The sequence below is a fragment of the Pseudomonas bubulae genome (assembly GCF_900618535.1).
GTDB classification, from domain to species: Bacteria; Pseudomonadota; Gammaproteobacteria; order Pseudomonadales; family Pseudomonadaceae; genus Aquipseudomonas; species Aquipseudomonas bubulae.
This window is the reverse complement of record NZ_UYJA01000001.1, coordinates 344,675-460,017: the sequence shown is the minus strand read 5'-3', so window position 1 is coordinate 460,017 and position 115,343 is coordinate 344,675. Positions and strand designations below refer to the sequence as shown.

The 115,343-nt window shown below is 56.1% G+C and carries 90 protein-coding genes, 2 pseudogenes and 1 riboswitch (2 of these 93 running past the window's edge); of the genes and pseudogenes, 39 read left to right on the top strand and 53 right to left on the bottom strand.

What is annotated here, in order from left to right; translation table 11 throughout:
- From arnF to PPTH39_RS02025, 11 genes are all read right to left on the bottom strand, one after another.
- Positions 1–153, bottom strand: partial view of a 4-amino-4-deoxy-L-arabinose-phosphoundecaprenol flippase subunit ArnF gene (arnF, locus tag PPTH39_RS02075; RefSeq protein ID WP_095000279.1) — the 5' end (the start) only. Its footprint begins 249 nt before the window's first position; 153 of the gene's 402 nt are visible here — the first part of the coding sequence; it begins with the start codon at positions 151–153; the stop codon falls past the left edge of the window.
- Positions 150–494, bottom strand: a complete 345-nt coding sequence (gene arnE, locus PPTH39_RS02070; protein WP_095000278.1) for a 4-amino-4-deoxy-L-arabinose-phosphoundecaprenol flippase subunit ArnE — start codon at positions 492–494, stop codon at positions 150–152. Before arnE ends, arnF begins: the two co-directional genes overlap by 4 nt.
- Positions 491–2,140: a lipid IV(A) 4-amino-4-deoxy-L-arabinosyltransferase gene (gene arnT / locus PPTH39_RS02065; protein WP_095019953.1), complete on the bottom strand. Its 1,650-nt coding sequence runs from the start codon at positions 2,138–2,140 to the stop codon at positions 491–493. Before arnT (PPTH39_RS02065) ends, arnE begins: the two co-directional genes overlap by 4 nt.
- Positions 2,137–3,021 carry a 4-deoxy-4-formamido-L-arabinose-phosphoundecaprenol deformylase gene (gene arnD / locus PPTH39_RS02060; RefSeq protein WP_130871500.1) on the bottom strand — a complete coding sequence of 295 codons (885 nt, stop codon included), beginning with the start codon at positions 3,019–3,021 and terminating at the stop codon, positions 2,137–2,139. The genes arnT (PPTH39_RS02065) and arnD overlap by 4 nt, the downstream gene beginning before the upstream one ends.
- A complete protein-coding gene (gene arnA / locus PPTH39_RS02055) occupies positions 3,021–5,012 on the bottom strand; it encodes a bifunctional UDP-4-amino-4-deoxy-L-arabinose formyltransferase/UDP-glucuronic acid oxidase ArnA (RefSeq protein WP_095000275.1) in 1,992 nt (663 codons plus the stop codon). The genes arnD and arnA overlap by 1 nt, the downstream gene beginning before the upstream one ends.
- The gene (gene arnC / locus PPTH39_RS02050; protein WP_095000274.1) at positions 5,009–6,022 is read right to left on the bottom strand and encodes an undecaprenyl-phosphate 4-deoxy-4-formamido-L-arabinose transferase; all 1,014 of its coding nucleotides are present in this window, start codon (positions 6,020–6,022) and stop codon (positions 5,009–5,011) included. The genes arnA and arnC overlap by 4 nt, the downstream gene beginning before the upstream one ends.
- Positions 6,023–6,500: 478 nt before the next feature.
- Entirely contained in the window at positions 6,501–7,325 is an 825-nt protein-coding gene (efeO, locus tag PPTH39_RS02045; RefSeq protein WP_095038819.1) for an iron uptake system protein EfeO, read from the bottom strand.
- A 25-nt stretch (positions 7,326–7,350) separates the two neighbouring features.
- Positions 7,351–8,661, bottom strand: a complete 1,311-nt coding sequence (efeB, locus tag PPTH39_RS02040; RefSeq protein ID WP_130871499.1) for an iron uptake transporter deferrochelatase/peroxidase subunit — start codon at positions 8,659–8,661, stop codon at positions 7,351–7,353.
- 17 nt (positions 8,662–8,678) lie between these two features.
- Positions 8,679–9,872, bottom strand: a complete 1,194-nt coding sequence (gene efeO, locus PPTH39_RS02035; RefSeq protein ID WP_095019948.1) for an iron uptake system protein EfeO — start codon at positions 9,870–9,872, stop codon at positions 8,679–8,681.
- Between the two features lie 8 nt (positions 9,873–9,880).
- Positions 9,881–10,723, bottom strand: a complete 843-nt coding sequence (gene efeU, locus PPTH39_RS02030; RefSeq protein ID WP_130871498.1) for an iron uptake transporter permease EfeU — start codon at positions 10,721–10,723, stop codon at positions 9,881–9,883.
- 161 nt (positions 10,724–10,884) lie between these two features.
- Entirely contained in the window at positions 10,885–11,892 is a 1,008-nt protein-coding gene (locus PPTH39_RS02025; protein ID WP_130871497.1) for a DNA-binding protein, read from the bottom strand.
- A gap of 178 nt (positions 11,893–12,070) precedes the next feature.
- Between PPTH39_RS02025 and PPTH39_RS02020 the strand changes: the two genes are divergently transcribed.
- The 3 genes from PPTH39_RS02020 (at position 12,071) to ahpF (ending at position 15,435) form a co-directional block, all read left to right on the top strand.
- Positions 12,071–13,009 (top strand): site-specific integrase, encoded by a 939-nt coding sequence (locus PPTH39_RS02020; RefSeq protein WP_130871496.1) that lies wholly within the window; start codon positions 12,071–12,073, stop codon positions 13,007–13,009.
- Between the two features lie 172 nt (positions 13,010–13,181).
- On the top strand, positions 13,182–13,745 hold the full coding sequence (ahpC, locus tag PPTH39_RS02015) for an alkyl hydroperoxide reductase subunit C (RefSeq protein WP_016780891.1): 564 nt from the start codon (positions 13,182–13,184) through the stop codon (positions 13,743–13,745).
- A 127-nt stretch (positions 13,746–13,872) separates the two neighbouring features.
- The gene (gene ahpF, locus PPTH39_RS02010) at positions 13,873–15,435 is read left to right on the top strand and encodes an alkyl hydroperoxide reductase subunit F (RefSeq protein WP_130871495.1); all 1,563 of its coding nucleotides are present in this window, start codon (positions 13,873–13,875) and stop codon (positions 15,433–15,435) included.
- Between the two features lie 56 nt (positions 15,436–15,491).
- Here the strand turns inward: ahpF and gloA are convergent, their stop codons facing one another.
- From gloA to PPTH39_RS01995, 3 genes are all read right to left on the bottom strand, one after another.
- Entirely contained in the window at positions 15,492–16,013 is a 522-nt protein-coding gene (gene gloA / locus PPTH39_RS02005; protein WP_095019190.1) for a lactoylglutathione lyase, read from the bottom strand.
- A 541-nt stretch (positions 16,014–16,554) separates the two neighbouring features.
- The gene (locus PPTH39_RS02000; protein ID WP_095019215.1) at positions 16,555–16,914 is read right to left on the bottom strand and encodes a histone-like nucleoid-structuring protein, MvaT/MvaU family; all 360 of its coding nucleotides are present in this window, start codon (positions 16,912–16,914) and stop codon (positions 16,555–16,557) included.
- A gap of 243 nt (positions 16,915–17,157) precedes the next feature.
- A complete protein-coding gene (locus PPTH39_RS01995) occupies positions 17,158–18,705 on the bottom strand; it encodes an EAL domain-containing protein (RefSeq protein WP_095000265.1) in 1,548 nt (515 codons plus the stop codon).
- Positions 18,706–19,042: 337 nt separating this feature from the next.
- On the opposite strand from PPTH39_RS01995, the gene hppD reads away from it, so the two are divergent.
- Complete coding sequence (gene hppD / locus PPTH39_RS01990; RefSeq protein WP_095000264.1) at positions 19,043–20,119, top strand: 4-hydroxyphenylpyruvate dioxygenase; 1,077 nt, start codon at positions 19,043–19,045, stop codon at positions 20,117–20,119.
- A gap of 57 nt (positions 20,120–20,176) precedes the next feature.
- On the opposite strand, the gene PPTH39_RS01985 is transcribed toward hppD, so the two are convergent.
- The 3 genes from PPTH39_RS01985 to PPTH39_RS01975 are packed head-to-tail and all read right to left on the bottom strand — an operon-like array spanning position 20,177 to position 25,129.
- On the bottom strand, positions 20,177–20,812 hold the full coding sequence (locus PPTH39_RS01985) for a DUF1345 domain-containing protein (RefSeq protein ID WP_095000263.1): 636 nt from the start codon (positions 20,810–20,812) through the stop codon (positions 20,177–20,179).
- A gap of 52 nt (positions 20,813–20,864) precedes the next feature.
- Complete coding sequence (locus PPTH39_RS01980; protein WP_095019188.1) at positions 20,865–23,966, bottom strand: efflux RND transporter permease subunit; 3,102 nt, start codon at positions 23,964–23,966, stop codon at positions 20,865–20,867.
- A 2-nt stretch (positions 23,967–23,968) separates the two neighbouring features.
- Positions 23,969–25,129, bottom strand: a complete 1,161-nt coding sequence (locus tag PPTH39_RS01975) for an efflux RND transporter periplasmic adaptor subunit (RefSeq protein ID WP_130871494.1) — start codon at positions 25,127–25,129, stop codon at positions 23,969–23,971.
- A gap of 170 nt (positions 25,130–25,299) precedes the next feature.
- On the opposite strand from PPTH39_RS01975, the gene PPTH39_RS01970 reads away from it, so the two are divergent.
- Together PPTH39_RS01970 and PPTH39_RS01965 are read left to right on the top strand one after the other, a co-directional pair.
- The gene (locus PPTH39_RS01970) at positions 25,300–26,001 is read left to right on the top strand and encodes a response regulator (protein WP_095000260.1); all 702 of its coding nucleotides are present in this window, start codon (positions 25,300–25,302) and stop codon (positions 25,999–26,001) included.
- 4 nt (positions 26,002–26,005) lie between these two features.
- Complete coding sequence (locus PPTH39_RS01965) at positions 26,006–27,301, top strand: ATP-binding protein (RefSeq protein ID WP_095019187.1); 1,296 nt, start codon at positions 26,006–26,008, stop codon at positions 27,299–27,301.
- Positions 27,302–27,317: 16 nt separating this feature from the next.
- On the opposite strand, the gene rarD (PPTH39_RS01960) is transcribed toward PPTH39_RS01965, so the two are convergent.
- The 3 genes from rarD (PPTH39_RS01960) to PPTH39_RS01950 all read right to left on the bottom strand — a co-directional run bounded on the left by rarD (PPTH39_RS01960) (position 27,318) and on the right by PPTH39_RS01950 (position 30,921).
- Positions 27,318–28,199, bottom strand: coding sequence for an EamA family transporter RarD (gene rarD, locus PPTH39_RS01960; protein ID WP_095019186.1), 882 nt, complete (start codon positions 28,197–28,199; stop codon positions 27,318–27,320).
- A 320-nt stretch (positions 28,200–28,519) separates the two neighbouring features.
- Positions 28,520–29,404, bottom strand: a complete 885-nt coding sequence (rarD, locus tag PPTH39_RS01955) for an EamA family transporter RarD (protein WP_095000257.1) — start codon at positions 29,402–29,404, stop codon at positions 28,520–28,522.
- A gap of 203 nt (positions 29,405–29,607) precedes the next feature.
- Positions 29,608–30,921 carry an MFS transporter gene (locus PPTH39_RS01950; protein ID WP_095000256.1) on the bottom strand — a complete coding sequence of 438 codons (1,314 nt, stop codon included), beginning with the start codon at positions 30,919–30,921 and terminating at the stop codon, positions 29,608–29,610.
- 158 nt (positions 30,922–31,079) lie between these two features.
- Between PPTH39_RS01950 and PPTH39_RS01945 the strand changes: the two genes are divergently transcribed.
- The 3 genes from PPTH39_RS01945 to pssA all read left to right on the top strand — a co-directional run bounded on the left by PPTH39_RS01945 (position 31,080) and on the right by pssA (position 34,929).
- The gene (locus tag PPTH39_RS01945; protein ID WP_095000255.1) at positions 31,080–32,177 is read left to right on the top strand and encodes a sugar diacid recognition domain-containing protein; all 1,098 of its coding nucleotides are present in this window, start codon (positions 31,080–31,082) and stop codon (positions 32,175–32,177) included.
- 108 nt (positions 32,178–32,285) lie between these two features.
- Positions 32,286–33,422 carry a glycerate kinase gene (locus PPTH39_RS01940; protein ID WP_095026269.1) on the top strand — a complete coding sequence of 379 codons (1,137 nt, stop codon included), beginning with the start codon at positions 32,286–32,288 and terminating at the stop codon, positions 33,420–33,422.
- Between the two features lie 163 nt (positions 33,423–33,585).
- Complete coding sequence (gene pssA, locus PPTH39_RS01935; protein ID WP_095032320.1) at positions 33,586–34,929, top strand: CDP-diacylglycerol--serine O-phosphatidyltransferase; 1,344 nt, start codon at positions 33,586–33,588, stop codon at positions 34,927–34,929.
- 100 nt (positions 34,930–35,029) lie between these two features.
- Here the strand turns inward: pssA and PPTH39_RS01930 are convergent, their stop codons facing one another.
- From PPTH39_RS01930 to PPTH39_RS01920, 3 genes are all read right to left on the bottom strand, one after another.
- Positions 35,030–36,556 (bottom strand): ArnT family glycosyltransferase, encoded by a 1,527-nt coding sequence (locus PPTH39_RS01930; protein WP_186348265.1) that lies wholly within the window; start codon positions 36,554–36,556, stop codon positions 35,030–35,032.
- Complete coding sequence (arnT, locus tag PPTH39_RS01925) at positions 36,553–38,244, bottom strand: lipid IV(A) 4-amino-4-deoxy-L-arabinosyltransferase (protein ID WP_130871493.1); 1,692 nt, start codon at positions 38,242–38,244, stop codon at positions 36,553–36,555. The genes PPTH39_RS01930 and arnT (PPTH39_RS01925) overlap by 4 nt, the downstream gene beginning before the upstream one ends.
- Positions 38,245–38,343: 99 nt before the next feature.
- A complete protein-coding gene (locus PPTH39_RS01920; RefSeq protein WP_095019182.1) occupies positions 38,344–39,003 on the bottom strand; it encodes a helix-turn-helix transcriptional regulator in 660 nt (219 codons plus the stop codon).
- Between the two features lie 124 nt (positions 39,004–39,127).
- On the opposite strand from PPTH39_RS01920, the gene PPTH39_RS01915 reads away from it, so the two are divergent.
- From PPTH39_RS01915 to PPTH39_RS01905, 3 genes are all read left to right on the top strand, one after another.
- Positions 39,128–40,531 (top strand): MFS transporter, encoded by a 1,404-nt coding sequence (locus PPTH39_RS01915; protein ID WP_095019181.1) that lies wholly within the window; start codon positions 39,128–39,130, stop codon positions 40,529–40,531.
- 278 nt (positions 40,532–40,809) lie between these two features.
- Positions 40,810–41,415 carry an SCO family protein gene (locus PPTH39_RS01910; RefSeq protein WP_095000250.1) on the top strand — a complete coding sequence of 202 codons (606 nt, stop codon included), beginning with the start codon at positions 40,810–40,812 and terminating at the stop codon, positions 41,413–41,415.
- 29 nt (positions 41,416–41,444) lie between these two features.
- Positions 41,445–41,909 carry a copper chaperone PCu(A)C gene (locus PPTH39_RS01905; protein WP_095000249.1) on the top strand — a complete coding sequence of 155 codons (465 nt, stop codon included), beginning with the start codon at positions 41,445–41,447 and terminating at the stop codon, positions 41,907–41,909.
- Positions 41,910–41,970: 61 nt separating this feature from the next.
- On the opposite strand, the gene PPTH39_RS01900 is transcribed toward PPTH39_RS01905, so the two are convergent.
- The 8 genes from PPTH39_RS01900 to PPTH39_RS01865 all read right to left on the bottom strand — a co-directional run bounded on the left by PPTH39_RS01900 (position 41,971) and on the right by PPTH39_RS01865 (position 50,272).
- Positions 41,971–43,314, bottom strand: a complete 1,344-nt coding sequence (locus PPTH39_RS01900; protein ID WP_130871492.1) for an OprD family porin — start codon at positions 43,312–43,314, stop codon at positions 41,971–41,973.
- Positions 43,311–43,751 carry a pseudoazurin gene (locus PPTH39_RS01895; RefSeq protein WP_095038811.1) on the bottom strand — a complete coding sequence of 147 codons (441 nt, stop codon included), beginning with the start codon at positions 43,749–43,751 and terminating at the stop codon, positions 43,311–43,313. The genes PPTH39_RS01900 and PPTH39_RS01895 overlap by 4 nt, the downstream gene beginning before the upstream one ends.
- 22 nt (positions 43,752–43,773) lie before the next feature.
- Positions 43,774–44,535 (bottom strand): ABC transporter ATP-binding protein, encoded by a 762-nt coding sequence (locus tag PPTH39_RS01890; protein ID WP_095024683.1) that lies wholly within the window; start codon positions 44,533–44,535, stop codon positions 43,774–43,776.
- Entirely contained in the window at positions 44,532–45,548 is a 1,017-nt protein-coding gene (locus PPTH39_RS01885) for a FecCD family ABC transporter permease (protein WP_130871491.1), read from the bottom strand. The genes PPTH39_RS01890 and PPTH39_RS01885 overlap by 4 nt, the downstream gene beginning before the upstream one ends.
- Positions 45,545–46,558, bottom strand: coding sequence for an ABC transporter substrate-binding protein (locus PPTH39_RS01880; protein WP_130871490.1), 1,014 nt, complete (start codon positions 46,556–46,558; stop codon positions 45,545–45,547). The genes PPTH39_RS01885 and PPTH39_RS01880 overlap by 4 nt, the downstream gene beginning before the upstream one ends.
- A 116-nt stretch (positions 46,559–46,674) precedes the next feature.
- Positions 46,675–46,872: riboswitch (cobalamin riboswitch) on the bottom strand.
- Positions 46,873–46,905: 33 nt separating this feature from the next.
- On the bottom strand, positions 46,906–48,063 hold the full coding sequence (locus PPTH39_RS01875; RefSeq protein ID WP_130871489.1) for an acetyltransferase domain-containing protein: 1,158 nt from the start codon (positions 48,061–48,063) through the stop codon (positions 46,906–46,908).
- A gap of 102 nt (positions 48,064–48,165) precedes the next feature.
- Positions 48,166–49,464, bottom strand: a complete 1,299-nt coding sequence (locus PPTH39_RS01870; RefSeq protein WP_130871488.1) for an MFS transporter — start codon at positions 49,462–49,464, stop codon at positions 48,166–48,168.
- A gap of 34 nt (positions 49,465–49,498) precedes the next feature.
- Positions 49,499–50,272 (bottom strand): SDR family NAD(P)-dependent oxidoreductase, encoded by a 774-nt coding sequence (locus PPTH39_RS01865; RefSeq protein ID WP_095000241.1) that lies wholly within the window; start codon positions 50,270–50,272, stop codon positions 49,499–49,501.
- A gap of 182 nt (positions 50,273–50,454) precedes the next feature.
- Between PPTH39_RS01865 and PPTH39_RS01860 the strand changes: the two genes are divergently transcribed.
- Positions 50,455–50,790 (top strand): RcnB family protein, encoded by a 336-nt coding sequence (locus tag PPTH39_RS01860; protein WP_095000240.1) that lies wholly within the window; start codon positions 50,455–50,457, stop codon positions 50,788–50,790.
- A gap of 95 nt (positions 50,791–50,885) precedes the next feature.
- Here PPTH39_RS01860 and PPTH39_RS01855 read toward each other — a convergent pair whose 3' ends face one another.
- The 7 genes from PPTH39_RS01855 to PPTH39_RS01825 form a co-directional block, all read right to left on the bottom strand.
- Positions 50,886–51,389, bottom strand: a complete 504-nt coding sequence (locus PPTH39_RS01855; protein WP_095023905.1) for a PaaI family thioesterase — start codon at positions 51,387–51,389, stop codon at positions 50,886–50,888.
- Between the two features lie 77 nt (positions 51,390–51,466).
- Positions 51,467–51,913 (bottom strand): MaoC family dehydratase, encoded by a 447-nt coding sequence (locus tag PPTH39_RS01850; protein WP_095019173.1) that lies wholly within the window; start codon positions 51,911–51,913, stop codon positions 51,467–51,469.
- On the bottom strand, positions 51,910–53,547 hold the full coding sequence (locus PPTH39_RS01845; RefSeq protein ID WP_130871487.1) for an AMP-binding protein: 1,638 nt from the start codon (positions 53,545–53,547) through the stop codon (positions 51,910–51,912). The genes PPTH39_RS01850 and PPTH39_RS01845 overlap by 4 nt, the downstream gene beginning before the upstream one ends.
- Positions 53,548–53,576: 29 nt before the next feature.
- Complete coding sequence (locus tag PPTH39_RS01840) at positions 53,577–54,962, bottom strand: GntP family permease (RefSeq protein ID WP_130871486.1); 1,386 nt, start codon at positions 54,960–54,962, stop codon at positions 53,577–53,579.
- 105 nt (positions 54,963–55,067) lie between these two features.
- Complete coding sequence (locus tag PPTH39_RS01835; RefSeq protein ID WP_130871485.1) at positions 55,068–58,088, bottom strand: efflux RND transporter permease subunit; 3,021 nt, start codon at positions 58,086–58,088, stop codon at positions 55,068–55,070.
- A 9-nt stretch (positions 58,089–58,097) separates the two neighbouring features.
- The gene (locus PPTH39_RS01830) at positions 58,098–59,210 is read right to left on the bottom strand and encodes an efflux RND transporter periplasmic adaptor subunit (protein WP_198417400.1); all 1,113 of its coding nucleotides are present in this window, start codon (positions 59,208–59,210) and stop codon (positions 58,098–58,100) included.
- A gap of 89 nt (positions 59,211–59,299) precedes the next feature.
- Positions 59,300–60,847, bottom strand: coding sequence for an efflux transporter outer membrane subunit (locus tag PPTH39_RS01825; protein WP_130871483.1), 1,548 nt, complete (start codon positions 60,845–60,847; stop codon positions 59,300–59,302).
- A 241-nt stretch (positions 60,848–61,088) separates the two neighbouring features.
- Between PPTH39_RS01825 and PPTH39_RS01820 the strand changes: the two genes are divergently transcribed.
- The 7 genes from PPTH39_RS01820 (at position 61,089) to PPTH39_RS01790 (ending at position 70,164) form a co-directional block, all read left to right on the top strand.
- Positions 61,089–62,525 (top strand): coniferyl aldehyde dehydrogenase, encoded by a 1,437-nt coding sequence (locus PPTH39_RS01820; protein ID WP_095019932.1) that lies wholly within the window; start codon positions 61,089–61,091, stop codon positions 62,523–62,525.
- Positions 62,526–62,637: 112 nt separating this feature from the next.
- Complete coding sequence (locus tag PPTH39_RS01815) at positions 62,638–63,807, top strand: acyl-CoA dehydrogenase family protein (protein ID WP_130871482.1); 1,170 nt, start codon at positions 62,638–62,640, stop codon at positions 63,805–63,807.
- A 32-nt stretch (positions 63,808–63,839) separates the two neighbouring features.
- The gene (locus tag PPTH39_RS01810) at positions 63,840–65,702 is read left to right on the top strand and encodes a long-chain-acyl-CoA synthetase (RefSeq protein ID WP_130871481.1); all 1,863 of its coding nucleotides are present in this window, start codon (positions 63,840–63,842) and stop codon (positions 65,700–65,702) included.
- A 136-nt stretch (positions 65,703–65,838) separates the two neighbouring features.
- On the top strand, positions 65,839–67,080 hold the full coding sequence (locus PPTH39_RS01805; protein WP_095026257.1) for a LuxR C-terminal-related transcriptional regulator: 1,242 nt from the start codon (positions 65,839–65,841) through the stop codon (positions 67,078–67,080).
- 101 nt (positions 67,081–67,181) lie between these two features.
- Positions 67,182–68,219, top strand: coding sequence for a Rieske 2Fe-2S domain-containing protein (locus PPTH39_RS01800; RefSeq protein WP_095000229.1), 1,038 nt, complete (start codon positions 67,182–67,184; stop codon positions 68,217–68,219).
- Positions 68,220–68,242: 23 nt separating this feature from the next.
- On the top strand, positions 68,243–69,433 hold the full coding sequence (locus PPTH39_RS01795) for an MFS transporter (RefSeq protein ID WP_130871480.1): 1,191 nt from the start codon (positions 68,243–68,245) through the stop codon (positions 69,431–69,433).
- A gap of 119 nt (positions 69,434–69,552) precedes the next feature.
- On the top strand, positions 69,553–70,164 hold the full coding sequence (locus PPTH39_RS01790) for a dTMP kinase (protein ID WP_095019163.1): 612 nt from the start codon (positions 69,553–69,555) through the stop codon (positions 70,162–70,164).
- Positions 70,165–70,185: 21 nt separating this feature from the next.
- Here the strand turns inward: PPTH39_RS01790 and PPTH39_RS01785 are convergent, their stop codons facing one another.
- Complete coding sequence (locus PPTH39_RS01785) at positions 70,186–71,151, bottom strand: endonuclease (RefSeq protein ID WP_130871479.1); 966 nt, start codon at positions 71,149–71,151, stop codon at positions 70,186–70,188.
- A 118-nt stretch (positions 71,152–71,269) separates the two neighbouring features.
- Positions 71,270–73,093, bottom strand: a complete 1,824-nt coding sequence (locus tag PPTH39_RS01780; protein ID WP_130871478.1) for an NAD(P)/FAD-dependent oxidoreductase — start codon at positions 73,091–73,093, stop codon at positions 71,270–71,272.
- 244 nt (positions 73,094–73,337) lie between these two features.
- Between PPTH39_RS01780 and PPTH39_RS01775 the strand changes: the two genes are divergently transcribed.
- From PPTH39_RS01775 to PPTH39_RS01765, 3 genes are all read left to right on the top strand, one after another.
- A complete protein-coding gene (locus tag PPTH39_RS01775) occupies positions 73,338–75,233 on the top strand; it encodes a sigma-54-dependent Fis family transcriptional regulator (protein WP_095024671.1) in 1,896 nt (631 codons plus the stop codon).
- A gap of 262 nt (positions 75,234–75,495) precedes the next feature.
- Complete coding sequence (locus tag PPTH39_RS01770) at positions 75,496–76,866, top strand: metal-dependent hydrolase family protein (protein WP_130871477.1); 1,371 nt, start codon at positions 75,496–75,498, stop codon at positions 76,864–76,866.
- 28 nt (positions 76,867–76,894) lie between these two features.
- Positions 76,895–77,524 (top strand): glutathione S-transferase family protein, encoded by a 630-nt coding sequence (locus PPTH39_RS01765; RefSeq protein ID WP_095000222.1) that lies wholly within the window; start codon positions 76,895–76,897, stop codon positions 77,522–77,524.
- 135 nt (positions 77,525–77,659) lie between these two features.
- On the opposite strand, the gene PPTH39_RS01760 is transcribed toward PPTH39_RS01765, so the two are convergent.
- From PPTH39_RS01760 to PPTH39_RS01750, 3 genes are read right to left on the bottom strand one after another with little or no spacing between them, the layout of a single operon-like run.
- The gene (locus PPTH39_RS01760) at positions 77,660–79,243 is read right to left on the bottom strand and encodes an aldehyde dehydrogenase (NADP(+)) (RefSeq protein WP_095019924.1); all 1,584 of its coding nucleotides are present in this window, start codon (positions 79,241–79,243) and stop codon (positions 77,660–77,662) included.
- A gap of 12 nt (positions 79,244–79,255) precedes the next feature.
- Positions 79,256–80,248, bottom strand: a complete 993-nt coding sequence (gene araD1, locus PPTH39_RS01755) for an AraD1 family protein (protein ID WP_095019923.1) — start codon at positions 80,246–80,248, stop codon at positions 79,256–79,258.
- Positions 80,249–80,264: 16 nt separating this feature from the next.
- Complete coding sequence (locus PPTH39_RS01750; protein WP_095019922.1) at positions 80,265–81,587, bottom strand: MFS transporter; 1,323 nt, start codon at positions 81,585–81,587, stop codon at positions 80,265–80,267.
- A gap of 190 nt (positions 81,588–81,777) precedes the next feature.
- On the opposite strand from PPTH39_RS01750, the gene PPTH39_RS01745 reads away from it, so the two are divergent.
- The 3 genes from PPTH39_RS01745 (at position 81,778) to PPTH39_RS01735 (ending at position 86,218) form a co-directional block, all read left to right on the top strand.
- Positions 81,778–83,514 carry an IlvD/Edd family dehydratase gene (locus tag PPTH39_RS01745; protein WP_130871476.1) on the top strand — a complete coding sequence of 579 codons (1,737 nt, stop codon included), beginning with the start codon at positions 81,778–81,780 and terminating at the stop codon, positions 83,512–83,514.
- 106 nt (positions 83,515–83,620) lie between these two features.
- Complete coding sequence (locus PPTH39_RS01740) at positions 83,621–84,334, top strand: FadR/GntR family transcriptional regulator (protein ID WP_095019920.1); 714 nt, start codon at positions 83,621–83,623, stop codon at positions 84,332–84,334.
- A 384-nt stretch (positions 84,335–84,718) separates the two neighbouring features.
- Complete coding sequence (locus PPTH39_RS01735) at positions 84,719–86,218, top strand: MFS transporter (protein ID WP_332835827.1); 1,500 nt, start codon at positions 84,719–84,721, stop codon at positions 86,216–86,218.
- 197 nt (positions 86,219–86,415) lie between these two features.
- On the opposite strand, the gene PPTH39_RS01730 is transcribed toward PPTH39_RS01735, so the two are convergent.
- Complete coding sequence (locus PPTH39_RS01730) at positions 86,416–87,423, bottom strand: hypothetical protein (RefSeq protein WP_095038796.1); 1,008 nt, start codon at positions 87,421–87,423, stop codon at positions 86,416–86,418.
- 271 nt (positions 87,424–87,694) lie between these two features.
- Here PPTH39_RS01730 and PPTH39_RS01725 point away from each other — a divergent pair, with 271 nt between their 5' ends.
- Positions 87,695–88,183 (top strand): GNAT family N-acetyltransferase, encoded by a 489-nt coding sequence (locus tag PPTH39_RS01725; RefSeq protein WP_095019918.1) that lies wholly within the window; start codon positions 87,695–87,697, stop codon positions 88,181–88,183.
- 826 nt (positions 88,184–89,009) lie between these two features.
- Here the strand turns inward: PPTH39_RS01725 and PPTH39_RS01715 are convergent.
- From PPTH39_RS01715 to PPTH39_RS01705, 3 genes are read right to left on the bottom strand one after another with little or no spacing between them, the layout of a single operon-like run.
- Complete coding sequence (locus tag PPTH39_RS01715) at positions 89,010–91,382, bottom strand: AAA family ATPase (protein WP_130871475.1); 2,373 nt, start codon at positions 91,380–91,382, stop codon at positions 89,010–89,012.
- Positions 91,379–92,083 carry an ABC-three component system middle component 1 gene (locus PPTH39_RS01710; RefSeq protein WP_130871474.1) on the bottom strand — a complete coding sequence of 235 codons (705 nt, stop codon included), beginning with the start codon at positions 92,081–92,083 and terminating at the stop codon, positions 91,379–91,381. Before PPTH39_RS01710 ends, PPTH39_RS01715 begins: the two co-directional genes overlap by 4 nt.
- Positions 92,080–93,513, bottom strand: a complete 1,434-nt coding sequence (locus tag PPTH39_RS01705; protein WP_130871473.1) for an ABC-three component system protein — start codon at positions 93,511–93,513, stop codon at positions 92,080–92,082. The genes PPTH39_RS01710 and PPTH39_RS01705 overlap by 4 nt, the downstream gene beginning before the upstream one ends.
- Positions 93,514–93,798: 285 nt before the next feature.
- Between PPTH39_RS01705 and PPTH39_RS01695 the strand changes: the two are divergent.
- A pseudogene (locus PPTH39_RS01695) lies at positions 93,799–94,933 on the top strand (IS3 family transposase).
- A 73-nt stretch (positions 94,934–95,006) separates the two neighbouring features.
- Here the strand turns inward: PPTH39_RS01695 and PPTH39_RS01690 are convergent.
- Positions 95,007–95,342 carry a hypothetical protein gene (locus PPTH39_RS01690; protein ID WP_130871471.1) on the bottom strand — a complete coding sequence of 112 codons (336 nt, stop codon included), beginning with the start codon at positions 95,340–95,342 and terminating at the stop codon, positions 95,007–95,009.
- Between the two features lie 1,510 nt (positions 95,343–96,852).
- Here PPTH39_RS01690 and PPTH39_RS01685 point away from each other — a divergent pair.
- The 6 genes from PPTH39_RS01685 to PPTH39_RS01660 all read left to right on the top strand — a co-directional run bounded on the left by PPTH39_RS01685 (position 96,853) and on the right by PPTH39_RS01660 (position 104,805).
- Positions 96,853–98,148, top strand: coding sequence for a tyrosine-type recombinase/integrase (locus PPTH39_RS01685; protein WP_130871470.1), 1,296 nt, complete (start codon positions 96,853–96,855; stop codon positions 98,146–98,148).
- Positions 98,149–98,188: 40 nt separating this feature from the next.
- Complete coding sequence (locus tag PPTH39_RS01680) at positions 98,189–99,391, top strand: hypothetical protein (protein WP_130871469.1); 1,203 nt, start codon at positions 98,189–98,191, stop codon at positions 99,389–99,391.
- Positions 99,392–99,781: 390 nt separating this feature from the next.
- Complete coding sequence (locus tag PPTH39_RS01675; protein WP_232527586.1) at positions 99,782–100,060, top strand: DEAD/DEAH box helicase family protein; 279 nt, start codon at positions 99,782–99,784, stop codon at positions 100,058–100,060.
- A 33-nt stretch (positions 100,061–100,093) separates the two neighbouring features.
- Positions 100,094–100,816 carry a DUF6602 domain-containing protein gene (locus tag PPTH39_RS01670; protein ID WP_130871468.1) on the top strand — a complete coding sequence of 241 codons (723 nt, stop codon included), beginning with the start codon at positions 100,094–100,096 and terminating at the stop codon, positions 100,814–100,816.
- 113 nt (positions 100,817–100,929) lie between these two features.
- On the top strand, positions 100,930–102,567 hold the full coding sequence (locus tag PPTH39_RS01665) for a Shedu anti-phage system protein SduA domain-containing protein (protein ID WP_130871467.1): 1,638 nt from the start codon (positions 100,930–100,932) through the stop codon (positions 102,565–102,567).
- 600 nt (positions 102,568–103,167) lie between these two features.
- On the top strand, positions 103,168–104,805 hold the full coding sequence (locus tag PPTH39_RS01660; RefSeq protein WP_130871466.1) for a hypothetical protein: 1,638 nt from the start codon (positions 103,168–103,170) through the stop codon (positions 104,803–104,805).
- 702 nt (positions 104,806–105,507) lie between these two features.
- On the opposite strand, the gene PPTH39_RS01650 is transcribed toward PPTH39_RS01660, so the two are convergent.
- The 4 genes from PPTH39_RS01650 to PPTH39_RS01635 form a co-directional block, all read right to left on the bottom strand.
- Positions 105,508–105,876, bottom strand: a complete 369-nt coding sequence (locus tag PPTH39_RS01650; RefSeq protein WP_130871465.1) for a histone-like nucleoid-structuring protein, MvaT/MvaU family — start codon at positions 105,874–105,876, stop codon at positions 105,508–105,510.
- Positions 105,877–105,953: 77 nt separating this feature from the next.
- The gene (locus PPTH39_RS01645; RefSeq protein ID WP_130871464.1) at positions 105,954–106,355 is read right to left on the bottom strand and encodes a hypothetical protein; all 402 of its coding nucleotides are present in this window, start codon (positions 106,353–106,355) and stop codon (positions 105,954–105,956) included.
- The gene (locus PPTH39_RS01640) at positions 106,348–106,851 is read right to left on the bottom strand and encodes a 3'-5' exoribonuclease (RefSeq protein ID WP_130871463.1); all 504 of its coding nucleotides are present in this window, start codon (positions 106,849–106,851) and stop codon (positions 106,348–106,350) included. Before PPTH39_RS01640 ends, PPTH39_RS01645 begins: the two co-directional genes overlap by 8 nt.
- 36 nt (positions 106,852–106,887) lie before the next feature.
- Positions 106,888–109,146: an nSTAND3 domain-containing NTPase gene (locus PPTH39_RS01635; protein ID WP_130871462.1), complete on the bottom strand. Its 2,259-nt coding sequence runs from the start codon at positions 109,144–109,146 to the stop codon at positions 106,888–106,890.
- Positions 109,147–109,285: 139 nt separating this feature from the next.
- Between PPTH39_RS01635 and PPTH39_RS23650 the strand changes: the two are divergent.
- Positions 109,286–109,928 (top strand): annotated as a pseudogene (locus PPTH39_RS23650) (histidine phosphatase family protein).
- A 59-nt stretch (positions 109,929–109,987) separates the two neighbouring features.
- On the opposite strand, the gene PPTH39_RS01625 reads toward PPTH39_RS23650, so the two are convergent.
- Positions 109,988–110,641, bottom strand: coding sequence for a hypothetical protein (locus tag PPTH39_RS01625; RefSeq protein ID WP_198417390.1), 654 nt, complete (start codon positions 110,639–110,641; stop codon positions 109,988–109,990).
- A 714-nt stretch (positions 110,642–111,355) separates the two neighbouring features.
- On the opposite strand from PPTH39_RS01625, the gene PPTH39_RS01620 reads away from it, so the two are divergent.
- The 4 genes in view from PPTH39_RS01620 to PPTH39_RS01605 are tightly spaced (at most 8 nt apart) and all read left to right on the top strand, a layout consistent with a single transcriptional unit that may run on beyond the window.
- Entirely contained in the window at positions 111,356–112,792 is a 1,437-nt protein-coding gene (locus tag PPTH39_RS01620) for an ECF transporter S component (protein ID WP_130871461.1), read from the top strand.
- Positions 112,793–112,800: 8 nt separating this feature from the next.
- Positions 112,801–113,607 carry a hypothetical protein gene (locus tag PPTH39_RS01615; RefSeq protein WP_130871460.1) on the top strand — a complete coding sequence of 269 codons (807 nt, stop codon included), beginning with the start codon at positions 112,801–112,803 and terminating at the stop codon, positions 113,605–113,607.
- Positions 113,608–115,143, top strand: a complete 1,536-nt coding sequence (locus PPTH39_RS01610) for a hypothetical protein (protein ID WP_130871459.1) — start codon at positions 113,608–113,610, stop codon at positions 115,141–115,143.
- Positions 115,143–115,343, top strand: partial view of a hypothetical protein gene (locus PPTH39_RS01605; protein WP_130871458.1) — the 5' end (the start) only. The gene runs 849 nt beyond the window's last position; 201 of the gene's 1,050 nt are visible here — the first part of the coding sequence; the start codon lies at positions 115,143–115,145; its stop codon lies off the right edge, out of view. Before PPTH39_RS01610 ends, PPTH39_RS01605 begins: the two co-directional genes overlap by 1 nt.

Sequence of the window (115,343 nt, the reverse complement as noted above, 5' to 3'; positions counted from 1 at the left end):
CAACGCCGGGAGCGAGACACTGCCCTGGCTGAACGCTTCAAGCCATTGGGCGGGCTGCGGCAACCGCGTCATGCTCCAGCGCATGCCCAGTTGGGCGCCGCTGACCAGTAGTACACTGCCTGAGGCAAAGGCAAAGCCACGGTACAGGCTCATGCGTGTTGCCCCAGTAAAACCACCCCGGCTATTACCAGCCCAACGCCCAGCCAATGGCGCAGGTCGATGGTTTCTTTAAACAGATAACGGGCCACCAGGGTGATCAGTACAAAATTTAGGCTGAGCATCGGGTAAGCAACCCCGACCTCGAGCCGTTGCAGTACCAGCAACCACACCAGCAAACCCAGGCCGAGGCATAGCAGTGCCAGCCATAACCAGGGGGAGCGCAGTTTTTGCGCCACCCCGGTGTCAACCCCGCGCCAACCTTCGACCGCGTATTTCTGGGCGATCTGGCCAGCACAGGTCAACAGACAGGCCAACAGCAATAGCGTCAGGGTCATGGAGCAATCTGCGGGTAAATCAGAATCACCATATTGCCTTCGTCATAGCGCTTGGCGTCTTTGGGCAACTCGTCCATTTCATGGCTCTCATCGCTGTCCTTGACCCGCATTACCACACCGACCGGGCCTTTGCGGCGAGCTTCAGCCATCCACGGGCCAACTTCGGTCAGGCTAATGCTTTTACCTTTGGCATCGTCGTAGGTCAGGCCGTACTTGACCTCACCCTGGGTGTTGTAAAGTGTCACGTCAGGTCGGCGCAGACGCCAGGCCAAAGCAGACGCTGCGCCCAGGTCGTTACTCAGAAATGTCTTGGCCCGGGACAGCTCATCCATATGTTCCAGGACAAACTGGTCAGGCATTTTGTTGTGAACCACGCTGCTCGGCATGGCGGCTGGCAGTACCAGTACCAGAACACCCATGGCCAGTGCCGGCGCAGCCCACATTTTCAGAGGTTTGGTCAGTGTCAGCAGGCCGGTAATGATCCACGTCAGCAGCACCACGACCAGCAGGGCCATATGCAGCGGTTCGTTGTCATAGAAGGGCTGTTTGACCTGGAAATACACCAGGGCCAGCAATGCCGCACTGCCGCCGATCAGGTTGACCGCGCCATTGAAGCGCAGGGCGCAGGTTTTGGCCTGTTCAACCCGTTGCATCATTGCGTGGCCCAGCAGCAGTGCCAACGGCAACATGCACGGCATGATGTAGGTTGGCAGTTTGCCCTTGCTCAGGCTGAACAGCCCCAGTGGCAGCAGCAGCCATAGCAGCACGAACACAATGCTTGCATGGCGTTTGTTGCTCCAGGCGTCCTTGAAGGCCACCGGCAACAACGCTGCCCAAGGCAGGCTGGAAACCACTAGCAGCGGCAGGTAGAACCACCATGGGCGACCGTGCTGGGCATCGTCACCGGCAAAACGGCGGATATGCTCGTGCCAGAAGAAGAAGCGCCAGTAGTCAGGCTCCTGGGCGTGTACTGCCAACACCCACGGCAGCGAGACAATGGCCGCCACCAGCATGGCCACCAGGCCGTACTTGACCAGTTCCAGAAAGCGCTTTTGCCAGAGCATGTAGGGCAGAGCGATCAGTACCGGCAGCAGCAGAGCCAGAAAACCCTTGGTCATAAAGCCCATGCCGCAGGCAAAACCCAGTACCGCCCAACTGATCAGGCGATCACGATTGGAGCTGCTGTCGACGGCAAACCACAGCGCCACCAGGCTCAGGTTGACCCACAGGGTAAACTGCGGATCAAGGTTGGAATAACCGGCCTGGCCTGCAATCAGGCCAAAGGTCATGTACACCAGGGCGCAGGCAAAGCTCTTGCGCGGATCGTTCCACAGGCGACGGGCCACGGCATAGGCCAGGAACACGCTCAAACCGGTGGCGATGGCCGAGGCAATGCGCACGCCAAACAGGTTTTCGCCAAAAATGGCCTGGCCGATGGCAATCATCCAGTAGCCGGCAATCGGCTTCTCGAAGTAACGCAAATCCATAAAGTGCGGGGTGACCCAGTTACCGTCGATCAGGATTTGCTGGCCGATCTGTGCGTAGCGCGTTTCGTCCGGGATCCACAAGCCGTGGGTGCCCAATGGCAACAGGTAAAAGGCGATAAAGGCCAGAACCAGCAGCGGTATTGTCCAGCGTGAAGTCATGGCTTCTGCACTCCCAACCAGCCTTCACGGCCTTCCAGCACGCCACGGCTCAATTGCCCGGCGGGCAGGCTCTCGAGGTCGGCGGGCAGCAACTCCCGCAGGGGTTGGAAATGAATGTCACGGGCACGGGCCTGCGCCAGTAATTGACGGAAGTCATTGGCCATAAGAATCCCTTCTACTTCAGCATGGATGGTGTACGCATTCAGCTTTTGCGGGCTGAAGCGGTCAAGAATGAATGAGTTGAAATCGGCGGCACTGAGCTCGGGCCCGACCACTTCATCGAATGTGGGTAAGTCCACAGGGATTTGCGGCGCCCCCAGCCTGCCGTCGGCCAACCTTGGCCGAAACAGGCTGTGCCCGCGGCAATCACTGTTGTAGCGAAAACCAAAGGTTTCCTTGGCCCGGACCACGCGCTCGTCGGCACGCCAGCCAGCGGCCGCCGAACATTCGACGGCTTGCCCGGTGATGTCGCTCAGGGTGTCGACACCCCGGCGGATCTGCTCGATCAGCTGCGTCTCGCTCCAGCGCGCGGTATTGGCCTGCCAACCGTGGTGATCCCAGGCGTGCAGGCCGACCTCATGCCCGGCGGCAAGGGTCTGGCGCATCAGGTGCCCCAGATCCTTGCCGATCGGTTTGCCAGGCCAGGCGGTGCCAGCCAGCAAAATATCCCAGCCATAAAGGCTGGCCGCCTTGGAGCGCATCATTTTCCAGAAGAACCGGGGCTTGATCAGCCGCCATAAATGGCGGCCCATGTTGTCCGGCCCCACGCTGAAAAAAAACGTCGCTTTGATCTGAGCTTCGTCGAGCAGTTCGAGTAACCGCGGCACCCCCTCTCGGGTGCCGCGGTACGTGTCGACATCGATACGCAGTCCAGCTTGCATCAGCGTTTTTCCGCGATTTCTACCATGGCTTCACGCAGGAAGAAGTCCAGGGTCTTGCCTATGGTTTCGCTCAGCTCGGTGGTCGGGGTCCAGTCAATCAGGCGGCGGGCGTTTTCCACGCTTGGCTTGCGATGGCTGACGTCCTGGTAACCGGTACCGTAGAACGACTGGCTTTCAACATCACGGAAACCGGCAAACGGCGGGAAGTTGTCACGCAGCGGATGCGCCTCGAACTGACGCAGTAACTCTTCGCCCAGTTGACGAATACTTGCTTCGTTGTCCGGGTTGCCGATGTTGATGATCTGGCCGTCGCACTTGCCATCCTTGTTGTCGATGATGCGCGCCAGGGCTTCGATACCATCGGCCACGTCAGTGAAGCAGCGCTTTTGTTCGCCGCCGTCAACCAGACGGATCGGGGTACCTTCCACCAGGTGCAGGATCAGTTGGGTGATGGCGCGTGAGCTGCCAACCCGTGCCGAGTCCAGGCGGTCAAGGCGTGGGCCCATCCAGTTGAACGGACGGAACAGGGTGAATTTCAGGCCCTTGGTACCGTAAGCCCAGATAACACGATCCAACAGTTGCTTGGAGACCGAGTAGATCCAGCGCTGTTTGTTGATCGGGCCAACAATCAGGTTGGAGGTGTCTTCGTCGAAGTTCTTGTCCTGGCACATGCCATACACTTCGGACGTGGACGGGAAAATCACGCGCTTGTTGTACTTGACGCAGTAGCGCACCAGCTTGAGGTTCTCTTCGAAGTCCAGTTCGAACACGCGCAACGGGTTGCGGGTGTATTCGATTGGCGTCGCGATGGCCACCAGCGGCAGGACCACGTCGCACTTCTTGATGTGATATTCGATCCATTCAGTGTGGATGCTGATATCGCCTTCCACAAAGTGGAAGTTGGGGTGGCTGCGCAGGCGATCGATAGCATCGGAGCCGATATCGAGGCCGTAGACTTCGTAGCGGTCGTCCTGCAGCAGGCGCTCGGACAAATGGTTGCCGATAAAGCCGTTAACCCCAAGGATAAGCACGCGGGTGCGGCGTGCCGGGCGACCGGACTCACTGCCTCGCAGGCGCGAACCTTCTACCAGGCCCAGCTCGCGGGCCAGTTGCGGGCCGCTCAGGTACAGGCCGTTATCGTTGCGCTGGCCTGCGGTGATGACCAGCGAGTCTGTGCCGCAGGCAATCCGCAGCGGCTCGCAGCTGATGACCTGGCCAGGTGCATGGCCCTGGTTGCCGGCAACCACTTCGGCGCCCCACACAATCAGCTTGTGCTCACCCACGGCGCAGAAGGCGCCCGGGTAAGGTTGGGTCACGGCACGTACCAGGTTGAACAGTTCTTCAGCCGGGCGGTTCCATTGCAGCAAGCCGTCAGCCGGGGTGCGGCGACCAAAATAAGTGGCTTTGGATTCGTCTTGTGGGGTTTCGGTGAGCTTGCCTTGTGGCAGCAGTGGCAAGGCTTCGGCCAGCAGTTGGGCGGCGGTTTCGCGAAGCTTGGCGTGCAGGGTCAGGGCCGTGTCCGAACGCTCGATGCTGATACGGTGCTGGGCCAGGATATCGCCTGCGTCGGCGCGTTTGACCATGCGGTGCAGGGTTACGCCGGTTTCGGTTTCGCCGTTTACCAGTACCCAGTTGGCCGGTGCGCGTCCACGGTAGCGTGGCAGCAGGGAACCATGCAGGTTGAAGGCGCCCTTGCTGACGCTTGCCAGCAACTCTTCGCCCAGCAGGTGGCGATAATAGAACGAGAAGATGTAGTCGGCGTTCAGTTTGCGAATGCGCTCGATCCACAATGGGTGGTTGGCGTCTTCAGGAGCGTGAACCGGAATGCCTTTGCGTGCACACAGCTGGGCAACCGAACCGTAGAAGTTGTTTTCTTTGGGGTCGTCAGCATGGGTGAATACAGCAGCAATTTCGTAGCCTGCATTGAGCAAGGCTTCGATGCCTGTGCAGCCAATATCGTGATAGGCGAAAACAACGGCTTTCAAACTCATGATTGAACCTGTGTCGAAGTAGAGGAAGTCGGGGTGCTGGTTGTAACGGAAGGCGTTGCAGAGTCGGCGCGTACGATTTTTTCAATAAAGAACCGTGGCCGTGCCCGTACATCGCTGTACATGCGGCCCAGGTATTCACCCAGAAGACCCATGCCGATAAATTGGCCGCCGGTAAACACGAAGAGCACCGCAAACAATACGAAAGTACCGTCGCCGGCCCAGCTTGCACCGAAGATCAGGCGCAACATGATCAGGGCAATGGCGAATACCGCGCCCAGTGCTGCCATGCTGAAACCGATGATGCTCAGCAGGCGCAGGGGCGTGGTCGTCATGCAGGTGATCAGGTCGAACATCAGGTTGATCAGGCGCATGGCGCTGTACTTGGAGTCACCGTGCTCGCGCTCGGCGTGCTCGACCAGTACCTCGGTGGTGTGGCGGGCAAAGCTGTTGGCCAGGATCGGGATAAAGGTGCTGCGTTCGCGGCAGGCGAGCATGGCGTCGACGATGCTGCGACGGTAGGCGCGCAGCATGCAACCGTAGTCGCTCATGGCAACCCCGGTGGAGCGTTGTACGGCCAGGTTGATCAGCCGTGAAGGCCAGCGGCGCCAGGCGGAGTCCTGACGGTTGTTGCGTACCGTACCGACTACGTCGTACCCAAGAGCAGCCTGTGCCACCAGGCGCGGAATTTCTTCCGGCGGGTTTTGCAGGTCGGCATCCAGCGTGATCACCACATCGCCCTTGGAGTGCTCAAAGCCGGCCATGATTGCAGCATGCTGGCCGTAGTTGCGATTGAGAATAACCGCAACGACGGGGCTGCCTTCACGTGCGGCAGCGTCTTCGAGAATTTGCGCCGATTTGTCCCGGCTGCCGTCATCGACCAGTACGATTTCATAGGCCTGGCTCAGTTGTGCGCAGGCGGCTTCTGTGCGACGCAAGAGCTCGGGCAGACTTTCTTCTTCGTTGTAGACCGGAATGACGATCGACACACACTGGATTGGGTAGGGTTTCAAAGTATTCGTTCCAGTCAGTTTCAATGGCACAAGACGACATGTCTTTGTCGACCAAACTCAGGGCGCGTTAAAGATCCGGGCCCTTTACGAGTAAAGCCTGTTTCTAACAAAGGTAAAGTCGTTCTAAAGCGTTATCTACATGATTTTGTTGCAAAGTCTTGGGGCATTGCTTTCGTTGCTGTTGCATACGTTAAACGCGTCCTTGTGAAAAACCTATAAAAGTTGGGTCAACAGTGCATCCTATCTAAACGCTAGACAGGTGCTATTCAGGAAAGTATTTACAGCGCCCAAGCATTGTCTGACTTGACAGTAGTACTTTTCTTAAACAGGAAGATTCTTACAATGATTGAACGATTTTGAACAGTGATTCAGCACAGCTTTTATGACTAATGAGTAACAAGTGCGCAGGCAAAGCCCAGCGCCAACCTGCGGATATGTGACGTGAGTCACATCGGTTGGCGCTGCGAGAAACCTTGAATCAGTTCAAACCCAGCTTGCCGCGCAGGGTCGACAGATCTTCGGCCAGGGTGTTGACTGGCCCGATGAGGGCCTTGCGGTCGTTTTCCCTGACCTTGTCATAGGTCTCAAAGCCGCCGTCAGCAGTTTTGTACTTGGCCAGGATGCTGTTCACCGTGGCGAAGTTCTTGTCGACCTTGGCAGCAAAGGCCTTGTCGCTCTGTTCTATTTGCGCACGGAACAGATCGAAGATCTTTTTCGCGCCGTCCACGTTGCCCTGGAAGTCATACAGGTCGGTGTGGCTATAGCGGTCTTCTTCGCCGGAAATTTTGGTGGCGGCCACTTCTTCCATCAATGCTGCAGCACCGCCGACGACTTTTTCCGGCGGGAAGGTCAGCCCGGCAACGCGGGTCTGCAGGTCCTTGACGTCGTTATTCAGGCCGTCTGCGAGCGTGCCGAGCCCCTGGGTACTGTTCTCGGCAAACAGGCTGTACTCGATGCGGTGAAAACCGGTGAAGTCAGGCGCAGTGACGCCTTTTTCGTGATCATCTACGCGTGAATCGATCGAGGCGTCCAGGTCGCTGAACAGTTCGGCAATCGGCTCAATCGACTCGTAGTAAACGCGGGTCGGGGCGTAGAGTTTTTTGGCCGTGACCAGGTCACCCTTTTTCACGGCATCGGTGAATTTTTGCGTGTTGCTGGCCAGCTCATCCAGCTGCTCGGTGACGTAGATCTTGTAGTCGGACACGGGTTGCACCAAATCCAGTGGCGCGGTTGCAGCGAGCGCCGACAGAGGGGTGTGGAGCAAGCCCAGGGCCAGGAACAGTGCGAGCGGGGTCTTCTTCATGGGACTTTTTCCGGTGGGTTGAGGTTCAGGTGCGTGTAGCAGCATCGAGCAGCGAGCGGCCGATAAAATCCTGTTCGTCGCGCACGCCCGGCAGGGTGAAGAAGTATCCGCCGCCCACAGGCTTGAGGTACTCCTCCAGGGGTTCACCGTTGAGCCGGGTTTGCACGGCGATAAAGCCCTGTTCCAGGTCGCGCTGGTAGCAGATGAACAGCAAGCCCATGTCCAGCTGGCCGTTCTTGTTGACGCCATTGGAATAGTTGAAAGGTCGGCGCAGGATCAGGCTGTTGCGTGTCTGTGCGGTACGCGGATTGGCCAGGCGGATGTGGGCGTCAAGTTTGGTGATCTTGCCGTGGGGATCCTTGCTGTAATCCGGCACATCGGTCTCCCGGGCACCGTCCATGGGCGCGCCGCTGGCCTTGTTGCGGCCGAAAATGCTTTCCTGTTCCTGCAGAGGGGTACGGTCCCAGCGTTCGACGAAATTGCGGATGATGCGCACTGCCTGATAGCTGCCGTTGACCGCCCACTGCGGCTCGCCACTGTCGGGCTGGACCCAGACAATCTGGTTCATCGCTGTGTTGTCGTTGGAGTCGGGGTTGGCCGAGCCGTCGCGAAAACCCAGGAAGTTGCGCGCACTTTGCGCCGGCTCGCCGGGCTTGACCGGTGCTTGCGGCGGTACGGTGCCTTCTTGCTTCCAGCGCACCAGCAGCAAGTCGGGCAGGTTTTTCACAATGTCACGCAGGGCGTGGATATTGGTGTCGGCGGTATTGGCGCAAAACTGCAGGCTCAAGTCGCCGTGGCACTGGGCCGGGTCCAGGGCATCGTTGGGGAAGCCCTGCATGCGGCTCAGGTGTTTGGGTTTGATCTTGGCCAGGGCAAAACGCTCATCGAACAGGGAGTCGCCCACGGACACGGTAATGGTCAGGTTATCGGGGCTGACCACCGGGCCGAGAATGCCCGAGTCCACTGGCGGCAGCTTGGGATCGACCTGGGCGACCGGGCCGCCTTTCATCAGGAAGGCGATGCGCTCATTCAGGGTGCGCAGCAGGCGTTCGAGACCTTCGCGGTCCGTGGCCAGTACATCAAAGGCCACCAGCATACCGGCGGCCGGGCGCGGGGTGACAATGCCATTTTGGTGCTGGCCGTGAAAGTCGTGATGATCCTGGGTCTTGTCGCTGCTCGGCGCCTGGGTGACTTGAGCATTGGCCGGGTTGGCGGCGGCCATGGCCGGGCAGCTCAGGGCGCCGCCAGCCAGTGCCGCCCCGGCGACCCCCATGCCCATCAGGATGCGCCGGCGTTGCAGGTTGAACTCGTTCGGGGTGTGTGGTGAATCGCTCATGTACGTCTCGTCTGCAATTACAGGCCGCTAAGGCCGAGGGCGGGATCGATTCCATCGAGTGCATCGGCCATAACCTTGGCCTTGTTGCTGATTTGTTGGCGCTGCGGGGCGCTGACGGTGTCGTAGGTGCGGTAGCCCTGCGGGGTTTTCAGGCCATTGAGTTCGGCATCCAGCGCGCTGCTGGCACCGTCTATGGTGTGCAGCAGGTCGGCATTTTTCTTGAGCAGCAAAGGGCGCAGCAGATCAACCACTTTGTGCGCAGCCTCAAGGTTGGCGGCAAAGCCATTGAGGTCAATATGGCTGTAGCGCTCCTCTTCGCCGCTGTTGGCGCGGTTATCCGCCAGGTTGTGCAGGGTGCGGGCGACGATGCTGACCAGTTGTTCGGGGGGCAACGATTGGGCAAGCAACTGTTGCTTGAGCAGCAGGCTATTGGCTTGCAGCTGCTGGACAATCGGCGCCAGGCCTTGAGTGCTGCGCTGGTCAAACAGGCCGTATTCCAGGCGGTGGAAACCGGTAAACCCCGGATCCTGCTCGCGCTTTTCGAAATAGTCGGCGCGAGCATTGATGGCGTTGTCCAGCTCGGCAAGGCGTTGCGCTGCCGGCGCCAGGCGTTGATAGGCCTCGCGTGCGGGGGTATACAGAGCCTGCGCCTGTTCCAGATCACCGGCGCTAATGGCTTGCGACAGGGCATCGACAGCCCTGGTCAGGGCGCTGCCCTGTTGGCTCAGGTAAACCCGAAACTCTGACAACGGCCCAACAAAGGCCACCATCGTAGGCCTGGCATTGGCGCTGGCTTCGGACGCTGCAGTGGGCGTCACATGCAGGGTGCCGCGGGGGTTGCTGAGCAGACCGCAGGTGATGGCGTAATCGCCGGGAGCGAGTGTCGCGTTGATCACCTGGCTCAGGCCCGGGGCAATGTTTTCCCGCTCTTCGACCACCAGCACGCCGTCGAGAATTTCCCACTCCACCGCGCGCTCGGAGGCATTGATAATGCGAAAGCTGTTGAAGCCGGCCGGTACAGTCAGGGCGTCGGGTTCGCAGCTATGCGGGTGGATGGTCACGGTTATTTCAGTGCCGTGAGCCTTGCGCTTGGCCGCGGCCAGTTGCGAGGCGTAGTAGAACAACCCGCCGGCTGCGATCATCACGATCACCGAGCCGGCCACCGCCCAGCGCAGGGCGCGTGGGGGTGTACCGCTTGCAGGGGTTGGCATGCTTGACCTTATGGGTTTGTTACTGAAGAAGGGTGTGCGGTTTTGGCGGGCGCCGGCGGGCGAAAGAACATCACCAGCGTGACGACCAGATAAATCACATACGCACCGAGCACGCTGACGGTGGGGGCGTCCTGATAGCCGAACATGCCAGCCAGTACGGAGCCTAGCGGGCCATCCATCGGCAAGTGGGCGCTGATATCAAAGACCACGTCTTGCCAGTGGTTCCACAGGCCTGCCTCGTGCAGGGCCTGTACCGAGTTGGCCAGGATGCCCGCAGCGACCACCAGAATAAACAGGCCGGTCCAGCGGAAAAACAGCCCCAGGTTCAGGCGCATGCTGCCGCTGTAAATGGCAAAGCCGACGCCGATGGCCAGCAGCAGGCCGAGCAGGGCGCCCAGGGGTGCGGCGGGGCCTTCGCTTTGCTGGAAGACGGCTAACAGGAAAAATACGGTTTCAAGCCCTTCCCGGGCGACGGCAAAAAAGACCATGGCAATCAGTGCCGTGACTTGATGCCGGGAGCCGGCGAGGGCGTGATCGAGGGAGGTGTGCAGCGAATGCTTGATCGAGCGCGCGACCTTGCGCATCCATAATACCATTGAGCTGAGAATGCCCACGGCAATGAGGCCGACGATGCCTTCGAACAGTTCTTGCTGTTTTTGCGGGAACTCGGCGCTCATCAACTCCAGCCCGCCGCCCACCAGCAAAGACAGGGCGGCGGCCAGAAACACCCCGACCCATACGGCGGGCATCCACTGCCCGCGGCCTGTTTGCTTGAGATAACTGGCAATGATGCCGACGATAAGTGCGGCCTCAATCCCTTCGCGCAGCATGATCAGAAATGGAACCAGCATGGTGGGCTACCGCGTCACAAATTAGTTAGGGTGCTAATTTGTAACATACTGATACGTATTGCCAAACAAGAATCGATTGCATTTGCTGAACGGTTGCTGAACGAAGACGGGGGTGTCTATTCAGCTTTTGCGGGAGCGGGCCTGGATCGAGTCAGGTAGTTCTACTGGTCTTTGGTGAGCACGCTTTGTTCAGCATCCTTCTTTAGCTCCTGCAGGCTTTCCAGTGCGGTTTCAGCCTTTATGGCGCGCAAGGAAAGGGCTGCCTGGCTTTCCTGGATCTGTGCGTGGGCCTGTTTCAAGCCTTCACTTTCCTGCGTGGCTACGCGCAGGCGCTCTTGAAGCAGGGTGCGTTCACTTTGCAGTTGACTGAGTTGGGTGTTGAGCTGCGTATTCTGGTTGCCCAGCTTGTGCTGCAGGTCATTGGCCTGATTCAGTTCCTTGCCCAGTGCGCGGCTCTCGCTCAGTACGCGCTCATTGTCGCGATGCAGTTGGGTGATTTCATCCTGGCGTACCAATGCACTTTGCTGGGCCTGACGCAGTTCCATTTGCACCTGCTGCAACTGGCCTTCATGACGGCGCTGATCCTGCTCGCGCTGTTCCTTGGTCGCGCTGCGATAGTGCTCCAGCGCATCGCGGGCATGCAGGTGCTTCTCTTCCAGCGAGCGAATCTGCTCGTCACGGTCCTTGAGGCGCAGGTCAAAGTCGCTGCACGCCTGGTTCAGGGCGGCATTGCGGGTCTGCTCGGTTTGCAGCATGGAGCGGGTGGCGTCGAGACTGGCGCTTTCCTGCTGCAGTGCTGTGCCCTGAATCTCCAGTTGCTGCTCAAGCTGTGCCCGAGCGTCCTGTGCTTCGTTCAACTGCGCCTGCAGTTGCACTTTGAGCTGTTCGTAATGCGCCTGAGCCCGGTCAATGGGCTCTTGTGCCTGCTCCTGCAGGCGCTGGGCGAGGCGGGCAACCAGCTCAGTCAGCTCATCATCGATTTGCTCACGAGGCACGCCACGGCGCGAATCAACTTCGTCCAGTTCCTTTAGATAGCGATGGATCGTGGTTTTCGACCCGGTATTGCCCATCTCGATACGTACCGCATCAATGCTCGGGTGTTCGCCTCGAGCCAGGATCGCGGTGCGTGCAATTTGCACCACTGCCTTGTTTACGCCGCCACGGGCCATGGTCATCTCCTACGATTATGTACTGTGGTATGTATCATGTAATTACATACTAGATTAGCACATTTTATTGATGTTATTTAATGAAAAATAAGACGGGATATACTGGTATTATCCCGTGCCAGAGCCTTGAAACTGCTTTTAAGGCCTGTTTTCGGTACGCCACACAAGAGAACTGCCCATGAGCGAGCTGGATCGCTACCTGAACGCCGCGACCCGCGACAACACCCGCCGCAGTTATCGGGTGGCCATTGAGCACTTCGAAGTGACCTGGGGCGGGTTTCTGCCGGCCACCAGCGATAGCGTGGCGCGTTATCTGGTGGCTCATGCCGGGCAATTGTCGATCAACACCCTCAAGCTGCGCCTGTCAGCGATTGCCCAGTGGCACAACAGTCAGGGGTTTGCCGACCCGACCAAGGCGCCGATGGTGCGCAAGGTATTCAAGGGCATTCGGGCACTGCATCCCGTGCAGGAGAAGCAGGCGGCACCGCTGCAATTGCAGCATCTTGAGCAGGTGGTCGAGTGGTTGGAGGCTGAGGCCCTGGCGGCGCAAGCCAGTGGTGATCAGCTGGGGCTGCTGCGCGCAAGGCGTGACGCCGCCCTGATCCTGCTCGGCTTCTGGCGCGGATTCCGCAGTGATGAGTTATGCCGCCTGCAAGTCGAGCATGTACAGGCTGTAGAGGGGGCAGGCATTACCTTGTATCTGCCACGCAGCAAAAGTGACCGCGACAACCTCGGCAAAACCTTTCAGACCCCGGCCCTGCTGCGACTGTGCCCGGTGCGCGCCTACATCGAATGGCTCAATACCGCGGCGTTGGTCCGCGGCCCGGTGTTCCGCGGAATCGATCGCTGGGGCAACCTGGGGGAGGAGGGCTTGCACGCCAACAGTGTGATCCCGTTGCTGCGCCAGGCGCTGGAGCGTGCGGGCATTGCGGCCGAGCAATACACCAGTCACTCCCTGCGTCGCGGTTTTGCGACATGGGCCCATCAAAGTGGCTGGGACTTGAAGTCACTGATGAATTACGTCGGCTGGAAAGACATAAAGTCAGCCATGCGCTATGTTGAAGCCACCCCGTTTACCGGGATGAGCATCACCGCGCAAAAAAACATCGGCAACTGATCGACATCAAGTTGAAACCTGTTCAGGTGGATCATATTTAGTTTTCGGCTATTTATAGGTACGCCTGATAGCTAAAACCAATCGTCAGCATCAGCTTTGCCAATGAGCCAGATACGAAATGTGTTGTTAGGATTCACCCCATCAACTTTTCAACCCTGACGGAGAGTCAACGATGCCTATCATCAACAGCCAAGTTAAACCATTCAAAGCAACTGCCTACAAAAACGGCAGCTTCGTGGAAGTGTCGGACGCTGACCTGAAAGGCAAGTGGTCGGTGGTGTTCTTCTACCCGGCCGACTTCACCTTCGTTTGCCCAACCGAACTGGAAGACCTGGCTGACAACTACGAAGAGTTCAAAAAACTCGGCGTGGAAATCTACAGCGTGTCGACTGACACCCACTTTGCCCACGCTGCCTGGCACAACACTTCGCCAGCCATCGGCAAAATCCAGTACACCATGATCGGCGACCCTACGCTGACCATCTCCCGCAACTTCGACGTACTGATCGAAGAAGCAGGCCTGGCTGACCGCGGCACTTTCGTGATCAACCCTGAAGGTCAGATCAAGATCGTCGAGCTGAACGATGGCGGTGTTGGCCGTGACGCTTCCGAGCTGCTGCGCAAAATCAAGGCTGCTCAGTACGTTGCTGCTCACCCGGGCGAAGTGTGCCCTGCCAAATGGAAAGAAGGTGAGTCCACCTTGGCTCCATCGCTGGACCTGGTTGGCAAGATCTAAGGCCGTGAACCAGCCAAGGGCGGTGATCCGCACCTGAGTTGTAAGCCGCATCGCCCTCAAAACGCCCGGGCGAGATTCGCTCGGGCGTTTTTTTGTAAAAAATTCATGTTCAAAGGAGATCGCCCGTATGTTGGACGCCAATCTAAAAGCTCAGTTGAAGTCATACCTGGAGCGGGTCACGCAGCCGATCGAGATTGTTGCCTCTCTCGACGACGGTGCGAAATCCCGTGAAATGCATGACCTGTTAAAAGAAATCGCCAGCCTTTCCAGCATGATCACCCTGCTGGATAACGGTAACGATGTGCGCAAGCCTTCGTTTTCGCTGAACCGCCCAGGCGGCGATATCAGCCTGCGTTTTGCAGGCATTCCGATGGGCCACGAATTTACTTCGCTGGTGTTGGCCTTGCTGCAAGTAGGCGGCCACCCATCGAAAGCCAGTGCCGAAGCAATTGAACAGATTCGCTCCCTTAAAGGCGAGTTCAACTTCGAGACCTATTTCTCGCTGTCCTGCCAGAACTGCCCTGACGTTGTGCAGGCGCTGAACCTGATGGCAGTGCTTAACCCGAATATTCACCATGTGGCGATTGACGGTGCCCTGTTCCAGGACGAAGTGACCGAGCGTCAAGTGATGGCGGTACCCAGCGTTTACCTTAACGGTGTCAACTTTGGTCAGGGCCGCATGGGCCTGGAAGAGATTCTGGGCAAGCTGGACACCAGTGCAATTGAGCGTCAGGCCGAAAAAATCAGCGCCAAGGAAGCTTTTGACGTGCTGGTGATCGGCGGCGGCCCGGCCGGTGCTGCCGCGGCGATCTATGCTGCCCGCAAAGGCATCCGTACTGGTGTGGCTGCCGAGCGCTTCGGCGGTCAGGTGCTGGACACCATGGCCATCGAGAACTTTATCTCGGTTCAGGAAACTGAAGGGCCCAAGCTCGCCACTGCACTTGAGGAGCACGTCAAGCAATACGACGTCGATATCATGAACCTGCAGCGTGCCGACAAGCTGATTGCCGGCAAGGCAGGTGAGTTGCACGAGGTGAAGTTTGCCAGCGGCGCTTCGCTCAAGGCCAAGACCGTAATTCTGGCCACCGGTGCGCGCTGGCGTGAAATGAACGTGCCCGGCGAGCAGGAATACCGTAGCCGTGGCGTGGCTTACTGCCCGCACTGCGACGGTCCGCTGTTCAAGGGCAAGCGCGTCGCGGTAATCGGCGGCGGCAACTCTGGTGTCGAAGCAGCCATTGACCTGGCGGGTATTGTGGCGCATGTCACCCTGCTGGAGTTCGATACCAAGCTGCGTGCCGATGCCGTGTTGCAACGCAAGCTGCACAGTTTGCCTAACGTGAAGGTCATCACCAATGCACAGACCACCGAGGTCACCGGTGACGGCCAGAAAGTGAACGGCCTGCGCTACAAGGATCGTCAGTCCGGTGAAGTTCATACGGTCGAACTGGAAGGGATCTTTGTACAGATCGGCCTGTTGCCAAACACTGACTGGCTCAAGGGTACTGTCGAGCTTTCGCCCCGCGGCGAGATCGTTGTCGATGCCCGCGGTGAAACCTCGATCCCCGGCATTTTTGCCGCCGGTGACGTGACCACCGTGCCATACAAGCAGATCGTGATTGCAGTGGGCGAGGGCGCCAAAGCCTCACTGAGTGCCTTTGATCACTTGATCCGTTCTTCAGCGCCGGAATAACCGGGCGCAAACAAAAAACCCCATGAGCAGTCATGGGGTTTTTTTTCGTTCGATTTTTACATCGGTTGTGGCTGGATGATTTCGACCCAGTAACCGTCCGGGTCCTTGACGAATGCCAGGGATTTCATGCGCCCATCGTTCAGGCGCTTCTGGAAGTCCACATTCAGAGCTTCAAAGCGCTCGCAGGCAGCACGAATATCCGGTACCGAAATGCAGATATGGCCAAAGCCGCGCGGGTCGGTGTTGCCGTTGTGGTAGACCACGCTGTCATCGGTTTCTGAACCGTGGTTATGGGTCAGCTCCAGGATGCCGGGGATGGACTTCATCCACAGTGTACGGGCTGCGTCGTCTGCCGGGATCTGCGCCTTGTCCACCAGGGCCAGAAAGTACAGGCTGAACTCGGCTTCAGGGAAGTCGCGCTTCTCAACCAGCGAGAAACCCAGGACGCGGGTATAGAAATCCAGGGATTTCTCGATGTTCTTGACGCGCAGCATGGTGTGGTTGAAAACGAAGTTGTGCGTAGCGCTATCCGGGGAAGCAGTGACGCCGGGAATGTTGTTCAGGTCTTGCAGGCTCATGAACCCTCCGAAAATAATGCATAGGTGATCGGTCGCTACGTTGAGCGTGATGGGCGAATGATACGGAATGTGACGTCTGGCGCCAAACCCGTTTTCAGGGCGCAAGCGGTCTGCGGCAGGGAGGCAGTTGGGTTGCGGGGCAAATCACGGGCAAAAAGAAGCCCGCCGAAGCGGGCATGGGGCGCTAGTCCTTTAGCAGCCTCTATCCTGTGACCCGCGATGTGAAAAAATTGTGAAGCGCCGGCGTGTTCACGGTCTTTTGGACGCATGGATGTCACAACAGGATAATTCCTACTCGGTATTACTGTTTTAGCCGTAGTCAGTTGAGTGTTGGCGCACGGGCGGGGCAGTTATTGATGCAGGCATATTCAACGACGGAAGCGGGCAGTGCCTTTTCTGCCTGGCACCTTCATGTGGTGCATTAAACATCCGCCCAAGATTAAGCAAAGTTGAATCAAGTTGAACCTTTTAGTTAAACAGCTTTAAAAGTTGTGCGGATAAAAAAGCCCTGCACAGGCAGGGCTTAGAGTGTGCACGGGCTTTATGCACGAAGCCAGGTATCCACGGTGGCTGCGCCGTATTCTTCTTTCCAGGCTTTCAAACCGCGGTGGTTGCCGCCTTTGGTTTCTATCAGCTCGCCGGTGTGCGGATTCTGATAGACCTTAAGCACCCGCGCCTTGCGCTGCTTGGGCGCAGATGCCCCTTTTGACGCCGCAGGGTTGGGGTCAAGGATGGCGATGATGTCCCGAAGATTTTTACCGTAGGTTTTCATCAAGGCTTGAAGTTTTTCTTCGAACTCGATTTCTTTTTTAAGTCCGGCATCATTTTTCAAGGCTTCCAATTGAGCCAGCTGTTCTTGTAGCGCTTTTTCAGCAGCGCGAAACTCAGCAAGTCTAGACAAAGTCATTACTCCATTCACAGCTTCGGTGGTACGTGACCGAGGCGAATTAATGATGTTTGGTTTGGAATGCACAAGATTTACAGTGCGTGCGTCCAAGGGGGTTGCTCCTGGTCGGCACGCCTGTTGATGCAATCATTTAAAGTTCGTGTCGCGACAAAAAAATTGTAGTTGTTAATTCTTGTGCTGCCAAGTCCCGCGCGGGGCAGTTTGAAAAAAGTTTTTAAACTGCACGGCTGTTTATTATTAAGTGGTCGTTAACTGCGCCTGCAAAGCCCGGATAAAGTCGACCGGTTGCATTGGCCGGGCAAATAAATAGCCCTGCAAAAAATCAACCCCATGGTCGGCCAGGTACTGGCTTTGCTCTTGTGTTTCTACGCCTTCGGCGACAATGCCCAGGTCCAGCTTGGCGCTTAGTTCAATAATGCTCTCCAGAATATGCCCGGACAATGCATCGGCGCCGATCATGGCGACAAAGCTCTGATCGATTTTCAAGTAATCAACGTTGAACTCGCGCAAGTAACTCAAGCTGGAATGGCCGGTGCCAAAATCATCAATGGCAATCATGACCCCCAGTGCGTGCAACTGGCTAAACAATTGATGGGTTGTGGTGCTCGGTACGATCAACTCGCGCTCGGTAAGTTCCAGTACAAGATTGATATGCCCTGGCGGGAACGCTTCGAGAAAGCGCCGGCAGTCCTCTACCAACTCGAGATTCTGGCAATGATGAGCGGTAATATTGAATGCCAGGTGAAACCCGCGCTCCATGCTATTGGCATGAGGGGCCAGCAAGAGTGCGGTTTGTTCCATCAGCGAGCGCGTCATCGGCACAATCAATCCCGAATGTTCTGCGAACGGGATAAACAGATCGGGACGAACCAGCCCTTCTTTGGGGTGTTGCCAGCGCATCAATACTTCGGCGCCGGCCCATTGTTTGGTGTCGCCCCTTACAACCGGTTGCAAGTAAGGAATAAATTCGGCAGCGTCCAGGGCTCGCTGCAGTTCATGGGTGGGGGAGGTGGCGCGTTTTTTGAGTTGATGAACTGTCGCCGCAGAAATAACCCCGAGGAACATAAATAAAGCCATCAAGCCCGGGTATTGCGAGGCGACATAGCGCCAGACTTCACCCTCATTAAACCCGGCGACTACGCGGTAGGGGTAATCAGTTGAAGGTACTGTTGCTTGAGCAACGGGCAGATGAGGTGACGGTGTGTTGCGCACCAGGCCATAGCGATCAATCCATACATCGCCAACTTCTATCAATAATTGGGTTTTCTGATTGATCAGCCCTAAAACGTTAACCAGATGAAAACCGTACAGACTGATCAGCACGCCGCGCTTTTCCTGGTTTTGCCGATAAACCAGGACGGGGTCATTGGGTGTCACCAGCGTGCCTGGCATCAGCCACAACACACCACCCGCATAGTTTTCGGGGGTTACGGCTTCTTTGAAATTGCCAAATAAAGAAGTGCAGTAAATCTGGTTGTCCCACACCAGGTTAACCGAACGCACGAAGGGTCGGCGCGTGACCTGATCGCGCAAGGCCAGTTCAACGTGCTCGCAGTCCTGGCCTGCCAGCGGCAAGACGACATCGGCAGCAAGCTTTGCATTGTCGAGCATCAAGTCAAACTGACGCACTGCCTCTTGGGCGGTTTGTGTGGTCTCCTGTTTGAGTGACCGGTTGGCCTGCCAGACAATGATCAGAACCCCCAGTACTACTGGCAACAAGCCGCTAAGTACAATCAGGGCGTAGCGATCAGTCCATTTTCGGCTCAGCTTCAGAGTGAGTGGCATGCAGGATCCTGGTAACGCGTGGGGATGGCTTGGGTGCAAACTGACAGAACAATAGTAAAGGCATGCGCCGCACACAGGGCAATTTCATATGGCGTAGGACAAATATGATTACGCCATGTAGAATCGGCTTACGCATACAAGAATAACGACTTCTGCGAGCAGAAGCCCTACCGCGTAAGAGATGGATCGAAATGAAGCGATTCGGGTTGCAATTGATCTACGGTGATTTTCTCGCGCGCAGTGTACGCGGGATCTCCTGTGCGCCTCCTGCCAGCATCCGCATTCTTAGCAAATAACCTCTGTTAATTCTAAAAATGACCATGATGAGGCGCCAAAAATGGCTGATCTATACGAAAACCCGATGGGCCTGATGGGCTTTGAATTCATCGAATTCGCGTCCCCTGTACCCAATACCCTTGAGCCTGTATTTGAAATCATGGGCTTCACCAAGGTAGCAACCCATCGCTCCAAGGACGTGCACTTGTATCGCCAGGGCGATATCAATCTGATCCTCAACAATGAGCCCCACAGTGTTGCGTCCTACTTCGCGGCGGAACACGGTCCTTCGGTTTGTGGCATGGCTTTTCGCGTGCGCAATGCGCAACAAGCCTACAACCGCGCGCTGGAACTTGGCGCACAACCAGTGCATATCCCTACAGGGCCAATGGAGCTGAACCTGCCAGCCATTAAAGGCATTGGCGGCGCGCCGCTGTATCTGATTGATCGTTACGGTGAAGGCAGTTCGATTTACGATATCGACTTTGTCTTTATCGAAGGTGTAGACCGCCACCCGGTAGGTGCCGGGCTCAAGATCATCGATCACCTGACCCATAACGTGTATCGCGGGCGTATGGCTTACTGGGCCAACTTCTACGAGAAGCTGTTCAACTTCCGTGAAATTCGTTATTTCGACATCAAGGGCGAATACACCGGCCTCACTTCCAAGGCCATGACCGCTCCGGACGGCATGATCCGCATTCCCTTGAACGAAGAGTCGTCCAAGGGCGCAGGCCAGATCGAAGAATTCCTGATGCAGTTCAATGGCGAAGGCATTCAGCACGTGGCTTTCCTCAGCGATGACTTGATCAAGACCTGGGACGCCCTGAAAAAAATCGGCATGCGCTTTATGACGGCACCGCCTGAGACCTACTACGAAATGCTGGAAGGGCGTCTGCCGAATCACGGCGAGCCGGTTGAAGCCCTGCAATCGCGTGGCATATTGCTGGACGGTTCCTCTGACTCGGATGATAAGCGTCTGCTGCTGCAGATCTTCTCGGAAACCCTGATGGGGCCGGTGTTCTTTGAGTTTATTCAGCGTAAGGGTGATGACGGTTTTGGTGAGGGCAACTTTAAAGCGTTGTTCGAATCCATCGAGCGCGACCAGGTACGTCGTGGCGTATTGAGCGCTGACTAACAGAGTTGCTGACTAAAAGCCCCTCTCCCAAAGGGAGAGGGGCTTTGAACTGCCCGGTTAAAACAATCCCGCCGCAATATTGATCGAAAACCCCAGCACGGCCGTGTTGAACAAAAACCCCAGCAGTGAATGCCCCAGCACCGCCTTGCGCATTTCTCGGGTAGCGATACTCACATCAGCTGTTTGTACCGCAACACTGAGGGTGAAAGAGAAGTACATAAAGTCCCAGTAGTCCGGGTTCAGTTCCCCTTCAGGGAAGCGCAACGCCGGCTCAGTCCCTTCGTTGTTATAGAACAGTCTTGCGTAATGCAGGCTGAAAATCACCCCGATCATCAACCACGAACCCACCACCGTCAGCCCGGTAAAACCGTAATGCATCAGGCGATCGTCATCGCTGAGCTTGCTGCCTGACAGTTCAAGGGTAACGGCAGCCAGACTGGCAATCGAAGCAATGCATACGGTGATCAACACCATACTGGCGTTTTCATCTTCCACTTCGGCTGTACTTTTCACGTCACTGGCTTTGGAACGGATCACCAGCCAGAGCGTCATTGCCAGATACAGCCAGACACCGGCATTCCAGCCCAGCAGGAATTTGCTGGTCAGAGTGGAGGCTGGAGCAAAGATGCCTACTGCCACCCCGATCAGGGTGGCGACAGTAAGGCGAGGATGGGTGCGGGCAAGGTGCGGCATAAACAATCCCTGTTACCAGTTAATACAGCACCTTAGCACGCAGCGCGCTGGCTTAACGCTGACGAGGTTTACTTCTTGTCAGTTTCATTACAACAACGAAGAACACTGGCACAAATACCACTGCCAGGGTGGCGACGATCATGCCGCCAATCACCCCCGTACCGATGGCCTGCTGGCTGGCCGAGCTGGCCCCCGTGGCAATGGCCAGTGGCACTACACCGAGGATAAACGCCAGCGATGTCATGACAATCGGCCGTAGACGAAGGCGGGCGGCTTGCACGGTAGCGTCCACCAGATCATGGCCTTCGTCGTACAGCGTCTTGGCAAACTCGATGATCAAGATGGCGTTCTTCGCGGACAAACCAATAATCGTAATCAGGCCTACTTTGAAGAATACGTCATTGGGCATCCCGCGCAGCGTGACTGCCAGCACGGCGCCCAGGACGCCCAATGGCACTACGAGCAACACCGCAGTCGGTATCGACCAGCTCTCGTACAACGCTGCCAGGCACAGGAACACGATCAGCAGCGACAAGGCCAGCAGAACCGGTGCCTGCGCCCCGGAAACCTGCTCCTGCAAGGACAGGCCGGTCCATTCCAGCCCCAGACCTGCAGGCAACTGGTCGACCAGACGCTGCACTTCTACCATCGCCTCGCCGGTGCTGTGGCCGGCAGCCGACTCGCCGGAGATGCTGATCGCCGGGTAACCGTTGTAGCGGGTCAACTGCGATGGCCCCTGGATCCAGCGGGCCTCGACAAAGGCCGAGAGCGGTACCATCTTGCCCTGGTCGTTGCGCACATTGATTTTCAGCAAGTCTTCGACCTGGCTGCGCTGGTCGCCTTCAGCCTGCACCACGACCCGCTGCATGCGCCCCTGGTTCGGAAAGTCGTTGATATAGGCCGACCCTACGGCGGTAGACAGCACTGCGCCGATGTCTGCAAAGGAGATGCCCAGCGCATTGGCGCGCTTGCGATCGACCTCCAGCTGCACTTGCGGGCTCTCTGCCAGTGCTTCTTCGCGGACATTGGCCAGCACCGGGCTTTTTTCCGCCAGTGCCAGCAGTTCGCTGCGGGCTTGCATCAAGGCGTCATAACCGACCCCGCCGCGGTCTTGCAGGCGGAACTCAAAACCACTGGACGTACCCAGGCCGCTGACCGGGGGTGGCAAGATGGCAAAGGCAATCGCGTCCTTGATTTCACTGAAGGCAGCGTTGGCCCGATCGGCGATGGCAGACGCCGAGTCTTTGGCGCCGCGTTGCGACCAGTCCTTCAGGGTGGTGAAGGCCAGTGCCGCGTTTTGCCCGCTGCCCGAGAAGCTGAAACCCAGAATCATCGTGGTGTTGCCCACGCCGGTCTCGCTGGCGTTGTGGGCCTCGATCTGCTCGACCACGTTGATTGTGCGGTTCTGGCTGGCACCGGGTGGCAACTGGATATCGGTGATGATGTAACCCTGATCCTCGACCGGTAAAAAAGACGAGGGCAGGCGAGCAAAGCACAACACCAGAACCACCAGCAAAGCACCATATAGCAGCAGATAGCGGCCGCTGCGCTTGATCAGATGCACCACCCAGTTTTCATAACCTGCGCTCAGGTGCTCGAACTTGCGGTTGAACCAGCCAAAAAACCCGCCCTTGGCGTGATGCTCGCCCTTGGCGATCGGCTTGAGCAGGGTTGCGCACAGCGCCGGGGTCAATGACAGGGCCAGAAATGCCGAGAACAGAATCGAGGTCGCCATCGACAGCGAGAACTGCTGGTAAATAACCCCCACCGAGCCCGGCATGAATGCCATCGGAATAAACACGGCCACCAGCACCAGGGTGATGCCGACAATCGCGCCGCTGATCTGGGTCATCGCCTTGCGTGTGGCCTCGCGGGGCGACAACCCCTCGCTGACCATGATCCGCTCGACGTTCTCCACCACCACAATGGCATCGTCCACCAGAATGCCGATGGCCAGCACCATGCCGAACATGGTCAGGACGTTGATCGAGAATCCCAGTACCAGCATCGTGGCGAACGTGCCCATCAGCGCCACCGGCACCACCAGGGTCGGGATCAGGGTGTAGCGAATGTTCTGCAAGAACAGGTACATCACCAGAAACACCAGCACCATGGCTTCGACCAGGGTGTAGATGACCTTGGTAATCGAGACTTTGACAAAGGGCGTGGTGTCATAGGGGATGGTGTACTCGACACCGGCCGGGAAGTAGCGGCTGAGCTCGTCCATCTTGGCGCGAATCAGGTTGCCGGTATTCAGCGCGTTGGCTTCCGGGGCCAGCTTGACGCTGAAGGCGCTGGCCGACTTGCCGTTCAAGCGGGTGCCGTACTGGTATTCCTGGCTACCGATCTCAACCCGGGCCACATCGCTGACGCGCACGGTTGAACCGTCCGGGTTGGCGCGCAGGACAATATCGGCAAACTCTTGCGGGGTTGAGAGCTGACCCTTGACCAGTACCGTGGCGGTTATTTCCTGGGTAGAACGACCCGGCAAGTCGCCGATGCTGCCTGCCGATACCTGGGCGTTCTGGCTGGCAATGGCCTGGTTGACATCCGCTGGGGTCAGGTTGAAACCGATCAGCTTATGCGGGTCGATCCAGATGCGCATGGCCCGCTCGGCACCATACAGCTGGGCCTTGCCGACGCCGTCGATACGCTTGACCTCGTTCATCACGTTGCGCGCCAGGTAGTCGCTTAGCGCGACCTCGTCCAGCGTGCTGGTGCTGTCGGCGGTCAGGGTCACCAGCATCAGAAAGCCCGAGGAGATCTTCTCCACCTGCAAGCCTTGCTGGATAACCGCCTGGGGCAGGCGTGATTCCACCGCTTTAAGGCGGTTCTGGACATCCACCTGGGCCATTTCCGGGTCAGTGCCGGGTTTGAACGTCGCGGTAATGCTGGCACTGCCCAGGCTGCTTTGGGATTCGAAATAGAGCAGGCCGTCGGTACCGTTGAGCTCCTGCTCGATCAGACTGACTACGCTTTCGTCCAGGGTTTGTGCCGAGGCGCCGGGGTAAATCGCGTACACCTCGACCTGCGGCGGTGCCACATCGGGGTATTTGGCGACGGGCAGCTGCGGGATGGCCAAAGCCCCCGCCAGCATAATGAACAACGCAACGACCCAGGCAAAGACCGGGCGGTCGATAAAGAACTGCGGCATGCTCACCGATCCGTGGAGTGTGCGAGAGGAAGTGTCGGGTCATCTATTTGTACTTGTTCGCCCGGGCGGGCGTGTTGCAGGCCTTCAGTGACAATCCGGTCACCGGCCTTAAGCCCGGACGTGACCGCCCAGCGATCATTCTGCGCGCCGCCCAGTTGTACCGGTTGCAGCTGCACGCGGTTGTCGGCATCGATCAGCAGCACCTGGGCGATGCCGGCGCTGTCGCGCAGGATTGCCCGTTGCGGCACGCTGATGCCTTCCTTGTTGACGGCCTGTTCCAGGCGTACCCGCACAAAGCTGCCGGGCAACAGGTCGTAGTCCGGGTTGGGGAACTCGCTGCGCAGAATGATCTGCCCGGTGCTCGGGTCCACGGTGACGTCGGTGAACAGCAGCTTGCCCGGCAACGGGTAGAGGCTGCCATTGTCACGAATCAGGGTGGCCCTGGCCTGTTGCTTGCCAACTTGTTGCAATTCGCCAGCGCGGAAAGCTTCACGCAGGTTGTCCAGGTCGCGGGTGGACTGGGTGAGGTCGACATGGATCGGGTTCAGTTGCTGGATGCGCGCCATTGGCGTGACCTCGCCCTGGCCAACCAGTGCACCTTCCGTAACCAGCGCCCGGCCAATGCGCCCGGAAATCGGCGCGGTCACAGTGGCATAGCCCAGGTTCAGCTTTGCCCGCTGGACCGCGGCCTTGTTGGCAGCCACATCGGCGTTGGCCTGTTGGGCCGCTGCCCGTGCGTTGTCATGATCCTGGCGGCTGATGGCATTGATGCCGATCAGCTCGGCATACCGCTGGTCCTGCAGTTTTGCCTGCAGGGCCACTGCCTCGGATTTGCGCAATGCTGCCTGAGCACTGTCCAGATCGGCCTGAAACGGTGCAGGGTCGATCAAAAACAGCACGTCGCCCTGTTTGACTTCACTGCCTTCGATGTACACGCGCTTGAGCACCACGCCTGCAACACGGGCACTGACTTGCGCCACGCGCGGGGCGACCACGCGCCCGCTCAATTCGTTATTGACCGACAGCGGCGCCGTAGCGATGACTTCGCTGCGCACTTTGGCCAAAGGAGGTCGGGTTTCAGCGACCGGACTTTTGTCACAGGCACTGATGGCCAGGGCCAGGGCCAGGGCCGTGAGAAATAGAGGGGCGAAGAGCTTTTTCAACGATCGTGCCTTCTGAAATATGCGGGATGTTTCTGTTTGGCATGCTAAGCGCAGCACGCAAGGGGCGTTGTGAAGCTATGTAGAGGGAGTGTGAAAAAGTGTGAAGGTTATGCGGCTATCCCTGCCAGGTTGTATATCCTTCGGGTTTCCCCCGGTTGTAAGCAGTTATTATGCCCACTATTTTGCTGGTCGAAGACGATGCCGCACTTTCGGAGCTGATTGCCAGCTATCTGGAGCGCAATGGCTATCAAGTCAGCGTGATTGCCCGAGGTGATCAAGTCTGTGACAGGGCGAGAAGCAACCCGCCTGACCTGGTCATTCTTGACCTGATGTTGCCAGGCCTTGATGGCCTGCAAGTCTGCCGTTTGCTCCGTACCGAGTCAGCAAGCCTGCCGATCCTGATGTTGACAGCCCGCGACGATAGCCATGATCAGGTGCTGGGGCTAGAGATGGGGGCCGACGATTATGTGACAAAACCTTGCGAGCCACGGGTGTTGTTGGCCCGGGTACGCACTCTTTTGCGTCGCAGCAGCCTGGCCGAGCCGCAAGTAGCCAGTGACCGTATCGTTATCGGCAACCTGTGCATCGACCTGTCGGAACGCACCGTCAGTTGGCGCGGGCAGATGATCGAGTTGTCCAGCGGCGAGTACAACCTGCTGGTGGTGCTGGCCCGGCATGCCGGCGAAGTGCTGAGCCGTGACCAGATTCTGCAGCGTCTGCGTGGCATTGAGTTCAACGGTACTGATCGCTCGGTCGATGTGGCCATTTCCAAGCTGCGGCGCAAGTTCGATGACTGCGCCGGCGAAGCGCGCAAGATCAAGACCGTATGGGGCAAGGGCTACCTGTTCAGTCGCTCGGAATGGGAATGCTGAATCCATGCTCAAGATTCTGATACGCCTGTATCTGGTGACCATCGTGACGTTTGCCACGGCCAGTTACCTGATCCCCGGGGTGATCGTGTCGCTGTTTCATGAGCGCTTCATGAACTACAACATCGACATGTCGCGGGGCATGCAGGCCTTGCTGGTCAAACAGTTCCATCATCTGCCCCCTGAGCAATGGCCTGAACTCGCCCGAGAAATCGACACGCAGTTCCAGCCGATACGGGTCAATCTGCTGCCCATTAGCGATGCCAAGTTCACTGCCGACGAGCAACAGCAGTTGAAGCAGGGGCAGGGCGTGTTGCGCATTGGCGAGTGGGGCTGGCGTACGCTGGTGGTTTCACCGCTGGACGATCAGGTTGCAATCGAATGGGTCATGCCGCCAGACCCCTTTGACATGAATGTGCTGTATTGGAGCATCAACGTACTGATCGGTGCCGCCATGCTCGGTGGCTTGCTGCTTTGGCTTCGACCGCACTGGCGCGACCTGGAGCGGCTCAAACTGACCGCGGCACGTATCGGTCAGGGGCAACTGAGCGAGCGTACGCAGATCTCCCAACGTTCCAATATTCACGGGCTGGCCACGGTGTTTGATGCCATGGCGCAGGATGTCGAGCACCTGCTCAACCAGCAGCGGGACTTGCTCAATGCGGTATCCCACGAGTTGCGTACGCCATTGACGCGCCTGGACTTCGGCCTGGCCCTGGTTTTGTGCGACGACTTGCCCCGGGCCAGCCGTGAGCGCCTGCAAGTGCTGGTGGGGCATATTCGCGAACTGGATGGGCTGGTGCTTGAGCTGCTGTCATTCAGCCGCCTGCAAAACCCGGCTTTGATGCCGGAAAGGGTAGAGGTCTCGCTGGACGAGTTTATCGACAGCATCCTCGGCAGTTTCGATGAGGAGCTCGAAGCGCCCGAAATCGTGCTGGATGTGTTGTTACACGGTGCGCAGGAGCGTTTTGCTCTTGATCCGCACCTGACTGCCCGGGCGCTGCAAAACCTGTTGCGCAATGCCATGCGTTATTGCGACCGACGAATTCAGGTGGGTGTAAGCGTCACTGCGCAAGGCTGTGAGATGTGGGTAGATGACGATGGCATCGGCATTCCCGAACAGGAACGCGAGCGAATTTTTGAGCCGTTCTACCGCCTGGATCGCAGTCGCGACCGGGCAACCGGGGGCTTCGGCCTGGGCCTGGCGATCAGTCGTCGCGCCCTGCAAGCGCAGGGCGGGACGCTGAATGTCGAACAATCGCCTCTGGGCGGCGCCCGCTTCAAGCTCTGGTTGCCGGCCTGAAGAAGGAGACTGCGACCTAGATGGAACGTCGCTGGCGACTCACATGCTTCAAGCCTTCAATAATCAGCACGACCACCGCGAGCCAGATAGGGCCATAGGTCAGCCATTGGCCCTCTTCCAGGCTGTCGCCCAGCAACAGGGCGACAGCGACCAGCAGCACCGGCTCGACATAGCTGAGCAAGCCAAACAAGCTGAAGGGCAGCAGTCGGCTGGCCAGGATGTACGAGAAGCCTGCCGCAGCACTGATAATGCCCATCAGCGGCACCAGCGCATACAGTGCCTGGCGTTGCTCGCCAAGGTCGATATGCGGCCCTGCCAGCACAAACCACAGGGACGCCGGAACCATCAGCAACATGTCCAGCCAGAGGCCACCCAGGTTGTCGATGCCGATCTTCTTGCGCAGCACGAAGTACATCGGGTAGCCGATGGCCACCACCAGGGTCGTCCAGGAGAAGCCGCCGGTGCGATACAGCTCATTGGCCACGCCGACCACGGCCAGGGCCGTGGCGATTTTCTGCAGGTGCGACAGGTGCTCGCCGTACACAATGCGGCCGGTGAGGATCATTGTCAGGGGCAACAGGAAGTAACCCAGCGACACATCCAGACCGTGTCCATTGAGCGGCCCCCACATAAACATCCACAGCTGTAGACCGACCAGGAAACTGGTAAGCAGCACGCAAGGAATCAGTAGAGGTTTATCGCGTAAGCGTTTGAAAATTATAGGAACCCATTTCCAGTCGCCAGAGAGGCAGATAAACAGGGTCATGAAGGGCAGCGAGATCAGTATTCGCCAGCCGAAGATTTCCTGGCCATCGAGGGGCCAGAGAAGGGAAGTGAACCAGTACAGAACGCCAAACAGACAGGAAGCCAAAATCGATAGAACAATGCCTTTAGACACAACAACCTCAATGGATCTACAACGTTACTCGTGTGAGTGGGCGCATAGCTTGAGGCTGTTGGCGGTCATTGGCAAACGCCTTTTAAACCAGTTACTTGGGAGTAATTCTTGTTGGTGATGTTTAACTTTGAAAATCGCAAGCAATTAATGGGCCAAAGTCGTTTAAAACGTGCGTTCGTGTTTTGAAAAAAACTGATTAACGGTGGGCTGTTACGGTGCAAAAGGGCAGATTGTGGGAGCGAGCCTGCTCGCGAAGCAGGCAACGCGAGCATTGCAGGAAATCGCAGTGATGCCTTCGCGAGCAGGCTCGCTCCCACTGTTTACACAGAACGGCGCTGGCGTACCAGATGCTTGAAGCCTTCAAAAATCAACACCAGCACGGCCAGCCAGATCGGCAGGTAGGTCAGCCATTGCCCGGCGCTGATGCTTTCACCCAGCAGTAACGCCACCAGCACCAGCAATACCGGTTCGACATAACTGAGCAGGCCAAACAGGCTGAATGCGAGCATGCGGCTGGCGAGGATATAGCTGATCAGGGCCAGGGCACTGATGCCTCCCAGAACCGGAATCAGCGCGTACAGTGCCGGGCGATGGCTGGCCACATCAAAGCCTTGTTCGCCGCTTTGCACAAACCACCAGGCCACCGGCATCAACAGCAACATGTCGACCCACAGGCCGCCGAGGTTGTCGGTGCCTGAGCGCTTGCGCAGCACGAAGTACAAGGGGTACCCGATGGCCACCACCAATGTGGTCCAGGAGAACCCACCCACTCGATACACCTCGTTGGCAACCCCCAGGGTTGCCAGCGCAGCCGCGATTTTTTGCAGATGGGACAACTGCTCGCCATACACCAGGCGCCCGGTGAGCAGCATGGTCAGCGGCAACAGGAAGTAACCCAGCGAAACGTCCAGGCTGTGGCCGTTGAGCGGTGCCCACAGAAACAACCAGAGTTGCACGCCCACCAGGGCACTGGACGCCAACAGCACGGCAAGGAATTTCGGTTGTTGGCGCAGCCGCGAGAAAATCACCGGCACTAGCCGCCAATCACCGGAAAAACACATGAACAGGGTCATGCAGGGCAGGGTCAGGAGCATCCGCCAGCCGAAGATCTCGGCGCCGCTCAAGGGCCAGAGCAGGGATGTGAAGTAATACATGACACCGAACAGGCTCGATGCCAGAACAGACAGAACAATACCTTTGGACACAACAGCCTCGTTGAAACACGCATTTTGATTATTAGAAGTGCGTAGCTTGAGGCTCTGCGCGCTGCAGGGCAAATGCTTGATTGATTGTGGACGCCAGATAATCAGTGGGAGCTGGTTTGCCTGCGATGCAGACGCCGCGGTCTGTCTGTCAGACCGCGGTGTTGCCATCGCGGGCAAGCCCGGCTCCCACAGGTTGTGCTTGATTATGCGTTTTTGATTCCACGGGTCATGCGCAGTGCCAGCAGGCTGCCACCCACAATGACCGCTGCCAGCAAGTACAGCGCCACGTCGGTGGAACCGGTGGCGTCTTTGACAAAACCCACCAGATACGGGCTGAGGAAACCGGCCATTTGCCCCATTGAGTTGATCAGTGCCAGGCCGCCTGCGGCCGCCCCTGCGCTGAGCATCGCCGTCGGTACCGGCCAGAACATCGGCAAACCGGTCAGTGCACCCATGGTGGCAATGGTCAGGCCCAGAATCGCTATGGCCGGCTGGGTGGCGAAATTCACCGCAATCACCAGCCCCAGCGCACCCATCAGCATCGGCACCACCAGGTGCCAGCGCCGCTCTTTGTGCAGGTCTGCCGAGCGCCCGACCAGCAGCATAAATACCGCTGCCAGCAGGTAGGGAATGGCGCTGATCCAGCCAATCACCAGGGTGTCGCTGAAACCCAGGTTCTTGATGATCGACGGCAGCCAGAAGTTGATCGCGTACACGCCACTCTGGATGCAGAAGTAAATCAGGCCAAAGGCCCAGATGGCCGGGTTTTTGAACACTGCCAGCAGCGAATCGGTGGAAGAGGCCGGCTTGCTGTCCGCGTCCAGGCGATGGTCGGCTTCCAGTACCGCCCGCTCGTGGGCACCCAGCCATTTGGCGTTGGCAAAACTGTCACTGAGCAGGTAGATCGCCAGGCCGCCCAGCAACACTGTAGGCACGCCTTGCAGCAGGAACATCCACTGCCAGCCGGCAAGGCCGCCCTGGCCTGCAGCGAAGTGGCTGAGGATCCAGCCGGAGAACGGCCCACCGATCAAGCCCGAAACAGGAATGGCACACATGAACAGCGCCATGATCCGGCCACGACGAAACGTCGGGAACCACTGCGACAGATACAGCACCACGCCCGGGAAAAAGCCCGCTTCAGCCGCGCCGGTCAGCAGGCGTAGGGTATAGAAGCCAGTAGGCGTGGTGACAAACATCAGGCAGGTCGACAGTGTGCCCCAACTGATCATCATCACTGCAATCCAGCGCCTTGGACCGAATCGGGTCAGGGCCAGATTGCTCGGTACGCCACACAAGACGTAGCCGATAAAGAAGATCCCGGCACCCAGGCCGTAGACCGTTTCGCTGAACTTGAGGGCGTCAAGCATCTGTAATTTGGCAAAGCCAACGTTTACCCGGTCGAGGTAATTGAACAGATAGCAGATAAAAATAAACGGAATCAAGCGCAGGGTGATGCGTTTGTAGATGGCGTTTTTATCGTCATCGCTGATCAGCGATGCGGTGGCGCTCTGTGACATCTTATGTCTCTCTTTATTATGTTTTTTCACGATCCAGGGGTAACGTTGACCGCAGCTTGAGTCTCGGTCACCACAACGCTGCTGTCTTTGTGCTGTCGCACAGCATTTCGCCAAGCGCTCTGTGCCCGTGAACAAATGTACCCAAGGATAGTCACCCCATGTTTGAACTGGACCACGATTTGGCGCAGGACATCGTTGACCGTGCGATGGCCATTTTGCCTTACAACGTAAACGTTATGGACAGCCAGGGCCTGATCCTGGGCAGTGGCGAGCCCGAGCGTATCAATACCCGGCACGAAGGGGCGCAATTGGTGCTGGCCAATGGACGGGTGGTGGAAATCGACGCACAAACGGCCAAATGCCTTAAGGGCGTGCAGCCGGGTATCAACTTGCCACTGCTGCTCGACCAGCGACTGATCGGGGTGCTGGGCCTGACTGGCGAGCCCGAGCTGCTGCGCACCTATGCCGAACTGGTGCGCATGACCGCCGAAATGCTGGTGGGCCAGCGCTTTCAGCAGGCCGAGCAACAATGGCGACGCCAGCGTTGTGATGACTTGGTGGCTTTGCTGCTCAGCGAGGGCGGTGACTCCCCGCGCCTGATTGATGAGGCCCAGCAGCTGGGGCTCAAGCCGCAGCTGTCTCGCATCCCCTATCTGTTCGAGCTGGGCAAGGGACAAAGTGCCGAGGCTTTGAGTGCCTGGTTGCAATCACGCTACCCGGACAGCTGGTGTGTGTGCCCGGCAACCGGGTCCCTGCTGTGGTGCCGCCCTGCAACCGCTGCACTGGATGATCTGCGTTTGCTGGAGAGGCTCGACGGCCAGGGCTGGCAGGTATTGCGCATTGCTGCGGGCGGGCAGGCCGATGCGCTCAAGGGGTTGCGCCGCTGTTACCGCCGGGTGGGGGATTTGCTGGCCTATGGCCGTGATGTGCTGCCGCACACCCGGTTGTTAACCCTTGATCGCTATCGCTTGCCGGTAATGCTGTGGCGCCATCGCAATGATGATGCATTGGAAGAACTGCTTGGCCCGCTGCACAAAGTAGTGGCCAAGGACGCCAATGGCCAATTGATTACCACACTGCGCAGTTGGTGCGAGCACGACGGCCAGAGCCAGGCCTGCGCCGATGCGCTGGGGATTCATCGCAACAGCCTGCGTTATCGGATGGAGCGCATCGCGGAATTGAGCGGCGTCGACCCCTTGAGCCTCAATGGCATGCTGGCCCTTTATCTGGGGGTGCAGTTACTGCCCCAGAGCTGAGCGTTGTCCAAATGAACAACAAAGCCCGTGATTGCTTGTGCGCCCGACTGGCGTGTTTATGCCCGGTTACTGGCAGCATGGATGGCATAAGAACTGGAGATGCGCCCCATGAAAATCGTGATTGCCCCCGACTCGTTCAAAGACAGTCTGAGTGCCGAAAAAGTCGCCGATGCGATCGCTGCCGGTCTGGCTGATGCCATGCCCCACGCGCAGTTGGTCAAATGCCCGATGGCCGATGGTGGTGAAGGCACGGTCGAAGCGATTGTCGCCGCCGGTAATGGCCAGTTGCGCCGCAATCATGTGCAAGGCCCTCTGGGCGCGCCGGTCGAGGCCCATTGGGGCTGGTTGCCGGACAGCCACACAGCCATCATCGAAATGGCCGAAGCCAGCGGCTTGCAACTGCTCAAGCCGGAGCAGCGCAATGCCTGCATCACCAGCACCTTCGGTACTGGCGAACTGATCAAGGCTGCCCTGGACGCCGGTGCCCGCAGGGTGATCCTGGCTATCGGCGGCAGTGCAACCAACGACGCCGGGGCAGGCGCGTTGCAGGCCCTGGGTCTGGGCTTGTTCGATGCCCAGGGCAATCACCTGCCGCGTGGCGGCCTGGCGCTGGCCCATGTGGCGCGTATCGAACTGTCAGGCCTGGACCCGCGCCTGGCCGAAGTACGCTTTGAAATTGCCGCCGACGTCAACAACCCGCTGTGTGGCGAGCACGGTGCTTCGGCAATCTTCGGCCCGCAAAAAGGCGCATCCGCCGAACAGGTGCGCTTGCTGGATCAGGCGCTGGGGCACTTTGCCGATCACTGTGCAAACGTGCTGCCCAAGGATGTGCGACACGAGCCGGGCTCGGGCGCTGCCGGCGGGCTGGGGTTTGCTGCCAAGGCGTTCTTCGGCGCGCAGTTTCGCGCCGGGGTTGAAGTAGTGGCCGAGCTTGTAGGGTTGGCAGAAGCGGTGAAGGGCGCAGACCTGGTGATCACCGGTGAAGGCCGTTTCGATGCCCAGACCCTGCGCGGCAAAACCCCCTTTGGCGTGGCGAGCATCGCCCGCGCTGAAGGGGTCCCGGTGGTGGTATTGGCCGGCACGTTGGGCGAGGGGTATCAGGCGCTGTATGAGCACGGCATCAACGCGGCATTTGCAATTGCCAGCGGCCCGATGACCCTGCAGGACGCCTGCGCCCGGGCAGCACCATTGCTCACCGACCGGGCGCGGGATATTGCGCGGTTGCTGATCCTGGCCCGGGGTTAAATCCCCCCCTGTGGGAGCGGGCTTGCTCGCGAAAGCATCGCTGTGGTTTGCCAGATCGACCGCGTCGTTTGCATCGCAGGCAAGCCAGCTCCCGCATTGAGGCTACACATCACAGAATCGTGTAAGCTTTGCGGCTCTTCGCATTCGACCCTTAGCGAGCCCTATGCCGTCGCTCTTCAAACGCTCCTTGCTGCCTAAACTGCGCAGCTTTCCGTTGTCCGCCGATGCGCTGAGCATCTTGCCCAGCCCTGCGGATTTTCGCCGCTGCCTGCTGGAGCAGATTGCAGGTGCACGCCATCGCATCACGCTGGTGGCCTTGTACCTGCAACAGGACGAAGCCGGGCAGGAGATCCTCGATGCCCTGCACGCCGCCAAGGCCGCGCGCCCCGAGCTGGAAATTGCCGTGGTGGTTGACTGGCTGCGCGCCCAGCGCGGGTTGATCGGTGCAGGCAAACAGCCCGGCAACGCGGCCTGGTATCAGGCACAAACCGCAGCCCACGACACCCATGTGCCGATTTATGGCGTGCCGGTGCAGACCCGCGAACTGTTCGGGGTGCTGCATCTCAAGGGCTTTATCGTGGATGACTGCGTGATCTACAGCGGTGCAAGCCTGAACAACGTGTACCTGCACAAGCTCGAAAAGTATCGCTTCGACCGTTACCACCTGCTGCACAACAAACCGCTGGCTGACAGCATGCAGCACTTTGTCCAGCATGATCTGATCGAGAGCAAGGCCGTGCATCGCCTCGACCTGCCCACGTTGCCTACCACTCGCAGCCTGCGCAGCGCTATCGGGGACTTTCGCAGCCACCTGAAAAAAGCCAGCTACGATACCAGCGCCGGGACTGTCGGCCACTTTGGCCTGTCGGTCAGCCCGCTACTGGGGGTGGGTAAAAACAATCAGCTGAGCCGGGTTATTTGTGAACTGATCGCCAGCAGCCAGCAACAGCTGACCATCTGCACCCCGTACTTCAACCTGCCATTGCCGGTGACTCGTGAAATCAACCGGGCTCTGGAACGTGGAGTGCGGATTGATATCGTGGTGGGCGACAAGACCGCCAACGACTTCTATATCCCGCCGAGCGAACCGTTTCGGGTTATCGCAGCGCTGCCGTATCTGTATGAGCTGAGCCTGCGCCGCTTCGCCAAGAGCCATCAGCGCATGATCGACAACGGTCTGTTGAACCTGCATCTGTGGCGCGAAGGTGACAACACCTACCACCTTAAAGGCATGTGGGTGGATGACCGCTACACCTTGCTGACCGGCAATAACCTCAATCCACGGGCATTCCGCCTGGATCTGGAAAACGGCCTGTTGATCGACGACCCACGCCGTGAGTTGCTGGAGCCGCGCAGCAAGGAGCTGGAGGCTATCTTTGCCCATACGCAACGTATCGACAACTTCAAGGACCTGGAAACCCTGGCTGATTATCCGCCAGCGGTGGCCAAGTTCCTGCGTCGCGTAAGCCGGGTACGGATCGAACGCCTGCTCTACCGAATTCTCTGAGTACCGGTGGGAGCGAGCTTGCTCGCGATTGCATCGACGCGCCGTGACAGGTACACCGCGTCGCTTCTATCGCGAGCAAGCCCGCTCCCACAGGGTATGGTCAGGGTAATTGCGGGATATACACCACGCTGCCACCTTCGCGTTTGTGCAACAACCGGTCGCCATTGTCCGGCTGGCTGGTGAGGGTCTGGTGATCCACGCTCAAGTAGCCAAGGGGCAGGGGATCGCCACTGCGGTACTGGGCAAAAATCAGCGTACGTTGCGGGTTGAAATGCTGGCCGCTGGTTTTGTCCAGCCAGGCCATTAACCCGGCACTGTCGCCATCGCGAGGGTAATCCTGGCTCTGGTCGATATAGAAGAACGGCTCGCCTTCATTCTGCACATACATGGGCAGTTTGTTGTCGACATCAATCATCACCATGCGCCACTGATCCCAGGGCGCCTGCTGGCTGGCCCGCGCTTTCACATCCTGGCCAAACTGGATAACCCCGCCGCCGCCGTTGGACCACGGATAGAACACCCCCAGCACCAACAGCAGTAACGTCGCACTCATGCCGAAACCGATGTTCCAGCGGCGCGGGTTGGTTTTGCCTTGCGCCATGCGCCGGGTCACCCACCAGGCCGCCAGCAGCTGGGCCAACGGCACCAGCGGCAACACGTAATAACTGCGCCGGCTGCCGCTGGCGGTGAAAAATACAAACAGCAAACCCAGCCCCCACACCAGCCACCGCGTATTGGGCTCGATATGCCGCCATTGACGTACGGCCACCCACAGCCCGATCATCCAGAACGGTGCCCAGGGCAGGGTGTAGGCCGGCAAGTAGATCAGGTAGGTGTAGATCGGCCCCATATGGTCAAAGGGGTTGAAGAACCGCACCACGTTTTCACGTAGCACCAGTTCCAGCCCGCTTTCGCCATAGGTGGGCGCGCCATACAGGTGGGACAGCACGAAGGGCAGCATATATACGGCCCCGGCAACCACCAGGGCGAGGAGCAAACGCAGGTTCAGATGACGCTTCCAGCGTTGTTCACTTAGCAGATGAGGCAACAGCACCAGCCCTGGCAGGATAAAACCGATCAGCCCCTTGAGCAGCGAGGTCAGGGACAGCAACAGGAAAAACACACAGTACCGGCTCAGACGGGTGTCATCGGGGCCGCGCCAGTACCACCAGACTGCCGCCAGCAAGCCGAACACCGTAAGGATGTCCGCCGTGGCCACCCGCGCCCAGAATACAAAGTAGAAGGTCGTGGCCAGCATCCAGCCAGCGATCAGCCCGGTGCCCTTGCGAAACAACTGCTCGCCGAGCAGGTACACCAGCCACACGCTTAGCCAGGCGGCAATAACGGATGACAGGCGCAAGGACCAGTTGCCCAGGCCACCCATCAAGCTTGCGGTTGCCGTGATCAGCCAGTACGAGGGCAGGGGCTTGTCGTAGTAGGGCGAGCCTTTCAGATAAGGATCCAGGTAATCACCGCTCTGCAGCATCTGCAGGGCGATATTGGCCCAGCGGGTTTCCGGGCCCCAGAGCTCCCGTGAACCCAGGCCCAGCAACAAGAGCAGGGCAGATACGGCCAACAACACCAGCAAGCCTTTTTGCTCGCTGTTCCAGCGTTTGATCAGAGTCATTCAGGCTGAACCTTGGGAAAGATGAAAATCGCGAGATCACCGCGTTCGTAGCGCTTGCCACCCAGCGGCAGCAGCTCGACTTCGTGGGTTTCCAGTGCCGAATGAGCGCGCATGACCACGCCGACCGAGCCGCGTAAACGTGCCTCCTTCATCCAGCGATCGATGCTATCCATATCAACCTGACGCCCGGCTGAATCGGCATAACCCAAACCATATTTAAGCTCTCCGGTGCTGTTATAGAGCGTGATATCAGGCCGACCCAGGCGCCAGGACAGGGCCGATGCCGCGCCCAGGTCATTGCTGAGCAGCGTGCGGGCCTGACTCAGTTCCTGTACATGCTCGGCAATAAACTGATCGGGCATTTTGCTGTTGATGATCACTCCCGGCATCGCAGCGGGCAACAGCGCCACCAGCACACCCATGCCCATCGCAGGTGCTGCCCACAGCAGCAGCGGGCGTAGGGCTTGCAGGGCGTTGCTAAGCAGCCAGCCCAGCAACACGATATAGACCAGAGACAGGCTGAACACCTCGGTGTTCTCATACACCGGGCGACTGAATTGCAGGTAAGCCAGTCCAACCAGGCCGGCAACCGCCAATAGCACATTCAACAGGCCGTTGATACGCAGGGTGCGGCCCTTTGCCTGTTCAATCCATGAAACCACGGCTCGGCCCATCAGCAGCGCCAAAGGCAGCAGGCACGGCATGATGTAGGTGGGCAGCTTGCCCTTGCTCATGCTGAAGATGGCCAGTGGCAGCAGCATCCACAACAGCAGAAAGCCGATCGCAGGTTGGCGCTTGTGTTTCCAGGCATCCATCAGGGTTTTCGGCAGCAAGGCCGCCCAGGGCAGGCTGGCGGCCAACAGGATCGGCAGGTAGAACCACCAGGGTTGGGTATGTTGTGCATCGGCCGCGCTGAAACGGCGTACGTGTTCGTTCCAGAAAAAAAACTGCCAGAAGTCCGGTTCCTGATGGTGGATCGCCAGCGCCCACGGCAGGCAGACAGCCACTGCGACAAGGATCGCCAACGGGCCATGGCTCAGCACTTCCTTGACGCGCCGCTGCCACAAGGCATAGGGAGCGGCGATCAACACGGGCAGTAACCAGGCCAGAAACCCCTTGGTCATAAAGCCCATGCCGCAGGCCACGCCCAGCACGGCCCAGGCACCGATGCGCGCGCGGCGGGTGGTGCTGTCAAAGGCATACCAGAGTGCTACCAGACTGAGGTTGACCCAGAAGGTGAACTGCGGGTCGAGGTTGGCATAGCCGGCTTGCCCGGCCACCAGTCCAAAACTCATATACAGCAGTGCGCTGGCAAAACGCTTGCGCGGGTCATGCCACAGGCGCCCGGCAATCAGCCATGCCAGCCAGACACTCAGCCCGGTACTCAGTGCCGAGGCGATCCGCACACCAAACAGGTTGTCACCGAATACAGCTTGCCCGATGGCGATCATCCAGTAACCGGCAACCGGCTTCTCGAAATAGCGCAAGCCCATAAAGTGTGGGGCTACCCAGTTGCCGCTATGGAGCATTTCCTGGCTGATCTGGGCATAGCGGGTTTCGTCAGGTATCCATAAGCCGTGGCTCATCAGCGGCAAAAGATAAAATACGACAAAAGCCAGGATCAAACCGGGTATTGCCCAGCGCTCAACACCTCGAGTGCGGGTATTGCAAGGTACAACGCCAGCCATGCTTTCCATCTGCGCGCCTGTTATCGACGTAAGTTATGGCCAGCACGTTAATCGGGAGGAAGTGGCGGAGAGGTGAAGCCTATGTGAAAAAAATGCGCGTCAAGCAGGGGTTACCCGATACACGCAACGGCGACTGCCTGTGATCATGTGTTCGGTTCGCTCAACCTGCCCCGAGTCCCCGATGGCCGCCTGAAACACTTGCAACTCTGCCCGGCAAAAGCCCTGGCATTGCTGCGCTGCAACACAGATCGGGCAGTGATTTTCGATGATCAACCAGTTCTCGCCTTCAGCTTCCATGCTCGCCATATACCCGGCGCTGTCGCGTATGGCCACCAGCACCTGAACTTTCTCTTGCAGGTTTCGCCCTTGCTCACAGGCTGCAACGTATTCGCGGGTATTGGCCAGTTCCATGCTCTCGACCACTTTGTCGATCCCTTCATTGCCGTAGATCAGCTTGATTGAATCAATCAACTGCGCCGTGAGCTGCGCATGGGTATTGGGGAATCTGGCTTGAGCGGTATCGGTCAATACCCATTTTTGCGAAGGGCGCCCGGCCCCAACCGGCGGCATCAGGCAGCCAACGATCATGGCGCCGTCTACCAGCTTCTGAATCTGCTGGCGCGCAGCTTCCGGGGTGATATCGAGCATTGCCCCAAGATCCGCGGTTTTCAATGGCCCACGGGTTTTAAGCAGAAACAGGATCCGCTCGGCAGTGGCCCCGGTGTTGCGTGCAATATCAGGAGAGTCGGTCACGGGCATCGTACAAAGTCATCAGGGTAATGAGGTTTATGGGGGGATCATACCGCTTGGAGGATAAATAATTACCAAAGCATTTGCTTTTATAATAGGCTGATTGCATCGAAATGGAACTCAAGGAAGGGAAATGACAACGGCATCGGGATGGTCGGCATTGCTATGGGGCCGCAACGGGCTGCGATCGGTGGCACTGGCAGGCGGAGTGGCGTTGCATGCCATCAACGTGTATCTGGTGACAACCATTTTGCCCTCGGTGGTCAAGGATATCGGCGGGCTGGATTACTACGCCTGGAACACCACACTGTTTGTGGTGGCCTCGATCATTGGCTCGGTAGTATCGGCCAAATGCCTGTCGGCCCTTGGCCCCAGGCTCGCGTATAGCCTCGCCGGGCTGGTCTTTGCGCTGGGTTGCGGGGTGTGCAGCAGCGCCCCTGACATGGCCGTGCTGGTGTTGGGGCGCACCATTCAAGGCCTTGGCGGCGGACTGTTGTTTGCCCTGCCATATTCAATGATCCGACTGGTGTTCAACCAAACCCTGTGGCCAAGGGCAATGGCCCTGATTTCAGGAATGTGGGGCGCCGCGACCTTGATTGGCCCGGCCGTTGGCGGGGTGTTTGCGCAGTACGATGCCTGGCGTGCAGCATTCTGGGCGCTGATCCCGGTAACCCTGCTGTTTATGCTGCTGGCCTGGGCCATGCTGCCCGGGAAAAGAGTCGAGGCATCACCTCGTCTGGTCTTGCCCTGGCTGCAACTGTTGCTGTTGACTGGCGTGGTGATGGCGATTGCCCTGGGCAGCATCAAGCCATCGCCGCTGTATAACGCGCTTGGGCTGGTGATCGGGCTGGTACTGCTGTATGCCGTGTACCGTGTTGAAAGCAGCGACAGGCACCGCATGTTGCCCAAGCACAGCCTGAGCCCTGGCAGTGCGCTGTTGCCGATCTATCTGTCGATGAGCCTGATGGTCATTGGCATGACCAGCGAAGTGTTTGTACCGTACTTCTTGCAGGTTCTGCATCTGCAAACCCCGCTGGTGGCGGGCTATATTGCAGCACTGATGGCGGCCGGCTGGACCCTTGGTGCGCTTTACAGCAGCGGCCTGGCGCTGGCATCTGCCAACCGGGCAATCTGCTGCGGCCCCGTATTTGTGGTGTCGGGGCTGGCACTGGCGGCTGTCTGTGTGCCGCAAAGCGGCAGTTCATTGATCAGCCTGACCGGCGTTTCCCTGGCAATGATCGGCGTCGGTACAGGGATCGGGCTGGCGTGGCCGCATCTGCTTACCCGAGTACTGGCCAATGTGCCTGACAGCGAAAAGGACATTGCCGGTGCGTCCATTACCACCGTGCAACTGATTGCCACGGCGATTGGCGCGGCACTGGCGGGGATGATTGCGAATATGGCCGGTTTATCCGCTACGGGTGGCGTGGAGGGTGCCGCCAATGCTGCCGCCTGGCTCTTTGGCCTGTATGCCGTGTTGTCTGCGTTGCTGTTTATAACGGTGCGACAGGTGATTGCCCATAGTGCAAAGCGCTGAATCCGCCAGAAATCATGCCTGTGTCGATTTGTCGCAGGCGTTGCTGCATCCCCCGGTTTTACAGGCTGCTGGCGCTGTAGTGCACCATTGAGGGGCGTGACTGCCGTGCGACAGCCTAGCGACAGTGGTAAATTCTGCGCCCATGCAACACGTCTACCCCACAGCAATCGTGCGCGCCAAGCCGGTCACTCCTGGCATCGGGCAGCGTACACACCTGCCTGATAATACGCAGGTTAAAGGCCTTTTCCGTTGGAAAAGGCCGCTTAAAGGAACCTGACATGAATGATTTACTGACTCGCCGCCGCGTAGTCACCGGTCTTGGCTTGCTCAGCCTGGGCTTGATCGCAGGTTGCGACCCTGGCAGCGGTTTGTCATACAAGTACGGCAAAGACCTCAGCAATGAAATCCTCGGGCGCAAATTCAAGCTCAGGGATGCTCAAGGCAACGAGATGATGCTGGGCAGTTTTCGCGGGATGATGCCGATGATTTTCTTCGGCTTTACCCAGTGCCCGGCCGTGTGCCCGACCGCCCTGGCCCGTGCCGCCCAGGCGAAGAAAATGATGGGCCCCGACGGCGACCGCTTGCAGGTGGTGTTTATCACCCTGGACCCGGAGCGCGACAAGCCGGAGATGCTTGATGCCTATGTAAAAGCCTTTGACCCGAGCTTTATTGCCTTGTCCGGCACACTGGAAGAAACCGCGGCTACGGCCAAGGAATTCAAGGTGTTTTACGAGAAGATCCCTACCGGTGACTCTTACACCCTGTCTCACACCGCAACCAGTTTCGTTTTCGATTCCCGTGGTGTGTTGCGTCTTGGCCTGTCGCCTTCACTGTCAGCCAAGCAGTGTGCCGAAGACCTGCTCACCGTGATGTCAGTCTGCTAATCCTGTGCACTTTGGAATGAGCCAACCCTATGAAGCCTGTTAAGTATCTACTGTTGTCACTGCTGGGCATGAGCCTGCACGTTTCTGCGCAAACCGTTGTTGATGATGCCTGGGTGCGCGCCACCGTGGCCGGTCAGCCTTCGACCGGTGCCTTTATGCACATTACTTCGAGCACCGACAGCAAGCTGGTTGAAGTCCGTTCTCCGGTAGCCAAGACCGTACAGATCCACGAATCGAAGATGCAAAACGACGTGATGAGCATGCAGCCAGTGACATCGGTAGCGCTACCGGCGGGCAAGAGCGTGGCTATCGAACCTGAGGGCTACCATGTGATGCTGATTGACCTGGTCAATCAGGTCAAAGCCGGTGACCAGGTACCTTTGACCCTTATTGTTGAAGACAGCAAAGGGGTCAAGGAACAGATTGAGGTGAAGGCCGAGGCGCGTGCACTTAATAGCATGCCGATGCACCACGATCATGGTTCGATGCACTGATTCGCAGTTAAACGCCGTAGCAGCAGCCTCGTTCCTTCGGCAACTGCTACGGTTGGTTTACCTAAAACCGGCCCGTCAGCGGGTATTCGACCGCCAGGCGTATCTGGTCCGCATCCAGTTCGGCCTGTGCGGTATTGCCGCGATGGACATTATGTCGCAATGACATGATGGTGCCCTTGGCTGCACCGCTCTGCACCACATAGCGCGCTTCGAGATCCCGTTCCCAGTGCTTCCCGCCTTTGCCATAGCCCAGGTACGCATAGCCGCCCCGCGGATCCACATGGCTGCCGTCAATCTGGCTACCTCGCACATACGCTGCGCTGAACACCAGCCCCGGCATACCCCAGGGTGTCATCGCCAGGTCGTAACGCGCTTGCCATGATTGTTCGTTGGGTGCGTTGAAGTCAGATAGCTGGACCGCATTGGTCAGGAAAATCGCGCCCCGTGTCACATAATCAAATGGCGTGTTGCCATGCACTTTCTGATAGCCCACGCTGAAACTGTGCGGGCCCTGGGCATAGGTGCTCAGCAAACTCCAGGTGGTGTTATCGATATTGCCCGACAGCGCCTTGCCTTCATCGGTTGTGCGGTACAGGTTGAGGTTCAGCGACAGCGAGCGGTTTTCATCCAGCGCGTGGCTGAAGACGGCGCCCAGGTAATGCTGGTTCCAGGTGTCTTCGTAGCGCGAGGTGTAAAGGCTGGCGCTGAGGTTTTTGCTCGAGGTATACACCAGCCCGGCCAGGTCGAATGCATTGCCTTTGGGGCCATTGGAATAATTGACCACAAAGCCCTGATTGTGGCTGCTGGCATTGCGGTCGGTGCTTTCGGTGAAATGCCCACCGACCATTTTAAGGGCATTGAACTCGTTGCTGGTGAGGAACACCCCCGTGGCCGTTTCCGGCAGCAAGCGGCTGTCGGATGAGCTGAACACCGGGGTCTTGACCCGCTGCTCGCCCCAGGACAGCACCGTGTTTGACATACGCAGCTTGAGCGCCACGCCACCCCGGCCGTAGTTGTCCTTGGGGTAGCCGTCGTTGTCCAGCCCAAGCAGGCGGGCCTTGCCGGCGCGACCGCCGCCACTGTCCAGCTTGAGGCCCATATAGGCGTGGGCATCCACCCCGACACCGATCAGGCCCTGGGTAAAGCCTGATTGCAGGGTGCCCATCAAGCCGTAAGCCCACTCTTCGGCATAGCCATTGCGATCGGAGCGCGATTTATAGGCATTGCGTGCGCCGCTGTTGCTGGCTCCGTGGCGATACTCACGGCTGTCGTAGACCGTACGGTTGACCACACTCCAGGTGCTGTCTTCAATAAAGCCCTTGGCTTGCTCCTGGGCCGACTCCGCCACGGCCAGGGGGCTGGCGAGGGCGATCAGGATCGCGGAGCGCGTACCCACGGCACTCATTTCGCCACCTGCTGCTGTTGCAGTGCAGCAGTCAAACGGTCCAACGCGCGTTTGGGTAACGTGGCGGGCAGCACCGGGGGCTCGGTAGAAGGTTCGCCCACCTGAATCAGCATGACCATGCCCATGGCCAGGTGCGGGGTGCATTGAATGCCGTAGAGGCCGGGCACGCTGAAGGTTTGCTCTACCTCCTGGTTGATCTTGCCCTTGAACGGTTGCGCACCTTCAGGCAGCAGTCCGGGCAGTGTGGCCGCATTGTGGCCGCTTTGTGTGGGGATGAACCTGACCGTGTCGCCGGGGGCGATCTGCAGGTAATCCGGTTCATAGACCATACCGGCCGTGGCACTGCGGGTGAGCATTTTCACTTCGTGGGTTTGTGCCAGTGCCGAAGTACAGAGCAGGGCAGTGGTCAGCAGCAGGGTCAGGGATGAAATACGCATGGGTGGCTCTCTTAAATAGTATTCAAACGCACATACGCAGGATCTGCGCGCCGTCAAAAGGGTCAGTCAGGTAATGCGCCTGTACCCCGAATGTGCTCTGCAGCCGTTGCGTGGTCAGGACTTCAAGGGGTTTACCAAGCGCCATCAAGCGGCCACGTTCAAGAATCGCCAGGCGATCACAGCTCAGGGCCTGATTGAGGTCGTGCATGGCGATCAGGGTGGTCACGGGCAGGGCATGTATGGTTTTTAATATGGCCAGCTGATGCTGGATATCCAGATGATTGGCGGGCTCATCCAGCAACAGGATTTGCGGGCGCTGGGCCAGGGCCCGGGCGATATGCACGCGTTGTCGCTCACCACCCGAGAGCCCGCGCCAGGTACGGTTGCGCAGATGCGTAGCATCCACATCGGCCAGTGCCTGCTCGACAATGGCCGTGTCCCTGGCTGACCACGGGCTTAGCGCCGACAGCCAGGGTGTACGGCCCAGCGCGACGGCATCAAAAACGCCAATGCTGTCGTGGGTGTCGGCATGCTGCTCGACCACCGCCAGGGTTTGCGCAATGTTGCGCTGGCTCATTTTGCGCAGCGCTTGCCCGTGCAGTAAAACCTGGCCCTGGCCGGGCACCCGCAGGTTGGCCAGCAGCTTGAGCAATGTGGACTTGCCGGAGCCGTTGGGCCCGACTATCCCCAGGGTTTCGCCGCGCTGCACACTGAGGGTGATGCCCTGCAACAGCTGGGCATCACCCACGCGGTAACTCAGGTTGCTACAACTCAGTACCGTCATCGTGCATGTCTCCGGCCGATCAGGATCAGCGCAAATACGGGCGCGCCCACCAGGGCAGTGACCACGCCGACGGGAATCACCTGGCCTTTTATCAAGGTGCGTGACAGCACATCGGCGGCAATCAGGAACAAGGCCCCGCCCAGGGCGCTGACGGGCAGCAGGCGGCCATGCCCGGTACCGACCAGCAAGCGCACGGCGTGGGGAATGACCAGCCCGACAAAACCGATGGAGCCTACAATCGACACCATCACCGCCGTCACCAGCGCCGTACAACTGATCAGCAATAGCTGCACCCGGCGCACCGGGATACCCAATGAGGCCGCAGAGTCAGCACCAAAGGTGAATGCATCCAGCGCCCGTCGATGCCACAGGCACACCGCCAGCCCCAGCACCGCTGCAGGCACTGCCAGCCATACCGAAGGCCAGCGCACGCCACTGAGGTTGCCCAGCAACCAGAACATGATCCCGCGAGCCTGCTCGGAGCTGGCCGATTTGGTGATCAGAAAGGCAGTGATTGCGTTGAACAACTGAGAACCGGCAATGCCTGCCAGGATGATCTGGGCACTTACACCGGAGGGCCCGCTGGCCCGTGCCAGCAGAATAACCAGGGCAAAGGCGCAAATTGCCCCGGCAAAGGCCCCGGCCGACAGTGAAATGGCCCCGGCGCCCAGGCCAAGCACCGCGACCACAACGGCACCTGTGGACGCCCCGGCAGAAATGCCCAGCAGGTAGGGGTCGGCCAGCGGGTTGCGCAGCAAGGACTGCAATACCACGCCGCAGATGGCCAGCCCCGCACCGCAGGCCGCGGCCACCAGGGCTCGGGTCAGGCGATAGTTCCAGACAATGCCTTCGTCGATCGGGTCCAGTGCATGCCCGGCGCCCCACAGTTTGTTGGCCAGTACCTGCAGCACCACATCGGGTGCGATCGGAGTTTCACCGATAGCGACCCCGGCGAATACAGCCAGCAGCAGTGCTGTACAGGCGGCGAAGGCAGTGATCAACCGTGCAGTCATTTAGGCAGGTCGTGGCGGCTGATCGCAGTTGCGAGTGTTTCGATGCCGTCGAACAGGCGCAGGCTGGCCTGCATCCCGTGGGCATCGAGGACAATGATGCGGTTGTTTTTCACGGCATCCATATTGCGGGTTACCGGGTCGGTACGCAGGAACTCAAGTTTTTTCTCGACGTCATCCGCCGGGAAGCGTCGGCGATCCATGCGCGCGATGACCAAAAATGTCGGGTTGGCCTTGGCCAGGGTTTCCCAGCCGACAGTTGGCCATTCTTCATCGGACTCCACCACATTGCGCACGCCCAGGGTGTTGAGCATAAAGTCGGGGATACCCTTGCGCCCGGCAACATATGGGTCAATATCCATGTCCGCACTGGAGAACCAGAACAGCGCACTGGTGGCGCTCAGGTCCTTGCCCTTGAGCGAGGCAATGGATTTTTCCAGGCTCGCCTTGAGCTGGTTGTTCAGTTGTTCGCCGCGCGCCTGCACATCGAAGATCTCTGCCAGCTGGCTGATGCTCTTGTAGACAGTGTCGATACTGAATGGCTGCATGCGCGTGCCGTCGGCGCCAACCAGGTTGTCTTTGCCCTCGCAGTCAGAAGGCATCAGGTAAGTCGGTACCTTCAGTTCGTGAAACTGCTCGCGGGTGCCCACCACACCCTGCGGCCCCACCATCCACTCCAGCTGCACGACCACCAGCTCCGGGCGTTTCCCAATGACGGCTTCAAAGCTCGGGTCATTGTCGGCCAGGCGCTCAACCTTGTCGTTCTGTGCCTGGTATTGCACGGGGACATCGTTGAACCACAAAGAAGTACCCACCAGCCTGTCACCAAGGCCCAGGGCATAGAGCATTTCGGTGCCGGCCTGGCCAATGGTTACCGCGCTTTTGGGGGCATTCTCAAACGTCAGCGGGGTGGCGCAGTTCTGCAGGGTCAGGGGGTATTGCGTGGGGGTCGCATGAGCCAGGGCCGGCAAGGCCAGCGTGACCATGAGCGTAACAACGCGGTGCAACAGCATGATGCAATCTCCATTTGATCGTACACGGGGCACAGGTGCACGGACGGGAATGCATCATCGGGTACTGCTGCAGCAACAGTACAAAGCAGGATGCCTCCCCGGACACCCCGCCGGTTAGTTTGTGGACTTTGCCGGCAGGTCTCCTGACTGATGGGTCATCGCTTGCTCCAGCCTTCCCGGGGGGTATCCCAGTGGCAATCTTGGAGCAGGCTCGTCATCTACAGTTGCGGGGGCAGTTCCGTTGGGTGCTGAAAAAGCACTGCGGATTCCCTTTTAACCCCCCGCTAGGGGGGACCGGCGGCGAGATGATAATCGATCCTGTTGGGCAAAGGGGGGCGCCGTCAGAATCAGAAATACTTGAGCCAGGTGATATCCCGCCGGCGGGCTTTCAAGTTGGCGAACCAGCGCACCGGCAAATACAACGAAATGGCCAGCAGCACGGCCGTTAACCACACCGCCCCGATACTGTCGAAACCGAAATAGTTGCCCTGATTCAAGCCAAACAGGGCAACACTGGCCAGGTACAGCACTTTGAGTGCATACAGATGCAACAGATAGAAAAACATCGGGGCTGCGCCAAACACGGCCAGGGTGCTGATCCACTTGCGCTGTTGCGCCCGCTCAAACGTCAGCAACAGCAACAGGCCCACACCCAGGGTCAAGGCGAGAAACAACAGCGAAGGCGGGTATTTAGTGATATTGAAAAAACTCATCACGCTGTGCATGGCGGAGTCATGGCTTGCCCAGGGGGCTTCGCCATAGCCATTGAACAAACGCAGCAGCATAAAGCCGAGCAGGGCGCCACTGCCCGCCAGCAACAGATAGCGCTGGCGCAGGGCTGGCGGGGTGGAGCGGGTGAACCAGGGGCCCAGGCAATAACCCAGAGCAATCACGCCGATCCACGGCAACACCGGATAGGACGTGCGCATGCGCAAGCTGTCGCCCACTTCAATCCAGCCGCGATCATGCAAAATCGCCCAGGGCACATGCATCATCGACCCCGCCGCAAAATGCAGGTTATCCAGCAGATTGTGCCCGGCGATGATTCCCAGGCCAAGTATCAGCAAGACCGGGCGTGGCAGCCACACCAGGGCGGCAAGGGCGATCATGCTGACGCCAATGGCCCAGATGACCTGCATGTAGATCACCGACGGCGGCAACTGGAAAGTCCAGGCGAAGTTGACCAGAGTGAACTCCAGCAGCACCAGAAACAGCCCGCGCTTGAACAGGAACGCCGAAACATCGCCTTTGCCCTGATACTTTTCGCCATACAGATACGCCGACAGACCGGTCAGCAAGACAAACACCGGCGCACACAGATGGGCCAGGGTACGGCTGAAGAACAGTGCAGGGTCGGTGATCTCGATATTCATCGGGTCGGCTACTTGCCGGTGCAGGAAGAACGTCTCGCGCACGTGGTCCAGCAGCATAAAGAGGATAACCAGGCCGCGCAGGGCATCGATGGACAGCAGGCGCTGATTCAAGGGGGGAGTAGGGAGGGTCATTGAAGGGTCGCTGGCAAGGGAATGTTATAAAGTACTGATACTGTATAACATTCCCTGTTTCGCTGTCACCCCTTTGAGAAACACTCTCAAAGCTGGATATGTCTAGCGCAGCACTTTCACCCAGGCCATCAGCAATGCCGAAGACAGCACCCCGGCCGTCATAAAGATATACGCCGCCCCCGGATTGCCGGTAAGGCCGATCAGGTAGCCCACGATCCAGGAGCCGACAAAGGCCCCCAGGGCGCCACAGGCATTGATCAGGCCAATGGCTCCGCCGAACACGTTCGAAGGAATAATCTCCGGTATCAGTGCGAAAAAAGGCCCATAAGGTGCGTAAAGTGCAGCACCGGCAATAGTCAGCAAAGCAAACGACAACCAGAAATGTGAAGACCCGAGCAGGAACGAGCAGAAGAAGGCCAGCGCCCCCAAGGCCAGCAGCGGCCAGATGAAGGGTTTGCGCTGCTGGGTTTTGTCCGAAGCCCAGGACACAGCCAGCATCGTCGCTACCGCTGCGACATAAGGAACTGCGCTTAGCCAGCCAACTGTCACGATGTCCGCCGCCGCTGCCTGTTTGATAATGCTCGGCAGCCACATGATAAAACCGTACACGCCAATGCTCCACAGCGCATGCACACAGCACAACTGGATCACCACAGGGCTGGTAAACGCCTGACGGTAATTGCGCACTTGTTGCATGCCTTTCTGTTCATCAGCCAGGGTCGACGCCAGTCGGGCTTTTTCCTGTGGCGTCAACCAGTTCACCTGTTCAGGCCTGTCTCGCGCCATGCGCCACCAGACGAAGGCCCAGAGCACCGCTGGCGCGCCTTCAATGATGAACATTTCGCGCCAGCCCCAGGCCTGGATCAGGTAGCCGGACAGTACCGACATCCACAATACGGTCACCGGGTTGCCCAGCACCAGGAAGGTATTGGCCCGCGAGCGCTCTTTGCGGGTGAACCAGTTGCTGATGAAAATCAGCATGGCCGGCATCACGGCCGCTTCGACAATGCCCAGGGAAACCCGAATAAACATCAGCATCGGGATATTGGTCACCAACCCCGTGGCCATGGCGCAAAAGCCCCACAGGATCAGGCTCCAGAACACCAGTTTGCGCACGCTGTACTTCTGCGCGTAGATCGCCCCCGGTACCTGGAAGAAAAAGTAACCGAGAAAAAACAGCGCACCGATCAGCGAGGACATGCCCTTGGTGATGCCCAGGTCCTGCTCGATGCCCGCCGCACTGGCAAAGCCGTAGTTGGCCCGGTCCAGGTAGGCCAGGCTGTAAGTAATGAATATCAGCGGGATCAGATACAGCCAGCGTTTGGTCGCGAAGCCCTGGGTCTTGACCTGCGCACTGCCGATCTCGCTCAAGGGCAGTGCTGGTTCTTTAAGCGTGCTCATGGGGTGTTCCTTGTTATTGTTTTTCAGGTGCGGGTCAAACAACGCTGGTCAGGCCCCCGTCCACAAACAGGGTTTGCCCGTTGATAAAGTCCGAAGCCGGCGAAGCCAGGAACACCGCGGCTCCGCACAGCTCATCAACCCGGCCCCAGCGGCCAGCCGGGGTGCGCTTGCACAGCCACTCGGAAAACTCCTGGTTATCGACCAGGGCGCGATTCATTTCGGTGGCAAAATAGCCCGGGGCCAGGCCATTGGCCTGGATGCCATGCCGTGCCCACTCGGCGCACATGCCTTTGGTGAGCATCTTCACTGCGCCTTTGGAGGCGGCATAAGGGGCGATGGTCGGGCGTGCCAGCTGGCTTTGCACCGAGCAGATATTGATGATCTTGCCGCGACCGCGGGCGATCATGTGCCGCGCAACAGCTTGGGAAACATGGAACACACCGTCCAGGTTGGTGCGCATCACGTCGTGCCAGTCGCTGGCGCTGAAGTCCTCCAGTGGCGCACGACGCTGGATGCCGGCGTTGTTGACCAGAATATCGATGGCCCCGACATCGCTCTCAAAGGTGTTGATCGCGGCTAGCAATTGCTCGCGGTCGGTCACATCGAAGGCCACGGATTCAGCCTTCAGCCCTTCGTCGCGCAGTTGAGCGGCCACGGCACGAGATTTATCGATATTGCGAGTGTTGATCACCACCGTTGCGCCAGCTGCGCCCAGGCCGCGGGCCAGTTCAAGCCCGATACCCTGGCCTGATCCGGTGATCAGGGCCCGACGCCCCTCAAGCTTGAAGCTGTTGATATTGAATGACATGCTGTTCTCCACAAATGGCCGTTTATTATTTTCAGCGGCCTTGTGGTTACTTCACCTCAAGCTATAAGTGCAGTCCAATCGTCATTGCTGATCTCGTGATCAATATTCTTGATTAAGATATTGGAACGTACTGCAGTGAGGGCTTGTCCATAAAGCCTGTACTCCCATACGTTGAGGTGAACATGCGCAGCTTGATTTCTGCATCAATAATGGCCGGTCTTTTGTGCGCCATGCCTTACGCAGCACAGGCTGATGACGACAAACCCGGGGACTGCAAGCCGGGGCAGATACTGGCTGAGTCCATGGACCTGAGCAGTTGCTATGGCAACGGCGACAAGGCGCCTGATCAATTCATCCGGGACGCGGAGGCGATCAAGGACTGGCACGCCCGGGGCCTGCCAAAACCTGATGAACATGAACAGTGGGTGCAAATCAGCGGCCACTATGTGCTGGTCAATCGCGTCAATGCGGTAATCAAGGAGATCCGCACCAAAGACGCCAGAGTCCTGAGTAAATAACGGCTGGATCCCGGACCAGTCAGCTCCCACCGATTGCGCTGCTGGCAATCAGGGTGGGAGCGAGCTTGCTCGCGATGATGTCACGCCGATCAGCTTTAACCCGCAGCGCGGCCATGGGCTGCCGTGGCCAGTTGCCCGGTGTCGACCCGTACGAAAATCGAATCGCCCACCGCCGTCAGCACATCCCCGGCATAGACCTCGCATAAAATCCGCGTTTTACGCCCCACGTCGCCTTCCACCCGGGCCCGCAAGGTCAGCGGTACGCCCATGGGCGTCGGTTTGATAAATTTGATTCCCAGGTTGCCCGTGACGCAATTGATCCGCGGCAGGCTGGCCGCATCGCGCTGCTCCATGCGGTAGTGATAAGCCATGGCCGTCCAGTTCGAATGGCAGTCCACCAGCATGGCGATCATGCCGCCGTATACCAGTTCGGGCCAACCGCAATATTTGGGGTCCGGCAGGTGTTCGGCGATCACATGCACACCGTCTGCGTGCCAGTAACTCTTGATATGCAAGCCGTGAGGGTTGTGGCTGCCGCAGCCATAACAGACTCCATCGGGGGCTGCGGTGTCTTGCAGAGAGGTCGTTAGCCGGGACATATCATATTCATCCTCAAGGACCCGCCGACTTGTCGTGGCGGGCAATGTTCACAGCCAGCCGGGCTGTTGGAAAAGGTCTAAACCGGCGTCCGATTGCTGAGCAAAATCTTGCCGCTGGCCTCGGCAATCTGCTCGCCGCGCTGGTTGCTGCAATAGCCGTTGAGTACGGCAATACCGCCATTGCTGCGGGGTTTGTCGAGGGTTTCGGTAATGGTCCATTCGACACTCAGGGTGTCGCCTGCAAACACCGGAGCGATAAACCGGCAGTTATGCTCAAGGTAGGCCACGGCGGTGCCGTAGAAATACATGCCGATGGAAGCAGACATGAAGGCGCTGGTCATTGGCCCATGCAGGATCGGTCGACCGAAACGGCTGCTAGCACAAAATTGGGCATCGCTGTGCAACGGGTTGAAGTCACCAAACATGCCGCAGGCACGGCTGATGTGTGACGCATCGATGGTCAGCGACTGGCCAAACGTTTCGCCCCGGGTAATTTCGTTGAAAGCCTTTCCTAGAAAATTCATGCTTGCAGCTCCATCGCAGTACGTTGTTCTTCCAGTTCGCGCAGGGCCTTGCGAATGATTTTGCCCGTCGTGGTCATGGGCAGTTCGTCGAGGAATTCAATTTCACGGGGGTACTCATGGGCCGCCAGTTGTGCGCGAACATGCGCCTGCAGCTCGCGTATGGTGTTGTTGCTGGCGGCGTAGCCGTGGTTGAGGACGACAAACGCCTTGACCACCTCGGTACGAATCGGATCTTTCTTGCCGATAGCCGCCGCCATTTTCACCGCCGGATGCTTGATCAGGCAGTCTTCGATGGGGGTCGGTCCGATGCGATAGCCTGCGCTGGTGATGACGTCATCGTTGCGTCCAAGGAAGAAGATATAGCCATCCTCATCCATCGAGCCCTTGTCGCCCGTCACCAGCCAGCCGTTGAGGTATTTCTCGGCAGTGGCCTGGCTGTTTTCCCAATAGCGCAGCATCTGGCTGCCGTTGGGCGTGGCCACGGCAATATGCCCTGAACCACCTGTGGGCACGGGCACGCCATAGTCGTCGACGATGGCCACGTCAAACCCCTCGACCGCGCGGCCAATGGCATGGGGGCGGTAGATCCCCTGGCTGGCGCAGGAGGACACCACCAGATTGCATTCGGTCTGGCCATAAAATTCATTGATGCGCACGCCCAGCGCCTGGTCGCCCCAGGCCAACAGTTCATCACCCAGTGACTCGCCACCACTGGCAACCGACCGCAGCGCGAGATGCCAGCGCTGTTGCGGGTTTTCGACAGGGCGTAACAGCCTGAGGGCGGTGGGCGGGAAGAAGACATTTTTAATCTGCAATGCTTCAATCAGGGCAAATACGTCTTCAGGTACAAACTTGTCAGCGCGGTGGGCCACCACCGGCACGCCGTGATACCAGGCAGGTAGCAGCACATCGAGCAACCCGCCAATCCATGCCCAGTCTGCCGGGGTCCACATCCGGTCACCGGGCTGGGGGAAGTCGTCGTGTGAACTGCGCACGCCGGGCAAATGCCCGAGCAACACACGATGGGCATGCAAAGCGCCTTTAGGATGGCCGGTGGTGCCGGAGGTGTAGATGATCAGTGCCGGATCCTCGGCCGCCGTATCGAGGGTCTCGAACTGGTCACTGTGGCACTGCAGTTGCTCATGGTAATCAAGCACGTCATTACGATGCACGGGTGCATCGATAACGTAGCACAGCTGTAAGTGGGCAAGGCCGGCACGAATTCCGTCGATCTTCTGCAGGCCGCTGGCGTCGGTGATCAGCGCACGCATTGAACAGTTCGAAGCGCGATGTTCGATGGCGTCCGCACCGAACAGCTTGAACAGCGGAACCGCAATGGCGCCCAGCTTGTACAGCGCGATATGGGCGGTGCCGGCCTCCAGGCCTTGAGGGAGCATGATCCCGACCCTGTCACCTGCGTTGATACCTTGTGCGCGCAAACTGTTGGCCAGGCGGTTGGCCTGTTGTTGCAAGGCCAAAAAGCTGTGGTATTGAACCGTGCCATCGGCATTTTTCTGGATGATCGCAATGCGTTCGGGGTCGTCAGCCCAGCGGTCACAGCAAGCCCGGGCAATATTGAAACGCTGCGAAGCATCCCGTTGCGGGTCGCTGGGAGAGAGAGGTGCCGTGTTCATGGTCGAGTCCTTGTTGTTATGCGCCATGGTCAGAAGCTGCCGAACGTTGAACCCAGCACCATGACCACCAGCAAGGCGGTCATGGGCACAACGGTCGTCATCATGAAAATTTGCGGGTAGGACTGGCGGTGCGTAAGGTTACAAATTGCCAGTAAGGTGATCACCGCGCCCGAGTGGGGCAGGGTGTCCAGGCCGCCGGCAGCAATGGTAGCGACCCGGTGAAACAGGTCGGGGCTGATGCCCGCGGCTTCGATCATGCGCAGATAGTCCGTGCCCAGGGTGCGGAAGGCGATGCTCAGGCCTCCGGACGAGGAGCCGGTAATGCCTGCCAGCACGTTCATGCTGAGCACGGCCGAAATCAGCGGATGCTCCGGCGAGACATTGAGGATGGTGTCCTTGATCAGCGCAAATCCGGCCATACCGGCGATCACCGCGCCATAGGCCACTTCCGAAGCTGTGTTGAAGATCGGCAGCAGGGCGCCGATGGTGCCCTTGTTGAGGGTGACCGTCAGGTTGTCCCAGCGGCGCCAGTTGAGCAGGATCACAAATACGATTGCGCACATCAGGGCCAACAGCACGGACCACAGCCCTATGACGCTCACCGGGTCGATATTGCCAAAGCGCTCTTCACGCAAAACGCTGAGGTCCAGGGCAGGCAGGATCCAGTAGCTGAACGCCGCGTTCAGGCCGATCACCACGATTATCGGCAGCAGGGCTACGAGCAGTCCGGGTTTTTTTATGCTGGCATTCGACGCTATTTCGTCGTCATGGGGGCCGTAGCCTTCACCCTTGGCCATGGCCTTGCGGGCTCGCGATTGCAGCATCCAGCTGCCCATCCACAGCATGACGATCGACGCGATGATGCCCAGGCCCGGGGCGGCGAAGGTGGTGGTGCCCAGATAAGCCGTGGGAATCGAGTTCTGTATCGACGGTGCGCCAGGCAGCGCGGTCATGGTGAAGGTAAAGGCCCCCAGCGCGATGGCCGCTGGCATATAGCGTTTTGGCGTGCCGGACTCACGAAAAATTGCCGCCCCGATCGGGTATACGGCAAAGGCCACCACAAACAGCGATACGCCACCGTAGGTCAACAGCGCACAGGCCAGCACTACGGTGAGAATTGCATGGCGATGGCCGAGTTTGCGCATAAACCAGTCAGCGATGGTATGCGCTGCTCCGGAGTCGGCGACCAGCTTGCCGAACAGGGCACCGAGTATGAACAGGGGGAAAAACTTGATCACATAGAGCCCCAGCTCCTTCATGAACAGCTGGGTAAAGGTGGGCATGATATCTGCGGCTGCCCCGCTGAGAAGAACGGCCAGCGCGGCCATCAACGGCGCCAGGATCAAAACCGTCACGCCCCGGTAGGCGAAAAACATCAACAACAGAAGGGATATCAGTATCGCCATCGTGCTCATGGGTGGCTCTCTTATAATTATTGTTTTGGCTTGTTTTTGTGCTTACGTTTACGTTTGCGTCAACCTAGAGCACGTATGCGACCCTGTCAACCTTGCCCCCTGTATTCATCCGCCGCGCGGATCTGTCGAGGGTCGTGCAGCCTGGAGGTGATGGCTGGAACCGATAAACATATACATCGCCGGCACCATGAACAGCGTCAGCAGGGTGCCGATAGACAGCCCGGCGAAGATCACCAGCCCCATGTCATGGCGCCCTGCAGCCCCGGCACCGGAAGCCCAGACCAGCGGCACCACGCCCAGTACCATCGCGGCCGTGGTCATCAGGATCGGCCGCAGGCGCACGCCGGCGGCTTCCTCAATGGCCTCACGCTTGCTGCGGCCTGCGCGTTGCAGTTCATTGGCAAATTGCACGATCAGGATCCCGTGCTTGGTGATCAGCCCCAGCAGCGTCACCAGGCCCACCTGGGTGTACACATTGATCGAAGCAAAGCCCATGGTAATAAAGGCCAGCGCACCAAACAGTGCCGGCGGCACCGAGAACAGAATGACCACCGGATCGCGGAAGCTTTCGAACTGGAAGGCCAGGGCCAGGTAGACGATTAATATCGAGAACAGCAGCAAGCCGACAAAGCCGCCGGACTCTTGCATGAACTGACGCGACTCGCCGGAAAAGTCCGAGGTGTAACCCGAGGGCGCAATGTCGCTCAGGATAGTGTTGAGCCTGGCCAGCAACTCGCCCTGGGCCACACCGCTGACGCCCGAGAGGGTCGCCGAGTTCAACTGCTGGAAGTGATTGATCGACTCGGGTTGTGTCGAGGTCTCGATATGCGCCACCGTGCGCGCCGGGATCATCACACCGGCGGGCGTACGGATGTAGTAATCGAGAATCTGCTCGGGGTTGAGCCGGTCAACCTGCAGTACTTGCGGGATGACTTTGTATGAGCGCCCGGCGGTCGAGAAGTAATTGACGTAGTTGCCACCCAATGCAGCTGACAGGGCTGCGCCGACATCTGCCTGGGTCATGCCCAGTGCGGCAATTTTTTCCCGGTCGACCACCAGTCTGGCCTGCGGTTTGTCCAGTTTCAGGTCCATGTCGGCAAACCAGAACAGCTGTTGCTTCTGGGCTTCGGCCATCACGGCCTGAGCCACTTCATTGAGGTTTTCTACCGAGTCGGTGGTGGTGATCACAAACTGCACCGGCAATCCCTGGGCGCCCGGTAACGAAGGCAATGGGAAGGCAGCGACGGTGGCCCCCGGCACCTGATTCCATTTTTGCTGAAGATCGAAGATCAGCTCGGCCTGGGAGCGTGTGCGCTCGCTCCAGGGCTTGAGCAAGACCCCGCCCAGGCCCTGATTGAGGGCGGGCAGCCCGGTCAGCTGGAACATCTGCGCGTATTCAGGCTCCTTCTGTTGCGGTGCAGCTGTCGGCGGGCCTTTGATCATCATGAACACCAGCCCTTGGTCTTCGGTCGGTGACAGTTCGCTTTTGGCGGTCATGCCACTGGCGGCGACCAGTACAAACAGGACAAAGCCAAAGGTCACCAGCACCGGCCAGATATCCAGACCGGCTGACAAAACGCGATGGTAACGCCCGCGCAGCCAGTCAAAACACTGATCGAGCCGGCGCGCGAAGCGACCTTCATCCTGCCCGGGTTGCAATAGCCGGGAGGTCATCATCGGTGACAGCGTCAAGGCCACCACTGCCGATACGGTTACCGCACCGGCCAGGGAAAAACAGAACTCCTTGAACAGTGCCCCCGTCAAGCCGCTGCGCAGCCCGATCGGCACATAGGCGGCAATCAGCACCACCGTCATCGCGATGATCGGGCCGCCCAGTTCACGCGCCGCCATCAACGCGGCTTCAAATACACTTTTGCCTTGTTCCTTGATATGCCGGTCGACGTTTTCCACCACGATAATCGCGTCGTCCACCACCAGACCAATGGCCAGAACCAATGCAAGCAAGGTCAGCAGGTTGATCGAGTAACCCAGCAGATACATGACAAAGAAGGTGCCGACCAGCGACAGCGGTATCGCCACCAGTGGCACTATCACCGCGCGGAATGAGCCGAGGAACAGGTAGATGACCACCGACACTATGACCATTGCTTCCACCAGGGTCTTGACCACCTCGACAATCGAAGTATTGATGAACGCTGTGGAGTCATAAACGATTTCGCCGCGCACGCCTGCAGGCAATTGCGCTTGCAGTTCGGGGAAGGCGTCGCGCACGCTGCTGGCAACGCTGAGGATATTGGCATTGGGCGCGGCCTTGATACCGACGAACACCGAACGTTTGCCGGAAAACGCCACGCTGCTGTCGTAGCTTTCTGCACCCAGGGTCACAGTGGCGACATCTTCCAGGTACACCAGGGCATCGTCGTTGTTCTTGATCACCAGCCGCTTGAATTCATCCACCGTGTGCAAGTCGGTTCCGGCCGTCAGGTCTACCGTGACCATTTGCCCGCGGGTTGAACCCACGGCAGACAGGTAGTTGTTGTTGGCCAGCGCCGCGACTACGTCCTGGGCGGTGACGTTATGGGCCGCCAGTTTGTCCGGGTCCAGCCAGGCACGCAGGGCGAACTGGCGCCCACCGAGGATTTCTGCGGTTTGCACGCCCTGGATCGAGTCGAGCTTGGGTTTGACCACCCGCACCAGATAATCGGTGATGTTATTGGTGGGCAGGGTGTCGCTGTAGAACCCCAGGTACATGGCATCCGTGGTTTGCCCCACCGCAACCGACAGCACCGGTTCCTGGGCCTGGGCCGGTAGCTGGTTCTTGACCGAGTTGACCTGGGTGTTGATCTCGGTCAGGGCCTTGCTGGCGTCGAAGTTCAGCCGCAGCGTGGCGGTAATGGTCGAGACCCCGGTAATACTCGACGAAGACAGATAATCGATGCCCTGGGCCTGGGCGATCGCCGACTCCAGTGGCTGGGTGATAAACCCGGCAACTGTGGCTGCATCGGCGCCGTAGTAGGCGGTAGTAATAGTGACCACCGCATTTTCGGTTCGCGGCCATTGGTTGACCGGCAATTCGAAGATCGAACGTAGCCCCAAGATCAGGATAAACAGCGAAACCACTACGGCCCAGACCGGGCGCTGGATAAAGGTATCGGTGAGCTTCATGGGTCACCTTTAATGTTCTTGAGGCGTTGGCGCCGCATCGTTGAGCGGCGCAGCACTGTTGTCGATCTGCACCGGTGAGCCATTTTTGAGTTTCATCTGACCACTGGTGATCAACAGGTCGCCTTCCTTCACACCGGACAGGATGGCGACCTGATCGCCACGGGTCGGTCCGGTCTTGATAAAGGCCTGTTGCGCCGTGAGAACGTCTTCACCCTTGTCGTTCTTGCTCGACAGCGCGATAAAAACGGTGGTGCCGTAGGGGTTATAGGTGACGGCTGTCTGTGGCACGGTCAGGTAGCGCAGCACCGCCCCCGAGTCGACAACTGCGCGGGCAAACATGCCGGGCACCAGGTTTTTCCCGGGGTTGGCAACGCTGGCTTCGACCGTGACGTTACGCGTGGTCGGGTCGAAGCGGGTGTCTATGGTGCTGACGCGCCCCGTGAATGTCTGGTTGGAGAGGCCGTCGGCGGTCACCGATACTTTTTGGCCGACAGCAATGGCTTCCAGTTGGGTCTGGGGCACGTTGAAGTCGATATAGATGGGGTCGAAGGTTTGCAACGTGGCGATTTTGTCACCGGGGTTGAGGTATTGCCCGGGGTTGACAGCAGTAATGCCTATACGCCCGGCAAAGGGCGCACGAATGGTTTTTTGCGCCACCAGCGCCCGCTGCTGTTCTGCGGCGGCCAGTTTGGCTTTGAGGTCTGCGTTGTCGGTGTCCACTTGCGCCTGGGACACGGCGTTGACCGCCAGTTGTGCGCGGTCACGCTTGAGGACGATGGCGGCCAGGTCCGCCGTGGCTTCCAGCGAATGGAGCAGGGCGATGTCCGAATCAGCATTCAATTGAACCAGCAGCGCCTGTGCTGCCACTTCCTGGCCCGGTGTAAAACCGATGCTGCGCACAATGCCGCCCGCTTCGGTGGTCACATCGACCCCGCGCACGGCTTTTATCGAGCCCACGGCGGTCACCGTCGGCTGCCAGTCGTCGAACGGTACTTGCATGGCGGTGACGACGGCGGCGGGCAAGGGCTGCTTTGCCTGGTTAATCATGGCTGAGATCTGCGCGAACTTGACCCCGGCGATGATCGCGACAATCACCAGCACCACCCCGATCATGATAAGCATCGGCCGCCACAGCCTGCGCCTTGCAGTGGGTTGCGCGAGTGAGTCGTTGTTGACGTCAGCCATGGTTGTTCTCGCTGTTTCAATGGTATTCAGTCGAGCCGCGTGGGTTTGGCGGGCGCGGTCTTGTTGTGACTCGGCATGAGTTCTTGCCAAGTCGGCAAGCCGAATCGGTCAGGGCGGCCCTGGGGGTCAGGGTCGCTGCGGTTCCACCAGCCGCCGCCCAGAGCCTGGAACAGCGCTGCGGTATCGCTGTAGCGCACGGCCTGGGCCTGGACCCGGCTGAGCACGGTGTTCTGGTAGGTTTGCTGCGCCGTGAGCAGGTTGATATAAGCCACCGCTCCCAGGCGGTACTGCGCCTGCACCAGGGCAAGGCTGGCCTGGGCGGACTGCTCCGCAGCCACTTGCTGCTTGAGCGCCTCGGCATCGGCCTCCAGCGCCCTGAGCACGTTGGCCACATCCTGGAATGCGGCAAGCACCGTACCGCGGTACTGCGCCGCCGACTGGTCATATGCCGCAACCGCCGCCCGTTTTCGGTGTTCAAGCGCACCAGCATCGAACAGCGGTTGGGCAATTGCCCCGGCCAGGCTCCATACACCCGAGCCTGCGGAAAACAGCGTGCTGCCGCTGGCTACCGTGGAACCCAATGAACCGGTAATGCTGAACTGTGGCAACTGATTGGCCACCGCCACGCCAATATTGGCACTGGCCTCATGCAGTTGCGCCTGAGCGGAGCGCACATCCGGACGCTTTTCGACGATTGCCGAGGGCAGACTCACTGGCAATTCTTGCGGCAGATGCAGGGACGCCAGGTTGAAACGCTCGCCCTTGTCCTGATTGGGGAACCTGCCCAGGTAGGCCATCAACTGGTTCCGGGTTTGCGCCAACTGCTTTTGCAAGGGCGCCAGAGTAGCGCGGGTTTGCGCCAAGGCAGTTTGCTGGGTCAATACATCGGTATCGGCAATGGCACCGAGGCGCCGCTGCGCCTGCAGCAGGTCGAGCTGGTCGCTCTGTAGCTGGATGATTTGCCCGGTCGCCGCAATCTGATCGCGCAGGGACGCCAGGCTGACGGCGGTATTGACCACATTGGTGGATAGCGTGAGGTAGGTGGCCTCAAGCTGAAAACGCTGGTACTCGGCTTGCGCCGTGGACGACTCGATCTGCCGGCGCGTACCGCCGAAGACATCCGGCGCATAGGACACGCTCAGTGACGCGGAGCTGAGTGTGAGAATCGGCGACGACGCCGTACCGGATGTGGTCCCGGAGACTTTCTGGCGGGTTTTCGACAAATTGCCGTTCAGGACGGGAAACAAGGAAGCCTGATCGACATACACCTGCTCATTGGCCTGGCGCAATGCTGCTTGCGCGGCGCTGATATCCGGGTTGGCGCGCAAGGCCTCTTCCACCAGGGCGTTCAATTCCGGCGAGCGGAACAGTGTCCACCATTGCCCGGGTATATCCATGCCGGCAATCAGGCGTTGCGCAGCGCCGCCAGCGTCAATATCGGCCCGGGCGGTGGTCGTGAGGTTGTGCGTGGAGTAACCGGCATCCGCAGCAACTTCGGGACGAACAAAATCAGGCCCCAGGGTACAACCTGCGAGGGCAATGAACAGCAGACTCAGCGGCAAGCACCGTTGCATCCGACAGCCCTCCTGAAAGGGCAGGTAGTGACGGGATTCAAGTCACGTTGGCAGTTGGACTGAACGTTAATCCAAGCGCGGGACAACCGCAACCAGAGGAAACCTTCGCCATTGGCGGGGTGTACAGGTTACGGGGCCACTCTGACTTACTCGTCCACTTGGACGAGGCGCTTGCACGCAGGATCGGGCTAGCTTTCGATCAGGGTGTTGTGCGGGCCCTTGTTCAGTTGAGGAGGCATCAATGAGTTGTGCAATTTCTTGCGCTGATGGTCTGGCAGCCCTGTTGCTTGAGCAGAAAGCCGCGTTCAACGCTCAGGGCGCAGTCAGCGCTGCGCAGCGCCGGGCGCGAATCCAGCGGGTAATCGACATACTGGTGGACCACCACCTGGCGCTGGCCGAGGCGATGGATGCCGACTTTGGCGGTCGCCCCCGGGGGTTCTCATTGATGAACGATGTGCTGGGGGCACTGGGCTCGCTCAAGCACGCCCGGGACCACCTCGAAAGCTGGATGCAGGATGAACCGCGACAGGTCTTCAGCCCCTATGACCAGCTCGGTGCCCAGGCATGGGTGATGTACCAGCCCAAGGGCACCGTGGGCATTCTGGGGACCTGGAACGCGCCGCTGTACACACTGCTCAGCCCGCTGGCTTCGGCGCTGGCGGCAGGTAACCGGGCGATCCTCAAGCCCTCGGAGGTGGTACCGCGCACTGCCGCGCTGGTTGCCAGGCTGTTTGCCGAACTGTTCGACCCGCTGGAAGTGGGGGTGGTCACCGGCGGCGCCGACCTGGCCCAGGCTTTTACTGCGCAACCCTTTGATCACCTGGTGTTTACCGGCAGTACCGCCGTGGCCCGCTCGGTGATGGGTAATGCAGCGCAAAACCTGGTGCCGGTGACACTGGAACTGGGCGGTAAATCGCCAGTGATCGTTGCCCGCAGCGCGGATCTGGCCACGGCGGCCTTTCGCATTGCTCTGTCCAAGACCACCAACAGCGGTCAGGTCTGCATCAACCCGGACCTGGTCTACGTTGCCCGTGAGCAGCTTGAGGCGTTTATCAATGCCTTTGCTGGCGCTTACCGCGGGTTCATCCCCGAGGTAAGCGACAACCCGGATGTAGTTGCCGTGGTCAACCCACAACATCTGGCCCGGGTGGAAAATCTGGTTGACCAGGCCCGTCAAGCCGGTGCCCGGGTGATAAGCCTGCCCTATGCGCAAGCGGTCGATATGCAAAACCGTCGGCGTCCGTTGCAACTGGTTATCGACCCGCCTCAAGACAGCCTGATCATGCACGAAGAGATCTTCGGCCCGGCCATGGTCGTGCTGCCCTACGACGAGGTCGACCAGGTGATTGCGCATATCAATGACCGGCCACGGCCACTGGCCCTCTACTACTTTGGCAACGATGCCCTTGAACAGCGTCATGTGCTGGAGCACACCCTGTCCGGTGGCGTCACCCTCAATGACGTGATGATGCATGCCGCCTTGCATGATGCTCCGTTCGGCGGTATCGGCGGCTCGGGCATGGGCCATTACCACGGCCGTGAAGGGTTCCTTGAATTCAGCCACCTGCGCACCGTACTCAAGGCACCCGACCACGATCCGCGCGGCGAATGGGGCTTGCTGCCGCCTTATAGCGAGCATTTCGAGGCGGCAATGCTGGCGCAGATCACTCGGGATTGATCCTGGCAGACGGTTGTTTTGTTCGTCCATACAGACGAAGCGGCGGGGCGCAGACAGCCTTAGAGTGAGCCGCACACAAGCACGTTTTCTAACGGTCTGGAGGCGCGTCCCCATGTTTGTCGATCTCACCCCTGAACAGCATGCATTGCGACTCAAGGTCCGGGACTATTTCCAGAACCTGATGACTCCCGAGCTGCGCCAGCAGATGCGCGGTACCGAAGGTGGCGAGCTGTTTCGCCGCACCATCGCGCAAATCGGTCGCGATGGCTGGCTGGCGGTAGGCTGGCCCAAGGCCTATGGCGGGCAGGGTTATGGCCCGACCGAGCAATTGATTTTCTTTGAAGAAGCCAATATCGCCGGCGCGCCACTGCCATTCGTGACCATCAGTACCGTTGGCCCGGCGCTGATGGCCCACGGCTCGGCGTTGCAAAAGGATAAATTCCTGCCAGGGATCGCCGCCGGGGACATCAACTTCGCCATCGGTTACTCCGAAGCCAGTGCTGGCAGCGATCTGGCGGTATTGAAAACCACCGCCCGTGAAGATGCCAACGGTTTTGTGGTCAATGGCAGCAAGCTCTGGACCTCGGGCGCCGATGCGGCCGACTTCATCTGGCTGGCGGCCCGTACCGACCCCGAGCAGGCGCGTCACAAGGGCATTTCGATCCTGATTCTCGACACCCGTGCCCAGGGGTTTTCCAGCACCCTGATCCCGACCTCCGGCAACCCTACGGCGGCCACCTATTACGACAATGTGCGGGTGCCACGCAACATGCTGGTGGGTGAGTTGCATGGCGGCTGGAAACTGATCACGGCTCAGCTCAACCACGAACGCCTGGGCCTGGGGGGCTGGTCCGACAAAGTGGTCAGCCTGTTCAACCGCGTCTATCTGTGGGCACGTTGCGCCGATGAGCAGGGCCACCGCGCCACTGATGTGGCCTGGGTCAAGCGCGATCTGGCCGAGTGTTATGCCCGGCTTGAAGCCATGCGCCTGATCAATTTCCGGATTGCCGCCGACCTTGAACGCGACCGTGTGGACGTCGCACTGGCCTCGACCACCAAGGTCTACGGCTCGGAGTCGGCGATCGAGATCCTGCGCAAGCTGTCAGCCATCCTGGGTGCCAGTGGCCTGACCCGGGCCGGTTCGGCAGCGGCTTATCTGCTTGGCGAGCTGGAATATGAGGTGCGGGCATCGGTCAACCTGACCTTTGGCGGTGGCACCAATGAGATCCAGCGCGAGCTGATTGCCCAGTTCGGCCTGGGCATGCCGCGCACACAACGCTGAGTTACGCAGTGGCCCCAATATCGGAGATAAGGATGAACGATTTCAACAACGCAACCCTGCTGTCCAGTGCCGAACGGGCAGTTGTGCCACGGGAGCAGACGCAGGCAATTCTCGATTTGCGGGCCGCCGCCAGTGCCCGGATCAAACCGGCCGATCGCTACACCCTTGCCGATCGCCTCGAAGAGCAGGCGCAGCGTCACGGCGAACGGCCCTTTATCATTTATGGCGAACAGCGTCTCAGTTTCGCCCTGATCAATGCCCGCGCCGACCGTTTGGCCCATGTCCTGTATGCCCGCGGCCTGCGTCCGGGTGATGTCTGCGCCCTGGCGATGGAGAACCGCCCGGAGTTTTTCTGTTGCTGGTTCGCCCTGGCCAAGCTCGGCGTGGTGGCGGGTTTCGTCAATACCCAGGTCAGCGGCCGGCCACTGGTGCACGCGCTGCAGGCGATCGATGCCAAGGCCATGCTGGTCGGCGAAGAGGTGCTGGGCAATGTGCTTGCCACTCAAGGCTTGCCACCGCTGCCCTTATGGCTGGTAGCGGATGCCGAGCAGCCATGGACCGGGGCCATGCCGTCACAGGTCGATACCGGACTGGCTCAAGCACTGGCCACAGCCCCCGCCATGCCATTCCCTCGTGATGTGCGCGCCGACCTGAGAGCCGAGAGCCCGTGCCTGCTGATCTTTACCTCGGGCACCACCGGCCTGCCGAAAGCGGCGCGTTATAGCCATATGCGCTGGATGTCGACCGGTGACATCATGGAAATCACCCTGCAAACCACTGCCCATGACGTGTTTTACTGCTGCTTGCCGCTGTATCACGGTGCAGCCGCCACGTCCGTGACGTCCACCGCGCTGAAAACCGGTGCAGCCATTGTGGTACGGCGCAAATTCAGTGTCCGTGAGTTCTGGAATGATGTGCGCAAGCATCATGTGAGCGTGTTCCAGTACATCGGTGAAATCTGCCGCTATCTGCTCAACCAGCCCGAGGTGGCCGGTGAACGTGACCACGGTCTGCGCTGCATGCTCGGCGCCGGGTTGACCCGCGAAAGCTGGCAGAACTGGCTGCGCCGTTTCGGGCCGATCCACGTGTTTGAAGGCTGGGGCTCCACCGAGTCCAACACCAATGTGGTCAATGTCGACAATTATCTGGGGGCTTGCGGCCGTGTGCCGTACTGGGAAAAGAGCAACTTGCGCCTGGTGCGCTATGACGTTGAAACCGACAGCCACCCACGGGACGAAAATGGCTTCTACCAGCTGTGCGAGGAGGGCGAGGTGGGTGAGGCCCTGGGTTTTATCATCAACCATCCCGACATCGGCGGCGGGCGTTTCGAGGGTTATACCTCAGCCGAGGCGACTGCCAGCAAGATTCGTCGCAATGTGTTCAGCCAGGGCGATGCCTACTGGAGTTCAGGTGACCTGCTGCGTTTTGACAAGGACGGCTACCTGTATTTTATCGACCGCATTGGCGACACTTTCCGCTGGAAAAGTGAAAACGTTTCCACCCTTGAGGTGGCGGCTGCGCTGGGCGACTTCGAAGGCCTTGAGCTGATCAACATTTATGGCGTGCAAGTACCCGGGCAGGAGGGGCGCGCCGGTATGGCGGCGGTGTTGATGCAGCCGGGCCGCCGCTTCGACCCGCAGGCGTTCTATGCATTGACCGAAACGCGCTTGCCGCGTTACGCCGCCCCGGTGTTCGTACGGGTATCGGCAGCGGCTGACCTGACCAGTACCTTCAAGTTGCGCAAGGTCGACCTGCAACGTCAGGGCTATGCCCCTGCAGCATTCAGCGACCCGCTGTTTATCCGTGATGACAGCAGCCGCAGCTATGTGCCGTACAGCGCACAGGTGCTGGAGCGCATTGGCCTGGCCGCTTTTATCGGGGACACCAGCCAGTGACCGATCGGCCTGCGGGGCAGGTCTTCTGCACGATGCCCCGCATACCGTTTACAGCGACTGTCGGTAAACCTCAGTCAGGCACGACATAACAATAACAACGGGCAGGGCCCAGGCGGTGTCCCGTGAGGAGAGGGCGATGGATAATAGCGGCTTGAGTGTTCAGACCCTGGCAGACATGGGCTTGAACCTGACCGAGTATGACAGCCTTATCGGCGAGTTTTACGACGGCTCGCTGGAGCCCAGGCTGATGGCCAAGACCCTGCGCCATGTGCGCAATCTGTACCAGGCCAACTATGTCATCCTGATCTTGCGCGTCCCCGAGCAACCTGACCTGGGCCTGATGATCGTAGTGGGTGACATTGAGCGCGAAGGCGAGGTGAGTTACTGGGCCTACCCACAAGCGCTCACGCCATTCAACAACCCGCCAATGGACCGGGTGTTCACTGTCGACGACCTGATGAGTGAGGAACAGTGGACCCGCTCGGCTTACTTCAAGACCTATGGCACCGTGCACGACACCTACCACATCATGGCTGCCGATATTTCCACGCCTGATGGCGGCAAGCTGCGCTTTCGCATTACCCGGCCAAAATCCGCGCCCAACTTCAGTGCCAGTGAACGCAGCCTGTGTGGCATGTTCATACCGCATTTGCGCCGTGCCATGCATGTGCACAACCTGATCGACCGCAGCGAGTCGATGACCGAGCTGTACTCGCAGGCGATCAGTCGCCTGTCGGTGGCCACCATTGTGCTGGATCAACAGGGCAAGGTCCTGAGCCTGAACCCGATGGCCAGCGAACTGCTGGAGCAGGCAGACGGCCTCAAACTGGTTGGCGGACACCTTGAGGCGACTTACCCCAGCGACAATCGCGAACTGCAGCGCCTGGTCCGCAACGCATTTAACCGTGACACCGGCAATGTGCAGGAAGGCACGCAGGCTGAAGCCATGTCAGTCTCCAGGCCCTCGGGGCAGATCAACCTGGGGGTGGTGGTCGAGGCCATTGCGACTCAGGACTGGGCCGAGGGCAAAGGCACCCCAGGGGTGGTGGTATACATCCGCGACGCTGCAGGACGGTCCATGGCCAGCGAAACCCTGACCAAGCAGCTGTTCAACCTGACCCGGGCTGAAACCGCCCTGGCGATGGAACTGGCCAATGGCCTGTCCCTGGAAGAAGCTGCCGAGGCGTTGAATGTGCGTCGTAATACTGCAAGGGCACACTTGCGCTCGATTTTCTCGAAGACCGGTGTGCGCCGCCAGACTGAACTGGTGCGCATCATCCTCAACAGTGTGGTTGCCCTGGGCAAGCCAGGGCTGGCGTTATTGCCCGGCGCCAAGGCCAGCAGAAAAAAAACCGGATTGACGCAAAACAGTGCCTGAAAGCAGGCATTGTTAGTCCATGCGGAGGATGAGGACGGCAGCGGGTTCGGTGAAAATCCAGCGGGCATAGGACCGGGGATTTTCACACGAGGACAATAACAATGACCAAACTCGCAGCAATCAACGTTGACAGTATTCTGGCACCTCGCTTTGGCCGGGGCTGGCATTGCCTGGGTGATGCGGCCGACTACCGGGATGGCCAGCTCCATACACTGAATATTTTCGGCACACGCTTGCTGGCGTTTGCCACGGCCAGTGGCGAGATCAGCGTGATCGATGCCCATTGCCCGCACATGGGCGCCGACCTGTCACAAGGCACCCTGGAAAACGACCGGGTTGTGTGCCCCTTTCACCATTGGCAATACGACGCCAGTGGCAAGTGCGTCGAGATTCCATATTGCAAGCGGATCCCGCCCAAGGCCAAAACCCGCCGCTGGTTGACCTGTGAAGAAAACAACCTGCTGTTCGTGTGGAACAACCCTGAGGGCAAGGCCCCGGCAGACAATGTGGTGATCCCGCATTTGCCGGAGCAGGACAGCGATGAATGGCTGCATGACTGGCACATGGACAAACTGGTCATTGAGACCAACCCCCGGGAACTGGTCGACAACCTCGCGGACGCCCAGCACTTCGGCCCGGTGCATGGCACGCCGACCAAGTACTTCGCGAATATTTTCGAAGGCCATATTGCCCAGCAGATTTTCCACGGCGACTCGGACCGGCTGGGCGGGGACCTGGTTGCCGAGTCTGCCTATTACGGCCCGGCGACGCATTTTACCCGCATGCGCGCAGTGTTCGAGGGCATGGAAATTCACTCGATCCTGCTCAACTGCCACGTCCCGATCGACGCCAACAGTTTCGAGCTGCGTTTTGGTTGCATGGTGAAAAAGATCCCGGGCTGGAGCGAAGAGCAGAGCAGGGCGCTGGCCCAGGATTATGTGCTGCGTAATCGCGATGCTTTCTATCAGGACGTGGTGATCTGGCAGCACAAGATCCGGGTCGACAAACCGGTGCTGGCTGAAGGTGATGGTCCGGTCTATCAACTGCGCGACTGGTACGCCCAGTTCTTTATGGACGAAGACAGCGTGCCGGCATCGACTGCCGGGCGCAGTGAAATCATCACCGTCGACCATCGCTGATCAACTCCGGGCAGGAACGCGCAATGAACATGAGTAGCCGCAAGACAATGGCGATCATGCTGGCGGCCAGCTTCGCCTCGACCATTGGCGGCTTGCCGTTCAATACCTTGCCGATCCTGCTTGGCTCGATGGTTGACAGCCTGGGCTTCAGTGTCGAACGGGTCGGCCTGCTGGGTGCTGTTTGTTTTGCCGGCTACCTGCTGGGCACCCTGATGGCCGTCGTGCTGATCGACCGTTTGAACTGGCGCTGGCTGACGCTGGGCTGCGCCACTGGCGCGGCTGCAGCGTACTGGATGACGTCATGGCTGCCCGCCACGGCGCAGTTGCCGTTGTGGGCGCTGATTGGCTTTTTTGCCGCACTCATGACCTGCCTGGGCATGCGTATCATGGGCGAAATGGCCAACAAAGAGCGCGCCCTGGGCTTGCGCCTGGGCATTGAATTGGGGTTGGTGGCAGCCGTGTTATTCGCGCTGCCTTCGCTGGTCATCGCGTATTTCCACTACACCGGTGCCGTAGTAATGCTCGCAGCGATCATCCTGCTGCTGAGCCTCAGTGCCCTGGCATTGCCCAGGCGCGAGGACTTTATCGGTAGAGACACACCACCGCGGGATGGTTCGGTGTTGTCACGTTTTCAATTACCGCCAGCGGCTTATGCCGCGCTGGGGTTTTTCTTCCTGTTCGGCGCCGGGCAAATCGGCCTGTGGGCTTTCCTGGAGCGACTGGGCCATGGCCTGGCACTGCAACCGGGCGAACTGGGTATCGTTTTTGCCGTATTGAAACTGCTGGGGGGGGCCGCCGCACTAACTCTGGCCGCGGTCGGTGACCGCCTGGGCGTACGCGTGCCGCATCTCATCGTCATGCTGGTGCTGGGCACCGGGCTGTTGTTGCTGGGCAATGCCGAAGGCTTTGTGATGTATGCCGCGGGCGCATGGATCTGGGAAGTAGGTTTCACCTGGGGCTGCGTTTATCAGACAGCAGCAATTGCACGGCTGGACCGCAGTGGCCGCTCGATCATGCTGATCCCCGGCGCGTTTGCCTTGAGCTCCATGGCCGGGCCGGCACTGGCCGGGCAACTGGTGGGTCAGGGTTACACGATGCTGTTGTGGATAGCCGCTGCCTGTGCCGTGATTCCGGTACTGGCGTTCACCTGTTTGCTGGCCCGACGCTTGGATGGGGAGGGTGTTGCGGTCGAGCGGGTGGTGGTGGCGGTGTGAAACGCGATGATTGCTGGTTGGCGGCTTTGGCTGCAGCGGCTGTAAGCCTGTAATTTTCAGGCCCGTTGGTACCTATTCAGGTTAGAGTGCTCATCAATGAATCAATTGTTAAGTGAAGAATGAACCGTGCGCTGTTTGTTTCTCTGGATGGGCCCAAGGGCGCTGGAAAAACCACACTGCTGGAGGCCGTCACCAAAGCTCTGAGGGCAGACAACAAAAAGGTGATCCGGCTTTGCGAGAAAAAAAGCGATCCCTATCGAGGTGAAACAATGGCCCTCGTCAACAAACTCGTCAGAAATCCCGGCCGGGAATTAGAGTTGCGGGTTTGTGAACGCCTTGCTGACAGCCGTACCTGGATATCCCGGCACGTATTGGCTAAGCAGCCACCCGACAGCATCATCCTGATTGATCGCTGGTACCCCTCTGATGCCGCATTTCGCCGGATAATCCCGTTTGCAGAGATTCTGCAGTTGAACATTGATCGAAACGTGCAAGTCCCGGACCTGCATGTCGGGGTTGTCACCGACCCTGATATTTCATGGGCGAGGGCAGCGGCCCGCTCGCGAGGGCTGAACAGTACGGTGATCCATAAGCTGGAAGAACATGTTGCCTGTACCCAGGCGTTCGAGCGGGCGATTGCAGATCACGGCTGGGTTTTATGCCGTAATGAGGGAACCATCGAAGACGCAACGATGCAGGTGATTTCGCAGATCCATAGAGTGCTTCGATAGCCCGGTATTCACCGAAAGCAACTATTTGCAGTTGCCTGCCTTTCGATATCCTGCTGCCTGAGCCTCAGATTCGGAGTCAAAGGTTACTTGGTTTTTCGCTGACACCTGGCCATAACCAGGGCACCCCATCGAGAGGTGGTAAAGCTGGCTTTTGCGGTTACCGATGATCGAACTCACGCCACTCGCGCTCGCCAGGATCGGCTGTGCGGGTACACGAGTGGGTTGAACAGGAATGGCACCGACTACCCCCTCACCGACGGTCTTGTACCCTTGCGTCCAGCGACGATCACCGGTTACGAAAGGATTGGAGTGCCCCATGATTGCTGCAATGCGGCGATCTCGCTCTTTCTCCCAGGGCGAAACCGGATATTGCTTGTCCCAGGCCATCAGTAGCTGTTGCTGCTGACGAGACATGTTCAGTTTATATCTGTCGAACATGTAAAAAGTTGTCCTCGCGACCAGGCCTTTGACCTCGTCACGCGGCTCCGCAGCACGTTGATTGAAATCAACCCGCGTCTTGCATTGCCCATATTGCGGCGCTACCCCGGTGGCCATGCCGTAGTTGAAATTACTACGGTCGCCGTTCACCTCGCCAACAGAGGGGTAGAGGTTGAACAGATCGGCTTCCATCGCCCGGAATACGGGATCGTCATCCACACAATGTTCTCGACCACCGTTCTTCCAGCATTGACGTTGGTTACCGAATGTCCAGGCAGGAACGATGTGCTCCCATTCAGTGCGTTGCGCGCGACTCTGTTGTTTCCTGGTTTGAAGGCCGCAAGACTCCGCATCAATACGGCCCCCCGACTTGCCTACCCATGTCCATTTGCAGCCGCAATACAGCTCGCCCATGGCACTGTTCGCCTGGTCGAGGTAGATCTTCTGCTTTGCGATGACTTTTGCTTCGGAAAATGTCGATGGAGGGCTTGAAAAGGCGGGGGTAATTACCGAGATGGTCAGCGCTACTACAGAAAACAGTTTTTTCATTGGACAGCTTAAGCGATTGATAGGAAACACATTGTACTCGAACGCCTGCAGCTTTTAGCCCGGAATGTATCCGGAATATTGTGCAAAGGCGCCCAACCACAGCTGGGCGCCATTTGAATCAGCCAGTGTGGTGACTCTTTGCAAGGCCGTAGACGGAGGTATTGATCCCTTCGAAGCGCGCTTTTAGCTGCAGCGCCAGATACAGCGAATAATGCCGCGACTGATGCAGGTTGCCACCGTGGAACCAGAGGTTTTCCTGCTGTGTCGGCTTCCACATGTTGCGCAGTTCGCCCTCGTAAGGGCCAGGATCATTCGTGGTGCCAGAACCCAGGCCCCAGCAGCGCCCGACTTTGTCAGCTACTTCCTGGGAAATCAGCTTTGCCGCCCAACCATTCATTGAGCCATAGCCTGTGGCGTAGACGATCAGATCTGCCGGTAGGCGGCTGCCATCGTTGAGTACGACGGCATCGGCTTCGATACATTCGACACCAAGGCCAGGTGCGCTCTTGAGCTTGATCGTGCCGTTAGCGATCAGTTCGCTGGCGCCGACATCGATGTAGTAACCCGAACCACGGCGTACATACTTCATGAAAAGGCCAGACTCATCGTCACCGAAATCGAGCATGAAACCAGCCTTGGCCAGGCGCTCGTAGAAGTCCTTGTCACGCTCCTTGATCGCCGCAAAGATGGGTTGATGAAAGCCTGGCATCACCTTGTACGGGATCGAGGCGAACAGCATGTCGGCCTTGTCCGTGGTCAAACCCGTCTCCAGGGCGTCTTCCGAGTAGAGCCCGCCGAAGACCAGCTCCATCAGACTGTCGGAACGCACGATGTGGGTGCTGGAGCGCTGCACCATAGTCACCTCGGCGCCGTTCTCCACCAGGTCGGCGCAGATGTCGTGAGCCGAATTGTTCGCACCGATGACCACCGCGCGCTTGCCGCTCCAGGCGTCGCCACCGAGATGGCGGCTGGAATGATACTGCTGGCCATTGAAAACCTCGGCACCCGGATAACGTGGCACATTGGGTACGCCAGACATGCCGGTGGCGAGAATCAACTGGGTCGGTAGTAGCGTCACAGGTTCGCCATCACGCTGTACTTCAACCTTCCAGGTGCCACTTTGCTCGTCAAAGCTGGCGCTCACGCATTCCGTACGCGGCCAGTAATTGAGCTCCATGACTTTGCTGTACATTTCCAGCCAGTCGCCAATCTGGTCTTTTGGGGTGAAAACCGGCCAATGATCGGGGAAGGGCAGGTAAGGCATATGGTCGTACCAGACAGGGTCGTGCAGACACAGCGACTTGTAGCGACCACGCCACTGATCGCCGGGTCGGTCAGCCTTGTCGATGATCAGGGTAGGCACGCCCATTCGCTTGAGCCGCGCAGCGAGCCCCAGCCCCCCCTGACCGCCGCCCACGATCAGGCAATAGGGTTGAGTGGTGATCCCCAGCGATGCTTCTTCATCGCGGCGGCGCTCCAGCCAGTTGCGCTTGTCAGCGTGGGCGTGACCATGACTGGCACCCATCGGACGACGGCGACCACTGGGTTCTTCAAAACCTTTGAGCTCGCGCATGGCCGTCAGCAGCGTCCAGCACAAACCATCCTTCAGCCGCACATAGCCTTTACCCCGCGCCGCTTGTGTTTCCAGGCTGATCCAGCCTTCGAGCACACCGTTATTCAGCGCCGCTTCACCTTCCACTTTCCACCGCTCGGGGCGAGTCTGGTCGAGGCGTGTTTCAAGCAGGTCGCGAATGGCAGGTTTGCCTTCCAGGGTCACCAGGTTCCAACTGAAAAGCAGCAGGTCGCGCCAGTGACACTCGCTGGCAAACAATGCCAGCGTGCCGTCCAGATCACGCTGGGCGAGACGTTCGTTGAGGCTCTCGACCCAAGCGGCAAGCTGAGCCGTAGGCGTGTGCAGGGGGGTTTCGACAGCGATGTTCATGGGGGCTTCTCCCGATCTTGTTGTTTTAGTAACAACTTACCCAGAGCAAGGCCCGGGCCATCTCTATCAAAACCCCGTTGCAGAGCCGTTGCGGCAATACGGCTCAGATCTTGATCCGGATCTCTGTCACGTTTCTGGAAATGCTGATGACAGAGTGTCACCCGGTGCAAAAAGCGCTCGTTGCAATCTTTTCATATAAGCTGCCAACAGACCCGTGTCCTGACCGTAACGGAGAACAAGAATAATGAAGCCGGCCTTGATCAACGCCCATGCACAACAAGTGCTACAAGCCGTGCAGGGCACTGTCGCCAGCCACAGCCCTGGTGCTGACCTGGCCATTACACGCTCCTGGCGCCGCTGCCTGGACCAGTATCAGCTCGACCCTGCCAGTCGCCGCGCACCTAACGTGGTTGAGCATCCACGCTTGCAGGATCACCGCGCGCCACTGGAGCACATCATCGCCGTGGCGCATTGGCAGATGAGCAACTTGCACCAACAACTCGGGCGTGACGGCCATGTGGTACTACTCACCGATGCACGGGGGGTGGCCATCGACAGCGTGTTCAACGAATCCGAGCGAGCAGAGGTTCAGCGTTCCGGGTTGTGGCTCGGCTCGGTATGGAGTGAAGATTGTGAGGGCACCAACGGTGTCGGTACCTGCCTGGTCGAGCGACAGCACGTCACCATCCGCCGTGATGAGCATTTCCGTGGCAAGCACGTCGGACTTACCTGTTCGGCGAGCCCGATATTCGATGCGAGTGGAGAGCTGCTAGCCGTGCTCAACCTTTCATCCGTGAGGGATGACCACAGCCTTCAGCAACACTTTCAGGCCATGGCATTGACCAGCTTGTCAGCCAGGCTGATCGAGAGCTCGTTTTTCCTGGGGCATGACCCGCATCGCTACTTGCTGCGCTTGCACCCTGAGGCTGGTTTCGTCGGGCTGCTGGGTGAAGGTCTGCTCAGTTTCGACGAGAGTGCCCGTATCTGTTCAATCAATCATGCTGCGCTGGATCTGCTGGGCCTCAGCCGTGACCAGGTGGTTGGGCAGCCTCTGGCAATGCTGCTGGAAACACCTGTGGATCAGATAATGAGTCAGACCAGCGCTCAGACGAGTGTCTGTTGGCCAATGCGGCTGGTGGACGGGCGCCTGATCTACGGACAGTTGCGTGAACCCGTGCACCGATCGCCTTTGCTAACGCCGCCAGCGCCCATCATCAACGACGTGCATGTATGCCTGGAAGACCCGCGTCTGCAACGCGGCTTTGCCCGCGCATTACGGGTTTTGGAGCGAGACGTTCCCGTATTTTTACAGGGCGAAACCGGTACCGGCAAAGAAGCTTTTGCGGCAGCGCTGCATCGTGCCAGCTCCAGAGCGGGCCAGCCGTTTGTGGCGATCAATTGCGCGGCCATTCCGGAAACGCTGATCGAAAGCGAGCTGTTCGGCTATCGTGGTGGCAGCTTCACCGGCGCACGCAAGGACGGGATGATCGGTAAACTTGAGCAGGCCCATGGCGGCATTCTATTTCTCGATGAAATCGCCGATATGCCCCTGGCGCTTCAGACCCGACTGCTGCGAGTGCTGGAGGAGCGTCAGGTGATGCCGCTAGGTGGCGCGACAGCACGTCCGCTCGACGTACGCCTTATCAGTGCCAGTCACCAGGATCTGAACGCCGGTGTGGTCGGGGGGCGCTTTCGCGAAGATCTGTTTTATCGCATTGCCGGGTTCACCGTGCAGCTTCCACCGTTGCGTGAAAGATCAGACAAGGGCAGTGTGCTCGACCTTCTGCTGCTCGAAGAGACAAAAGGTACAAGAATCCGGCTGGAGGCCGGCGTCAGAGAGCGCTTGCTGAAGCAACCCTGGCCGGGCAATGTCCGGCAGCTGCGTACGTGCCTGCGCACGCTGGTAGCGTTGTCATTGGAGGGGCGTGTCACTCTGGACGATTTGGCGGAGTTGCTGCCGGCAGTAGCAGTGCCAGTCGCGTTGGCCGAAGATCCGCTTGGCGTATCCGAACGGCAGACGCTACTGGCATTGATCGAGGCAGAACATTGGCATATCGCCCATGTTGCAGCCCGCCTGGGGATTAGCCGAAATACGCTCTATCGCAAATTGCGACACCACGGTATTGCACGGCCTGGATGAAAGGAAAGCGAAGTGCCGCGCTTCCTGTCTCTGTGTACCTGCACCGGGGATAGAAACGATAAATGTTCTCGAGCTTTCCCCTCGATCAGCGTTTTTAATTCGATCTATAGTCTCTGTTCCTGAAAATGCTTACGGAACGTTCGATATGAGGCTTAAATCTGCCAGGTCCAATACGCGTTTTACACCCAGTCATCATGTTGAACGTGAAGTACATGACCTGTGCACCTGTAGCTCGCCGGATATACAGGACTTTCACGCGAGAATGATGCTTGATCTGTCTCGACGTGACGTCTATAGCGGTATCAAACCCAAAGGTGCACAACTTTCTGCAGTGCGCGCATCGAGTGCCTCAGGACAAGGTACAAACGCTGAATCCAGCGCGAGCACGCTGTTGCTCAAGAATCTTCGCTTATTCAACGGTAGCGCTGTGCTTGACGATAACGTCTGCATCCTGATCAAGGATGGCGTGATCGACTCACTGCTACCCGCCAATACAGAGGTTGAAGGCGCCGTGGTTATCGATTGCGGGCGAAGAGTGGTGATGCCGGGATTGATTGATGCCCATTGGCACACTACGTTAGCGGGCATCACGCAACTTGACGCGATGAGCGCAGACCCGGGCTATATCCATTTAGTCGCCGCCCGCGAAGCAGAAAGCACCTTGATGCGCGGCTTTACGACGGTTCGCGATCCTGGAGGACCTTCGTTCGCATTGAAGCGTGCCATTGATGAGGGTGTTATTGCAGGGCCTCGTATTTATCCTTCCGGCGCAATGATTTCACAGACCTCTGGCCACGGTGATTTCAGGATGCGATCAGAGATTCCCCGCAGCTCACTCAGACCACTGAGCGTGACTGAGCAACTGGGTGCTGCAGCCATAGCTGATGGCGATGCCGAAGTGCTCAGACGGGCCAGAGAACAGCTTATGCTTGGGGCATCACAGCTAAAATTGATGGCCGGTGGCGGCGTTGCGTCTACGTATGACCATCTCGATAGCACCCAGTTTATGGAGTCAGAATTAAGAATGGCGGTTGAAGCCGCTGCCGATTGGGGCACCTATGTGATGGTGCATGCGTACACGCCCAGAAGTATCCAGCGTGCCATTCGCGCCGGTGTGAAATCGATCGAGCATGGCCAACTGGCGGATGAAGAAACCGCGCGCATGATGGCAGACAACGATATCTGGTGGAGTCTTCAGCCTTTTTTGCAAGATGAAGATGCTAATGTTTATCCTGATCCTGTACGGCGTGAGCGCCAGCGCGTGGTGGCTGAGGGCACCGCGAGAGCCTATGAGTTTGCTCAGCGCTTCAATATAAAAACGGCCTGGGGGACTGATGTTTTATTTAATCCGCAAAAGACATCCACTCAGGGAAGACAGCTTGCAAAGTTGACCCGGTTTTACGCTGCACACGACGTCGTGAACATGGCAACAAAGATGAATGGGGAACTGTTGGGGCTGTCGAGAGCCCGCAATCCATACCCCGGTAAAATTGGCCGGATAGAAGCAGGTGCATTGGCTGATCTGTTGGTTGTCGAGGGAGATCCCACGGTGAGCCTGGGGTTTCTGGAGGCCCCGGATGCAACTATCAGCATGATTATGAAAGGCGGGAAAATATATAAGAAGAACTTCTAATCATCCATCATAAACAGAGAGAGTCTTCATGATCACACTTCACCACCTCAACGCGTCCCGATCACTGCGTATTCTTTGGCTGCTTGAAGAAATGGGAGAGCCTTACACCCTGATTCGCTATCAGCGTGATCCTGCCACTCATCTCGCCCCGGCCTCACTGAAAGACATTCACCCGCTAGGCAAGTCACCGGTGATTGAGCTGGACGGACAGGTGCTGGTTGAATCCGGCGCCATCGTCGAATACTTGATTCGCCGCTTTGCGCCCCGGCTGGAGCCCGCGTTCAGCTCACCAGACTATCTTCAGTACCTGCAATGGATTCATTTTGCAGAAAGCTCGGCGATGGTGCCGGTGCTACTCAAGCTGTTCACCCAGTTTGAAATCAATGCAGGGACTCAGCTCAAGTTCCTGGACGGCTATACCCGGACTGAGTTCGATAAAGTACTGGGGTTTCTGGACAGTACGCTTGCGAACAGAACCTTCATTGTGGGGGACACATTGTCAGGGGCTGACTTCATGCTGGCTTTTGTTGCCATCACGGTGGTCGAGCAGATGAAGTGCGGGGCGCAGTACCCACATCTGCAGGCTTACCTGCAACGTCTGGCAGCACTGGACAGCTGGAAGCGAGCATTGAAGCTTGAGCATGAACTCGACGAATAGTTGAGAGGCGGCTGGTCATAGGGGGGACGGAGAAGAGACTCTGGCCCCAGGTAGGCACGCAGATGTAACGCAGACACCTTGGTATCTGCGCATATCATCGCGTAGTTTCGGGAATTTCCCTCTATGACGGCAGGATCAACCCAGCGAGCGGTCTGACAACTGACCATCCACCAGGCGGTGAAGGCCCAGAGGGTTGGCGTTTTTCAATGCGTCAGGCAACAGGTTGTCGGGGTAGTTCTGGAAACACACCGGGCGCAGGAAACGATCGATCGCCAAGGTGCCCACTGAAGTGCCCCTGGCATCGGAGGTGGCGGGGTACGGACCGCCATGGACCATCGAATCGCAGACTTCCACGCCGGTCGGGTAACCATTTAGCAGGATGCGTCCGACTTTCTGCTCCAGCAGCGCAGTCAATTCGCCAAACTGATCAATGTCAGACACTTCGCCGATCAAGGTGGCCGTCAGTTGGCCATGCAAGCTGTTTATCGCGGCGCTGAGCTGAGCCTGGTCCTCAACTTCAACCACCACAGTGCTTGGCCCGAAGACTTCATCCTGTAACACCTCATCCCCTTCAAGCAATAGGCTGACATCAGCCTTGAACAGCTGCGGCCAAGCCTGATTGCCCTGCTGCGCTTGCCCGGCCAGGCGTTGGATAGCGTCATGGGCAAGCAGCTTATCCAGGCCTTGGCCGTAGCTGCGCAATGTGCCGGGGTTAAGCATGGTCTGCGCGGGTTGCTCGCTGATCTGCCCGGCCAGCTGTTCAATAAAAGTCGTGAACGCAGCCGAGCGCAGGCCAATGACCAGCCCAGGATTGGTACAGAACTGCCCGCAACCCTGCACAACCGAGGCGGAAAGTTCGCGGGCGATAGTGGCGCCGCGTACGACAAGGGCCTGGGGCAGGACGATCACCGGGTTGATACTGGACATCTCGGCAAACACAGGGATAGGCCGCGGGCGTGCCGCCGCCATGTCACACAACGCGCGGCCGCCCTTGAGCGAGCCGGTAAAACCTACGGCATGAATCGCCGGATGCTTGACCAGTGCCTCACCAACGCCGGCGCCGTAGATCATGTTAAAGACTCCGGCAGGCATGCCGGTGCGTTCGGCGGCACGCATCAAGGCATCGGCGACCCATTCTGCAGTAGCCATGTGCCCGCTATGGGCCTTGAACACTACCGGGCAGCCGGCTGCCAACGCCGAGGCGGTGTCACCACCCGCTGTGGAGAACGCCAAAGGAAAGTTGCTGGCGCCAAACACCGCCACTGGCCCCAGGCCAATGCGGTACTGGCGCAAGTCGGGACGAGGCAGCGGAGTGCGATCCGGTAGTGCCTGATCGATGCGTGCGCCATAAAAATCACCACGGCGCAGCACCTTGGCGAACAAGCGCATTTGTCCGCTGGTGCGTCCACGCTCACCCAGAATACGACCCGCAGGCAATGCAGTTTCCCGGCAGACAACCGCCACGAAGTCATCATCCAGGGCATCCAGCTCATCGGCAATCGCGTCCAGGAACCTGGCGCGGCGTTCCGCACTCAACGCGCGGTATGCCGGGTATGCCGACGCGGCAGCTGTGGCTGCGTGGTCAACTTCCTCGGGGGTGGCCTGGTGAAAGTCGTAGGCGAGGGCCTCGCCGGTACTGGCGTCGACACTCTTGACGATGACGCTGCCCAGGGCGCTGCGTTGGCCACCGATGTAGTTGTGACCGAGAATCTGAGTCATTGAGGGTCTCCTTTAAAGTGTGCTCATGCCGCCGGGCGCGAACACCCCATCGACCGGGGTGATACCGTTGATCAATGGCGCGCCGAAATCGGCCTGGCTGATCTCGAAGCGGTCACCCGGCTGTGTGCGAATGCCGTCGGCGAACGACAAGGTCGCCGTGCCGAAAAAGTGGATGTGCACATCACCTGGACGCAGAAAATGGCTGTACTTGAAGTGATGATATTCAAGGTTTTCCAGACTGTGGCACATGTTGGCTTCGCCACTCAAAAACTCGTTTTCCCACAGCACCTCGTCATCGCGCAGGATCCGGCTGCAGCCCGACAAATGCTGGGGCAATGCACCGACCCGCAGTTCAGGGCCAAAAGAGCAGCTGCGCAATTTGGAATGAGCCAGGTACAGGTAGTTTTTGCGTTCCATCACGTGATCGGAGAATTCATTACCCACCGCGAAACCCAGTCGATAGGGTTTCGCGTCATGGCCGATGACATACAGGCCGCCGATTTCCGGCTCCTCGCCTGCGTCTTCGGCATACGGTGGCAGTGGGAATGCAGCTCCAGGCCGTACGACGATGCTGCCATCGCCCTTGTAGAACCATTCCGGTTGCACGCCCGCCTGACCGGCGGCGGGCTTTCCGCCTTCCACACCCCATTTGAAAATTTTCATGGTGTCGGTCAAAGCCGCTTCGTCACCAGCCTGCTGGTGCATTTTATCTCGCGCAGAGGCACTACCCAGGTGGGTCAGGCCCGTACCGCTAATCAGCATATGGGCCGGGTCCGGATGATCCAGAGGAGGCAGGATGCGCAACTCGGCCAATAACGCCGGGTAGTCATGGGCAATGCCCAGACCGCGCTGGTCGACCTGCTGTGCCAGGCTCACACCCGCTTCGATGGCGGCGAGGGCCAAATCACGCACGCTGTTGGCACCCAGCACTTCACGTACCAGATCACCGTCTACCAGGCCGACGCGGCGCTCGCCGGTGTTGAGTTCAAATTGTACTAATCGCATATGAGGTGTCCCTTGATTAAAGATGAGTCGCCGCACGGGCGCTGGCGGCAAATTCGCTCGACTGCAGCACGTGTTTACGTTCGAGGGTGCGATACACCACGAGCGTCAGGAGTAGCCCGAACAGCATCACCCCGGACAGAAAGTACAAACCCGAGGCCAGGTTGCCGGTGTATTCCTTGAGCGCACCGATCACAAACGGTCCGATGTAGCCACCCAGGTTGCCCACCGAGTTGATCAGGGCAATGCCAGCGGCGGCACTGGCACCGGCGAAGAAGCGTCCCGGCAATGTCCAGAAGATGGCGGTACAGGAAAACAACGAAAACGCCACCAGGCTCAAGGCCGCCAGTTGCAGCATCGGAGCCGTCAGCCAGGCGCTGAAGAACAGGCCAGTGGCGCCCAGCACATAGAGCACTGCCAAGTGTCCATAGCGATCATTGAGGCGGTCGGAACTGCGAGGAATGATAAGCAAGCCGATAATGCCGAATACATAGGGCACTGAAGACACGAACCCGGTGCTCAGGTCACTGCCGCCAAACTGTTTTATCAACGTAGGCAGCCACAACCCCAGTCCGTAAATACTCAGGGTGACGGGCAGATAGAACAGGGCAAGCAGCAACACGCGCTTGTCTTTCAACGCATGCAACGGGTTGCCATGGCGGGTTTGGCCGTAAGCCTGCAAGTCCTTTTCCAGCTCGCCTTGCAGCCAGTCCTTCTCACCCTGATCCATCCACTTGACCTGCTGTGGACCGTCCGGCAAGTAACGCAGTACGGGCCAGGTCAACAGAATGGCGGGCATGCCGATCACAATGAACAGCCATTGCCAGCCATGCAGACCTAGAATGCCATCCATGCCAAGCAAGCCGCCGGACACGGGCCCGGTGATCATCATTGCGATAGGTTGCGACAGGATAAACAGGCCCAGGATCTTGCCGCGATGACGGACCGGAAACCATTGGGTGATGTAGTACAGCACGCCAGGAAAGAATCCCGCTTCGGCGACCCCCAACAGGAAGCGCATGACATAGAAGCTGTGCGGTCCCTGTACAAAGGCCATGCCAATGGTGATGGCGCCCCAGGTGACCATGATCCGCGCAAACCAGCGCCGGGCGCCGAAACGCTCGAGCATCAGGTTGCTGGGGATTTCCATCAGGAAATAACCAATGAAAAACAGCCCGGCGCCAAGGCCATAGGCTGCATCGCCAATGCCGATATCAGCGCCCATGTGCAGCTTGGCAAAGCCCACTGCCGAACGATCTACGTAAGCAATCAGGTACAGCAGGATCAGGAACGGAATGAGTTTAAGCGTAATGCGACGAATAAGCCGGAGTTCCTGGCTCATGAGACGGTCTCCCATTGTTTTTGTTATGGCACCTCTGGAGTGGCCTCAAGCGGGTTTTCGCCAGGATCAACTCTCAGTGAAAACGACTATATAGTATTACTATTTAACCAACAACTCTTCCACAATGGCTTTTTTACGGCTAATTTAGCGGCACGAAAAATAATTAGTCATACAATAAGAGCCCTCCATCATGTCAGACAAATTTCCTCCCCTGCGTTCTGCCCAATGGTTTGGCAGCGCTGATAAAAACGGTTTCATGTACCGCAGCTGGATGAAGAACCAGGGCATTGCCGATCATCAGTTCCAGGGCAAGCCCATCATCGGTATCTGCAACACTTGGTCGGAACTGACGCCTTGCAATGCTCACTTTCGGACCATCGCCGAGCACGTCAAACGCGGTGTCATTGAGGCCGGTGGCTTTCCGGTCGAGTTCCCGGTGTTTTCCAACGGCGAATCCAATCTGCGACCTACCGCCATGCTGACGCGCAATCTGGCGAGCATGGATGTGGAAGAAGCCATTCGCGGTAACCCGATCGATGGAGTGGTGCTATTGACCGGCTGCGACAAAACTACCCCGGCGCTGTTGATGGGCGCTGCCAGCTGTGACGTCCCGGCCATTGTGGTTACCGGTGGACCGATGCTGAACGGCAAGCACAAAGGCAAGGACATCGGCGCCGGCACCATCGTCTGGCAGATGCACGAGTCCTACAAAGCCGGCACCATCAGCCTCGACGAATTCCTCTCGGCCGAGGCCGGGATGTCGCGCTCGGCGGGCACCTGCAACACCATGGGCACGGCCTCGACTATGGCCTGCATGGCTGAAGCCCTGGGCACCTCGCTGCCTCATAACGCGGCCATCCCGGCGGTGGATTCGCGCCGCTACGTGCTGGCCCATATGTCGGGCATGCGTGCCGTCGAGATGGTCCGCGAGGATTTGCGCCTGTCCAAGGTGTTGACCCGGGAAGCCTTTGAAAATGCCATCAGGGTCAATGCCGCTATTGGCGGTTCGACCAACGCCGTGATTCACCTAAAGGCCATCGCCGGGCGGATAGGCGTGGATCTGGAGCTGGATGATTGGACCCGCATAGGGCAGGGCACCCCGACCCTGGTGGACTTGCAGCCTTCGGGACGCTTCCTGATGGAAGAGTTCTACTATGCCGGGGGCCTGCCGGCCGTGCTGCGGCGCCTGGGTGAGAACGGCCTGATTCCGAATCCGCAAGCGTTGACCGTCAACGGCAAAAGTTTGTGGGAGAACGTTAAAAACTCACCGATCTATGGTGACGACGAAGTCATCCGGGCAATCGATAACCCGCTGGTCGCCGACGGCGGGATCTGTGTATTGCGGGGCAACCTGGCGCCTCTGGGTGCGGTACTCAAGCCATCCGCTGCGACCCCGGCCCTGATGAAGCATCGCGGACAGGCCGTGGTATTCGAGAACTTCGACATGTACAAGGCCCGCATCAATGACCCTGAGCTGGCGGTCACTGCCGACTCGATTCTGGTGATGAAGAACTGTGGTCCAAAGGGTTACCCGGGCATGGCCGAAGTCGGCAACATGGGTCTACCCGCCAAGCTGCTGGCTCAGGGCGTGACCGATATGGTGCGCATTTCCGATGCCCGCATGAGCGGAACGGCGTACGGCACAGTGGTGCTGCACGTGGCTCCGGAAGCCGCAGCCGGCGGGCCACTGGCGGTCGTGCAGGAAGGTGACTGGATTGAACTGGATTGTGTCAGTGGACGCTTGCACCTGGATATCTCCGATGCCGAACTGACCGCCCGCCTGGCCGATATCGAACCGCCAAAAAACCTGTTGATTGGCGGCTATCGCCAACTCTACATCGACCATGTCATGCAGGCCGACCAAGGCTGCGATTTCGATTTTTTGGTGGGCTGCCGAGGATCGGAAGTACCTCGTCACTCCCACTAAGTTTCGACACCCGCAAAGCGAGCCCGCATGACAATCAGAGCAGGCGCAATTCAACCCGCGCCTGCTATGATCCGCGCTTTCAACCGAAAGGATCGACCAGCGCCCCATGGATTATCGTCAGCCCTCCGACCGCAAAAGCATGCATACGCGCATCGTTCAGGAACTCGGCCTGCAGATTGTCTCCGGGCGCTTCAAATCCGACGACAAACTGCCGGCCGAAGCATTGCTCTGTACAGAATATGCGGTCAGCCGCCCGGTATTGCGCGAAGCCACCCGGGTCCTGGTTGCCAAAGGCCTGGTGTACTCCAAGCCGCGCGTGGGTACCGTGGTCAAACCGCGCCGCGAGTGGCACATGCTCGACCCTGATGTGTTGCACTGGTTGCTGCAGGCCTCACCCCAAAATGAATTTTTTGGCTTGCTGACCACTGTGCGCAGCATTATTGAGCCCGCGGTGGCAGCTCTCGCAGCCCAGCATGCAACTGCAGAAGATGTGGCATCGATTCATGAAGCCTACCAACGCATGGAAAGCGCTTCCAGCCCTGAAGAACTACTGCAACCCGACCTGGACTTTCACAGCCGGATTGCCGACGCAACCCATAACGACTTACTGGCCAACTTGTGCAACATGCTGTCATTGGCCTTGCGCGAAGCCATGAAGCACTCCAACCGGCGACCCAACCTGCACGAGCTTGCACTGCCACGGCACAAGGCAATTTTGACCGCGATCGAAAGTCGCGACGCTTTGGGCGCGCGTCAGGCCACACTGGTACAGCTCGAAGACGCGCGCATGGCGCTGGATGTGGTGTTGAGCCAGGGGTGAGGGCGGTAGATACCAGCGAGCCTGGTTCGACCTGGAACGGTGCCCAACCAAGGGCCATGCGCTGTACTTGACTGCGCACACTCGTAGCGTTGAGTGTTTTTACCCCGACAGCATTTGACCGAACCGATAGAGGTCGAGCAGGGCGCTGCCTGGGCGCCGATAGTGTCTTTTCATCAGGCCAGATTACAGTTTCTAGGGCAGGGCTGGATCGTCCTGGTTCAAACCCTGGACTTCACAAAGCTTCACATTTGCACGGCGGGAAAGCTGGGGGATATGGGTTAGCATCGCGGCGCAGCCTTGGGGCGCAAGCGTGGTAACAACAACGGCTTAAAACGGCTCACAACCGTTTGAAGACCGGGATCCCGGTAAAAAGGTCTCTTTATTGTGTCTAATGGCAACTCAAACCGTTGGTTAGTCCTCATGTCGGTCATTCTGGCTTTTATGCCGATTGTCCTGGATTACACCATTCTTCATGTCGCGGTTCCGTCACTGACCCTTGCGTTGCAAGCAACGGGCACCGAGATTCTGTGGATCATCGACATCTACCCGTTGTTGATGGCCAGCCTGCTGATTCCCATGGGCACGCTTGCGGACAGGGTCGGCCATCGCCGAATGCTGCTGGCCGGGCTGGGTATCTTCTGCGCAGGTTCGGTATTGGCCGCCTTTTCTCCCAATGTCGGATCGTTGATCGGGGCACGGGCGTTCATGGCCTTCGGCGGCGCCATGGTCATGCCCAGCGTCCTCGCGATTATTCGACAAACCTTTGAAGATCAGAGCGATCAAGCAGTAGCGCTGGGTATCTGGGGCGCTGTTGCCTCCACCGGAGCCGCCATCGGGCCATTGGTCGGTGGCGCATTGCTTGAGCATTTCTGGTGGGGGTCGGTGTTCCTGATCAATGTGCCCGTGATGCTGCTGGTCATACCCTTGGTGATCGCCTACATCCCGCGACGAAGTGTGGTCGGCGATGGAAACTGGACCATCGGACAGTCCTTGATTCTGATCCTGGGTGTCATGGCAAGTGTTTACGCCCTCAAATCGGGCTTCAAAACCAACAGCTCTGTTTTCGTAACCGGTGCCTGTTTTGTCTTCGGAGCACTGATGCTTGTCTGGTTTGTACGCAAGCAGCTTCACACCACGACCCCGATGCTGGATCTGAGCCTATTTTCCATTCCGGCGGTCAGCACCGGTATCGTCATGGCCCTGGTAACCATGGGTGCGCTTGCCGGGTTCGAATTGCTGCTGGCTCAAGAACTGCAGTTCGTCATGGGGCGTACCCCCCTGGAGGCCGGTATTTTCATGATGCCGCTGATGATTGCGGCTGCAATCGGTGGGCCTCTTGCCGGGGTCATCCTGAAGGCGATTGGCCTGCGGTGGGTTGCGAGTTGCTCGTTGCTGGTGTCAGCGGCAAGTCTGGTCGGGTTGGCCCAGATACACCTGGGCAGCGGCGGGGTAGCCGTTATTGTGATGCTGGTGGCACTGGGGCTTTCCCTGAGCATTGGTTTGACCGCCTCGTCAGTGGAGATCATGAACAGTATTCCTATGGAGAAAGCGGGCTCTGCCGGAGCCCTTGAGGCCACGAGTTACGACCTTGGCACCGGATTGGGCATAACCGTTTTCGGTATTCTTCTCGTATCCACCTATGAAAAATCCATACAGCTGCCTGACGGCATTCCATCTGCCATGGCCGAGACAGCCGTCCGGTCTATTGGTGAAACGATGATTGCGGCCAAAACACTTGGAGGCATTCAAGGCCAGCAGCTTGCTGCAGCCGGGCAAAAAGCTTTTAGTGCCTCCCACAGCATGGTTTTACTGACGGCGGCTGCACTGGTCGGCGCATTGAGCCTGTTGGTCTGGTTTGTGTTGAAGCACCACAAAAGCAAATAGGGTCATGCCCGTGCAGGCAGTTGAAAAAACTTGCCTGCACGGGAACAAAAGCTCTTCTGTTTACCCAGGTCGGCAATTGGGTGATCTCCCGAGTGTGCAAGCAAATCGCCGATTGGCAGCGGGCAGGTGAGGAGGGCACTCAGGTGACGGTCAACGCCTCCTGCCAGCAGACAGCTGATGAGACCTTCTCTAGATTCTCAGGTGACGAATGAGATTAATTTGACGACTCCCAGTTCGAATCTGAAAAGCCAATCAATAACGGGTTGTGCCAAATTACAATAGCTGTAGCTGCAGTTAAATTGCTGTATTGCTGGCGTCAAGTGATAGTGAGTTTGCACGAATAAGGGAGTGACCAGCAAAGCAATAGCAACACCCGCCACTGCATAAACCCTTATCTTTAGCCAGCTACCACCAGCCAATCCAAATACTTCACCTATGAAAACCAAGATGCTTAAGATCAGACTGAAAATGGTCGTGGCCAACACAACAGGTACAACGACAGTATTATTTACTCTTCGCAAATCGTAGTGGGCAGTATCAAATTCCCTTACAAAGCCTTCATATATCCAGTTATCTTTGGGCAGTCCCCATGGTTGCTGCTTGACTTGCGCGTCAACAGCATCATTGAAGTACAGTGCCATAAGGTCTTTGCCTCTGGTCTTGTCCCCTGTCACGAAAAGGGGGTCCTCAACCAAATAAAACATATTGACACTGAATAGCTTCGACTCAATTGTGCGAATGTTATCGCCGGAATATTCAGGGATGAGTACGTTTTTATAGCCGTTATCGCGCCACGCAAGACGTTGCACATAATAGGTGGAAATAGCGCGCTTGGCGGCGGCGGGGTACTTCTCAACCAAAGAAGTGCCAATATGAGATACCACAGCATTCTGGACGCCCCCCAAAACAAATCCAGATATTATGGCGGTAGCGATGATTGAATACAGGGCCTTTTCCAAATTAAACTCAAATTTAGACGCTACATATGCGGCAATCACAGCGCCAAGAATCGAAAACGTAACAAAGCCACCCAAGTCTGATTTCTTGGACACTGACTGGCTCCAGTCATACATCCTTAGACTGAGCAATTCCTCGACGCCAGAGACAGCAGAGTGATCGCTAAGTGTGTGGATCAAGTGCAAATTAATAAACATACCGAAAAGTGCAGCAACTGAAATTATAATTTTTGGCAGGGTTTTGATCATGCAATCTCAATCCTTAGTGATCGACTTGACTAGCGTGCTTATGGGTTTAGTGATTCTAGCAAGAATTGGCAGGTTTAATGGCGCTGTCGCGCTATCTCGATGACGGCGGCGTACCCATTTTGAAGGACGTCCTCATGCGCCTGTCGACTCAGCGGGCAAGTGAGAATGCGGAGCTGCTGCCGCATCATAGGGTGCCCCGATAACCAGGCAAGGTGTTTGAGCAAATAGTAGTGGGCTAGAATGCCGAATGCTTAGACCTCAAGGACGCGCGATGATATTGCAACACAGGCCAGTGAAGGCAGATGACATCAAAACTATCTGTAGCTTTCCCCTTAACGCTCAGGAACTATTTTATATGTTCCCGAAAGCTCAATACCCCCTGACTGAAGCTCAGCTGTCTAACGCTATTACTCAACGATTCGACTCGACGGTTGTCGAAGCGGGGAATAGCGTCGTCGGTTTTGCTAACTTTTATCGGGCTGAAACGAGTGGAGTTTGCTGTATCGGCAATGTCATCGTTGCCCAAGAGGCACGAGGTAAAGGTGTGGCGACCTTCATCGTGGAGACGATGACTGCTCTGGCGTTCGACCGCTATGACGCCACAGAGGTGCAGATCTCGTGCTTCAATGAAAATACAGCAGGCTTGCTGCTATATCCAAAACTAGGCTTCTTGCCCTTTGCTGTCGAAGAGAGAAGTTCTCTGGATAGTCGTAGATCAGCACTCATCCATATGACCCGCAGCAGAGCGGCCCGACCATAGCCTCACCTTGAAAGCCCGGTTAATGCAGCTGCTTTAGGTATTCATCTCCCAACAGTCTCAATTGTGAGGCTCGGGGGTCTCTAGAGAATCCGCGGCTATTCAACGCCAGAATCGACTCGAAGTGGCAGACCAAGATGACGCCATCCAAATGAGCGTCTCGACTTTGGGCATAGGTATAGAAAGCCTGGACCGCAGGCAGATGTGCCGCCGCCGATAGTAAGCGCGGTGCCTGAGTTTGAGTCGGACGTAGATGAACAGAACGCGTATGGGCAACGGCTCCGGGTTAGCAGCGTGCACGAGCAGCGGAACACGCTGACCTGAAGAAAAGCGGCACTGAATCAGCTTCATCGGCAGCCACCTCATCGAAGTCTATGGTCCGTTGGGAGAGTGGACGTCAAAAGCGGATTTGTCGATTCAGTACCTTATGAACTTCATGAACATTTCTACCATGGCACATGATTTTACTTATGGGCGATGTCAGATGCTCATAAGCGGCTCATGAGCCTGAAATTACTGGCTAACCGCTCTAGAAATTAACGCGCCTGTTCATCGATTGATGTCCATAGACCTAGTTTTCTCCGCCGTCCTTACCCTCGTCGCCCCAACCTCTGACGGTCACAGTCCAGTTGCTTCGTCCACGCAACCTAAACGAACATCGCTGACAGCAATAGATTGCAGCGGTGCGCCCCTCCGGTTGACGTACCGCTTTTGCCTGTCTGCCCGTCCCCGACGGTAAGATCTCCATCAACACAGAGATTTTTTGTAGGGGACACAGGAAAAGCGGTACAAGGGCACCGGCAATCTAAGGACGACTAGTGAGCTTTAACTAGGAGTCCGTGCTGTATTTGAACCTATTGCTTGGTACATATTCTCTGCGCTGCATTAGGTTCACGATTTTGACGCTCTCGCTATGCTTGATGTATTTATATGTGAAGTATCTTGCAACTTTATCTTCATGAGTGGAGAGCACGATTTGCTTGTCTTGGAAGTCGTTGCGTAACAGCTCGACCAATGAAGACATGTTGATGTCATCCATCGTCTGGACTGGATCATCGATTAAGATGGTTCCGAATTTTTTGGAATAAACACGGTGCAATGCTAACGTCAATGCGATTACAACAGCAGAAATTTGCCCTGAACTCATTGTATTCAGAATGTCGTGGTCGCTCTTCCAATCCGAGACTAGTCGCACATTTTTTAGCTCATCCTCACCTGTTGGATCTTTAATGAATATGCCGTGTCCTATTCCAGCTTGGTGGCTTTGGAGGATTTTTCCTGAGTAGATATAGAAGGGGATTTCAATATCTGTAATGAGATCCTTTCTATATTTTCTGATCTGAGATCTGACAATAGCAATGAGGTCTCCAGTGTCGGAGAGTGCTCGTTCAAGTAGCGAGTCATTTTTTTGAAGCTTTTGCAGCTCAACAGCATGCGCTCTCATGTCGTTGCCGTACTGTTCTTTTATGTAAGTTTCTTTCTGCGTGAGGAGATCTATCGGGTAGGTTGTTAGCCTTTCAGCGGTTTTGTTGAAATAATCTTTGAAGATACGGTCTAAAGTTGATGATGTATGGGTTTCGTAAAAGTTATCTGGTGCCGGCCCGATTAGCGCTCTTATTCTTTCGCACAATACATCTGTCGCTTCGGCAATGTATCTATCGCGAGCCCCGACGGGAAAGTCCTCAGCGAGGAGGTCTTCATGCTCAATGTTCTCGGTTATCAGCCATTGCCGTATATTTTTTAAGCGATCTTTAGATGCAAATGCCTCTGCAAGTTTGTTCAGGTCAGTCTGGCTAGGTTCTACATTTATTTCTAAGTAGACCTCGCAGGCGTTGAGCAAATCTGCTAGATGGTGCTTGGAGAAATTTTCCCGAGCAGCTACGGTTGCTTTATCTTTATCTGAAAGCTCACTACGAAGTAAGTCGCCATGTTTTTCGACAGCTGCTTTCAATGCGTCGTGAGTGTTATGGTCGTGACCACAGAAGAAACATGAAGTTTCGGTAGGGGTGACGTCTAAAGCGGGAGACAGTTTGGAGTGGTGGTTCAGGATTTCGGTGTAGACTGAACTTACACCCTTGTTTTTTGAAATTAAGGTGTTGAGTAATGTCAAGGCATCACGAAACTCAGCTCTACCAGGCAGCTTGAGCGCAGTGTAAAGATTTTCTAAGCGGGAATTTTTAAGTATGTCGCTAATGTCTTCCTGTTGAAGGATATCATATGAATTCTTAACTTCCTGATAGGTCTTGCTATAGTCTTGATAGCCATGGTAGTTCAGGTGTGTGTTAGCATAGCCTACGTAAAGCTCAAGCAGGTTGCGTTGGTGCAATGCTGACTGATAATGGCGATTTCTCAAGTAGAAGTCACTGTGGCTTACTAGCCATTTTATGGCTTCAATTTCGGCGAGAGATGCACTCAGCCTTTGTTCGGTCAGTTCGACTATTGTATCAAAATCCCAATAAGGGGAGGTGTTGTTCTCGGACAGCCAAGGGAACGCATACTGATGTGACTCTGTCGGCTCAGTTGTGATTGCCAACTCGGGATCGAGATGGTACAAGCGCTGAAGTTCAGAGATTCGATTAGTTATTGACTTTTTAGCGACGTTGATTTTCCTTTGTGCGCTGGTAAGTTTTTCTAGGTTTTCGTCAGCTTCACGCGTGTCTCCAAAAAGCTGCGCAAGCTCAGTTGCACGCTGAGTTTCATTGTTTGTTTTTAAGAACCTTGACGTTTCTTCTTGCTGCACATAATGGAATAGCAAAAAGTCTCTGGCAAAATCTTTGCTGTCAAAAAATTGTTCAAGAACATCTTTTTTTGCCGGCTCGGCACTGCCATCGATTATCTCATTGAGCTCCCACAGTTCTGCGAATCTCGCTATTCGCTTCGAGGGGCCGGTAATATTGCTTTTAAGTTTTCGTTGAAAAATTCTTGTGCCTGAGTTTTCGTCTTTGAACTCTAACAATATTTCAACCGAAGAAGCATTTCTATGTGCTACAACGATGTCTGCAGGGTTTTGGCGGTTATCCAAGGTGATGAGCCTGCTGATATTTCCAGTTAGCGCTAACTCGACGGCATCAAATACCGAAGTTTTACCATATCCATTCGGCCCATCCAACAGGATCAGCTTGTTCCCTTCGAAGTCAATAGAGTAAGGTTCGCCGCCGAAAATTTTAAAATTTACCAACGTAATTTTGGTCAAGAATATCATAGTTCGACACTCCAGACTTTCATCACTTCATCTAATATATTCTCATCATTCCATTCGGCTTCTATGGAAATGATTTCTTTGTAGATTGAATTAAGTCCAGGTGTGAGGTTATTTTCAATGTCTAATGCAAGATTGCTAAGCTTTTGCTCTTGAGGAGTATAGATTAGGAAGGGTAGTTTGAGGGTGGTCTTAAGAACTATCGAATACAGGCCCTTTGTGGAGCTTTGCTTGAATTCGAGGAAATTTTTGCCCCCATTAGCATTCAAGATGTTATTGATGACATCGTTGGTTATCTCTTCAAGCCCGTTGCTTGAAAGATAGGTCTGCAAGGCTAGCAATTCACCCGTGGAGTAGGTTAGGACATTTTTCTTGAAGTTGTAGGGGTCTTCTTCCAAAGAAAATATTGCTTCTTTACTGATTTTTATCGCTTCATGGCACACAATCATCGTGCAGTTCTTTTCAAAGAAGCGCTCAGTTTTGCCTGAGTTTCGAATTTTTTCAAAAATAGTTTGAGCTTTTTCTTCCAGAAGCAGCATGGCCACTTTATTGTCTTGCTCTTCGGCTCGGAGCGAGACGAAGTATTCTTGCTTGCTCTCGTCACTGGCTTTAAAAAGCGTGATCATAAAACCCGGCTCATCGAGATCGAGGTCAATCCGTTGATAGCCATTGTTAGAAATGATGTTATTTATCAGATTTATCATTTTGCTAGCTTAATCTTGGCTTTATTAAGTGAAATAACGCTAATGCTTTTGAATGTCTCTGTTCTTTTCAAGCGTTGATCAGCATCGATCTCTATTGGCGCTTCGGTATTTTTTTCAGCATCCGGGTAGAAAATGTGATCTATTTCTCCGCAATGAATCAAGTTTTCAATTTCGTATAAGAGTTCGGACAAGCAAGGGTTCGAGTGCATCTGCTTTGAGGTTAAATCAAACCGCCCATTGTTTGTAATAGTGGTGGGAAGAAAGTTTTGGAATGGGGGCGTGCTGGAACGATAGGTGAACTGATAGCGTGCGGCGTTTGGTGCAGAGCTGGCGATGTCTACAGAGTGTAGAATCTTGAGCAGGTAAAGACGTATGCCCTCATCGTTATAAGTGAAAGCGTTACTTGTGTTACTTGCATCATCCAGGAGCAGATGGGGTGAAAAGCTTCGATAATGCTCCCAGAGCTCACGAGGATGTAATGCAAGCAAAATGGCGCAAGCAGCCTGAAGATTACAGGGTTGATCATTGCCTGCGTCAGGATAATCTACTTCGTCACTCATGTATTGATCGATTTGATATGAGAATCTTTCCTTGAATTTGTATGCCAGATAGTCCTTGCTGATGTCTTCCAAGTCGGTCTCTAGTACGAAAATCAGCGAATCAATGCTTATCGAAAGTTTATTTTCTTTGGCTTTTGTTTTGTGGCGATCGATAATATGCCTGTCGATCATGCCGAGGTAGTGGTGAAAGGCCTTGTCAAGATGATCGTCGGTAACGATTTTATTGCGAGCTTGGAAGGCAAGACTGATTTGATTTTTTATTTTTTTGTTGATGTCGTCTAGGTCGCAATATTTTTTCTTGTCGTCATACTCGTAGCTCGCAACCCTGCTCAGGGCATCATTTTTTTGGATAAGAATCTCCTCTAAAATGGCGTACAGTTCATCCGCCGACTTAGTAGGAAATGCATAACGTAAAATCGCTGAGATTTTTGTTATTTTCTTTGAGTCTGAAGCCGCTTTCCCTATCGTCGTAGCGACTTTGTCAGCGCTATCTTGGTACTCATTATAAATGAAGATTAGGTCGTTTTTTATAGAGTCGATCAAAGAAGTGAAGTTGGGTCTGTTGTTGATGACCTTCCAAGTGTGGACGAAGCCAGAGACGGTTGGCTGTTTGTAGAGTTCAAGAGTAATTTCGATTAGCGCATTTGAGTATTTCTCGAAGGTACTCTTATTGTAAGCCTTCACTTGATGAATTGAGATCGATTCATCGTTTCTCTTGATTTCAAAGTCTTCTGTTGACTCAAGCATAAGGCTATATGCTGAGAGATCTGTGTCGGGAGTTTCTCTATTTATCAGGACTAAAGCATAATAAAGCGCTACTTTTCCCTGGTAGTTGAAACCACTCCAAGAGGGTGATGCATCGAAAGCCATTAACAAAATCTCCGGCACCAATGTCTGAATGAGTGCGCGGGTGGAGCTATCGAATGCTTGTGCCTCAGCGCCTCCCTACGCGAAACCCAATACTAGGCTAACTGGGTAGCATAATGCCATCTTTCGTGAGGGGATTTTAAGGTGTAGCACTACTACGCCTAGCCTGTCACCAAGCGTATCGAGATGAATCGCTCCGGGTTTCGTAGACACCTCTTTGCCTTAAACTGGACTGCCCCCGCCCTCATAGACATCTCCAGCCTATGCTTTGAGCATAGGAGGAAGTCTATGAGCACCCAACGATTCACGCCGGAATTCAAGGCTGAAGCAGTCAGGCAAGTTATCGAGCGCGGATATTCTGTTGCAGATATAGCCGAACGCCTCGGTGTATCAACCCACAGTCTCTACAAATGGGTCAAGGCTGTGACGCCTGATAAGACCGAAAAACAGGCCAGCGGACTACTCGAAGCCAAGAGCGAAATTTTGCGGTTGCGAGCCCAAATGAGACGGCTGGAAGAAGAGCGCGACATCTTAAAAAAAGCAGCGCGGTACTTTGCCTGTGAGCCCGAGTGAAATACCGCTTTATCAACGAGCACCGTCATCAGTACGCGATCACCACGCTGTGCCGGGTCTTACAAGTTGCTCGTGCCGGGTTCTATCAATGGCTGCACAAGCCGGTCTCTGCGCGCGAATATGATAATGCTCGGTTGTTAGGGCTGATTCGCGATTCTTATGCTGCCAGCCGAGGCGTCTACGGTGCTCGGCCGGTGTTTGTAGACTTGCGGGAGGCAGGTGAAACCTGCGGCAAGCACCGTGTGGCCAGGTTAATGCGCGCGCATAAAATCAAAGCCCTCAGGGGCTATAAAGCCCCGCGCCCGATTAAAGGCCGGCCCTCGATCATTGCCCCCAATCGGCTCAACCGGGCGTTTACGGTTGACGCCCCCAACAAGGTTTGGGTGACCGATATCACCTACATCCGGACGTGGCAGGGTTGGTTGTACTTGGCTGTCGTGCTGGATCTCTATGCGCGCAAAGTAGTTGGCTGGTCAATGAAACCGACGCTAGCCAAGGAGTTGGTGTTGGATGCCTTGCTGATGGCGGTTTGGCGCCGCAAACCCAAACACCGAGTACTCGTCCACTCCGACCAAGGCAGTCAATATGGCAGCGATGACTGGAAGCGGTTCTGCTTGGCCGACCAGTTGGAGCCCAGTATGAGTCGCCGGGGTAACTGCTGGGACAATGCCGTGGCCGAGTCCTTTTTCAGCAGCTTGAAAAAGAACGCATCCGCAAACGGATTTACAAAACCCGGGATATGGCCCGGGCCGATGTGTTCGATTACATTGAAGTGTTTTATAACCGAACACGTCGTCACAGCCATCTGGGCGGCGTCAGCCCTGAGGCCTTTGAAAGCGCCTCATTATGAGGCTGGAAATTGTCTATGGCGGCGGGGGCAGTCCATTTTAAGGCAAAGAGGTGTCTACGAAACCCGGGGCGATTCAAGATGCTGTTGCAGATGTGCCAATTCGGGCAACCAGATTATCGGCCTGGCGGCCGCTTTGGAGCCAGAGAGCGTAACCGTCCGGTAGCGCCAGAATCGCCTCGAAGTGACAGGCTAAGATAGCCTCATCGATATCCAGCTCCCGGTTTTTGGCATAGGTGTAGAAAGCCTGGATCGCGCGCAGATGTGCCGCCGCCGTATTGTAAGCGCGGTACCTGAGCTTGAGTTGAACGTAGATGAACGGAACGAGTATGGGCAACGGCTTAGCATTACCAGACTGCACGAGCAGCGGTACACGCTGACCTGAAGAGAAACGGCACTGAATCAGCTTCATCGGCAGCCAACTCATTGAATGACTCGCCATGAACACGAAGGACATGGCCCGTTAAGAGATTGGACGTCAGAAGCGGGTTTGTCGAATCAGTGCCTTACGAGGCTTAGGAACATTTCTGGGATAGCACCTCATTTAACATAATATACATTATGCGAAACAGCGTATTGGAATGTCAGGGCCAGTGGAGGCTGCTTTTCAACAGGCAGACTGGCATTATCGACCTCTGACCATGTGGCCCTCCCTTGAAGATGGCGCCTTAAGTGGCGCCACCCATTTTTGTTCCGAAAGCTTTGTAGTCCGTGCCTCTGCGAACAATCCTCACTCTCGGAGAACGTCATTTCAATGCTTTTTAATCTGGCGGAATAGGCCCTAACACATGGTATGACTACTTTTTGTTAGTACGGGACGCCGTAAGCCGCGTAGAAATGCTTCCAAGCGTCCTGGTAAGCGCCCATTTCGAGAATGTTGCCCCAGTGCGATAAAGAGCCCGAATGCACGACCTCTTTTAAAACTGGCTGAAACCTTTAAAAATGACCCCGTCTGTAGCTCAATGAAAACGATGGTTTGCGATTTTCTGAAACCTAAAAAGCGCTAGCAATATGTGCTTGGCCGCGTAGGTGCGATCGTTCGCATCAAAACGTTCCAATCTCATCGATCCGTACGCGAAGATCCAGAAAGATCGAATATCAGGGTAGCAACCCGGAAGCTACGTCTAGGTAGGCTAAAATTCGCTTACGCCATGAAGGCTAAGCTTGGTTGAGGGCATGCAACACCGGCGTGTGTTGCCTGGATAAACATTGGAGCGACCGACCGATATGTCTGCACAGAGAGATCCAAGCACGGAGAATAGCGATATATAGACGAAAGCAGCGTATCTGAAAGTCTATTCCAGACTGAAGCTTCGTAGAAGCTTCATTATAAAATCACTAACAGCTCTGGATTTCAAGAGCATTTCTTATGAGCTGACAACGGGTTGTTCAAGATGCCGCCCTCATTTTAAAAAGATTTTAAAAATGATCGAAACCTTTAAAACTGCCCAGGCCCACTAATTATGGCGGTTGCTGCAGTGCAGTCCGTATTATTAGGATGGTGCAGCTATAACACTTTTAAAAATGGCTGAATCTTTTAAAAGTGGCCTCTTAGGTTATGGTTGTAGTGAAGACCAAATCCTCTATCTAAAGCGCTATTGACGCCTCTCAATAGCTGGGTAGGTTGAGCGTAGAACCCTTACAGCTTGGGGCTTGTAGCCGTGCAGTCGGCGTTTCTCCGCCAGAGCTCGGTCAAAGCTGTCAATATATAACTAATTAGTCTTTAGTTGTCTGGTCATCAATCAAGCTTTGAAAGAGAAAACTTGCAAAGACATGTTTGCCATGTATAACCTACATGCCATCGATCAAATAGTTAGGGCTATGCGATGAGCGATTCATTCAGGCAGACGGACACGCTCGCCTCGAACAAACGGAAGGATACGCCTCCTACTTCCGATAACTCCCAGAATCGGAAGTCTGCAATGCAGTATCCAGTAAAGGATAACAAGATGCCGGCCCCGTATCCGCTGTTTAACACCTATAAAGAATTCGTCAATCACACTAGCGATGAGCCCGACCCGTGCATACCGCTGGTGATGAACTATCTGGGGAATTTTGATGCACATCTCAAGCCCATGGATGGTTTCGAAGCCGTCCGCGGTTTTCTGCGTTCGTACTCCAACGTCGAAGCGACATTCGTTTCATATCGCACCCATGCCGAGCGCCTGCTGCTTTGGGCATTGTTAATCAGAAAGAAGCCCCTAATGGAGCTGCGTCGCGCAGACGCTGAAGCCTTCTTGGAATTCTGTATGGCTCCACCCATAGGTTGGCTCGGCCCCGTGACACGCAGTAGGTTTCAGATCGTGGCATCCAACAGAGATGCAGAGCTGTGCCCAAATCCACGTTGGCATCCATTCTCGGTGAAAACATCGAAGCACATGAATAATGCGGTTACTGGCGTACCATACCAACCATCACGAGGGAGCATTTCCCAGGTTTTCTCGGTTTGCAGCAGCTTGTACGAATACGGCCTTGATGAGGGCCTTACGTCAACGAATCCCTTCAGAGCGATCAAACAGAAATCGCGCTTCAAAGCGTCGCGCTCAATGAAGCAAACAGGACGCGCCCTCACGCCTCTTCAATGGGACTTCGTTCTGACCACCGCTGAAAAAATGGCAGCAACTGCTCCTGAACACCATGAACGCACCCTGTTCATCGCCGCGACGTTGTTTTCGATGTACCTACGCGTTTCAGATCTCTGTGGTCGGGTGAATTGGCAGCCCACAATGGGCTCATTCAAGACAGATCATGAAGGCAACTGGTGGTTCTACCTCATAGGTAAGGGTGACAAAGCCGCCAAGGTAGCTGTAAGGCCCGAATACATTGATCGTTACCTAAAGCGATACCGACGCTTCATGGGGCTGCCTGAACTGCCATTACCTAATGAACAGACCCCTCTGATTGCGACCTTGAATGGTCGTCCAGGGTTATCCACTCGAACAGTTCATTCGATCATCCAGAAGCTGTTCGGCCAGGCTATTAATGAAATGGTGAACGAAGATCGCCAACCTGGCGAGATTGAGGCTCTGCGACTGGCCTCCACACACTGGCTTAGGCATACGGCTGCGACACTTGATGCCCCTTGGCGAGACCCCAAGGACTTGCAGATGGATCTACGTCACAATAATTTGTCCACTACTCAGGACATCTACTACAGCAGTTACGAAGATAAGCGCTCGTACTCGCTTAAAAAACTGGGTTTGCAAAATCGCGACTGATATTCAGAGATAACTCTCAGAGACTACTGGTAGAAAAATCATGGGATCAATACCCCGTCCTTGCTTTGAAACGCTAAAAGAATTTGCAAAGCTAGACCCCGACAGCGTCGATGGCGAGCTCTCTGTAATTCAGGATTTTCTCAACCAATGCCCAGCTAGCAGTCTGTCTACAAAAAGCTACTTGCTGGTGAAGCAGTTCTTGATTAAGCATACCGAACCTACGCGCTATACAAACTACCGGAGCTGTATCGAACGACTCTTGCTATGGAGCATTTTGGAGGCAAAAAAATCCATAACTGATTTGAATGAAGGCGACATTCAAGAATTTATGAGTTTCTGCACATCCCCCCCGAATTCCTGGGTGGCAGATAAGTTTTGTCGGCGATTTACTCCCGGCAAACTGAAACAGGCAATAGGATTTAACCCCGCTTGGCGTCCGTTTCGCTTTGAACAACCGTTTATTGGGGGGGGTCGTAGTCGCATAGTGTACATGGCTGGTAGAGGCGCGCTTGCTATGCAGATGTCTGTAGTTGCAAGTTTTTTTATGCATCTGCACTACAGTGACCTTATAGCAATCAACCCAGCGCAAAGGTTACACGCTGCTGGCTTTTACGCTATAAGCCTTCCTGTTCACACTGGTGCGAATGTCTTCACCGACGAAGAATTTGCGGTGTTGATGTTGACGCTTAATAACCTTGCGAATAGGGACATCAAACATGAGCGTACGCTGCTCATGATTGCGTCCGTTTATTATCTTAGGTTGCAACCATCTGAGATCGATAGCCTAGGGGGAGATCTAACAATAAGTGCTATGCGCCTTATGCAGGATGGAACTTACGATTTAGTGGAGGAGAAATTTCCCAGCAATCACGCGTGGAAAATACATCCTGAGTTTGTAGATCACTATATCAATCGTTATCGTAAGAAATTTGGCCAACAATCCATTCCGTTGGAGCATGATCACACATTGTTGCTCGGAAAGATTCGTGGCAAAGATTCAATTAGCTCTGCTCATGCGAGACTGTTATTCCGGACAGTATGTCAGGCCGTCATTGATAGCCTTATCGAGAGCGGATGCGTGGTCTCGCCGGACTCAGGGTTCCGTAAAGCGAGTCTGCTCTGGTTGCGAGAAACAAGTATGCACCACAGTTCAAGGACGTTGGGGATGGATGATGTAATCAGACTTGTGCGAAAATCAAACGCCGAAACTGCCTACCAACGGTTCTTTGCGTGGCGTAGTTAGAATCCAGCAGGTCTGCCCTACGTTTCTGGGGGAAGTTTCAATCAAGCCTTTTTTAACTCATCTAAATGGTTCTTTAGTTGAGTTAGTTATAATGTTCTGCCGGTGGGCTGAATCTCTGCATCAGGCCACGTGACTTCATTGTGAGCACCTGCTCATCGCCCCCGGAAGTTCTGAAAGCCCGAACCACACTGTTAAGTTACGATGGTGCCTACCCTGCGGGGACGGCCGGCGTGAGTCGAGCCCCCTCTGTCGGCGGTGTTTCGTCCCTGCGTGCGCTCATTCGTACGTCTGCGTGCTCCGCATGCTAAGCGGCTCGCACTTGCATTGATGCGATTACGGCGTGCTACCATATCGCCACCCTCCCCTGAGTTTTCACACTAGGTAATCGCCATGGACGATCTAGTCATAACGCATTCGGATGTGTACCAGAGCTGGAAAAACCACCTCTTCAACTTCAGTCTCGACGATCCCAAAACGAATGTACCTGGGTTGCGCAAACCACAGTTGGCAGCGCTTTACGCAACCCAGGGGCATCTGGTGGTCGATCCCTCCTCCACCGCTACGGTGGTTATGCCAACAGGGACAGGGAAGACTGACACCATGCTCGGGCTGATCATCGCTGCGAGAACGGCTATTTCAAAGCTACGTTCACAGAAAACCAGCATCTGACTCAGTTTTATCTCAAAGAGCGAAATCTAGGTTATGACTCAATCATCTAACTTCCTAAAACAAAAACTGGAAGGCATACATGCCGCACTAATGCAGGCCCATGCAGACTCTACTAAATATGCTCCGAGCATTACCGGAGCCGAGAGAGAAATAATTAACCGGTCTCTTCTTTCTCTGATTTTGGCCCCTGGCTATCGCGTTGGCACTGGAACAATTTTTGATCAATACGGAAATGATTCAGGTCAGGTTGATATCGTTATTGAGCAACCATTCTCAATCAGCTTCCCGATCAGCAGCGACCAGAACCGACTATTCTTAGCTCCGTCTGTATGTGCCGCATTGGAAATCAAATCCAACCTTGCAACGCAAGGTAAGAAGGCGATGGACAAAGCAGCTTCCATCAAGGAACTGTTCAGAACTTCAGTAAAAGGTGATGACTTCCATTTTCTTGACGAATTTTCAATCCCAACATTTATTATTGGATTTAAAGGCCCTTCCACAGAGGAAGGTATTGAGAATATATATAAATCTTTTTCCAACAAATTCATTCCCAATGGGATATTAAGTATTGACGGCGCAATTTTTTATGGAAGAGCGCCCGGACAAAATGGCTTTACGATTGCCAAAGGCAAGGCCGCATCTCTTTTCGCATTTCTCCAGTGTGTTACTGCCACACTGCAGCATGCTGGCAGCAACGAATTTAAGCTACATAAATTCCAGTCATTGATCGGGAAAACTCGAATACTGAAAAGCTAAACGCTGTTGTCTGCAGATCACTGCTCAGTTTGGCTATAGTTTTAGCACGTTAGGGCAATCACTCAAGGCTAGAAGCAACCAGCCACCTCAAGGGAAATCGTAGAAGGAATCGCATGGACATTGTAACTCTCGAAAACCAAGCCATTACTGAGTTCCTCAGCATAGTTAATCGGCAGCAAGCGTTACTTGCCCGCATAGAGGATCAAATCACCACGCAGCCGATAAAGCCCATCGAGAACAAATATAGAAGACAAGGCCAGAAGGCCAAAGATAAAAAAGCAAATCGTGGATCATCAAACAATTCACTTGAAATCCAAAGTCGCTCTGAAGGTTTACGAGAAGCACGTCTGCATGAAAAAATTGTAGAGTATCCATTTCTGCTACACACCCCTGAACTCTATGCAGGTGAATTACTGCTTGACTCAATAATTGACGAACTCGCACTCCCTAACAAACGCCGAGCTGACTTTGCCTTCATCTCAGGGCAAAACCAAGTAATAAAAATTTCGCTAGTCGAAATTAAACGCGCCTCCGACAAAGTATTCAAAGATAACGCCCAAAAAACTGAGTTTTCTAACAAAGCAAAAAAATGGATTTCACAAGTTGAAGAATGGAGAGATAGCTTTGCATCTGAAGATCGAAAAAAATCTCTACTCCTCAGCTTAAAACCTTTATTTAAAAACTACCCAGTCCCACTATTAACACTAGCGGACAATGTAGCTAGAGAAACCCAAATAGAGATAGACTACATACTAATCGCTGGCAATGAAAAAGTTGACACCCCGAAACGCCAACATCTAGTTGATAGTCTCTACCTAGAAAATGATATTCTTCTAATGCCTTACCCTGAAATGATTGAACACGTTAAGAGGCACCCGCGCCCCAAACATATGATCTCAATATGGGCAACCGGAGTTCACGTAAAAACATCCTCACCGAGCCTACCGCATTTCGGAGATCTTAACGAAGATCCACTCGGCGTAAAAATGGCTGGCCTTGGGATGAATCACTTCGACACATCAAGAAGGAGGACTTGTTTTCATCCCGAGACCTTACGCGAAATATTCTACCGTTCCGCAGGCGTTTGCGAAATCCCTGGCTGCGGCGTAAAAATTGTAGCCAGCGATGGAGTCCAAGGACATCTTACGCCGATTTATAATAATTTTCCGGAGCGATCAACGCTCCCATTTGAAGCTCTTTTGTGGCGAGAGCACACTGCGCTTCTATGCGGTAACCATATAGCTGCATTTAATGAGGGTGAGATCTCTACCTTAGGGAACTGCCATTTCCTTAAGGAAAAGCTGCAGCACAAGTCCCCATATCGTGCCCACCTTGATCATGAGCTAATGGAGTTCATGACAACATTGACGAATAGAGTCGCAACCAAATTTCTAACCATCGCAAATTGTAGCAAAACAGAAAGCACTCTCTTCGCCAAAGAAATAACACAATGGATAAAATCCATCTCCTCTATACCCGTGGACATTAGACAATTCTATCAAGAAATCGTCATACACTACTTTAAGAACGGGAAACCAACAAGAGGGAAACACACAGAAAGCAAACTACTGATTTCGCTACCGTACTACTACCTAACAAAGGCCAGGTTATTGCGAAAAAACCCAGAAACGCTAGAAATAGAGCCAACCATGCTTGATGAACTTAAAAAAACTAACAATCTTAGTGATATTTACAGAGCGTTCACCTACTACAACATGTTGCACCGTAATGGACACAGCTGCCACTACTAACACTCTCAAATATTGAACGATACTTTTTCCTAAACACTCCAATAGTACAGAATGGCGGCAACCCCAAAATTTGCCTGTAGCTACTGCCACCTCCCGCTGATTGATGTACTGGGCGCCTCGGTTTCGGGAGGTGCAAGGAAGCAGGGTATTGGTGGCACCCCATGACCGAGGAAGATAGCAGCCCTATCCGACAAGTCTCTGACCCAAAGCGCCGGCGCGCTCCGCTTGCACTTTCAACAGAGCATTGAATGTGAGCCTGCTCAGATGGCCCTGTATTGAGGTTCCGTGCCCTTGTTGACGGTGGGGCTGCCGGCCAGGCAGTTCCTTCTGATGAACGAGCCCTCGCGCAGATCCTCCCCAGCGGTTGCGCCCGCCCCACTCCGCACATCCGCTGCGAGCTGACATTGCCGGATACTTGCGGGGTCACCAACCAAGGGACATGAGGACTCCTAACTTAGATCCTGGCTCTACCTGCACGGCTCAACGCCCCCCTATACGACCTTGGATGACAGTCGTACACTTCAGTCGAAGCATCGAACACGTCACAAGCAATGTACGAAGAAATAAAGCCATCCACTAACTCAGCGCAATAGGTAAGAAATGCAACAGCTAGAAGACATGATCGATGAGCTTTTTGATGAAAACCCCATCCTAAAGCTGCCATTTCCATACATTTACAACCAGTTCTGCCAAATTGTTACGCATAGCCTTCTTGATACCAAGGAAGTGCCATTCAGCACCCTAATACCCTACGCCTTTATATTCAACAAAGTCACAAACTTCACTAATCACACCCTAGAATCATGCACCGACTCAATGTATGAAATTAACCAGGAAGACTTCAAACATCTTTTTGCCTGCGCCAACCTAAACATAGTATTCCCCTTTATTCGACATGAAATCTACAGCCTGACACAAGAAGGTGAAACTGAATCGTACATTGACTATTCCAGCAAGGACGCTGAAACCCACGAACTAAACGACATCATAGTTACCCAGCTATCACTACCGGTAATCCCCGCACTTGAGCGCAGCCCAAAAACTCTGGCGGAAAACATTAGATACCGGCTAATCAGGGGAGAATCGATGGATCCATTAGCTTATCGTGAATACATAGCCGCGATGTATACTAATCCGACAAACACTTTTATCGAAGCAGACATCGTCCCGGACGAGTTCTATACGCATATTGGTTTTTCGTCAGCAGAAGAATTCAAAAGAATCAGAAACGCGTTCGTGTGCGTTGGCCAAACCTACATTGACGTGTCGATCATGGTCAACATGTACCTAGCGGCAAACGAGATCTACGACAGCCCTCTAGGCAATCAGCTGTGGCAAGGCCTAGCTATGGCCAAACTCAAGAACTCCGTACTCAAAGAGTATATCCTGAATCTAACCAAGTCATCCGATGAGGATTACGAGAAATTCGCCGAATTTTTCTTTTGTAGCGCAGGCGAAAACACCGATCTACACAACAAATTTATACCTCCCTTCTGGCAAATTGAAGACGAAATCTACTTCTGCCCTGCCATAGTCCCAACTCTCCTGGGCGCCCGAAACCTTCTTATCTCCATTCAAAACAACAAAATCAAAAAAAAGAAATACAAATATGACAATATGATTTCCAATCTATTTGAGCCTGCACTGCTAAGAAGAGCAAAAAGTCACTTTGAAGCGCACGGCTTCGAAACAGCTTTTGAGAAGGATTTCGAAGGTGGAGAAATTGACCTCCTAGCGTACTGCAAGAAATCTCACTCCATCATCACAATCCAAGCAAAAGCGACACTTTATGCCGAATCTGCCCGTATGGCCATAAGGCTGGGCGACAGAGTATTGGAAGGTATTGATCAAACAATTCGCTTCGACATGCTAGATAAAAACTCGAAGGAAGCACTTTACAAAAAAGCATTCCCTGAAATCAAAAACACAGAAGAGGTTAATCACCTCCGCGCTATTCTCACCAACTCCGGATTTGGAACCACTTTTAGCTGGGAGAAACTGGAAGAACATAACATCACCCCAATAAACTGCAATATTCTCAGAAACATTCTCCCGCACTGCGAATCTCTACCTGACCTCCCCCAGAAGGTAAGCCAGTTCATTCAAAGGGCCAAGGCTGAAATTGAGTTTGATGAAACCACAAAGGTATTCGACCTGCCTGGACACACCATCTACCAAAGACATGTTGAGCCGTTAGGAATGAAAAAACTGTTCGATGCTCAGTATTGGGGAGAATAGTTAGAAACGACATCATCTAGGCCTTATACAGAGGCCTCGAGATCGCTCCGGGTAAGTGCTCAGTGCCGACAGCGGTGCGGAGAGACCACTGGCCAATGCGGGCATTAGCGCCATAGTGGCGGCATATAGGCCTACACAAAGCGCAGCGTGCTCCGGAAAATGCCTCTTCACCAAGGGTACATTCAGCACGTTTGCTGTGGCGATGCCCATAGCGATAAGCAACGGGCCGGTGTAGGTGCCACTGGAGCGAATGACACAGCCGATGGCTATCAGGCACAGAGCTCCGAACAATGCTTGTTCCAATCCAAATCGTCGAGTCAGCCGGGGAGCCAGTGGTGACGCGGACGCGAACATGAGCAAAGGCAGGGTGTTCAGGAAACCCGCCGCCGCAGGCTTAGGGAGAAATACTGCTGAACCTGATAAAGAACTGGCCCGAGAGATGTCATCGGCACACGCAGGTTGGCCGCAATTAGCAAAATGTCAATGAGAAAGGAAGAAACAAAAAGAGAATTCTCAGCGCGAACGGCTGAAGATGAGCCTGTCATGAGCACCACGCACAGCTGTGCATAGGAACGTTGCCAGTCTCTACGACTATCTCGACCGCCGACCTAAAGCTCTTTCCCAAATCATGCACTGCTGATCGAAGTATTTCCCCCCTAAAGAAGGGCCCCGCAGGGCCCTCTATTTGCGCTCTACAGATTTTTACTGGGCCAGCCAGCTCTCGACTGTGTCGGAACCGTGCTCGGCTTTCCATTCCTTCAGCACTTTGTGATTGCCACCCTTGGTCTCAACCACTTCACCCGAATGAGGGTTCTTGTAAACTTTAACCGCGCGAGCCTTGCGGGTGCCCTTGGTTTCAGCGGCTGCAGGAGCGCGGCGGCTAGAAGACTGCGGGTCGAGAATCGCGACGATGTTGCGCAAGCTATAGCCATACTCACCCAAGAGATCACAGAGCTTCTTTTCAAACTCGATCTCACGCTTCAGACCATCATCGTTTTTCAGTGTTTCAAGCTCTGCCAATTGGGCAGCAAGCTGTTGTTCAAGCGCGCGGAATTCAGCGCGACGGGACATGTAACACCTCAGATATTTAGTGTTGCCAGTATAGTCAGTACTATCCAAAGTAGACAATCGAAGGTGCCCTCCGACGCCTAACGCTGACGCTCACGCCTTGCAGACATGTGAGCATCCAAGTGCTTCATTTCAGCCTGCCATTGAGTCAGAAATTTGTCCCAGTCATGGCCGTACGGGCCATCGACCAAGCGCGTCGAGCCGATGCTCGCTTGTAGAAAACGCTCACGCCACGGCTGTGGAATACTGGCCTCGTCAACGATGTTGATACCGGAACTGTGGCGCTCAATCAGGACTGCTTTGCGGACAGCATCAATATCGAGATGTGGATGACGCTGGTTTAAGTCGACGCGCTCTTGGTCTTCAATGTCGTCAAGCACATTCAAAATAGCGACAGCTTGTGGGTTGCCCGGCACCAGGTGCGAAAGTGTCCAGAGGGCTTTGCGCCTGACAGACTCACGCGTACGAAGATCATCAGCCATGTTCAATGCCTCGATTGGAACCGGCAGTCAGTCGACGATAAAGGTCGGCTAAGAGGCGAGCATCCAGCAGCGCGTGATGCGGAAGTTCCGGGAGCGTCACGTCGCCGATATCATCCGCTTCGAGATGCCTGAATAGCAGGATCAGGTTGGTTGGACTATTGGCAACGTTAGCAGGCCAACGATGATTTACGTAGGCCAATTGGCAGAAGAGATCCCAGTCCCAATCCGGCGCGTCCGAGCAAATCTCGAGCGGGCCTTCAAGGTTACTCAAGAAAGCGAGCAGTGAGGTTTGAGCTTCGACCAAGGGTTGCCCATGTTCAGGCAGATTAAGCTGTGGCAGGACATTTTGAATCACGAAGTCGCTGCAGTCCTGAGTGACGTACGTGTCTGTGAGCTCGACGTAGTATTCGTGCCCGGCTTCGGACACGAGTGCCAGCGAAATCAACTTCGTGTCTCGGTTGAGCCGAGTGAACTCACAGTCCAAAAATAGCTTCATCCTCTCCTCCGTAGCCCTTACCCTTTTTCACCTAGTTTAGAGATCTACATCGTCAAAGATGTTACGTCCTCCCCCCGTTGCAGAGGGCCGAATCAAATCGCTCCGTCCGACTGCTGGTTCCTCATACCGCTCTTGCGAGACCTCACTCACCCAATCGTCAACTCGACGCCGTTGGGTATCGACCACATCCTCGATACCTGGCCATCCCGGAAAGGCCGCGTAAATACCCTCTAGCTCATCAATAAAATCAGAAAAGTGGTTATCAGGATCGTTTTCGTAGCAATACGATTCCTGCAGGGACTTGCGAACCCTGTCCAGGTCAGGCAGCACATGTTTCTGTACATCGCTGTAGAAGTCTTCACGCTCGTGGCTAGTGAAGAACTCATGCATCTCGTTATCGTAGATGTGCCCGAGCTCATCATGATCAAAGACAAAGTCCCGAATTTTGGTGGAAATCGCTTCTCTCGCTGACTCAGGTAAAAGCCCTTGCCGTAGCAGACGGAGAGCTAGATCAGACGACCTCGTGAACAGGTTTATCGCGAAGTCACGAACCAAGCTGGAATGCAGCTTTCCATCTACTCTCGAGTAGATGCATAGGAACGCGTCATTTGTCCTGCGTTGCAGGAAAGAATACAGCCTCCCCCGCCTCACGCGCTCCATCTCGCCTTCGCATGCAACGTATTCACAGCACCGATTCGCGATTGCTGCGAACATGCTTGAAGGCAGAATCGTAGCATTTTGAACCCCTGCGTTGCCGCATGTCACCAGTTCCATCAACCGCTCAATCGGTGTTCCATCCACAAAAATCTGCAGATGTTCAGGACTCTGGGCGAGTATCAACGCAAAAGCATCCCCAATCGTAGGATGCTTATATCGCCAGAAACGTCCATCAGCCGTATCTGCCATCTGAAGAAAACTACCCCGAAGGCTCTCCAGTGCTCGGATACACCCGGCCTGGCTACCGCCCAGCCTTTCAATTGTCTGCATCTCGCCGCTAGACAGACTCACCGGACTTTCGATTGCTCCATGCTTCATGTAGAGAAGAGCAAGTGCGGCCTGGCTCTCGTCATCCATGCCCTGCATCGTCTCGACGAGCCATCGCTCCTGCTTCGCGACAAACTCGTCGATATTTTTCTGGTCAATCTTTAGCGCTTTGGTGAATTCAACACTTCCCAAGCGCCGAGCAGTCTCGGGAGCGAATCGACTGTGAGCTGCCACTGCAGGAAGAAACTCCTTCAAGATCGTCCGAACCCGCTGTGGTTGGTTTCCAAGCTTCACATGGTTGTAGAGGATTTCTGACTTTTCCTGGGAGGTTAGCTCTTTCACGTCGATGACAACCTGACTCTCTTCCATCAGAGGAAATGCTGTTTTCTTGAGGTCACGCCGTGCGCTGTTGTAAATGTAGTCACGGCTGGTCAGAACTATCCGATGCCCACCTCGGATCATGGTCGTGAGTGCAGGAAGAATTCGGTTCCACTCCATCACCAAGTCTGCTTCGTACTGCATCGCCCCGAAGGCGTCATCAACCCATACGAACTGCGATGCTTCTTCAGTATTCCAGTGATCTCTAATCTGCTCAGGCCTCTCCAGCTTCAATACTAGGCTTCCCCATTTATCCATCGCACACATGGCCATGAGTGAGGCAATCGTTGTCTTACCTGCTGCGGGCTCTCCAACCAACAGAACAAACCCATGCTGCTGAAGGGCTTGAAGCGCTTTGCGATAGGAGCCCGTCACCACGAGCTTTGAAAGGTCGGGAAGCTCCGTCAGCAACGCCTTCGTCTGCTTGTACCGTCTCTCATCCAAGATCTGGCTAAGGTCGCCAAGGCCGTAGAGTCGGGGCACATTCATGCGCAGATCACTGTTCAGCTGGATCTTCTCGCAGATCCAGGTCGAGCCCAGCAAAAGCACGTGCTTGGCCCCAGCATCCTCAAACGCCAACCGTATTTTGAGATTGCTATCCCCTGTCCAGCCTGCGTTTGTCATCAGGACATAGACATCACACTTTCCTTTCGCGACGAGTCTGCGCACCTTTTCAAGCTCACCATTCACATCAGATAAAGTGAGATTGTGATCACGGCGCGATGTGAACTTGCACTGGATGACGAATTCGCCTGCATACACTTCGTTTGGCTGAGGAGACCACGCTCCCTTGAACCCACCATCGCGGCCTCCGTCATTTCCTTCAAGGAACGTCTCGACTGTTTGGCCCAAAACTGTTGAGGCTACCGCCATGCACAGTTGCTGAAAACTATGCCAACCTAAGAGATGAAGGTCGTATTTTGGGGGCGTCATGGGCATTCGATCCTTGCAGCAAAATCTAGAGGTAGGACAGAGAACCATCATAGCGGAACTGCAATAACACCGGGGCTGTTGTGGCAGAAACCGCAATTACCTGGTTTCAGGAGGGTAGAATTGTGAGGATAATTGACATATGAAACATATCCGGCTGATTCTCCATGGCGAGAGCGCCGCGAACGCGGGCGAAGCCAGTACGGATCATGCGAAAATTCCTCTTACAGCGAGGGGTGTAAACAGGCGTACTTGGTGGCCAACTCCTTCACCGGTTCTCCCGGTCTGATCGTTGCCTCTTCCTTCTCTCGAACTCAGGCAACAGCTATGGCTACCGTAGCGAATTTCCCGGACGTCCCGTATGAGATCTGGCGCATTCATGAATTCACATACCTTGAGCCAACACAGTGTGTGAACACGACCGATGCCGAGAGGCGAAGGTGAGTGTCTAGATCGGATCCTGCGTTCGTGGACGGTTCCGGTGCGGAGTGTTTCCTAGGTTCGTAGCCAGGGTTCAGGCTTTCTTGGGTAGGCTTTCGGATCATCCTGCACAAAACATCGCAGTATTTTCACATGGGCAGGTCATCAATGCGGTGGCTTGGCTGATTGAGCGTAAACCGCAGCAGATAAATGACCGAGCTCTGGCTGATTGTCGTGAGTTCGAAATCCTGAGCCACGCCCCCAACTGTGGCGGTTACGCGATGACTAAGCCGGCTGAAGACCCCCATTGGAGAGCGAGCATCTCAATGCCTGAAGAACGAGGCGAAACGCGCCCAGAGCGGTGATGCCAACCTCGTTGCAAACCGATTGGCATTAATGTACTGAGCAGCGGCTTCGCCAGCTTCTACAAGATGGTACTCAATACCTCTCCTAGGCTCTCGCCCTTGCTGCTCTCAAAAATACCGGCCTCACCGAACAGCACCTGGATATTGGCCTCGGCGAAGAACTCGGCTGTTGTGAAGTCGGATGCAGTGCTCGCCGGCAGTACCAGGATCAGCTTGGTATCAGCAGTCCCGAAGCAATGCCGATAACATGCGAGCTGACCATACGCGGTGTAAAGCTGTGGCGATATGGAGGCGCTGATCTTGACCTCAAAGATTACCCTGGCCCTGTCTGTAGCCCTGTCTACCAATGCCAAGTCGACACGATGCTTACCAACCCGTAGCTCGGAATGGCCATCAACAAGCTCGTCCAGCTTGCGATGGAGGGCATTGCAGAGCGGGCCATGGAGATACTGGTACTCGCAGGAATCGCTGCTTGGAGTATAGGACTTGCGGCCCTCGAACTCTTCCTGCTCTCGCCATTTAGCACCCGATTCATCTTCGCCATCGAGAACTACACCTGAGTGCTCGGCATCATCCTCTAGCTTCGCCTTTCTCTGATCCTTGAGCTCTTTCACCTTGAATAGGAACTCTGCGATGTCATTCGCAATGCTGGGGGCGTTTGTTGAGTAAACAGCAATCACATCTGCTGATCGCCCGTCATCGTCAACCAACATCAGCCAATCCTGAAAGTGCTCAAGCGCGTCTGCACGAGGTACCCGGGTTCGCTGACTTTATTGCTGCGCTCAGTGTGACCACCACGCCAAGCGCAGACGGCAAACTCCGCCAGTCGCAAACGAGGTAAGCTTATGGGCGACCTCTCCCAGTCAGGGCCACCCAGTGTGCTGGTCAAATCCGATGCAAACGACTGGTCAAGTCAAATGCAAATGAGTGGGCAAGTTGAATGCAAATGGCTGGTCAGGAGGAGTGCAATTACCCACCTGTCACAGTTTCGTAGGGATTGGTGCTCCGGCTCATCCATGAGCCCCTCTAGAAAAGTGTGAAAACGTGCATGCCTAGCGACTGCTATAGCAGGAACAACAGACGACGCGACGGGCTCGGCGACATGCACTGAGATCTAAAATCTGCTTAGCGATGAACGCTGTCACTCGTCGGTTTGCGCCTAGATCAAATAGCCGTCGTCTTATGCCTTCAACGACATGGAGGATGTCCGACTATTAAGCGATAAGAGACACTGATAGCCACTTGCTTCTAGGGGGTGATGACGTCATCATTTCGCCATCATTTAGGCCATTTGAACTCGGCCCTGTCTTACTGACAAAACGCCCTGAGTCGGACTTTTCTAGTTTGCGCCTTTGGTTGATGAGCACGCTGACCTCGGTATGCTCGTGGAATGTCAGTAGTCCCTAAAAATAGATATGGATATTTTGATGTCGTTTTTGAAGAGCATCACTGGGGGGATCAAGGCACTGTTTTCTAGCCAGGAATACGAGGGCAGTGAACCACTTCTACCGAAAATTGATCCTGAAAAGCTCAAAAAAGAGCTCCGGATTTTAGAGATCGCTCAAGCCCATGGAGCCGCAGGCATTCCTGCCTTCAACGACACTCAGTTGACGGATGTGGAGCACCAAATTCGAGGCACCCTCGGAAAAAAACGTGAGACCACGGTTAAGTACGGTCAGCAAGTTATCCAGCAAATTCAGCAGCGAATGGACTCCATCGACATTACTGCACAAAAAAATCAAACCTTAAATCAGGGTAAAGAGTTTGAGCATATCGCTAACCAGATACTCTCAGCACAAGATGGACGCTTGGCAGAGGCTGAACGAGAAGCCAAGTCAAAAAAAAATCTACTAGACGCGTTTCGTATCCAGAATAGACTGCCAGATATTGAGGCCGAAAGGATCAGTTCGGATGGAAAGTTACTTAAAATCGCTGTGTTGGCTACATGTTGTGTTGTGGAAGGATTCGTAAATGCCAATTTTTTTGCATCTGGAATGGCAGGAGGCTTAGTAGGCGGGTTCCTTTTAGCCTTCACACTTTCATTTGCAAATATCATAGTTTGCTTTGTTGCTGGTCAACTTTATACAAATAAGAACCATGTAAAAGTTGGTCGTATCCTCTACGGTTACCTTTCAGGATTGATTGGACTTTTCTTTACTATCGGACTTGGTATTTTCGTGGCCTACTGCCGGTACGCTTTACCCCTTATGGAGGACGAAGCGCAGAGTCCACTCGCGCTTATTCTGCAAAGCATTCAGTCCCACGTCATTCCATTTCAGGATTTTGAATCCTGCGCCCTATTTGCAGTAACCATCATTTGCGGGGTTTTCGCGATATATGAGGGTTATTTCTATACCGATTGTTACCCAGGTTATGCCAAGGTCTTTTCCGCATACGCTAAGTCACAACGGAGGTATACAGCTCTGGTCGCAAACCTTCGAAAAAGCCTAGAAAATCAAAAGACTCAAACCCTGCAGATCATTGATGAGAGCGTAAAAAAAGCTGAGGCTGACGTTAAGGCATTAAAATTCAACATGGGGCAGAAGTCGATCATCAAGAAAAGAGTGACCGAGACATTAGTGATGGCGGACGAGACTTTGAAGGCGCTTACCCAATATTATCGATACGAGAATCGTTTGAAGCGTCCACAAAACTCCCCTAGACCTAACTACTTCGATCAACCTATTGAGTTTCCAGATTTGGAGATGCCTGACTTCACAATAGATCGCGACGAGGCTCGATTGACTACGCAGGAAAGGCTTTTGAGCGAAATGATTGAAAACATCGTGCCCATTCGCGGGCAGATCCTATCTTCATTCAATTCCAAGTTTGACCAACTGCAACCTCTGCAAAGCTCGATTTAAGGATCGCCATGTCGCTTTACGAAGAAGATCGGAGTATGGGGAAACGCTTATTGGCAATTACCCTTATCTTCCTAGCTGCAAGTGCGGCGTGTTGGTTCGGCTATGCCGCCTTTACTAAAGAGACCTTAGATAAGGTCACATTGTGTCCGAGTAAGGGGCCTCGCGGGCAGTATGTTGTGCTTATCGACAACACCTCACCATTTCCCTTCACGCAGAAAGCCGCCATGGGGCAGCGCCTAAAAAGTATGGTGCTGAACGAAATCCCGGAAGGCTATCTGCTATCGGTCTTCTTGCTTGATGAGGACTACAAACAAAACGAAAGCCCAATTTTCGAAAAGTGTAATCCTGGTCAATGGGGTGACAAGAACCAGTACACGTCATCTAAAAATTTCGTTACTCGTGATTTCAATGAGAAATTCGCCAAGCCGCTCGATGCTGTGGTGCGTAAGATTTCATTGAGTGGGCGAAGTAAAAACTCCCCTGTCTTTGAAATTCTTCAATTAGCTGGAATTAACGGATTCCAGCACAGCAACGTCCAAGGCGACAAAAAATTGGTTGTCTATTCCGACATGATGGCCAATATGCCTCAGTTCAGCATGTACAAAGGCGTGCTACCCGCTTATACCGAGTTCCGTAAAACCTCATATGGACACCTTTCCGTTGCGCCGGGCCTTGAAGGTGCAAGGGTGACGATAAACCTTTTAGCAGCTGACCAGAAAACGATTCCATACCTCAAGCTTACCCAATTCTGGGCCGAGTACTTCGAAGCTAATGGAGCTTCCCTCGAAACTATCGAACCTATGGAGGGTCTCTAAATGGATCTGCAGTCGTTATTCAAGAAGGTTAAGACCTACTTCATAATCGCGGTAGCTCTGAAGATTGGACTTGCGACGGCAAGCCTGAAAGTGGCCGATCCGTTCTTATTAGGTTTTGTGCTGCCATTGCTGGTAATGGTTATTTACTGGGGGGTTGGCTTTCGTGTCAGAGATAAATGGAATACAACGCTAACGCTAGCCAAGTTTGCGGACTCGGTGTACTACTTAGGTTTTTTGTTCACTGTTGCCAGTATCATTATCTGCCTGCTCGATATTAACTCTATAGGCGACAGCCTGAATGGGATGGCCATACGGTTCGGGGCCGCGATGGTTAGTACTGCAATTGGAATGTTGGCCAGAGTACTGCACACGGGCTTCAAGGTAGACACCAACGACGCAGTCAAGAGTGTTGAGGAGCGCGCGATTCATTCTGCCGAAAACCTCGCTATGTCTTTTGATTCCACCAGCCAACAGCTTGAAGTTTTCAGAGATCAAGTCATGGCTGCTTCGAAAGAAGCGGTGCAGAGCGTACATGAACAGATAACTACCATCTCAAAGCACAGTACCAATACGATGGATGCATTTTTTGCCAATGCGACCAGTCAAAGTAACCAAGCCTTTGAACGAATCCTCAAACAAGCCTGCGATGCGAGCTCGAGTTTGCTCACCACCATCGACGGACTTTCCGATAAGAGTAAGCAAACACTAGACCGTATGGAAAATCACGCCCTCGACTTCGGCCAAAAAGCGCAGGAGCGAATGGAGCAGACCTTGTTCCCGGATGATCTCTTTGCACAAAAACTAAAGCCAGCAATTGAAACGCTGTCCGGCACCACCGACAGCCTAAACGAAGGCGTCTCAATATTGGCTACCGATGTTAAGACAGCCGCTCGCATGGTCGGTAACGCGATTCGTGGCTTAAACACCAAAACGGAGTCAATAGGGGAAGCCGTTGCTTCGGTAGGCTCCATCGTGGAGAGCCAAGAACAACTTGTAGTCGCGATGAGGTCACAGACCAAAGACGCGATGGAAGGCATGGAGAGAACTCAGAAAGAGTTTATGGACTCTCTTGATGATCAGCGGGAAGATTTCATGGAAGATATGAAAGCTAATCACCAATTAATCGCCAAGATCGTCGAGAAGCTAGAGGAACTAAGTACGATCGTCAGAGAGAGCAGCGCTAATGACCGTATCAGTAATGAGGTGGGCCGCGCGCTGTATGCCATCAACGATGCAGGTATTAAGTACAATGAGACCGTTGCGGAAAATATCCGTTTGACACTGACACCTCTGGTCGAAGCGGTCTTGGCCAACAATGAGAAGCACAAATCTCTCCTGGCACGTGTGGATCAGAGTGACCGAACCATCGAGGTTGCCCACTCGCATCTAGACGAACTTATTGGCAAAATCGAAAAGATCAACACTCTCAATGTGCTTCCATCTACCGTTAATGAAGCCATCGTAATGCCTGAAACCGCACTTCTAGCCGACTCAGCGTCAGCACTCGATAATGCAGCTGACGTGAGAACTGCCTGATGAGCTCCAAAAATGATCAGGTGTTTCAGCTATCGCTTACGGAAATCTGGATCATCTTATGCTTCATTCTGCTGCTCCTGATGGGCTACAAAGTTTGGGAGCTCACGCATAAAAATAAGGAGATGGCGGAGAGGATTGTTACTTTCCAAAATTTCGATGAGCGCGAAAAAGCTATCAAGTCTGCAAGTGATGAGCTCAAA

What these genes read in the sequence shown, in the direction of transcription:
- PPTH39_RS01615 (WP_130871460.1), top strand. Translation starts at nt 112,801, where the DNA reads ATGTCGCTTTACGAAGAAGATCGGAGTATGGGGAAACGCTTATTGGCA.
- arnD (WP_130871500.1), bottom strand. Translation starts at nt 3,021, where the DNA reads ATGCAAGCTGGACTGCGTATCGATGTCGACACGTACCGCGGCACCCGA.
- PPTH39_RS01610 (WP_130871459.1), top strand. Translation starts at nt 113,608, where the DNA reads ATGGATCTGCAGTCGTTATTCAAGAAGGTTAAGACCTACTTCATAATC.
- pssA (WP_095032320.1), top strand. Translation starts at nt 33,586, where the DNA reads ATGCCGTCGCTCTTCAAACGCTCCTTGCTGCCTAAACTGCGCAGCTTT.
- PPTH39_RS01650 (WP_130871465.1), bottom strand. Translation starts at nt 105,876, where the DNA reads ATGTCCCGTCGCGCTGAATTCCGCGCGCTTGAACAACAGCTTGCTGCC.
- PPTH39_RS01660 (WP_130871466.1), top strand. Translation starts at nt 103,168, where the DNA reads ATGCAACAGCTAGAAGACATGATCGATGAGCTTTTTGATGAAAACCCC.
- PPTH39_RS01875 (WP_130871489.1), bottom strand. Translation starts at nt 48,063, where the DNA reads ATGACCCTCCCTACTCCCCCCTTGAATCAGCGCCTGCTGTCCATCGAT.
- PPTH39_RS01880 (WP_130871490.1), bottom strand. Translation starts at nt 46,558, where the DNA reads ATGCTGTTGCACCGCGTTGTTACGCTCATGGTCACGCTGGCCTTGCCG.
- PPTH39_RS01970 (WP_095000260.1), top strand. Translation starts at nt 25,300, where the DNA reads ATGCCCACTATTTTGCTGGTCGAAGACGATGCCGCACTTTCGGAGCTG.
- PPTH39_RS01625 (WP_198417390.1), bottom strand. Translation starts at nt 110,641, where the DNA reads ATGTTGGTTGACGATGACGGGCGATCAGCAGATGTGATTGCTGTTTAC.
- hppD (WP_095000264.1), top strand. Translation starts at nt 19,043, where the DNA reads ATGGCTGATCTATACGAAAACCCGATGGGCCTGATGGGCTTTGAATTC.
- PPTH39_RS01670 (WP_130871468.1), top strand. Translation starts at nt 100,094, where the DNA reads ATGACTCAATCATCTAACTTCCTAAAACAAAAACTGGAAGGCATACAT.
- PPTH39_RS01665 (WP_130871467.1), top strand. Translation starts at nt 100,930, where the DNA reads ATGGACATTGTAACTCTCGAAAACCAAGCCATTACTGAGTTCCTCAGC.
- PPTH39_RS01770 (WP_130871477.1), top strand. Translation starts at nt 75,496, where the DNA reads ATGATGCTTGATCTGTCTCGACGTGACGTCTATAGCGGTATCAAACCC.
- PPTH39_RS01715 (WP_130871475.1), bottom strand. Translation starts at nt 91,382, where the DNA reads ATGATATTCTTGACCAAAATTACGTTGGTAAATTTTAAAATTTTCGGC.
- efeO (WP_095038819.1), bottom strand. Translation starts at nt 7,325, where the DNA reads ATGAAGAAGACCCCGCTCGCACTGTTCCTGGCCCTGGGCTTGCTCCAC.
- PPTH39_RS01815 (WP_130871482.1), top strand. Translation starts at nt 62,638, where the DNA reads ATGTTTGTCGATCTCACCCCTGAACAGCATGCATTGCGACTCAAGGTC.
- PPTH39_RS01860 (WP_095000240.1), top strand. Translation starts at nt 50,455, where the DNA reads ATGCGCAGCTTGATTTCTGCATCAATAATGGCCGGTCTTTTGTGCGCC.
- PPTH39_RS01900 (WP_130871492.1), bottom strand. Translation starts at nt 43,314, where the DNA reads ATGAGTGCCGTGGGTACGCGCTCCGCGATCCTGATCGCCCTCGCCAGC.
- PPTH39_RS01790 (WP_095019163.1), top strand. Translation starts at nt 69,553, where the DNA reads ATGAACCGTGCGCTGTTTGTTTCTCTGGATGGGCCCAAGGGCGCTGGA.
- PPTH39_RS01920 (WP_095019182.1), bottom strand. Translation starts at nt 39,003, where the DNA reads ATGCCCGTGACCGACTCTCCTGATATTGCACGCAACACCGGGGCCACT.
- PPTH39_RS01820 (WP_095019932.1), top strand. Translation starts at nt 61,089, where the DNA reads ATGAGTTGTGCAATTTCTTGCGCTGATGGTCTGGCAGCCCTGTTGCTT.
- PPTH39_RS01915 (WP_095019181.1), top strand. Translation starts at nt 39,128, where the DNA reads ATGACAACGGCATCGGGATGGTCGGCATTGCTATGGGGCCGCAACGGG.
- arnT (WP_095019953.1), bottom strand. Translation starts at nt 2,140, where the DNA reads ATGACTTCACGCTGGACAATACCGCTGCTGGTTCTGGCCTTTATCGCC.
- PPTH39_RS01895 (WP_095038811.1), bottom strand. Translation starts at nt 43,751, where the DNA reads ATGCGTATTTCATCCCTGACCCTGCTGCTGACCACTGCCCTGCTCTGT.
- PPTH39_RS02025 (WP_130871497.1), bottom strand. Translation starts at nt 11,892, where the DNA reads ATGGCCCGTGGCGGCGTAAACAAGGCAGTGGTGCAAATTGCACGCACC.
- PPTH39_RS01850 (WP_095019173.1), bottom strand. Translation starts at nt 51,913, where the DNA reads ATGAATTTTCTAGGAAAGGCTTTCAACGAAATTACCCGGGGCGAAACG.
- PPTH39_RS01910 (WP_095000250.1), top strand. Translation starts at nt 40,810, where the DNA reads ATGAATGATTTACTGACTCGCCGCCGCGTAGTCACCGGTCTTGGCTTG.
- PPTH39_RS01795 (WP_130871480.1), top strand. Translation starts at nt 68,243, where the DNA reads ATGAACATGAGTAGCCGCAAGACAATGGCGATCATGCTGGCGGCCAGC.
- PPTH39_RS01905 (WP_095000249.1), top strand. Translation starts at nt 41,445, where the DNA reads ATGAAGCCTGTTAAGTATCTACTGTTGTCACTGCTGGGCATGAGCCTG.
- PPTH39_RS01865 (WP_095000241.1), bottom strand. Translation starts at nt 50,272, where the DNA reads ATGTCATTCAATATCAACAGCTTCAAGCTTGAGGGGCGTCGGGCCCTG.
- PPTH39_RS01740 (WP_095019920.1), top strand. Translation starts at nt 83,621, where the DNA reads ATGGATTATCGTCAGCCCTCCGACCGCAAAAGCATGCATACGCGCATC.
- PPTH39_RS01645 (WP_130871464.1), bottom strand. Translation starts at nt 106,355, where the DNA reads ATGGCTGATGATCTTCGTACGCGTGAGTCTGTCAGGCGCAAAGCCCTC.
- PPTH39_RS02020 (WP_130871496.1), top strand. Translation starts at nt 12,071, where the DNA reads ATGAGCGAGCTGGATCGCTACCTGAACGCCGCGACCCGCGACAACACC.
- efeO (WP_095019948.1), bottom strand. Translation starts at nt 9,872, where the DNA reads ATGCCAACCCCTGCAAGCGGTACACCCCCACGCGCCCTGCGCTGGGCG.
- PPTH39_RS01800 (WP_095000229.1), top strand. Translation starts at nt 67,182, where the DNA reads ATGACCAAACTCGCAGCAATCAACGTTGACAGTATTCTGGCACCTCGC.
- PPTH39_RS01840 (WP_130871486.1), bottom strand. Translation starts at nt 54,962, where the DNA reads ATGAGCACGATGGCGATACTGATATCCCTTCTGTTGTTGATGTTTTTC.
- PPTH39_RS01685 (WP_130871470.1), top strand. Translation starts at nt 96,853, where the DNA reads ATGCAGTATCCAGTAAAGGATAACAAGATGCCGGCCCCGTATCCGCTG.
- PPTH39_RS01825 (WP_130871483.1), bottom strand. Translation starts at nt 60,847, where the DNA reads ATGCAACGGTGCTTGCCGCTGAGTCTGCTGTTCATTGCCCTCGCAGGT.
- PPTH39_RS01945 (WP_095000255.1), top strand. Translation starts at nt 31,080, where the DNA reads ATGTTTGAACTGGACCACGATTTGGCGCAGGACATCGTTGACCGTGCG.
- PPTH39_RS01675 (WP_232527586.1), top strand. Translation starts at nt 99,782, where the DNA reads ATGGACGATCTAGTCATAACGCATTCGGATGTGTACCAGAGCTGGAAA.
- PPTH39_RS01985 (WP_095000263.1), bottom strand. Translation starts at nt 20,812, where the DNA reads ATGCCGCACCTTGCCCGCACCCATCCTCGCCTTACTGTCGCCACCCTG.
- arnA (WP_095000275.1), bottom strand. Translation starts at nt 5,012, where the DNA reads ATGAGTTTGAAAGCCGTTGTTTTCGCCTATCACGATATTGGCTGCACA.
- PPTH39_RS01690 (WP_130871471.1), bottom strand. Translation starts at nt 95,342, where the DNA reads ATGAAGCTGATTCAGTGCCGTTTCTCTTCAGGTCAGCGTGTACCGCTG.
- PPTH39_RS01890 (WP_095024683.1), bottom strand. Translation starts at nt 44,535, where the DNA reads ATGACGGTACTGAGTTGTAGCAACCTGAGTTACCGCGTGGGTGATGCC.
- araD1 (WP_095019923.1), bottom strand. Translation starts at nt 80,248, where the DNA reads ATGCGATTAGTACAATTTGAACTCAACACCGGCGAGCGCCGCGTCGGC.
- PPTH39_RS01635 (WP_130871462.1), bottom strand. Translation starts at nt 109,146, where the DNA reads ATGACGCCCCCAAAATACGACCTTCATCTCTTAGGTTGGCATAGTTTT.
- arnT (WP_130871493.1), bottom strand. Translation starts at nt 38,244, where the DNA reads ATGGCTGGCGTTGTACCTTGCAATACCCGCACTCGAGGTGTTGAGCGC.
- PPTH39_RS01680 (WP_130871469.1), top strand. Translation starts at nt 98,189, where the DNA reads ATGGGATCAATACCCCGTCCTTGCTTTGAAACGCTAAAAGAATTTGCA.
- PPTH39_RS01940 (WP_095026269.1), top strand. Translation starts at nt 32,286, where the DNA reads ATGAAAATCGTGATTGCCCCCGACTCGTTCAAAGACAGTCTGAGTGCC.
- PPTH39_RS01705 (WP_130871473.1), bottom strand. Translation starts at nt 93,513, where the DNA reads ATGGCTTTCGATGCATCACCCTCTTGGAGTGGTTTCAACTACCAGGGA.
- PPTH39_RS01725 (WP_095019918.1), top strand. Translation starts at nt 87,695, where the DNA reads ATGATATTGCAACACAGGCCAGTGAAGGCAGATGACATCAAAACTATC.
- PPTH39_RS01885 (WP_130871491.1), bottom strand. Translation starts at nt 45,548, where the DNA reads ATGACTGCACGGTTGATCACTGCCTTCGCCGCCTGTACAGCACTGCTG.
- ahpC (WP_016780891.1), top strand. Translation starts at nt 13,182, where the DNA reads ATGCCTATCATCAACAGCCAAGTTAAACCATTCAAAGCAACTGCCTAC.
- PPTH39_RS01835 (WP_130871485.1), bottom strand. Translation starts at nt 58,088, where the DNA reads ATGAAGCTCACCGATACCTTTATCCAGCGCCCGGTCTGGGCCGTAGTG.
- PPTH39_RS01785 (WP_130871479.1), bottom strand. Translation starts at nt 71,151, where the DNA reads ATGAAAAAACTGTTTTCTGTAGTAGCGCTGACCATCTCGGTAATTACC.
- PPTH39_RS01965 (WP_095019187.1), top strand. Translation starts at nt 26,006, where the DNA reads ATGCTCAAGATTCTGATACGCCTGTATCTGGTGACCATCGTGACGTTT.
- efeU (WP_130871498.1), bottom strand. Translation starts at nt 10,723, where the DNA reads ATGCTGGTTCCATTTCTGATCATGCTGCGCGAAGGGATTGAGGCCGCA.
- PPTH39_RS01775 (WP_095024671.1), top strand. Translation starts at nt 73,338, where the DNA reads ATGAAGCCGGCCTTGATCAACGCCCATGCACAACAAGTGCTACAAGCC.
- PPTH39_RS01845 (WP_130871487.1), bottom strand. Translation starts at nt 53,547, where the DNA reads ATGAACACGGCACCTCTCTCTCCCAGCGACCCGCAACGGGATGCTTCG.
- PPTH39_RS01760 (WP_095019924.1), bottom strand. Translation starts at nt 79,243, where the DNA reads ATGACTCAGATTCTCGGTCACAACTACATCGGTGGCCAACGCAGCGCC.
- PPTH39_RS01620 (WP_130871461.1), top strand. Translation starts at nt 111,356, where the DNA reads ATGTCGTTTTTGAAGAGCATCACTGGGGGGATCAAGGCACTGTTTTCT.
- PPTH39_RS01710 (WP_130871474.1), bottom strand. Translation starts at nt 92,083, where the DNA reads ATGATAAATCTGATAAATAACATCATTTCTAACAATGGCTATCAACGG.
- PPTH39_RS01745 (WP_130871476.1), top strand. Translation starts at nt 81,778, where the DNA reads ATGTCAGACAAATTTCCTCCCCTGCGTTCTGCCCAATGGTTTGGCAGC.
- ahpF (WP_130871495.1), top strand. Translation starts at nt 13,873, where the DNA reads ATGTTGGACGCCAATCTAAAAGCTCAGTTGAAGTCATACCTGGAGCGG.
- PPTH39_RS01855 (WP_095023905.1), bottom strand. Translation starts at nt 51,389, where the DNA reads ATGTCCCGGCTAACGACCTCTCTGCAAGACACCGCAGCCCCCGATGGA.
- PPTH39_RS01980 (WP_095019188.1), bottom strand. Translation starts at nt 23,966, where the DNA reads ATGCCGCAGTTCTTTATCGACCGCCCGGTCTTTGCCTGGGTCGTTGCG.
- efeB (WP_130871499.1), bottom strand. Translation starts at nt 8,661, where the DNA reads ATGAGCGATTCACCACACACCCCGAACGAGTTCAACCTGCAACGCCGG.
- arnE (WP_095000278.1), bottom strand. Translation starts at nt 494, where the DNA reads ATGACCCTGACGCTATTGCTGTTGGCCTGTCTGTTGACCTGTGCTGGC.
- PPTH39_RS01950 (WP_095000256.1), bottom strand. Translation starts at nt 30,921, where the DNA reads ATGTCACAGAGCGCCACCGCATCGCTGATCAGCGATGACGATAAAAAC.
- PPTH39_RS01640 (WP_130871463.1), bottom strand. Translation starts at nt 106,851, where the DNA reads ATGAAGCTATTTTTGGACTGTGAGTTCACTCGGCTCAACCGAGACACG.
- PPTH39_RS01805 (WP_095026257.1), top strand. Translation starts at nt 65,839, where the DNA reads ATGGATAATAGCGGCTTGAGTGTTCAGACCCTGGCAGACATGGGCTTG.
- PPTH39_RS01750 (WP_095019922.1), bottom strand. Translation starts at nt 81,587, where the DNA reads ATGAGCCAGGAACTCCGGCTTATTCGTCGCATTACGCTTAAACTCATT.
- PPTH39_RS01810 (WP_130871481.1), top strand. Translation starts at nt 63,840, where the DNA reads ATGAACGATTTCAACAACGCAACCCTGCTGTCCAGTGCCGAACGGGCA.
- PPTH39_RS01765 (WP_095000222.1), top strand. Translation starts at nt 76,895, where the DNA reads ATGATCACACTTCACCACCTCAACGCGTCCCGATCACTGCGTATTCTT.
- PPTH39_RS01830 (WP_198417400.1), bottom strand. Translation starts at nt 59,210, where the DNA reads ATGCTTATCATGATCGGGGTGGTGCTGGTGATTGTCGCGATCATCGCC.
- PPTH39_RS01730 (WP_095038796.1), bottom strand. Translation starts at nt 87,423, where the DNA reads ATGATCAAAACCCTGCCAAAAATTATAATTTCAGTTGCTGCACTTTTC.
- PPTH39_RS01930 (WP_186348265.1), bottom strand. Translation starts at nt 36,556, where the DNA reads ATGACTCTGATCAAACGCTGGAACAGCGAGCAAAAAGGCTTGCTGGTG.
- PPTH39_RS01870 (WP_130871488.1), bottom strand. Translation starts at nt 49,464, where the DNA reads ATGAGCACGCTTAAAGAACCAGCACTGCCCTTGAGCGAGATCGGCAGT.
- PPTH39_RS01780 (WP_130871478.1), bottom strand. Translation starts at nt 73,093, where the DNA reads ATGAACATCGCTGTCGAAACCCCCCTGCACACGCCTACGGCTCAGCTT.
- PPTH39_RS01995 (WP_095000265.1), bottom strand. Translation starts at nt 18,705, where the DNA reads ATGCCACTCACTCTGAAGCTGAGCCGAAAATGGACTGATCGCTACGCC.
- gloA (WP_095019190.1), bottom strand. Translation starts at nt 16,013, where the DNA reads ATGAGCCTGCAAGACCTGAACAACATTCCCGGCGTCACTGCTTCCCCG.